This window comes from Flavobacterium sp. W22_SRS_FK3, from assembly GCF_052113665.1.
Taxonomy (GTDB): Bacteria; Bacteroidota; Bacteroidia; order Flavobacteriales; family Flavobacteriaceae; genus Flavobacterium.
The window spans coordinates 1-114,007 of record NZ_JBGQOF010000016.1 but is presented as its reverse complement, the minus strand read 5'-3'; the positions used below and the strand labels follow the sequence as shown (position 1 = coordinate 114,007).

Below are 114,007 nucleotides of genomic sequence, written 5' to 3'. Positions count from 1 at the left end.
AAAGATGCCTAAGATTGGCACTAGAAAATTATATTACCTTTTGTCAGTAGAACTTAAGGAATTAAAAATAGGCAGAGATAAATTCTTTGATATACTTAGGGCAAATCATTTATTAATTGAGTCAAAACGGCGCTATCATGTAACAACAAACTCACATCATCGTTTTAGAAAGCATAAAAATCGAATTTTAGATTTAGAGATAAATCGTCCTGAACAAGTTTGGGTCTGCGACATTACTTATATCGGAAAAAGAGACCATCCATGTTATTTAAGTTTGGTTACAGATGCTTACTCAAAGAAGATAATGGGCTATTATGTTGCAGAAAATCTTAATACACAAAGTAGTTTAAAGGCATTGAAAATGGCTCTTAAATACAGAAAATCCAAAATACTGACCTTAATCCATCATTCAGACAGAGGCTTGCAATATTGCGCCAACGAATATCAAAGGGAACTAATCAAAAACAAAGTTTTATGCAGCATGACCCAAAACTCAGACCCGTATGAAAATGCCGTAGCTGAAAGAATTAATGGGATTTTAAAACAAGAATTTATGATCGATAAATATCATCAAAAAATAAATATCACAAAACAAATTATAAAGGAATCAATCAATATTTACAATGAGAAAAGACCGCATTATTCTAATCATATGCTAACACCAAATCAAATGCATTGTCAAAATCAAATGCAGATAAGAACCTATAAAAACAAAAACAGTTGCAAGAACGTTCTTGCAACTGTTTTTGTTTTTATCTAATAATCAGTATCGTTTTTTTAGGACGAGACATACATTTAATCTAATTCTGAAGTAGATGATATACCTGATTGGCAATTTCAAATTCCTCATCTGTGGGAACTACTAAAACTTTTACTTTTGAATTTATTTTGTTGATTTCTCTGATTTCTTTAAAACGAATTTGGTTCTTTTCTTCGTCTAATTCTATTCCAAAATAATCCATATCCATACAAACTAATTTACGCATGTAAGAAGAGTTCTCACCAATTCCTGCGGTAAAAACAATGGCATCTAAACCATTTAATGTTGCAGCATACGCTCCAATAAACTTTTTAATGCGATAGGCATTCATCAACAAAGCCAGTTGACAGTCTTTATTTCCTTTTTCTGCTTCAGATTCGATATCACGTAAATCACTGTAGCCCGTCAGACCAAGCATTCCGCTTTGTTTTAGTAAAATGGAATTTACTTCGTCTGGAGAGTAATCGAGGTTTTTTATGAGATAAAAAATAACTGATTGATCAATATCCCCGGAACGAGTTCCCATTATAAGGCCATTTGAAGGTGAAAAGCCCATTGTTGTATCAATACTTTTACCATCTTTAATTGCTGCCATACTACAACCGTTTCCTAAATGGATGGTAATTATTTTCGAATTATTTTCTAAGTAGTCAATTGCTTTTTCAGAAACATATTTGTGACTTGTTCCGTGAAAACCATAAACACGAACTTTATTTTCTGTTAAAAGATAGTTAGGAATAGCATATTTATAAGCTTCAACCGGAATAGTCTGATGAAAAGCTGTATCAAAAACGGCTACTTGCTTCGCATCTGAAAAAATCTCCTCGGCAACATTTATTCCAACCAAATGAGCAGGATTATGTAATGGAGCCAACTCTGAAAGTTCTTTTATTTTTTCTTTAACCTCTTCATTTATAACTGTTGTATCAGAAAAATAACTGCCGCCATGCACCACACGATGACCAACGGCTGCAATTTCTAAAGTCGATTTAATGACTCCTTTTTCAGGATTTAAAAGCATTTCAGCTACTTTTTGCAAACCTATCTTGTGAGTTGTAATTGGTATAATTTCTTCTATCGAATCTGATGATGTTTTAAAAGCAACATTAGAAGTTTCTAATCCGATTCTGTCAATCATACCTGTACAAATTACTTCATTTGCAGGCATAATCATTAATTGATATTTAATTGAAGAACTTCCTGAGTTTATTATTAATATTTTCATTTTGTTTAGGTTCTAAGATACTAAGTCGCTAAGATTCTAAGTTTTTTACTAAAGACTCATAGCTTTTAATTTATTTTATATAGATAACGAATTTGAATGCGGGTAAAACAGATTTTCTAAGCAAAAAAAGCGGATGAAACGGATTTTTATACTCAATTACAACGTAAAATTTATAATTTATAATTCACAATTAATAATTGATTAAAGTCCCTGCGCCTGAATCGCTGTAATTACAACAGTATTGATAATATCATCAACCGTGCACCCACGGCTCAAATCGTTAACGGGTTTGTTTAAACCTTGCAACATCGGACCAATTGCCAAAGCTCCGGTTTCTCTCTGAACTGCTTTGTAGGTATTGTTTCCGGTATTTAAATCAGGGAAAATAAGTACACTCGCCTGCCCTGCTACTTCAGAATCCGGCATTTTGCTTTTTCCAACTGCTCTGTCAACCGCTGCATCGTACTGAATTGGCCCTTCTATTTTTAAATCCGGGCGTTTTATTTTTACAATTTCTGTCGCTGCTCTTACTTTCTCTACTTCGTCCCCTTTTCCGGAGGAACCTGATGAATAAGAAAGCATGGCGATTTTTGGTTCAATACCGAAAGCCGAACTGGAATCTGCTGATGAAATAGCGATTTCTGCCAATTGTTCTGCTGTAGGATTTGGATTAATGGCACAATCTCCAAAAACGGAAACCCGGTCTTCCAGACACATAAAAAATACGGATGAAACTACAGATGAATTCGGTTTGGTTTTAATGAATTGAAGTGCTGGTAAAATAGTATGCTGTGTTGTATGTGCAGCTCCTGAAACCATTCCGTCCGCATGACCCTTATACACCATCATGGTTCCAAAATACGAAACGTCTTCCATTAAATCCCTTGCCATTGTAATACTTACATTTTTCGCTTTTCGAAGCTCATAATACGTATTGGCATAGTCTTCATAATAGGGAGATTCAATTGGATTAATGATGTTTACTTTTGAAAAATCAAGGGTTATTCCTAATTCGGTCACTTTACTTTCAATTTGTTTTTTATCTCCTATAATTGAAATATCTACTACATCCATATCTAACAATCTTGATGCTGCCATGATAATTCTGTCATCATTTCCTTCCGGCAAAACAATATGTTTGCGATGCAGTTTTGCTCTTTGAACCATATTATACTGAAACATTTTGGGTGTCATTCCTTCAGGCACAAAAGTGATTAACCTTTCGGATAAATCATCCATTGCAACATATTTTTCAAAAGTACTTATTGATGTTTCAATTTTGTGTGTGTTATTGGCATAAATTTCTGATCTTATCGAACCAATTTTATTCGTAATACTATAGGTCCCCCCATCAACTGCAATTATTGGTACTACTGCCGAAAGTCCTTCAATGAGTTTCAAAATACTTTCTTCAGGAAGAATATTTCCTGTTAGAATAATTCCTGAAATCGTGGGATAATTAGCCGATTCATTAGCTTGCAAGGCACCTAATATAATGTCTGAACGATCTCCTGGCGTAATAACAAGAGCGTTATCATGCAGATGAACTAAGTAATTGTGTAATTGCATAGCGCCTACACTAAAATGACCAATTTCATTATTTAGATAATTTTCCCCAAATAACACTTTAGCATCTAATTCATTTACAATTTCCTGCATTGTGGGATTGTTCAAACTCGAGATCAACGGAATCGTATTGATCAGGACATTCTCCGGTAAACTTTTTTGAAGACTTTTGGTAACTAATTCAATATTCTCAGGCTGAACTTTATTCGCAAAAACAGAAAGAACTTCAACTTCTTTTACTTTAAAGGAATCATAAACCAAATAAAGACTGTCTACCAATTCATCTAATGTTTTACCAACTCCTGAGCCTATAATTATAGTTGGAATTCCAAGATTTTTGGCAATCAAAACATTGAGATCCAATTCAATTGATGTTCCTTCACCTGTAAAACTTGTTCCTTCGACTAAAACAAAATCAAAATTTTCTTCGAGCTTTTTATATTTTTCAATGATCAAGTCTAAAACCTCACCTATTTTACCTTTATTTTTCTTTTTGATTAATTTACTTTTGGTAATTGCATAAGCATCTTCAAACTTGATGTCAAGGTTAAAATAGGAAAGAACTGTTTCAATATGATTATCTAATTCGCCATCTATAAAATCTTCAACGATGGGTCTGAAATAACCAACTTTGGCCGTTTTACCAATCAAAATACTCATTAAACCGAGTGTAATAATCGATTTTCCACTATTCTGATCGCTTGTCGCAATATATATCGCTTTACTCATAATTATCTACATTGATTCCAAGCAAATATACTGAATCATTTTTTTTAAACTTTTATTAAAAATTAAAACCAATTGCGCTTTTTGAAATAAATAATCAACGCTATCACCAGTAAAAACATGATTCCCATTACAACAAAATAACCATTTTGTGTTTTGAGTTCGGGCATGTTTTCAAAGTTCATTCCGTAGACACCAACGATAAACGTAAGCGGAATAAATACAGCCGAAATGATTGTCAGCGTTTTCATGATTTCATTCATTTTACGGCTTTGTTCCGAAAAATAAAAATTTGAAGCACTTTCCAGAGAACTCATATCGGAATCAATTTGCTCCAAAAGTTCTAAACTTTTCTGATGTAATCTGATGAAAAAGCTAAAAGTTTCTTTCTCAATTCCATTATACGTATCATCATCTTTAATGGTTTTCAAATAATAAAGCGAATCACGTAGTGGAATAATCGCACGCTTTAAGAAATTAAAATTATCGCGGTGATTCTCAATCTTTTCCAAAATAACCGGATCAGCACCTTTTTTGGTTAAATTAATTAATTTTTCTATTTCCTCTTCTTCATTTTCGATTGTAATATAAAAATTTTCCATTACAGCATCTAACAATAAATAAAGTAAATAATCTACTTTTTTAGTTCTCACGATTCCCGTATGTATGCGAAGGCGTTCCCGAATATGGGTAAAAAAATCACTTCTTTTTTCCTGAAATGAAATCAGGATTCCATATTTTAAAATAAAACTAATTTGCTCAACTTTAAGTCCATCATTTAAGTCTGATGGTAATAGCGACTTTATATTAAAAAATAAAACATCTTGTTGCTCCTCTAGTTTTGTTCTTTTAGAAGTATTTAAAATATCAGCCAATAAAAAGTCATCCAGTTTAAAATGTGCGCCAATTGTTTTTATTAAATTGAGATCATTCAGACCGTGAATATTGAGCCAGTTATTTTTTGAATAATCAATACAGATATTCAAAGATTGAACTGCAAACTTTTCATATTCAACAACGTCGTCATTGTTATATACAAAAAGCTGCATTTCTGATTTGTGAGCTTTCTGAGATCCTGTATATTCTAATGTGACATGCTGCAGTTTAGGGCCTTTCTTGTATTTTATCTTTCTCATTCAAAAATGATTTATAAAGTAATATTACAAAAAAGAATCCAAAAAGGAAATGAGAATTGTCATTTTGATATGAAGATATTGTTAGCAATTCAAAATAATAATTACTTTTATAAGAATCTATTTGATTTAAAATTAAAATCTCCATTTCAAAGCCTTGCCATGAAAATTGGCTTCAAATGAGTCCATCCGAAAAAGGCAGATTTTGCATCAATTGCCAAAAAGAGGATATTGATTTTACAAAATCATGTGATAGAGAAATATTTTTGGCTCATGACAAAGGTGAAAAGTTATGTGGTCAGTTTAGAGTAATACAATTAGATAGAAATATAAGTATTCCAAAAGAGAAAAAAATCAATGCGGATGATTGCAGCTGCATCAATAATTGCTTTTTTAGGATAAGAAAATAAAATTCCTTTGCCAATAATGAGATTTCATCAAAATAATGCTCAACTCTCTAAAAAACAGATTTTATAAAAAATAGTTAAGGGCATTTCTGCACCCTTAACCTCACTGCATTTTTTTTAGCCCATCCAAAAAGCTGCAAGATATTGCCTGTTACTTGAATTAATATTTTATTTACTAAAAAATGCTTTTTCCAAATTCTGATGAAATTCTTCTGCGCCTAATTCCAAACGCTTTTTATAATGTGCCGGTACAAATATGATACATATATATGATTAAAAAACAGCAGAAACGAAAAAGAATAAAAAAGAAAAACCGCTGTAAACATTTCGTTTACAGCGGTTTAACACTTATTGTTAACTGATGTTAATCAGTACTTATTTGACTTCTTCAAATTCAACGTCTTCAACATTGTCACCTTGCGATTGCTCTTGTTGTGGAGCTGCTTGTTGACCTTGTTCACCTTGAGCATACATAGCTTCTGTAGCTGTTTTCCAAGCTGCATTGATGTTGTCAAGAGCAGTTTGAATAGCTGGAATGTCTTGAGATTGGTGCGCCATTCTCAATTCAGTTAAAGCGTATTCAACAGCAACTTTATGATCATCAGCTAATTTACTTCCTAACTCTTTCAATTGAGATTCAGTTTGGAAGATCATACTGTCAGCTTCGTTTAATTTCTCAGCTCTTTCTTTAGCTATTTTGTCAGCGTCAGCATTAGCTTCAGCATCTTTTTTCATTTTTTCGATTTCTTCAGCTGTTAATCCAGAAGAAGCTTCGATACGGATATCGTGAGATTTTCCTGTTCCTTTATCAGTTGCAGAAACTTTGATGATACCATTAGCATCGATATCAAAAGTAACCTCGATTTGAGGAACTCCTCTTGGTGCTGGTGGAATACCATCTAAGTGAAAACGACCGATAGTTTTGTTATCAGCAGCCATTGCTCTTTCTCCTTGTAATACGTGAATTTCAACAGATGGTTGAGAATCAGCAGCAGTAGAGAATACTTGAGATTTTTTAGTTGGAATAGTTGTGTTAGACTCGATTAATTTAGTCAATACACCACCCATAGTTTCGATACCTAAAGAAAGAGGCGTTACATCAAGTAACAATACATCTTTTACGTCTCCAGATAAAACTCCACCCTGAATAGCAGCACCAATAGCAACAACCTCATCAGGATTAACACCTTTAGATGCTTTTTTACCGAAGAATTTCTCCACTTCGTCAGCGATTCTTGGCATACGAGTAGAACCTCCTACAAGGATTACTTCGTCAATATCAGATGTAGATAAACCTGCATCTTTAAGTGCTTTAGCAACTGGCTCCATAGAACGTTTTACTAAAGTATCAGATAATTGCTCAAATTTAGAACGTGATAATTTTTTAACTAAGTGTTTTGGTCCTGAAGCAGTAGCCGTTACATAAGGTAAGTTGATTTCAGTTTCAGCAGAAGATGATAATTCAATCTTAGCTTTCTCTGCAGCTTCTTTCAAACGTTGCAATGACATTGGATCTAAACGTAAATCAATACCTTCTTCAGATTTGAATTCGTCAGCTAACCAGTCAATAATAACCTGGTCAAAATCATCACCACCTAAGTGAGTATCACCATTTGTAGATAATACTTCGAATACACCGTCTCCTAATTCAAGAACAGAAATATCAAAAGTACCTCCACCTAAATCGTAAACAGCAATTTTTTGATCAGTTCCTTTTTTATCTAATCCGTAAGCAAGTGCCGCAGCAGTTGGCTCGTTGATGATACGCATAACTTTAAGACCAGCAATTTCACCAGCTTCTTTAGTAGCCTGACGTTGTGCATCGTTAAAGTAAGCAGGAACAGTAATAACCGCTTCAGTTACAGTTTGACCTAGATAGTCTTCAGCGGTTTTTTTCATTTTTTGAAGTGTCATTGCTGACAATTCCTGAGCAGTGTATAAACGACCGTCAATATCCACACGTGGTGTATTGTTGTCACCTTTTACAACACTGTAAGGAACTCTTTTTGCCTCATCCTGAGTTTCAGCAAAAGTGTGTCCCATAAAACGTTTAATAGAAGCAATCGTTTTTGTAGGATTCGTTACTGCTTGTCTTTTTGCAGGATCACCTACTTTAATTTCTCCACCTTCAACAAAAGCGATGATAGAAGGAGTAGTTCTTTTTCCTTCTGCGTTAGGAATAACAACTGCTTCGTTACCTTCCATTACAGAAACACAAGAGTTCGTCGTACCTAAGTCAATTCCGATTATTTTACCCATTTTTTATATATTTAATTTTGATATACATTTTATAACTCAGGTGGCATAAGTCAATCTTTGTGCCAAGATAAAAAACCAAAGTAAATTGTCAGTTTTCATGTCGGCACTATAAAAATCATCTGACAACATGACATTTTTAAAACCTGACAAGCGTGGCATATCAGTGCTTTAGTGTCATTATCAGGAGCTGTTTCCTGCTATCCGCTGTATCTTTTATGGCGAACCCCGCCATAAAAGGATGCCGCTTCTATCAGGGCTAGGGCTCTAGTTTTCAGGAGAATGTTTCTTTTAACCTATTTTAAGTTTATACAAAATTGGTTAAGTTACTGATCAGAAACTTCTTTGCAATGGATTGTAAAGAAACTGAATATTAAAAATTGAGGAGTAGTCAATATTTCTTCATATATTAATAATTTAGCAATACAAATAAATCAAAAAAATTATCTTCGTGAAGAATATACTATTGAGAAAAAATTAAATTCAATACTATCAAATAAAAATGAAACTAAAAAAAGCCTTTCTTCTAATAAGTATAATTACACTTTTTAATTTTAGCTATTCACAAATCTTGAACAAAAAAATAGGTCTGATTTTTAATATTATTGGTCCATACAAAATAACTGGACAATCGATGGGGAATCCAATTGTAGATTCAAAAATTTTAAATAAATAAGGATTTGTTTTATGGTGCTTATAAGTTTTTAGAAACAGGAACAGGAAATCCAACTGAAAGAATAATTAAAGCATATTTAAAAAATTTAGACTTTCTAAATGTCGAAATTACTCAAATAAAAGAGCCAATTATAGTGAAAGTGATCGAAATTATTACACCTAAAAAACATGAATATTTAGACGAGGATTTGAAAAACATAAAAATGAAATACAATTTGGACTATTTACTTATTGTGAATGGTTATTTTGGATCACAATTTGAACAAACAGTAATTATTGCTGGAGATAAAATGACAAATATTTTTTTAAATAATGCTTTTATAAATTTAAATACCAATGAAGTAATTTCAAATTTTAATGCTGGGAATATCGCGACTATTAAGAAGAAAAATATACTTAGTCCTCCAAATTTTCCAAATATTGAAAAAAGCATGAACACACTTTTAAATGATAAACTATTACCCGAAATCGAAAGAAAAATTAAAAGAAAAATAATCATCCCATAGGAAACCTATCAAAAAGGTCTAGGGAGTAAATCTCGACAGAAGCTTATCTGCGGTTATAGATAATTCCTACGGAATGACAACCTTTGAAGACAAATCACCAAAGTTTCAACAAAACCGTTTCATTTTTAGTAATTTCGTATCCTCAAATTATTTACAAAATACAATACAAAATGGCATCATTTATAAAAGAAATATCTTTCCGCTGGTCTGATCTCGACCCCAATTTTCACGTTCGTCACAGTGCTTATTACGATTTTGGCGCCCAGCATCGTATTGAAATTCTTGAAGAACTTGGTTTAACTTTAAGAGTAATGCAAACTCAGGGATTTGGCCCTGTTTTGTTTAGGGAAGAATGTGTTTTCAAAAAAGAATTAAAACTTTCAGATAAAATATTCATCCACACCAAAACATCCAAAATGAAACCTGATGCTTCGCGCTGGTCCATCATTCACGAATTTAGAAGAGAAGATGACACGCTTTGTGCCGTTATTACAGTTGATGGTGCCTGGATGGACACCAAACTTCGCAAATTAGCTTCTCCAACTCCTGAAATTGCAATTGAGGCATTGAGTATTTTTCCTAAAAGTGATGATTTTGTCGGACTTTAAAATAAAATCTGATACTTTATAAAATATAAAACCGTTACAAATCAATGTAACGGTTTCTTTATTTTTAATTATAAAAAACTATTATTATTCTGATAAAATCTTAAAATTACTATTTAAGTTTTCACCGGAAACATTTAAGATATAAAGTCCTGATACTTTTTTATTGGCAATATTTAAAGTAAAGGTTCCATTTCCATCAGATTGGATCCTTTCCTGAAGAATAATTCTTCCTGTTGTATCGCTTAATGTTGCTGTAACGTACGATCCATTATAATCTGGAATATTAATAAAAATCTGTTCTTTGACAGGATTAGGATATACAGTAACATTATTTTTGTTTTCAATAAACTTTTCATTACTTAACAATGCTTCATTGTATACAGATAATACTTCGGGTGCTGTTAATGCATAATTAAACATTCTAAGCTCGTCAAACAATCCTTTATACGGTGCCGGAGTAGTATTGGCATATAATTCAAGTGCTCCTATATTACCAATTACTAAATCTGTTGCTTCTCCAATACCTACAGATGTCCCTGTTGCGTCTGTCTTCTCACCTGTTAAAACACCATTGGTGTATATTCTTAATTTTGATGTTGTTACATCTCTCATTATCATCACATTTACCCAACTGCCATTAAAATAATTAGTCGCCGCTAATGTTGAAACAAGTTCTGTTTTTGTTTTATCATCATCTATAGCATAACGCAATTGATTGCTTTTAATTTCTACATTAAATCTTCTGCCTGTTGCACCTGTTACCGCATTTTTTGTCATCGATCCTTTGCACAATATATAAGAACTTAATGCTGAGCCTCCTGGTATTAAGCTGGCATCTGCTTTCATCCAAAATGAAACTGTAAAAGAATTTTTATCAAATAATATTTGATCCTGATTTGGAATGCTTACCATAAGCTTGTTCGGTAATAATGTTGCAAAATCTATCGCTTTATTCGTTTTTCCGGATACTCTGACAGTAGCATTATCGAAAGCTGCATCCAGTTGTCCATTATTCGCATAACTCGAAATATCCGCAATCTGTTCGCCCTCGCCCGCAGTTTCTTTAAATGGCCAATGACCAACAAGTTCCGGAGTCAGAGCACGAAAATTCCATACATCACCTATCGTAGTTCCTTTAGCATTCACTGCATCAATTCTCCAATAATAAGTTATTGCCGGACTTAAACCTGCAAGTGGGTATGATGGTGCTGCAACATACGCTACATCAGATAACTTGGTTAAATTTGCCGGATCAGTACCAAAATAGACAGCATACGTCTGTGTATTTATACTTCCACTCCATTTTAAAGTTAAATTACCACTTGTCAACTGAATATCAGTAAGTCCGGTATCTGGAATAGGTGTTGATGCTTTTACAGGAGCTGATGGAATTGGCGGTGTGGTTAAACTTCCTGTTTCATAAACTGATGATGCGTTACTATTTGTCGCTTTAATTCTATAGTAATATTTTGTATTTGGAAGCAAACCGGTATCATTATAAGTTGTCGCATTTGCTTTCAAGGTATTAATTACTGTAAAATCAGTGCCATTATCTGAACGCTCTACTATGTAATTATCTTCATTCGCAGCACCGTCAATCCAGTTAACGGTTAAAGAACTTGAAGCCGGAATTTCAGTAGAAGCTATATTTGTGAAATTCACATTAGATGGCGGAATAAGAAAATCTGGCGGGGTTTCATTTGTTAATCCGTTAATATACAATTCAATATTGAGATATGGTGCGTTTGATGTGCTTACTAATAAAGCATCTGCAACATTCTTATTTAATCCATTAGCATCCTCCCATGTATCTGGCATACCGTCATTATCAGTATCCAAAGGAGCAGGGGCACCATACACATGTCCCGCGCCACCATTAATAAATCCAAACTTTTTTGTCAAATCACTTTGAACATACACATAAGTTGCTGTTGTCCCTTTAGAAATCAAATCTGAAATCATTAAATTCTCTACCTGATCGCGTCTTGGATAAGAAGCACCAACACTTAATACAATTTTATTGTAAGCATCCTCAGCTGACAATGCTGTGTTTTTCATTGGATAATCATACGGTACTGACAAAAGTGTTGCTAAATCTCCTGTTGGATACCCTGTTAAGTCGTAAGGAACTAAAGCACCATTTAGTACTCCATCTTTATTATTGTCAAAATAATTTCCCGAACCATATAAAGAGAAATTATCATTTCCGCGATTAAAGGGTGATGAAACTGTAGAACTTGTATTAGGACCACCTATAAAATAATTATTGATTATATTAACATCTGAACCTCCTGCAGAATCTCCCCCCATAATGTAGGCATCTCCAGATTCGGTGTGACCGTATGTATTTCCGTAATTTCCCCAATTATAAACAACATTATTTACAAATTCGTTAATTCCTTTTACTTTATTGTTACGGGTTTTATTACAGATGTACAAATTTCCAATCAAACTTATCTTACCCCCTGCAGAAGGCTGCATTAATCCTCCTGCGGAGTGATTATGTCGGTGCATTCCTTGTCCTATAATGGAATTCTGAACTGTTATATTATCCGGACTAGTACCTTTATTATCCCAATTAACAGAAAATACTTCATCTGTGCCCCATGTAAAACTCATGTGATCCAAAATTATATTTGCACCATTTGATATCCCCGAAGCATCCTGATTTTGAGTGGTCGCTCCAAAACGAATACGAAGGTAACGGGCAATAGTATTATTTGCTCCGGTAAATGACACTTTAGCGCCTAACAATACAATTCCTTCTCCAGTTGCTGTTTGTCCTGCTATAGTGGTGTTTTTTGCAATTGCAATTGAAGAGGCTACGTTAATAATACCTCCTACTTTAAAAATAACAAACCGCCCTTCCTGGCTAACAGCATCACGAAACGAACCCGGTCCGCTGTCATTTAAATTGGTTACTAAATAAATCTGAGGATTTGCAGATCCTCTTGCTCCTGTGGTAAATCTTCCAAAACCGGTAGCTTCCGGAAATGCTAATGTCTGGGCATTTAAATTACTATAAAAAGTAATCAACCCGCAAATCATAAAAACTTTAAGTATATACTTAAAGTTTAGCGTAGTTTTCTTGGTCATAATTGGTTAAAAATTGGTTAAATAGTTATAACCAATTTAGTTATAAGCATCTAAGACACCGTCCTGTTCCATCCTGCTTTAAACTATCCTGTTATAATACAGCTTTTCCAAATAGTAAATTCCTTTACACAAACAAATCTATTACTGTTTTTTAATAATAAAAATCATTAAACTCCACCTCTTATTTTCTGATAATTTTATGACTTAAATTTTTGCAGTTAAAATGGTTAGTTTTAATTTTATAAATACCCAACAAATACTATACAACAATGAAAAACATAAAGTTTATTCTGCTTCTGCTTCCTTTTTTTTGCTTCTCGCAGCAGGAAAAAATAAAAGCCCTCGACATTAATTTAACTAATTACGAATATCCATTTCCTGTAAAATTCCTGGAACTGAGCAATCAGCGTCAGCTTTTAAAAATGGCTTATATGGATATTACTCCAAAAAATTACAATAATAAAAACATTGTTTTACTTCACGGCAAAAATTTCAACGGTGCTTATTGGGAAACTACTATACATGCACTTACAAAAGAAGGATTCCGTGTTATTGTGCCGGATCAGATTGGTTTTGGAAAATCTTCAAAACCTGATAATTTTCAATACACATTTCAGCAATTTGCAGCGAATACAAAAAAATTACTAGACCATTTGGGAATCGAAAAAACGACCATATTAGGACATTCAATGGGCGGAATGTTAGCCACAAGATTCACTTTAATGTTCCCTCAAACAGCTGAAAAATTAGTGCTTGAAAATCCGATTGGCTTAGAAGACTGGAAATTAGTCGTGCCTTACAAAAACGTAGACTGGTGGTACGACGGTGAATTAAAACAAAACTATGAAGCCATCAAAAAATACCAAATGACGAATTATTATGATGGAAAATGGAATGCCGATTTTCAAAAATGGGCAGAGTTAAATGCTGGCTGGACTACAGCTCCTGATTACAGTATCGTAGCCTGGAACTCGGCATTGATGTACGAGATGATTTTTACGCAGCCGGTTTTATATGAATTTAAAAATATCAAAATCCCTACCCTTCTAATAATCGGAACAAGAGATAAAACAGCATTAGGAAAGCCTCTTGTTTCTGAAGAAGTCCGAAAAACAATGGGAAATTATGCCCAACTGGGTAAAAAAACACAAAAAGCAATTCCAAATTCAAAACTTGTAGAAATTCCCAACATAGGACATTTACCGCATATTGAATCTTTTGATCAATTTATAAAACCATTAATTGTATTTTTGAAGCAATAAAAGTGAAACCCTTAAATCAAATTTTATGTTTACAATCGAACAAATAAAAGAAGCACATGCCAAAGTTAAAAGCGGTGCAGATTTTCCCAATTATATACAGGATTTAATTATTTTAGGTGTAAAAGGCTATGACACCTTTGTAAATGATGGGCATATTGAATATTACGGGGTAAATAATTACATTGTAACTTCTGATGAAAAATACCCTGAAATAAAAATTGAAAATGTGGCTAACAAAGAACGTTTTATAGAGTTTTTGGTTGCACATCAGGATGGTCAGACAGATTATAAAACTTTTTGCAATCACGCAGGGCAATGCGGAATTGCTAAATGGCGTGTTGATATCATTGAAATGACGTGTACTTATTTTGATAAATCAGATGCTGAAATTTTGATTGAAAAAATTCCTGATTAATCATTTTACAACAAATACAGATGTCACAAAATTGGTCTCCGATAATTAATCCTGAAGCATTAGTTCAGCTAAAAAATTCTTCTGAAATTATCTTAATAGATGCGAGAGCCGGTATAAATGCCGAAGAAAATTACAAAACCGAACATTTAAAAGGCGCCCGCTATATCAATTTGAATCGGGATTTGGCTGCAGTCGATTGTAATCCTGGCAATGGAGGAAGACATCGTTTGCCTGCTTTCGATAAATTTTCAGAAGTACTTTCAAAACTTGGAATCTCTCCTAAAAGCCATGTCATTATTTATGATGATAAAAATGGTTCGAATGCTGCTTCCCGATTTTGGTGGATGCTAAAAGCTGTCGGTCATGAAAAAGTACAGGTATTAAACGGGGGATTTCAGGCGGCAATAAAAGCTGGTTTTCCTATAAGTTTAGAAATAGGTAATTTTGAGGAAGCTGAAAAATATTCGGTTTCAGAATGGCAATTGCCCTTAGCCAATATTGAAGAGGTTGATAAAGCCCGAAATAACAGCCAAAACATTGTTATTGATGTAAGGGACAAGAACCGTTTTGATGGACTGACCGAACCGCTGGATTTAATTGCAGGGCACATTCTGGGTGCAATTAATGTTCCGTTTAGCGAAAACTTAAATAAAGAGGGCTTTTATCATTCTCCCCAAACATTAAAAGAAAAATACAGCAAAATTTTAGGTAATACAAAACCTGAAAACACAATCATTCATTGTGGTTCAGGTGTTACGGCCTGTCATACTTTATTAGCAATGGACTATGCCGGAATCCCGATTCCGAAACTTTATGTAGGTTCCTGGAGCGAATGGTCACGGAATAATTTACCAGTGATAACCAAACAAAAATAACATCTTTTCAAGAAATACATAATGCATCAAAAACAACATTGGGACATCCTTTTAACCAATCAGGTAAATAAAAAAAAATTCATAGACACTTTGCTTTCCGGCGAAGCCAAAGAAGAACTGGCTGTTTTTAATAATCAAAAAGGGATTTTATTCTCTGATATTTCAATCGAAAAATTCATCGAAAGAGAATATCAATATCAAAGTGTGGAAACTTCTCCCGAATCACACAGACAACTACGGACATTTTCTTCAGGAGAACGTAAAAAAGAGTTTCTGAAATACTGTATCGCACAAAAACCAGATTTCATCATTTTTGATAATCCGTTTGACCACCTAGACCAGGCTTCTCGTGTGATTTTGTCCGAATCCTTAAAAAATTTATCCCAAATTATTGCGATTATTCAAATTGTAAATCGCGTTACCGATCTGCTTCATTTTGTTTCAAATAAAGTTCAGATTAAAGACAATACATTTGAATTGCACCCCATTTCGAAAACTGAAACTCATTTTAAAACCTTAAACACAGCTGCCATTCCAAAGGCATTAGAACTGAGTACCTTTCACGAAAGTGTCTTAATAAAAATGGATAACGTTTCGGTAAGTTATGAGGATCGAAAAATTATAGATAATATTTCCTGGACTATCAAACAAAGGGAATTTTGGCAATTAATTGGTCCAAACGGATCCGGAAAAAGCACTATTCTATCTTTAATAACTGGCGATAACCCAAAAGGATTTGGTCAGGATTTATTTTTATTTGGAAGAAAAAAAGGAAGCGGCGAGAGTGTTTGGGAAATTAAAAAGCAAATCGGAATCTACACAACATCTATGATGGATTTGTTTCAAAAAAGCCACACCCTGGAAGAAATGATTCTGTCAGGATTTTTTGATTCTATCGGATTATATATTGAACCAACAACACTGCAAAAACAAATCGTTGCACAATGGCTCGAAGTTATCGAAATGACAGCACTACGAAAAAAACGTTTTATTGATCTTTCAGTCGGACAGCAAAGAGTCGCTTTGATTGTTCGTGCCGTTTTAAAACACCCGCCATTATTAATTTTAGACGAACCTGTCGAAGGTTTGGATGATGAAAATGTCGATTTGGTTATTCAGCTTATCAATACGATCAAGCAGGAAACCAATGTAGCGATTTTGTATGTTTCCCATAGAATCGAATCCGGACTTGCTCCTACTTCGGTTTTTGAACTTTTGCCTTCCGCTACGGGATCTGTTGGGAGAATAAAATAGTATTCTGAATTACAAAATCAATAAGTCTTCACAAACTTGTCATTCCGTAGGAATCCATTTGGCGATACAAGATGTTTGCTAATTATGAAACGAGTATTTCCGGGTAAACATAAACGTAATGAAAAACGTTAATTTTACTAAATTCGTAAATATCTTGTAGCGGCAATTATGAGTAGTTGAAATTATTACGGTTCCTTATATTATTTTACGTTGAAAGTAAATTTTATTTCTGTTTTGACGTGATATCCATCCTGTTCACCAGGTAACCATTTTGGCGACTTCATTACAGTTCGAATAAGTTCTTTTCCTGTTTTATATCCAATATCTTTTCTGAGGTCAATATAAGTTATAAAACCGTTAATATCAACAATGAAATTTACAGAAACTGGACCACTTACTCCTTTTGCTTCATCTGGTTTTTTGTAATTTGTTTCTATAAATTTGTAAAACTTTTCCATACCGCCAGGAAATTCTGGTTTTACTTGAATCTCTTCGTATTTGTAAACTTTTTGTTGAATTAGTTGCTCAACACTTTGAGACTTCACATTTTGTATAAATAAAAAAGTGAGGAATAGTAAATATTTTTTCATTCTTACTTCTATTTTGATTCAATCGCTCGCAACTATTTGCTTTGTGTAGGGATTCCTAAGGAATTACAAAATTATGTTTAATCTTTAATTTTTATCTTCCAGTAAAGGAACAAATCGAAACTCTCCAAACTCATGCTTTTCGAACTGCGTTTCATTTTTTCGGATTAATAAGGTCATAATCTGAACATCTTCACCTAACGGAATAACCAGCCTTCCTCCTATTTTTAATTGCGCCATTAAAGGTTTGGGAATAATAGGTGCACCTGCCGTAACAATAATACTATCGAATGGAGCATAACTTGGTAACCCTTTGTAACCATCGCCAAAGGACAGATGTTTCGGGCGTATGTTTAATTTTGGAAATAAATTTGAAGTTTGTTTAAACAGTTCTTTTTGTCTTTCAACGCTATATACCTTAGCTCCCAACATACACAAAACGGCTGTTTGATACCCAGAACCGGTACCAATTTCCAAAATTTTATGCTCTTTATTAACTTCTAATAACTGTGACTGAAATGCAACAGTGTAAGGCTGTGAAATGGTTTGGCCTGCACCTATAGGAAATGCCTTATCCTGATAAGCGTAATCTTCAAAACTTGAATTTAAAAAAAGGTGTCTTGGGATTTTTTTTATCGCATCCAAAACTGCTCTGTCAGTAATTCCTTTTTGTTCTAAAGTGCTTACTAATTGATTGCGAAGTCCTTGATGTTTGGCAGTATCTTTCAAAATGGGTAGGTTTTGTTTTCGCAAAAATAAGAAACAAAACAGTAAATCAAATATTGATTTTTAATTATTAAATCGCTAAATCTTTATTGTATTAACTTTTACTTTCAACAAATAAATTATATTTTTGTTTAAAATACATTCACATGTTAAAAGTAGGAGTTTTAGGTGCTGGTCACTTAGGTAAAATACATTTACGCTTATTACAACAATCTGACCAATACGAATTAGTTGGATTTTACGACGAAAATCAGGAAAATGCCGAAAGAATTTCAAAAGAATTCGGTTATAAAAACTTCAACACAATTGCAAAATTAATCCACGCCGTGGATGTAATCGATATTGTAACCCCAACGCTTTCGCACTATAAATGTGCAAAAGTAGCTATCAAATCAGGAAAACACATCTTCATAGAAAAACCAATTGCCAACACTGTTGAAGAAGCCGAAGAAATTATCGCTTTAGCAAAAGAATACAACGTAAAAGGTCAGGTGGGTCATGTAGAGCGTTTTAATCCCGCTTTTATTGCCACCAAAAACATGATCGAAAATCCAATGTTCATTGAAACACATCGTTTGGCCGAGTTTAATCCTCGTGGTACTGATGTTCCGGTAGTCCTGGATTTAATGATTCATGATATCGATGCTATTTTAAGTGTGGTCAAATCAAAAGTAAAAAACATCAATGCCAGCGGTGTTTCTGTAATTAGCGATACTCCGGATATTGCCAATGCCCGAATTGAATTTGAAAATGGCTGTGTTGCTAATTTAACGGCCAGCAGAATTTCGATGAAAAACATGCGTAAAACACGTTTTTTTCAAAAAGACGCCTACATATCCGTTGACTTTCTGGAAAAAAGATGTGAAGTGGTTCGTATGAAAGATGCTCCTGAAGTTCCGGGAGATTTTGATATGATCCTGCAAAATGCTGAAGGTGTAAAAAAACAAATTTATTTTACAAATCCTGACGTCGAACAAAACAATGCCATTCTTGATGAATTAGAATCTTTTGCAAATGCCATTTTTACTGATACTACGCCTGTTGTGACTTTGGAACAAGCTACAGACGCGCTAAGAGTCGCGTATCAAATAATTGATTGTTTCGATAAATAACACAAAACACATACTCATTATTTTTAAGGTTTAAAGCTGGCAAAAAAGTCACTTTAAACCTTAACTTTTAAAATTTAAATACCAAAATAGAATGAAAACAATAGCTGTAATTGGTGCAGGAACAATGGGTAACGGAATTGCTCATACTTTTGCTCAAAGTGGTTTTACTGTAAAACTGATTGATGTTTCTGAGAAATCATTAGACAAAGGAATGGCAACTATTGCTGCAAATTTGGAACGAATGTTAACTAAAGGAACTATCACTCAGGAAGATGTTGCCAAAACTATTACCAATATAATTACGTATACTGATATAAAAGATGGTGTTGTTGGGGTTGATCTGGTTGTTGAAGCAGCTACTGAAAATGTTGATTTAAAATTAAACATCTTTAAACAATTAAACGAAGCCTGTTCGCATAATACGATTTTAGCAACGAATACATCCTCTATTTCGATAACGCAAATTGGAGCTGTAGTAGCACATCCTGAAAGAGTGATCGGAATGCATTTTATGAATCCGGTGCCTATTATGAAATTAGTCGAAATCATTCGCGGCTACAATACCAGCGATGAAGTGACTAAAATTATCATGGATTTATCTGAAAGACTAGGAAAAACTCCGGTTGAAGTAAACGATTATCCAGGTTTTACAGCCAACAGAATTTTGATGCCTATGCTAAATGAGGCAATTGAAACGTTATACAATAAAGTTGCAGGGGTTTATGAAATTGATACCGTAATGAAATTAGGGATGGGACACCCAATGGGGCCGCTTCAATTAGCTGATTTTATTGGTCTTGATGTTTGCCTTGCTATTTTAAATGTGATGTACGACGGGTTTAAAAACCCTAAATATGCTCCTTGTCCATTATTGGTAAATATGGTAAGAGCCGGAAAATTAGGCGTGAAATCAGGAGAAGGCTTTTATGATTACAGCGAAAGTAAAAAGGCAGAGAAAATTTCTAAGCAGTTTATTCTTTCATAAAAAAACAAAACACCATGTCAATAGCATCAAATTTAAATACTATCAAAGCAAGTTTGCCCGAAAACGTAACACTGGTTGCAGTTTCAAAAACCAAACCTGTTTCAGATTTAATGGAAGCGTATGAAGCCGGACAGCGTGTTTTTGGAGAAAACAAAATCCAGGAAATGACAGATAAACAGGAACAAATGCCAAAAGACATTCAATGGCACATGATTGGTCATGTGCAAACGAATAAAGTGAAATTTATGGCTCCTTTTGTCAGCTTGATCCATGGTGTCGACAGTTTAAAATTATTACAGGAAATCAACAAACAAGCTTTAAAAAACAATCGAATTATTGATTGCCTGCTTCAAATATATATTGCCGAAGAAGAAACAAAATTTGGTCTTGACGAAAAAGAGCTTTCAGAATTATTATCTTCTTCCGAACTTAAAATGATGAAAAATATTCGTATCTTAGGTTTAATGGGAATGGCAACATTTACAGAAAATCAAAACCAGGTCAAAAAAGAATTTCTGCATTTGAAATCAATTTTTGATTCGCTGCAAAATAAAGATGCACAATGCAGGGACACGCAACAATGTATTTCTACTACACCACATTTTTCAACAATTTCAATGGGAATGTCTGGAGATTATCAACTCGCAATAGAATGTGGCAGTACAATGGTTAGGATTGGAAGCAGTATTTTTGGAGGAAGATAGAATTTAAATATCAATGGCAAAAAAATAAATGGAATAAATATTCAATTTTGAAGATCGGTTGGTTCGGTTTGCCGGAGAATGTATTTTCTTTACCAGACAACTAGAAAAGATATTTGAAAATGAATATTATAAAAATCAGTTAATAAGATCATCAGGAAGCGCTTATTTAAATTTTGGAGAAGCTCAAGGAACAATATCTGATAAAGTTTTTATTTTTAAAGTTTCTTTGGCTGTCAAAGAATTAAAGGAATCGGGAAATTCGTTAAAAATATTAGATTATACAAAAGAAGGAGATGCAGAAAAACGAAAATCTCTCTTAATTGAACTTGAAGAATTAATAGCAATTTCTTCAAAAATGATAAATAATAAAAAATAATTTTCAATGACAATTACAATATCAATAACAAAATTCAATTTTAAAATATTGATTTTTGACATTGCAATTGACTTTTGTTATTGATATTGACATTGAAAATGTACGCAATACTAGACATAGAAACCACCGGAGGACAGTTTAACGAAGAAGGAATTACCGAAATTGCCATTTATAAATTTGATGGTCATGAAGTAGTCGACCAGTTCATTAGCCTCGTCAATCCCGAAATTCCGATTCAGCCTTTTGTGGCGAAACTAACCGGAATCAACAATGCTATGCTGAGTTCAGCACCTAAGTTTTTTGAAGTTGCCAAACGAATCATCGAAATCACCTCTGATTGTATTCTTGTGGCGCATAACGCTTCTTTTGACTACCGGATTCTACGCACAGAATTTAGACGTTTAGGTTATGAATTTGAAGCAAAAACACTTTGTACGGTTGAACTTGCAAAGAAATTAATTCCGGAACAGCCTTCTTACAGCTTAGGAAAATTAGTCCGTGCACTCGGAATCCCAATGGCAGACAGACATCGCGCCAGCGGAGATGCCATTGCAACGACTAAGCTTTTCAAAATGCTTCTGGAAAAAGATCAGGAAAAAACGATCGTACAAGATTTTGTAAAATTCGAAATCGAAAAAGGTATTTCTCTAAAATTATTAGACCTCGTTGGACAAATGCCATCTAAAACAGGTGTTTATTATATTCATAACGAAAGTGGAAATTTAATTTACATTGGCAAAAGCATGAATATTCGAAAAAGAGTCAATCAGCATTTTACCGGAATTACAACCAAAAGTAAAAAAATACAGGCCGAGGTTTTTACCATAACATATGAGGAAACCGGCAGTGAATTAATTGCTCTTTTGAAAGAAAGTGAAGAAGTAAAAATAAACCGCCCTATACACAATCGCTCGCAGAAAAAAACAGTCTTTCCATTTGCCATTTATGTAGAAAAAGATTCAAACGGCTATTTGAATTTAAAACTCGGAAAAGCAGACGGACGTAAAAAAGAAATTACCTCTTTTGTTTCTTTACAGGAAGGAAAAAATGCCCTTTTCAAATTCACGACAAAATATCATTTGTGTCAAAAATTAACCGGTTTATATCAAACCAAAAAGGAATGTTTTCAATACAAAATCAAGGAATGTGATGGCGCATGCATTGGTGAAATTTCCCCAGAAACCTATAATTTAAGAGTACAGCAGTTTATCTCTGAAAACAGTTTCGAAAACAAAAGCATGATTTTGCTCGACAGAGGAAGAAATATCAACGAAAGAAGCGCCATATTAATAGAAAAGGGAGTTTATAAGGGATATGCCTATTATGATCTCAATTATCAAGTTACAAATATCGAAATACTGAAAAACATCTTAATTCCGATGCAGCATAATCGTGACGTAAAAAACATAATCCAACAATACATTCGAAAAAGCAAATCTCTTAAAATTCATCATTTTTAAAATCCCGCAATTTTCATTATCTTAGTCCATATGACAAAAATGAAATCGAAATACGAAACCTTTAGAGAAAAAGTAAAAATAATCCTTTATGGCACCAATACATTTTTAGGAAGACTTTTTGATTTGGTTTTACTGGGATTAATTTTACTGAGTGTTCTTCTGGTCATGATGGAAACCGTTCAGGGAATCAATCAAAAATATCATACAGAACTCCTAATTTGTGAATGGGTTATTACTGTATTTTTTACAATTGAATATATTTTACGCATCCTATCGATTCAAAAACCCGTTAAATACATTTTCAGTTTTTATGGTATAATCGATTTACTGGCAGTCCTACCCATGTATTTGTCGATATTTTTCCCGGGCGCAAGCATCTTATCAATCATCAGGGCATTACGTTTTTTTCGGTTATTCAAAATATTACACATTCCGCAAATTTCACATCAATCCATTCAGCTCAAGGAAGCCATTGAAGCCAGCAAAGAAAAGATTCTGGTTTTTATTTATTTCGTACTCATCAGCACAGTAATTATAGGCTCAGTAATGTACATGATCGAAGGCAAAGAAAGCGGTTTTACCAGCATTCCGGCAAGTATTTACTGGACAATTGTGACCTTAACAACTGTTGGTTACGGTGACATTTCACCTATCACACCTTTAGGTCAATTCGTTGCTTCTCTGGTCATGATTTTAGGTTACGGAATCATAGCCGTACCAACCGGAATCGTAACCGCTGAATTTGCCAAAAAAAATCTTCAGAATAATACCGTCACTACAAAGAACTCCTGTCAGATATGCGGTTCACAACTTCATTTTGATAATGCAAAATACTGTCATGAATGCGGAGCAGAATTACAACATTAATTTATGAAGCTATTCCGGCTGTACATTGCAACTCCTCCTTATCTTTGTTGTTTTTTAAGGCGTAAAAAGGAGCTTCTAAAGTCGCTCTTTTATCCCACAAAAAACGAACAAACATAAGTCCGGGGTTTCTATTTCCATCCGGGCTAAAAAATATGAAACACTTAATTACAATTGTCGGACCAACAGCCATAGGCAAAACAGCCCTAAGTATTGCTTTGGCTGAACATTTTAAATGCGAAATCATTTCTTGTGACAGCCGTCAGTTTTTCAAAGAAATGACTATTGGCACCGCTGTTCCTAATCGTGAAGAATTACAATCCGCAACACATCATTTTATTCAAAATAAATCCATTTTTGAGAACTATACGGTGGGCGATTACGAAAAAGAAGCGCTTTTAAAATTAGAAGAATTATTCGAAAAGAATGATTTTGCAATTCTAATTGGCGGCTCAGGCTTATATGTTGATGCCGTTTTAAAAGGTTTCGATGCCTTTCCTGAAATTGATTCCGAAGTGCGTTCCGAAGTAAATTCCAATTATGAAAAACTCGGAATTGAATATCTTCAGCAGCAATTACGGCTTTTAGATCCTGATTACTTTCAAAAAATAACATTGGAAAATCCGCAGACACTTAAAAATCCGCAACGAATGATGCGTTTTGTAGAAGTTTGCATCGGAACTCAAAAACCGTACTCTTCTTTTCTAAATCAGAAGAAAAACAACCGAAACTTCACTTCTGTTCTCATTGGTTTAGAAGCCAACAGACAAATCATGTACGATCGTATCAACCTGCGTGTTGATAAGATGATGAGCGAAGGTTTGTTAGAAGAAGCGAAAGCATTATATCCTAACAAAGCATTAAATGCGCTCCAAACCGTGGGTTATAGAGAATTATTTAGTTATTTTGACGGAGAATTTTCATTGCCATTTGCAATCGAAGAAATCAAAAAAAACACAAGAAGATTTGCTAAACGCCAACTCACCTGGTTCAAAAGAAACGATAATACCAAATGGTTCGATTATGCCACAGATAGAAAAGAAATAATAACGTACATAGAAAATCTTTTAAAGTTAAATTAAAGTCTCTTTTTCTATACTCTATATGCTATCTCTAAATCCTAAAATTATAATAATCTAAGAAGTCTAAACAAATGCCAATATCACCAAATTTCACTTCCGTTTTAAGCAAAGACTGGGAAATCAATTTTACGCAGTGCACTCCAAACGGTTATCTAAAATATACAGATCTCTGTAATATCTTGCAATTGACTGCAGCAGCACATTCAGAAATTGGCGGCATCAGTTTTTATGATATGCAGGAGTTTCATCAAGCCTGGGTTTTAAGCCGAATGCGGGTAGAAATTAACACTTTACCAAAATCAGGAGATATGGTAACCGTAAAAACATGGATTAATAGTCTGGAAAATTCACGCTCTGTCCGTGCTTTAGAAATGTACGTCAACGGAAAAAAGATAGTAGGCTGCGAAACGTATTGGGCTGTTTTTAATACCCAATTACGCCGTCCGGAAGCTTTGGCATTGGCTTATGACCATTTCGAATTATTTCCTGAAAACAGAGCAACAGAAGAAGGTTTTTCTAAAATAAACATCAACCATGATAAAGAAGCCGTATTTGAAAAAACAGTTTATTTATCAGATCTTGATATTGTCAATCACGTAAATAACGTTAAATACCTGGAGTGGTGTCTTGATCACGTTGATTATAAACGAATTTTAAAACAGCAAGTAAAAAGCTTCGAAATGAATTTCATGAAAGAGCTTTCCTTAAAAGATACAGTCATAATTCACGAAAGTGAAAATGAGGACCACACTACCGCCACATTTAGTATTACAAAAGGCGAAAAAACATGTTTTGCATTACAGTTGAACTGGAAATAAATGAGCAGAGAATCATAAAATATATTAAAGCAAAAAGCTGGTTTCAAACTAAGAAACCAGCTTTTTTTATATGTTTAAATGCGATATTTACATCTCACATATTACAAAAATCATTTTACGATTAAATAAACACACTCAATATAAAATAAACCACTCCCGCTAAAAGAGCCGAAATAGGAATCGTTAATACCCATGCCCAGATCAAGCTTACAGTAACACCCCACCTTACAGCAGACACACGTTTTGTTAATCCAACCCCGATGATAGAACCTGTGATGGTATGTGTTGTACTTACCGGAATTTTTAAATGTTCAGTAAAATAAAGTGTTAAAGCACCTGCAGTTTCAGCAGCTACACCTTCAAAAGAAGTCACTTTTGTAATTTTAGAACCCATTGTTTTTACAATTTTCCATCCCCCGCTCAACGTTCCTGCAGCAATAGCAGAATAACAAGCTAACGGAATCCAGCCTGGCATCACACCTTTTACTCCCATATCTTCATTAGGCAAAACAACGTCCAGCCATGAATTCATATGAACACCTGGATTAGTATTGATATAAACGGCTACAGCTGCAGCAATGATACCCATAACTTTTTGTGAATCATTTCCTCCATGACCTAAACTAAAAGCTGCAGAAGATAATAATTGCATCTTTTTTAAGGCTCCATCAGCCTGATGAAGACTTAAACTGCTAAATATTAAACAAAATGCACTTACAGTCAATACTATAAAAGCTACCAAAAACCATTTAATATTATGCGGATCAAAAGCTACGCTCCAAAAATGTGAATCAAAACGAGGCTTGCCAATTTTATCATAAGGAACCATTTGACTGTAAACGAACCAAACAGTCAAAATCATTAAAGCGATTGTAAATATTTTGGGACCAATACTTTTACGTGAAGCATTTAATAACCAAATTGAAATTAAATAAGAAGCAATCATTCCCACTAAAGGCGCTAAAACAATAAAAGCAATAATGATAATTACCCCGGAAGGCATTCCTCCATCTTTGCCTGATTTATACCAGCTTACTATTTCATACCAATAATGCGTAGTTCCATCTTCACCAATATAACCTGAAAAACCATGTACGGCAATCGCATGAGCAACTGCTGCACCTGCAAAACCTCCAATTAAAGTGTGTGAAGAACTTGAAGGAATCCCTAACCACCAGGTCAATAAATTCCAACAAATAGCTGCAATAACACCGGCAAGGATTACAACGAGGTTAATCTCCATAGTGTGTGCTGTTTTTGCAACAGTATCTGCAACACCAAATCCAAAAACCCAATAAGCCAGAAAGTTAAAAAATGCTGCCCAAAGAACGGCCTGAAAAGGCGTTAGAACCTTTGTAGCAACAACGGTAGCTATAGCATTTGCCGCATCATGAAAACCATTGATGTAATCAAAAATTAAAGCTAATACTATAATAATTATAAGTAGCGTCATAAAATTATAACTTCAGAATGAAATAAATTGAATTAAGAATGTTTTACAGAAATAGATTCCAGTATGTTGGCAACACTCTTACATTTGTCTGTTGCTGATTCTAAAACAGATAACACTTCTTTATATTTAATAATATTTTTGGCGTCTGTTTCGTTTTCAAAAATTTCAAAAACTGCTTTGTTATATACGTTATCCGACTTGTTTTCCAGTTTATTGATTCTGGCACAAGCGTCTTTAATTACTTTGAAATTCTTTAAATTTCTCAACTCTTTTACCGCACTGTCAATATTTTGACAAGCTTCAAGGTTGATTTCAGTCATCTTTCTGATTGATTTTGTAATCTTATCTACCTGATACAATCGCATTCTGCTTGCTGCTCCATGAAGGTAATCAGCCACGTTATCAATAGAGGTAATTAAGGTGTGGATATCCTCTCTGTCAAACGGAGTAATAAAGTTTCTACTCAACTCAAGGTTGGTTTGACGTGTAATGTCTTCTCCTCTTTGCTCTAATTCATCAATTTTCTGAAAAAGAACTTCTCTTTCTTTCAATGGAAGGTTTACAGCTTCGTGTAAGTTAGAAGCTAATTCAATTAAATTGCTTGAAGCTTCTTCAAAAAGTGGAAAGAATTTTTTGTCTTTCGGCACTAAAAATTGGAAAATACTGTTTATAGACATTTTTATATTTTTGATAGTGCAAAATTACTTCAATATTATTTTGCAATGTTAAGCCATTGTTAACAAATCATTTTCAATTTGGAAACTACCTAAAAATGCTATAGTATTCTCAATATCATAATGCAGGATTCTGTCTTCCTTAACTAAAGGCACAAGTTCTCTGTAACTGTTCAAAAACATTTCGATGAAATCACTTGATTTTAAAGGTTCTCTGTAAGCAATGGCCTGAGATGCATTTAATAACTCAATGGCCAGAATTCGCTCTAAGTTATCCAATATTCTTAGGGCTTTTGTTGCTCCGTTTGCTCCCATACTTACGTGATCTTCCTGTCCGTTGCTCGAAACAATACTATCTACACTTGAAGGTGTTGCCAATTGTTTATTCTGACTGGCAATACTGGCAGCGGTATATTGCGGAATCATCAATCCCGAATTCAATCCTGGATTATCAACTAAAAATGCTGGTAAATTGCGTAATCCTGAAATTAACTGATACGTTCTTCTCTCTGAAATACTCCCTAATTCGGCCAAAGCAATTGCCATAAAATCCAATGCCAGGGCTAAAGGCTGCCCGTGAAAATTTCCACCTGAAATAATCTGATCGGCTTCAATAAATATATTTGGATTATCAGTAACGGAATTGATTTCGGTTTTGAATACTTTTCGAACATAATCAATTGCATCTTTTGAAGCGCCGTGAACCTGAGGCATACAACGGAAAGAATACGGATCCTGAACGTGTTTTTTCTCCTGGGCAATAATCTCGCTTCCTTCCAAAAATTCATTGATACGCTGAGCAGTTACAATTTGTCCTTTGTGAGGACGTATAAAATGAATCAATTCGTTAAAAGGTTCGATTCTTCCGTCAAAAGCTTCCAATGAAATGGTTCCGATTAAATCTGCCAGATACGAATATTTGTAGGCTTTAATCAAAATATGAGCTCCATAAGCTGCCATAAACTGGGTTCCGTTTAATAAGGCCAGTCCTTCTTTTGACTGTAAAATAATTGGTTCCCAGTTAAAGTGTTTTAAAACTTCGGATGAGGCCATTTTTCTGCCTTCAAAAAGCACTTCTCCTTTTCCTAATAAGGGCAAAGATAAATGTGCCAAAGGTGCTAAATCTCCTGAAGCACCAAGTGAGCCCTGTGTATATATAATAGGAAGGATGTCATTATTATAAAAATCAACCAGACGGTTTACTGTCTGCAGCTGAATTCCGGAATGTCCGTAGCTTAAAGACTGGATTTTAAGCAACAACATCAATTTTACAATTTCAGCAGGAACTTCTTCACCTGTTCCGCAAGCATGTGATTTTACTAAGTTTTCCTGAAGCTTTGATAAATTTTCATTTGAAATCTTTACATTACAAAGTGACCCAAATCCTGTATTGATTCCATAAATAGGTTCTGAATGTGAAGCCATTTTTTTATCAAGATAATCACGGCATTTCTGAACATTTACTTTTGCTTCATCAGATAATTCAATTTTTTTCTGATTGACAATTATCTCCTTTAGAGATTCCAATGTCAGGATTTCAGTACTTATATAATGGATATGACTCATTTTATTATAATTTAAGACCGCAAAAATCAACAAATCAACATTAAAAAACAACAATTTATAACAATATTAAAATATTTAATCTCTAACCTTGACATCTTATATATTTCACAATAACAATGATTGTTCTGTTTTTATTATATGATATGGTTTTTCTCGCAATAGTGCTGTCTAATTTTCATTTTTGAATTCTATATCCAATAAAACCGAAGAAGTAATAATTACAACCTGCCACAAAAAGGGGATTAAAGATACGAATAAGTCAGCATTACAGATTTAATTTTAACAAATACTCAATATTGAATTTTTATCATTTGAATTATTAAAATATTCGCAAAAAGAAAAATTGTCTTTTTAACTTTTATAAAAAACTGTACTTTTGGAAAATCAAAAATGAAACGTAACAGCAATAAATATCAATCTGCAATGACAGCTCAAACAAGAGTTGCAACTGCTGCTACTACCATTTCTACTACAACAACTACTACCCCTTAGGGGTATACATTTTTACATATAATCCTGGTTATCTATACTTTTTTCATGAAAGAAGAAAGGCTTTGGATACATAAAAATATTTGCTTAAAAGAAAAAAAAATCAAAAATGAAAGTATTAAAATTTGGCGGAACTTCGGTTGCCAATGCACAAAATATAAAACTTGTTCTCGAAATTATAAGCCAGAATTCTAAAGCAAACAAATTGGTTGTTGTTGTTTCCGCATTCAGCAAAGTAACAGACATGTTGCAATTGGCCGCTGCAAAAGCAGCAGAAAATGACGAAAATTTCAGAGAAATTGTTGCTGAAATTGAGAAAAACCATCTTGATACCTTAAAAGAACTTATTCCGGTTAGCGAGCAAAGCAGCTTATTGAGCCACGTAAAAAGAATTATCAACCATTTAGAAACCTTATTGGATGGCTGTTTCTTATTGGGAGAGCTATCTCCAAGAACTGCCGATACCATTATGAGTTTTGGTGAATTGCTTTCTTCTTATATTATTGAGCAGGCGTATCAGCAAATTGGTAAAAATGCGGTTTATAAAGACAGTCGCGAATTAATCAAAACCAATGCTGATTTTGGAAAAGCTGCTGTTAATTTTGATATTTCAAACCAACTGATTCAGGAATATTTTACAGATAATGAATCTCAAATTACTATTTTACCAGGCTTCATTGCTCAGACACTTGACGGAATCACATCTACTTTAGGACGTGGAGGTTCTGATTATACTGCCGCCATTATTGCCGGAGCGCTTGATGCCCAACAATTAGAAATCTGGACTGATGTAAACGGAATGTTTACAGCAAACCCGAAAATCGTAAAACAGGCACAGCCAATTGCTAATATATCCTATCAGGAAGCAATGGAATTATCGCATTTTGGTGCAAAAGTGTTATATCCGCCAACAATTCAGCCGGTTTTAAGAAAAAACATTCCAATTCTGATCAAAAATACTTTTGATACAGAAGCAGAAGGTACTTTGATTACCAATCAGGCTCCTGCAAATGGAGCAGCGGTAAGAGGAATCAGCCATATTGACAATATTTCGCTATTAACCCTTGAAGGTCCGGGAATGATCGGAGTTTCAGGTTCATCAAAACGTTTGTTTGAAGTACTGTCGCACGAAAAAATCAATGTTATTTTTATCACTCAGGCATCTTCTGAACATTCAATTTGTATCGGAATTTTAAATTCAGATGCTGATAATGCGGAAGAAGCCATTAACAAAGCTTTTGAAATTGAGATTTTACAAAACAAAATTGATCCTTGTATTGTTGAAAAAGACCTTTGCATTATTGCCTTGGTGGGTGAAAATATGAAAAGTCACCAGGGTCTGAGCGGAAGGATGTTTAGTACTTTAGGAAAAAACAACGTGAATATCCGTGCGATTGCTCAGGGTGCTTCTGAAAGAAATATCTCTGCGGTAATCAACGAAAGAGATGTTAAGAAAGCACTGAACACGTTACACGAAAATTTCTTTGAAGAAAACACCAAACAGCTGAATTTATTTGTAATGGGTGTTGGAAATGTAGGTGAAAAATTCATCGAGCAGATTCACAACCAAAAGAAATTCCTAAAAGAAAATTTAAAGATCAACGTTCGTGTAATTGCTTTGTCAAACTCCAGAAAAATGCTTTTTGACGAAGACGGAATTTCTTTAAAAGACTGGCAAGCTGATTTAAATAAAGGAGAACCTGCAAATAAGGAAGTCTTTATTGAACGTGCAAAAGAAATGAATTTACGTAACAGTATTTTTGTTGATATTACAGCAAACGCAAGTGTTTCTGAGACTTACGAGCAATTTTTAAAACAAAGTATTGCCGTTGTAACTTGTAATAAAATCGCGTGTTCCTCTGCTTACGACAATTATAAAAAACTAAAAAGCCTGTCACGCCAATATAACGCTCCATTTTTATTCGAAACGAACGTTGGTGCGGGATTACCTATTATTGATACGGTAAAAAACTTAATCGCTTCAGGTGATAAAGTGCATAAAATACAAGCGGTTTTATCAGGAAGTCTGAACTTTATTTTCAACAATTTTGACAAGAATAATTCTTTTCACGATGTGGTAAAAGAAGCCGGAGTTCAGGGTTTCACGGAACCGGATCCAAAAATCGACTTAAGCGGAATTGACGTTGCCCGTAAAATCTTAATCTTAATCCGCGAAAGCGGTTACGAAATGGATATTGATGCCATCGCCAACGAATCGTTCCTACCCGCTGAATGTTTAGCAACAATAACCAACGAAGACTTTTTTGCTTCGTTAATCAAACATGCAGGACATTTTAACGGAATTTACGAAGAAGCTTTAGCCAAAGATTCCCGTTTGAAATACGTAGCACAATTCGAAAACGGAAAAGCAAGCGTAGGTTTGCAATTCATTCCAAAAGACCATCCTTTTTACAATCTGGAAGGAAAAGACAATATCGTGTTGTTCTACACCGATCGTTACATAGACCAGCCTTTATTGATCAAAGGAGCCGGTGCCGGTGCAGCCGTTACCGCTTCAGGGATTTTTGCAGATGTAATTCGTATAGGAAATATATAATTTAGTTGATAGTTATTAGTTGATGATTGATAGTCAAGCCATCAACCGAAAACCAACGACCAACAACAAAATTTATGACTGAGATTAAACTATTTTGCCCGGCAACTATTGCGAATCTTTCGTGCGGATTTGACGTTCTTGGACTTTGCTTAGACAATGCGGGCGATGAAATGATTATTCGAAAGACAGCTGAAAAAGGCGTTCATATTACTAAAATCGTAGGTGCTAATCTGCCTTTGGAAACCGAAAAAAATGTTTCGGGTGTGGCAGCTTTGGCGATGCTGGAAACTTTGGATGAATTGGATTTTGGTTTTGAAATCGAAATTTATAAAAACATCAAAGCGGGAAGCGGAATCGGAAGCAGCGCTGCCAGTTCTGCGGGAGCGGTTTTCGGAATTAATGAATTATTAGGAAGACCATATTCAAGAAAAGACTTAGTACAGTTTGCTATGCAGGGCGAGAAATTAGCCAGCGGAAATGCCCATGCAGACAACGTTGCCCCTGCCCTTTTAGGCGGATTTACTTTGGTAAGAAGCTATGCTCCGCTTGATATTATCCGAATTGACAGTCCGGAAGAATTGTTCGCAACCGTGGTTCATCCTCAGATTGAATTAAAAACATCGGATGCCCGTTCGGTATTGAAACAAACGGTTTCCCTAAAAAGCGCGATTATGCAATGGGGAAATGTAGGCGGATTAATCGCCGGATTATACACTAAAGATTACGATTTGATTGGAAGATCACTTCATGACGAAATCGTAGAACCTTTACGAAGCGTTTTGATTCCAGGTTTTGACCTGATCAAACAAACGGCTTATGAAAACGGTGCTTTAGGCTCTGGAATTTCAGGTTCAGGTCCTTCGATATTTGCTTTAAGCAGAGGAAAAAACACCGCAGACCAAATCGCCAAAGCTATGAGTGAGGTTTATGAAAAAATGAATTTACCGTATGAAATTCATGTTTCGAAAATTAATCCGGATGGTGTACGCGTTTTGTAAAATTTGAAATGTATCAAGTAAAAAGAATTAAGTATTAAGACAAAGTTTGTCAGACTGAGCGAAGTCGAAGTCCACGCAAAGTAAAGACACAATATATAACCGTGCAGTTTGTCATTTCGACGGAGGAGAAATCTCCACGAGAAGCTCTACAAAGATTGGACTTTCGTTGCGGAGTTACTTGCGAAGATTTCTCCTCCGTCGAAATGACAAAAAATGCGCTTAAAATAGTAAACCATAATTTATTGGAATTTAGAATTTTAGTATTGGAATTTACTTTCTAAAATTCTAAAATTCTAAAGTCTAAAAATCTAAAATAAAAATGAAATACTACAGTTTAAACCATAATGCCCCGGAAGTTTCTTTTAAAGAAGCAGTGATACAAGGATTAGCGAGTGACAAAGGATTGTATTTTCCGCAAACCATCACGCCTTTAAATCCTGCCTTTTTTAATGTAATCGAAAATCTGAGCCACAATGATATCGCTTTTGATGTGATTCATCAATTTGTGGGCGATGAAATTCCAGAGGAGAATTTAAGAGAAATTATTAAAGATACTTTGTCTTTTGATTTTCCTGTTGTGGAAATAGAAAACGGCATCTATTCATTGGAATTATTTCACGGTCCTACCATGGCTTTCAAAGACGTTGGAGCACGTTTTATGTCACGCTGCCTCGGGTATTTCAATAAAGACAAAAAAGATGCTAAAAACACTGTTTTAGTAGCCACTTCCGGAGATACCGGCGGTGCTGTTGCCAGCGGATTTTTAGGCGTTGATGGTGTTGATGTCGTGATTTTATATCCGTCAGGAAAAGTGAGCGACATTCAGGAAAAACAATTGACCACTTTAGGACAAAATATTAAAGCGTTGGAAGTTGATGGCGTTTTTGATGATTGCCAGGATATGGTGAAAAAAGCGTTTTTAGATGAAACTTTATTGCATAAAAACCTGACTTCGGCGAATTCTATTAATATTGCGCGCTGGTTGCCGCAAATGTTCTATTTTTTCTTTGCTTATAAAGCGTTGAAAAGCCAAAACAAACCGTTAATTTTCTCTTGCCCAAGCGGAAACTTCGGGAATATCTGTGCCGGAATTATGGCAAAGAAATTAGGTTTGCCAATTGAACATTTTGTAGCCTCTACAAACGTAAACGATACCGTACCAAGATTCTTAACAAATGGAAAATACGACCCAAAACCTTCTAAAGCGACCATCTCAAACGCTATGGATGTTGGAAACCCAAGCAATTTTATCAGGATTCAGGAATTGTACAATAATGACCTGAAAGCTTTCGAAAAAGACTTCTCTTCTTATAGCTATACCGATGAGCAAACGCTTGAAGCTATGAAAAATATTTATAACAAAGATGGTTATATTGCAGAACCTCACGGTGCTGTAGGGTATTTAGGTTTGAAAAAAGAATTGCAGAAAAACGATAATGCCATTGGTGTTTTCTTAGAAACGGCTCACCCAATTAAATTCTTGGATGTAGTTGAACCTGCTTTGGAAATTACGCTTCCAATTCCAACTCAGATTGAGAGTGTTATTAATGAGGAAAAAGTTAGTGTGAAGATTGGGACTTATGAGGAGTTGAAGAGTTTCTTGGGGTAATAATTCTCCTTTAATAAATTATTTAAGCCACGAATTAAACAGATTAACTCATGTTTGATTGTGGCTCTTTTTATTAGTTTTTTGTAAGTAAATTTAATATGTTTGATAAAAAATAAAATCTACATTTTATTAAGCAAAATAGAACAAAAATAACATGTTATATCTCTAAAATTCTTTCTTCAAATTCAATAAGAAATTGACACAATATGCAAATAGACATAAAAGGAAAAATAAACGAAAAAAAACTTGCATTTAGCAACACATTACTTCCTCTTTATGAAGCAATTGTAAATTCAATACAAGCAATTGAAGAAGATAGCGCCACATCAACAGGTATCATAGAAGTAAATATTATTCGTTCTACCCAAAAAGAAATCGAATTTAATGAAACGGATAGCGAAAGTTTACCAGAAATTGTAAATTTTGAAATACGAGATAATGGTAATGGTTTTAATTCAGAAAATTTTGATTCTTTTAATTATGCACATTCAACATATAAATTTGCAAAAGGAGGAAAAGGAATCGGAAGATTTACTTGGTTAAGAGCATTCAAAAAAGCAGAAATTGAAAGCAGATTTAGAGAAAATGATCAATGGAATTTAAGAAAATTTAATTTCGAACCTACAAAAGGAGGAATTGAAAAACATAGTCTGGAAAAAGTTAATACAACACAAGAAAGATATACTATTGTTAAACTAAATGGCTTAAAAGAGGAATATAGAAAGTGGTGCAATAATAAAGCTGAAGATATTGCTTTAAAAATAATTGAACACGGTTTTGTTTATTTTCTAAACGAAAATTGTCCTAGAATTTTACTAAATGATCAGGGAAATCAAATAGTTATTAATGATCTTTTTAAATTATTTACAAGAGGACAAGTAAAATCTAAAAAAATTAAGATTAGAAAAAATGAATTTAATTTAAGTCTTGTAAAACTTTATAGTAAAATTCATTATTGTGCTAATACAAGAGAAGTAATTTTTGATAAAATATCAATTGATATCCCAGAAATGGATAACTTTCTTTATGATAAAGAAGGAATCCCATTTTCAATAGCTGTTTATGTAGAAGGAGATTTTTTAAATAATAATGTCAATGATGAAAGAACTACTATCGCATTTACAAAAGGAGAAATCTCATTTCCTGATGATACAACCCAAGAAGAATTAAGACAAAAAATCACTGAATTAATTTATTCTGAGTTCAAAGACCAAATTGAGAAACTTTCACAAACAAGATATATTAAAGTTCAAGAATTTGTATCGCAACATCCCAGATATAAACAACTTTTAAAATATAAGCCAAACGAATTAAAAAAGATACCTTCCACACTTTCAGAAGAAAAAATGGAAATTGAATTATTTAAAATTCAACAAAGTTTAGAACTTGATGTAAAAAAAGAAGCTAAGACCATTTTGAAATTTATTGAAAATGAAGACGACAAGGAAGCTTTTACAGAAAAACATAAAGAAATCTATGCCAAAATTATTGAAGTTGGAAATTCAAAACTATCGGAATATGTTATCCACAGAAAATTAGTTTTAGAGCTTTTTGAAAAATTTTTAAAAACAAAAGCTCCAGAAAAAGCTGTCCATAGTTTAATATTCCCTCTTCAAACTTTGTCTGATGAAATTGGTTTTGAAGATCATAATCTTTGGATGATAGATGAAAAATTATCATATCATAAGTATTTAGCTTCAGATAAAAAATTTAAAAAAATTAAACCATTAAATTCTGAATCAAACGAGAGACCTGACCTAATAGTATTTAATAAACCATTTGCTTTTTCAAATGATAATAAACCATATGAATCCATTGTTATAATTGAATTTAAAAGACCAATGCGTGATGATTATTCTGATGAAGAAAATCCAATTCAACAAGTTACACGTTATGCAAGGGAAATAATTGACGGTGATGCTAAAGATAAAAATGAAAGAGAATTTGATTTTAGACAAAATACTCCAATTTATACTTATATAATTTGCGATTTAACTAAAAAACTTAAAGCATATGCAAAAGACGGCGGATATAAACTTCTTCCTAGTGGTAATGGATATTTCTTCTTTAATGACAACTATAACATGTATGTTGAAATATTAAGTTTTGATAAAATTTTAAAAGATTCGAGTGAAAGAAATAGAGTTTTATTTGAAAAACTTAATCTAACATAGATCTTACGTTGGCATTTGAAAATATTTCCTACGCTCGCAAGAGCGTCATACACATGAATACACAGACTTTTATATTTTATAATTATTTGTTAAATAATATTGTAAAATTAGGATAAAAACATGAAAAAATCAATTCTATTATTTTCTTTAATTGCTTTATATTCTTGCGATAATAAATATAATCCCTATCAAAAAATAAATTTAGAGACTTACTCAAAGTATATTCCTTTAGACACATTATTACAAAAAGAAAATGTATTGATAACAAAAGTGCAAGATTCTAAATATCCTATAATTTCTAAAATACTTATTAAAAAGAGTAACTCATATTTTATTTTTGATACAGATTGTTATTTAGAAAATGACTCTACAATAATTGCTTATGCACCACCTTTCCAATCAGATTTAGATAATGGGAGTTTTCAAAAAAATGGTATTTGGCTGTATACAGAATTTTATACCGAAGAAAATAAGAAAGGCAATTCTATTTATGAAATAAGTGATTCTGGTGCAAAATTTAGCGTCGATTCATTACCACAAAATTTAAATCTTAGATCACTTCCAAAATCTGAAGGCATTTATTTTTTTGAAAATAACAGTCTTAAACAAGTTTCTGCGATTCAGTCTGAAGATGCATTTTATAAACTCAATAAAAACGGATTTTATTTTTTACCAAACACTGGAAGATTATTTGAACATATAAAAATAAGCTCCATAAAATAAAAAATACAATGGCAATCTGGCAATATCTTTTAATCGTTGTTCCTGAAAATTCAATTGACAAGAATTATAATATTTTTGAAGACAACGAAGCTGAATTTTTACCAGACACTAATTCATTTTGGGCAACTTTTACTGGCAGTTCTAACTCTATTATTTCAGAACTTGATCCCCTGCTAGCGCGAGCGTCTCGCTCGTGAACACAAAGAAATTCAAAACCAATTGTAACGGGCACGAGCGTGACGCTCGCGCTAGCAAAGATTTTTATGAATAAATTAGATAAAATATAAACAAAATCAAAAAGCTTTTCTAATATTATTATTTTAGAATTTGCTTATTGCTCTTTAACTTATTGTTTTTATAAAATTTTCCCTTTCAAAGGTGACATACTTTTTTGGCTCTATATTTTTATACTTATTGCAATACCTGTAACTTTCAATACTTATCTATATTAAATTATAAAGAGAAAGCTGATTTTCTACAAGCAAACCATATCCGCATAATTCAAATATTACTTTTAATTTTTATATTCAAATTCTTAATTTAAAAATTTGTGATTTCTTGCATGGTCTCAAACGTTTCTGTTTAATTTCTATTCGGCTTTAGCTAAAAAACTGTTGAAATTAGAGTAAAGCCATTCCTTAATATCCTAATTTTGTCCTTCCGGCTAAAGCTGGCGGTGAATCAATTATTTTTAGCTAAAGCTGAAAAAGATTAAATAATAGAGCATACCAAAATGATTACACAAGCAATCTTACAAGACATTCCGGCATTAACAACATTAATCAACTCAGCATACAGAGGCGAAACTTCCAAAAAAGGCTGGACTACCGAAGCTAACATTTTAGAAGGAAAAAGAACTACGGAAGAGGAATTGACCCAAACTATTCAGGAACCAAAAAATACAATCCTGAAATATACGGAGAACAATCAGATTATTGGTTCAGTTTTACTGGTCAAGAAAGAACAGCAATTGTATTTAGGAATGTTAACCGTTTCACCGGAACTTCAAAACAGCGGAATCGGTAAAAAGATGCTGGCAGAGGCTGAAAATCATGCCAAAGCTTTGGGATTATCTAGTATTATTATGACGGTAATCTCGGTTCGTGAAGAATTGATTGCATGGTACAAACGTCATGGTTATGTGGCTACAGGCGAAAGAGAAGCTTTTCCTGAAAACGAAATTCATATTGCCATTTCTGATGAACCATTGGAGTTTGTGTTTTTGGAGAAGAGACTTTAAAATTGTAACGCAGAGATTCGCTAAGGGTTTACGCAAAGTTGCACAAAGGATTTTTTTTATCGCGCAAAGACGCAAAGTCGCAAAGTTCATATTATAGAATCTGTAATTAAAAAATCACACTTTACGATTTAAAAAATTCCCATATTCTCAGGTTTTATCGTAAATCCTAAACGTAACATGCTTTTATGTTCCTGATAATCGATTAAACTTTCTGTATAGCCTACAAACCATTGAAGGGTGAGATAATAATTTTCATTTTTGTAAGGTCTCCAGTTTACTTGTGTCTGCAAAGATCCGTAATTGATAAGACCACTTCCTTTTCTAAAAAGAATGTCGGCACTCCATCGTCCAGGCTGAATCTGATAAGTTGCGCTCGCTTCGCCGTAACCCACATATTTCGTGAGTCCAGGATTATCTTCCTTATCAACGAGAGGAAACCAACCTCTCAGTCCGACTATCCAACGTGGTGAAACCTGTGTTTTTAAGGAAAAAGCAAGCATATTCCAGGTTCTGGAATAGATAGAATCCCTGCCGTTTGATTCGTGTTCTAAAGAGATTGTTCCATACGTCAGTCTTCCGCCTTTTAAATAAAACGGACGCACAATGGCTACACCCGGATTAAAGTTAATTTCTGAAAATGGTTTTGAACTGGCATAAATATCCCAAAAAGATTTTTGGGTGTACATCAAATAGGGAAAAAAGCCACCCCATAAAGGCTTTGATTTCAGTCTAAGCTTAAAGCTTACCTGATATTTAACGTCTGCATTATTACGGGTGATATCGGTATTGATTGGCACTCCTGTCAAAAAATAATTGTCTTTGTGAACAGAAAAACTAGGTTCTTTCAACAGCGAATCTGCTGCCCGAAAATCTTTTTTAGTCTCTAAAACAGTTTCTAAAATTTGGGAATTTACTTGGATTGAAAATAAAGTGATAAAAATGAATAGGTATTTTGAGTGCATTCTGTAAACTTGAATTTATTTTGACAAGGTATATTATTTTAATAACAAATATTGACTCAATAAAATAAGTATTAACCCAATAAATAAATTAATGAAAACTTTAGTTTTACTGCGAAAATTCGCAAAGGGGTGCGCATAGGTTTTCTAAGTTTTTCTTTTTTTAAATCTCGCAAAGTCGCGAAGGCGCAAAGTTTTCACTATTCAACACAAAGCAACCGCATAGTTTGTTATTTCGACGGAGGAGAAATCACACTCGTAATTCGATAAAGATTGGCGATTCTGATTGCGCAGTTTCTAGTCTGATTTGCTTTGCCTGTTCGCTATAGCTCAGGTCTCGCTCCTCGGAATGAAAAAAATGAGAAAAAAATCTCTTATGAAAACGAATGCCCTAGCCCTGATGGCAGCGGCATCCTTTTGTGGCGGGGTTCGGCACAAAAGATATAGTGTACAGCAGGAAACAGCTCCTAAATAAAACCTTTGAACCTTTGTTACTCTGTAGCTTTGAACATTTTTAAAGAACCAACTCTTCAAATAATCGCTGAATCGTTTTCTCCAAATTCTCACACATTCCGGGATGCGGTCTTGACGTTTGAATAGCAGAACTGCGAATAGCCGTTAACCATCGGAAACGTTCCGGAATATCAAACTCTGCAATTGGACCGCCGTCTTTGGCTCCGTTGGTAATTTTTACTAATGACGTTAGATTACATTCTAATTGTTCAATGTCGAAATCATTAGAAAGGGCTTGTATTTTTTCTTTATTTAAGTGAAAAAGAACCTTTATAAACTTGGCTTTTTTGCAAAACAAAATGATTCCAATATTCAGGAATTCCTCGCGCTCTACCCTTGGTACCACACGAATTACGGCATACTCATATAAGTGACTATCTTGCATTTTGAGCCTGGTTTACAAAGATTTCGGAATGATTTAATCGGGTCTGCAAAAACTGTAAATAGACATTTCGCAAGGCTTCGGGCGTTTCATCGGTATCTTCCCATTGCAGCCATTCCAGCGGAATCGTATTGACAATTTCTTCTAATATTTCAGGAGTCAAGAGTGCTCTGAATTCGGCATCAACTTCTTTTAAAAGTGAAGCCTGAGGCAGCAATACATGGTCTTTAATCAACGCAAACGGACTTTTCGCATGCTGCTCCCAATTGTTCCAGGAATGATGAAAGTATAAACATGCTCCATGATCGATCAGCCATAATTCTTTATGCCAAATCAGCATATTGGTGTTTTTAAAAGTTCGGTCGACATTGGTAATATAAGCGTCCAGCCACACAATCTGCGAAGCTAATTTAGCGTCCACTGTCGTTACCACCGGATCAAACGTAATGGCACCTGACAAAAAATGAAGTGCCAGATTCAATCCCTGACTTCCCTGCAGCAAATCCTGAATCTCTTCATCGGCTTCCGTTCTTCCAAAAGCCTCATCAAGATTCGCGAAAACCAGCTCCGGAAGCTGTAGTTTTAAGGATTTTGCAATTTGTCCACCTACCAATTCGGCTATCAAAGCTTTTACGCCATGACCGGCACCTTTAAATTTCAGGACATATTTAAAATCGTCATCGGCTTCTGCCAAAGCAGGCAAAGAACCTCCTTCGCGCAAAGGCGTGATGTAACGCGTAACATTGACAGTTCTTAGATCAAAATTGTTTTCCATGCAGATAAAATATATTTCACAAGCAGTAATTGCTTTAATACAAACTTACTAAATTTAGATGGTTAGCTTTTTGGACTTTTTAGATTTTTAGAGTTAAGTCAAATAAGTATCTTTTCTTGAATTTATATTTTTGCATTTAAAAAAATACCCCTAAAAGTCAAATAACTATTTAGGGGAACTTAATATATACTTTACTCTTTACTCTTTACTCTTTACTACTCTTCCTCCTCAACATGATGTGATTTCGAATAATTGCGCCATTTTTCGAGGCAATCCTGAAAATCCTGAGGCAATTCGGTATCAAAACGCATCATTTCTTTGGTGTTTGGATGCACGAAACCAAGAGTTTTAGCATGCAGCGCCTGACGTGGCAAAGCTTTAAAACAATTCTCGATAAACTGTTTGTATTTGGTAAACGTAGTTCCTTTCAAAATCAAATGACCACCATAACGTTCGTCATTAAACAACGGATGACCAATATGTTTCATGTGCGCACGAATCTGGTGTGTTCTTCCGGTTTCCAAACGACATGAAATCAAAGTCACATAACCAAAACGCTCCAAAACCTTATAATGTGTAATGGCAGGCTTCCCTATTTCAGGATCAGCAAAAACGGCCATTTGCATACGGTCTTTTAAATGTCTGGCAAGGTTTCCTTCGATTGTTCCTTCTTCTTCGGCAACATTTCCCCAAACCAGTGCAATATATTCACGTTCAGAAGTTTTGGCTTCAAATTGTTTCGCCAAATGCGTCATTGCCGCTTCGGTTTTCGCCACTACCAAAAGTCCAGAGGTATCTTTATCAATTCTGTGAACCAGCCCCGGACGTTCGCTGCTGTTCATGGGCAGGTTGTCAAAATGATGTGCCAATGCGTTTACCAGAGTTCCGGTGTAGTTTCCGTGACCCGGATGAACCACCATTCCCGGTTCTTTGTTGATCAACAGCAAAGCATCATCTTCATAGACAATATTAAGCGGAAGGTCTTCAGGAAGGATATGGTTTTCAAACGGGGGATGCGACAACATCACCGTAATAATATCAAGAGGTTTTACTTTATAATTTGATTTTACCGGAATCTCATTTACATAAACACTTCCTTCGCTTGCCGCATTCTGAATTTTATTCCGGGTTGCATTCGGAATCATATTCATCAAATATTTGTCAATTCGCAAAAGCGCCTGACCTTTAGGTACATCAAACCTGAAATGTTCGAATAATTCGTCTTCCAGGTCTAAATTTTCATTATTATCGTTCATCAGTTGGGTTTTCATCAGTTGGCGCAGCAGTACTGTCTATCTCACTTTCATCTACATAAGTTGCTTTTCCGTCTCCAAGAACCAAGTCAATTTTGGATGCTTTTAATACGCGGTCTCCTGCTTTTAGGTTTCTGCCTTTATAACGAAGTTCCATAACCATATCTTTTCCCAGATTCGGAATATAGGTAATCGTTCCTTCTTCAAGCCCTAAGGCTTTCAATGTTGGAACCGCTTCACGATATGTTTTATCGATTAAATCCGGAATTCGAACAGACGAAAACCCGGATGCATTAATTTTAATATATATTTTTCTACCTACTTTTACCTTTGTTCCCGGCAGCGGATCCTGCTCCACTACACTATATTTAGGAAATTCACTTTTATAATCAACACTATCCAAAAGCACATAATCCAGGTCCAGTTCGTCCAGTTTTTCCTCCACCTGCTCTTCGGTCAGTTTCGCTAAATCCGGAACTGCAATTTCATGTCCGTGATCAGTTGTAAAAGTCAACCAATGCATAAACAAATAACCTAAAACGGCAATAATAGCAGCCGCACCTAATACTTGTAAAAAAAACACCCGGCTAGTTAAATACTTACGTAAACTCATAAATTTATTTTTAGTTGACGCAAAGATAAAGCTATTTCGTTTCAAAAAAAATGATAATTTTGTTTAAAACAAGAAAGTAATATTATTGTCATCCTGAGCAAGTCGAAGGAAGATTTTTGGAATGTGGAATTTAAAAATTTGGAATTTCATTTTCAGGAGCTGTTTCCTGCTGTTCGCTATATCTTTTGCGCCGAACCCGGCACAAAAGGATGTCGCTTCCATCAGGGCTAGGGCTTTAGGTTTTTAAAGATATTTGGATTAAACGATTTAACAAATCAACTATTATAACAGATTAAACACATAAACACCAAAAAATGAAAAACATTGCCATCATCATGGGCGGATATTCAAGCGAATATAAAATCTCTCTAATCTCAGGAAACGTAGTACATCAATATCTTGATAAAACAAAATATAACGGATTCCGTATTCATATTTTTAAGGAGAAATGGGTTTATGTAGATGAAAAGGATGCTGAATTTCCAATTGATAAAAACGATTTTTCGGTAACCGTAAATGGTGAAAAAATCAAATTTGACTGTGTTTTTAATGCTATCCACGGATCACCAGGCGAAGACGGATTAATGCAGGCCTATTTTGAGTTATTGCAAATTCCACAAACATCCTGCGATTATTATCAGGCCGCTTTAACCTTCAACAAACGTGATTTATTGTCAGTTTTAAAACCATACGGAATCAAAACCGCAATTTCTTATTACCTGAATAAAGGAGATGTCATCAATACAGACGAAATTGTAAACAAAGTAGGTTTGCCTTGTTTTGTAAAACCAAACAAGGCAGGTTCAAGTTTCGGAATATCAAAAGTAAAAACTGCTGCCGAATTGCCAATTGCGATTGAAGTAGCTTATAAAGAAGACAACGAAATCATCATCGAAAGTTTCCTGGACGGTACGGAAGTTTCGGTTGGAGTGATTAATTACAAAGGAAAAATTACCGTTCTACCAATCACTGAAATTGTTTCAGACAATGATTTCTTTGATTACGAAGCCAAATACGAAGGCAAATCACAAGAAATCACACCAGCGAGAATTTCTGATGAACTAACACAAAAAATAGGCGAAACAGCCAAACGTGCTTACGAAGTTTTAAAAATGAAAGGTTTCTCACGAAGCGAATTCATCATTGTAGACAACGAACCACATATGCTCGAAATGAACACCATTCCGGGATTAACCACAGAAAGTTTGATTCCGCAGCAAGCCAAAGCAGCCGGAATATCTCTGGAAGATTTGTTTACGAATGCTATTGAGCTGGCTTTAGAATAGTCACTAAGATATCAAGGTGTTAAGTTTCTAAGATCTTAGCACCTTTTTTTAAATAATAAATGAGGTTAATTTATGATGATTATAGTTGGAACCCGTGATTCAAACATAAAAAACGGAACGATTTTAAATGAAAAATGTCCGAAATGTAATCAAGAAGACTCATTACATTTTAACATTTACAGAAGATATACCCATCTTACGTTAATTCCGTTATTTCCTGTTGGAAAACTTGTAGTTATAGCATGTGATCATTGTAAACAAACATTTGAATATGACGATTTATCGGAAAACATTCAACTAAAACTAAGAAATGAAAAATTAAATTCTACTCCATGGATGTATTTAGGTTCAATTGTAATAGCTGGATTCATTTTCTTTTCAATCAATAATTATTTTGATAAAAAGGAAGAAACCAGTATTCTAATAAAAAATCCAGTTTCAGGTGATGTTTACAATTTAAAGTTTTCAAATGGTTATTATTCAAACTTGAGAATTGACAAAGTAACTATAGATAGTATTTATACAACTCATAACGATTTTGATGCATATATGCCTTATGAAGTAGATGACTTAAATAAATCAGAAAACTATTCAAACAAAAAAGTCTATTATTCCAGAAAAGACATTTTGAAGCTTTATCAGGAAGATGAAATAATAAAAATTACAAGAAAACAACATAACTAAAAAAAACAATTAAACATAAGTAAATCAATATTTTAGCAACTTTAAAAAATGAAAGAAATCTTCGAATGGGATAGATTGTTATTTAACGAATTACCGGGAGTTTTTCTTCTCGAAGTCATATTTCGTTCAACAGTAATGTTTATTATTTTGCTGATAACATTAAAATTAGCCGGAAAACGCGGAGTAAAACAATTATCCGTCTTTGAAACTGTCATTATTATTGCATTAGGTTCAGCGGCGGGCGATCCAATGTTTTATGAAGATGTTGGTATTGTGCCAGCTATCGTAGTTTTTACAGTAATTATCATTTTATATCGATCTGTTACCTGGTTAACAGGCAAAAGCAAAAAATTTGAAGAGCTTATTGAAGGCAAAACCGAATGTCTGATCAATGACGGAAAATTTTCTGTTACAAGTTTCAAAAAAGAAACTTTGGCACAAGATGAATTTTTCTCTGAGCTTAGGGTAAATTCGATTGAACATTTAGGACAGGTAAAACACGCTTTTATAGAACCTAGCGGCGATATAAGTATTTTTTATTATGAAGATAAAGAAGTAAAATTTGGACTCCCGATTTTACCTGCTTTGTTTAATGAAAAGAGCAAAATCATTCCAGCTAACGGAATGTATGCCTGTACTTTTTGCGGACATACCGAAGAACACAAAGCAGGAACTGCAAAATGTGACATTTGTAAAAAAGAAGAATGGGTGAAGGCCATAAACCCAAAAAGAATTACCTAAAATACATTTCAAATTTTAAAATTCTAAAATAACGTTTCTATAGATTTTACCAAAAAGTAAAACTTAGAAACTCAGAACCTTACAAACTCTAAAAAATGCGAAAAGCCATATTTCCCGGATCATTTGATCCCATCACGCTTGGTCATGAAGACATTATCAAAAGAGGAATTTCTCTTTTTGATGAAATTGTAATTGCCATTGGTGTGAATGCCGAAAAAAAATACATGTTTTCACTTGAAGAAAGAATACGCTTTATTGAAGAAACTTTTAAAAATGAACCAAAAGTATCCGTAATAAGTTACGAAGGATTAACTATTGATCTGGCACACAAACAAAAAGCCCATTTTATTTTAAGAGGACTGCGTAATCCAGCCGATTTCGAATTCGAAAAAGCTATTGCCCATACCAATAGACGACTTTCTAAAATAGAAACTGTTTTTTTATTAACTGCAGCCAGAACTTCCTATATCAGTTCAAGTATCGTTCGGGATGTATTACGAAACGGCGGTGAATATGAAATGCTGGTTCCGAATGCAGTTAGAGTGAAGAAATAAAGGAAGTAAATATGATAGAAGAATTTATAACTTTTGAAAAATTCAACCACAAGAATTCAGCTAATGAACTTATAAAATTAATAGAAGAGAAAAACATTGCATATTTTTTAGAAAATAATTCTTTAAGTTTTGACCCTACTTTTGCAAACAATGGCTTTGGCACTGAATATTGTTTAAAAATTAAAAAAGAGGATTTTGATAAAGTCAACGAAATACTAATTGAAAAATCTGAAAAAGAAATAAATGAAATTGAAAAAGATTATTATTTGTTTACTTTTTCAGATGAAGAATTAATTGAAGTAATATCTAAAAGTGATGAATGGAATGCATTCGATGTTTCGCTTGCAAAAAAGGTTTTAAAACAAAAAGGAATTGATATAAGTAGTGAAAGAATTGAAAAAATAAAAGAACAAAGAATATTACAATTAGCAAAACCAGAAAAAAATCATCCTTTATTTTTAATATTTGGATACATTTCCGCACTTTTTGGTGGATTGTGGGCGTTTTTTATCGGATGGCATCTACTAACTTATAAAAAAACACTTCCTAACGGAAATCGAATTTACGCCTATTCTAAAGATGATAGAAAACATGGAAACAGAATCTTACTAATTGGAATTATATTTTTTGTTTTATGGCTGCTATATTTTTTCCTAAAATAACAACCTGTATAACATAAACTTGCAAGCGAAAGCAATTAAAACTAATTTCGCCTTTCAAATAAATACCAAAATAATGAGCATCGAAAGAGAATTAAACAAACGCAGCGGATCTAAATGTGAACTATGCGGCGCAACTGAAAACCTAAAAGTATATCAGGTCCCGCCTACCCAAAAAGGAGGAATTGACGAAGCAATAATGGCATGTACCACTTGCGTTGATCAAATTGAAAACCCGGATAACACAGATTTAAATCACTGGAGGTGTTTAAACGACAGTATGTGGAATGAAAATATTGCAGTACAAGTCGTTGCGTGGAGAATGTTGAGCCGTATGCGTTCAGCTGGCTGGCCACAGGAATTACTGGACATGATGTATTTAGACGAAGACACACTTGCGTGGGCACAAGCTACTGGCGAAGGTGAAGACGACGAAAACAAAATCATTCATCGTGACAGTAATGGTGTAATTTTAGAACATGGAGATTCTGTTGTTTTAATCAAAGATTTAAAAGTAAAAGGTTCCTCTATGGTTGCCAAACAAGGCACTGCTGTGCGTAACATCCGTTTAGACCACGAAAATGCCGAATATATTGAAGGAAAAGTAGATGGCCAGCAAATTGTAATTATTACACAATACGTAAAGAAGATATAATGTAAAAAGTCACAGTTTTATTAATCAATAAAACTGTGACTTTTTAAAATTGTAAAGAATCCAACTAACTTAATTTAATTTTACATTTTTGGAAGCAATACAGTATCCACTACATGTATTACACCATTTGACTGATTAACATCAGCGATTGTAACTTTCGATTTATTTCCGCTTTCATCAGAGATATACAAATCTTTTCCATCCATCCACGCAGTTAGAGTTCCACCGCTAACTGTTTTAAGAGTTGCTTTTCCTTTACCCATTTTTATTGCTTTTGCAATATCCGAAGCGTTCATTTTTCCTGCCACAACATGATAAGTCAAAATAGTTTGTAATGTTTTGATGTTTTCCGGTTTCAATAATGTTTCAACAGTTCCTGCGGGCAATTTGTCAAATGCAGCATTTGTAGGCGCAAATACTGTAAAAGGTCCTTTGCTTTGTAATGTTTCTACTAATCCGGCAGCTTTTACAGCAGCAACCAATGTCGTATGATCTTTTGAGTTAACGGCATTTTCGACAATATTTTTATTTGGATACATGGCAGCTCCTCCAACCATTACCGTTTTTTGTGCAAATGATGTAAATCCGAATCCCAAAGCTAAAATTGCTACAGCTAAAAATTTTCTAGTTTTCATAATGAATGTTTTAAGTTATAAATTCATTTACGCTATAATATTCATTTTGGTTTTAATACTTATAAATTTAAATAAGAATTAATATTAAATAACTAGAGTACAGTACTATTTTATTCCGGAATGCAGAAAAATAATGCCTATAAAATAATCGTCTTTAAAAATATAAAAAACTTTTTTGGACTTTATCTTTTCATTACCATTAAATTATAATATTCATGATTTATGTTTAATAAATCTTAAAACTTTGAAATCACTGAAACTTTAATAATCAGGTAACACGCCATCCTTTTTCCAACTTAATCCTTTTTTCAAAATTCAGCACCAGTTAACAAGATGAAAACTTAATAATTATTCCGAAAAATTGTATAAAATCTCTTCAGGATATAAAATGTACTTTTAAATCTGGCTAATTAATTGGGCCATAATAAACTACAAACTTTAAACTTATTTATATGAAATGCGAAAACTTCTATACGCATGAGGAATCTACAGGCGATATGACATATTATGAAGAGCAGTTACTATTAAATTACGATGATTATTTGGATAGAGCCTTTGAAGCTGAACTGACTGCCAGCAATCATTACAACTTAGAACTTGGCGATCTTGAAGAACACCTTGAGGATGATCTGATTTCGGAGTACGATGAAAATGACTGGGAAGAACTGGAATCTGTTGGCCTAGAAGGTGAATATGACAACAATGAAGAACAACCTGGAGCATTTTTAATTAGAAATTAAAACTGTGTCTGTGCTATTAGTTAGGCATACAGATAAGTCAAAAGTCCCCTTTTTAAGATGAGGGGACTTTGTGTGTTTTTTAAAGATTTAACGCCAACCGAGTTCCGGGGCAATATATTTTAGTATATCTGACAGCACATGAATATTATATTCAACGCCCAGTGTGTTGGGTATTGTCAGCAATAGCGTATCGGCTTCCTGGATGGCTTCATCCTGAACCAGCTCTGCAATGAGCTTATCGGGCTCAGCTGCATAACTCTTTCCGAAGATTGCCCGTTTATCTTTTTCTATATTACCAAAACTATCTGACCCTTTTCCCTGTTCTCCAAAGTAATACCGGTCCTGATCGTTAACCAGAGCAAAAATTGAACGGCTTACTGAAACCCGTGGTTCCCACTGATGCCCTGCTTTTTTCCAGGCTTCCTTATATAACCTGATCTGTTCCGCCTGCTGGATATGAAAAGGCTTTCCATTTTCGTCATACTTAAGGGTTGAACTTTGCAAATGCATACCGTTTTCGGCAGCCCAAACAGCAGTAGCATTCGATGCAGCTCCCCACCAGATCCGCTCTCGCAATCCTTCTGAATATGGTTCAAGACGCAATAAGCCTGGTGGATTTGGAAACATCGGATACGGATTTGGCTCTGCGAATCCTTCACCATTGAGCCTATTCAAAAATTCAAGGGCCTTTTTGCGCCCCATATCAGCATCTGTTTCCCCCTTCACAGGTTCGTAACCAAAAGCACGCCATCCGTCAACGACCTGCTCCGGCGATCCCCTGCTGATTCCTAATTGTAAACGTCCTCCTGAAATTAAATCGGCTGCGCCGGCATCTTCCACCATATACAATGGATTCTCATACCGCATATCAATCACTCCTGTTCCAATCTCTATTTTGCTTGTTTTAGCACCAATAGCCGAAAGTAAAGGAAAAGGTGATGCCAACTGGGCAGCAAAATGATGAACCCGGAAATAAGCACCATCCAAACCAATTTCTTCTGCAGCAACGGCCAAATCAATGGACTGAAGAAGTGTATCTCCTGCCGTACGAGTTTTATAGGAAGGATGATTGGACCAGTGCCCAAACGATAAAAATCCTATTTTCTTCATAGATAGCATTATTTATTAATTACTATTCCAAATATACGCATCATTATTGAGTGAGAGTTCAATCAGTGACCAGAAAGTATTATCACATTTCTTTATAACGTGGTATATCTAAAATTACGTTTTTAACTCCTGAATCAACTTAGCGCTATTGAGTAAGTTAAAAAGGTTTAAATTACAGCTTTTTCCAATCCTTCGGTTTCATACTTACCCATCTGAAAGCATACATAGAAGCAAAAGGCAACTAAAGAAGTCATAATATCAACAATCTTAAAAAACACTATGAATAAAGATTTAAAAATAAAAATTTTAACTTTTTTGAATCGGCGAACTTATGTAACATTTTTTTCGATAACTTTAAATCAAAATAGATTCATCATGGAAAATCTGCCTAAAAAAGTAAGAAGCAAAAAGTTAAATGCAAGAGTTGATTTAACGGCTATTGTCAGTGTTTCTTTTTTATTGATTATATTCTTTATGGTTGCAACTGAATTGGCAAAGCCTAAAATAATGGCTTTAAGTTTACCTGAAAAAGATCCAGTTTGGGATGGAGTTATTCGTTGTGGGGCTGGCATAGATTATCGTGTTATAACAGTTTTACTTGATGACAAAGATAAAATTATTACCTATTCAGGATTACTTGGATATTCAGATAAATTACCTAAAGAATTTAAATATGGAGCCGATGGTATTCGTAAAGAACTCATAAATAAGAAAAATAAAATTCAGAAATACTCTGGAGATTCGAATAGAGGTCCAATTGTAATCATAAAACCAAGCAAAAAATGCAATTTTAAAAATTTGGTAGACATTCTGGATGAAATGGCGATTTCAAAAATTGAAACTTACGCCATTGTAAACGAATTCACTCCCGAAGAAACAAAATTATTAGCAGCCAACTAAATCACAAAACTATGGAAATTAATAGAAAGGTCAGAAGCAGAAAGCTAAATAACAAAGTCGATTTAACTGCAATGGTTAGTATTTCTTTTTTACTGATTATATTTTTTATGGTTGCTACTGAATTAGCCAAACCAAAAATAATGAACTTTGGAGATGGTGATAGAGGCTGCGGTCCGGAACCTGTATGTAACCGACCAGATGAAAATCGTATTCTAACCGTATTACTTGATGACAACGATAAAATGATTACATATATGGGATTGTTGTTCGCTCCTGTCCAAAACCCAAAAGAAGTATATTATGGAAAAGACGGAATACGTAAAGAATTATTAGTTATTGATAAGAAAGTTCATGAATACTCCGCTGGAATGGGTAGACCTGAAATTGGCGTTACCGTAATTATTAAGCCGAGTAAAAAATCTAATTATGGTAATTTAGTAGATATTCTGGATGAAATGAAGATAACAGGAATCAATTCTTATGCTATTGAAGATTACTATACTCCCGAAGAAGCAAAATTATTAGCTTCAAATTAATTTTATTCTGAAAACCAGTGCCCTAGCCCAGATAGAAGGGAAAATCCTTTTGTGGCGGGGTTCGCCATAAAAGATTGGAATGATAGCTGGAAATAGCTTCTTGAAATTCTAAAAGTAAATTCTTTAAATTCCAAATTCCAATTATCACGAGGTTATCGAGTCCGCTCGAACTGACAAACATAAAACCCAATATCTGAAACAAAAAGCACAAAAAAAGCCCCACATCACTGTGGGACTTTCTATTTATAAAAAGCTAAGAATTATTTTTTCTCAGTTTTTTCCATTTTAGCTTTTAATGCAGCTAATACATCATTGTTATCTCCTAAAGTTGCAGCTGGTGCATTTGTAGAAGAGTTAGATGAAGTATTTTCAGTTGCAGCTTTCACATTTTTCTCTTCTTCTTCACGGAAGATAGCAGTGTGAGAAGCAACTACTCTTTTGAATTCTTTGTTGAATTCGATTACTTTGAAATCAGCAGTATCACCTTTTTTCAATTTCTTTCCGTCTTCTTTTTCAAGGTGACGAGTAGGAATGAAAGCAACGATATCATCTCCGAATTCTACAGTAGCTCCTTTGTCAACGATTTCAGAAATTTCACCATTGTGGATAGTTCCTACAGCGAAAGAATCTTCGTATTGATCCCAAGGATTAGCAGTAGTTTGTTTGTGACCTAAAGATAATTTACGTCCTTCAACATCTAATTCTAATACTACTACATCAAGTTTTTCACCAACATTTACAAATTCAGACGGGTGTTTGATTTTCTTAGTCCAGGATAAGTCAGAGATGTAAATTAATCCATCAATTCCTTCTTCTAATTCTACGAAAATACCAAAGTTTGTAAAGTTTCTAACGATACCTGTATGTTTAGAACCTACTGGGTATTTAGAAGTAATGTCAGTCCATGGATCTTGAGTCAATTGTTTGATACCTAATGACATTTTACGGTCATCTCTATCTAAAGTTAAGATAACAGCTTCAACAACATCTCCAACTTTTACGAAATCCTGAGCAGAACGTAAATGAGTTGACCATGACATTTCTGAAACGTGGATTAAACCTTCAACACCTTCAGCAACTTCGATAAATGCACCGTAATCAGCGATTACAACTACTTTACCTTTTACTTTGTCACCAATAGTTAAATTAGCATCTAAAGCATCCCATGGGTGAGCGTTTAATTGTTTCAATCCTAATTGAATTCTTGTTTTCTCATCATCGAAATCAAGGATTACAACGTTTAATTTTTGGTCTAATTCAAGAACTTCACTTGGGTGGTTGATTCTGCTCCAAGAAAGGTCAGTAATGTGAATTAATCCGTCAACACCACCTAAGTCAATGAACACACCATAAGAAGTAATGTTTTTAACAACACCTTCTAATACTTGTCCTTTTTGTAATTGACCGATGATTTCTTTTTTCTGTACTTCAATATCAGCCTCGATAAGAGCTTTATGAGATACAACAACGTTTTTGAATTCGTGGTTAATTTTTACCACTTTGAATTCCATCATTTTGTTTACATATACATCGTAGTCTCTAATTGGCTTAACGTCAATTTGAGATCCTGGTAAGAACGCTTCAATACCAAAAACGTCAACGATCATACCACCTTTAGTTCTACATTTAACAAAACCGTTAACGATTTCTCCAGTTTCATTAGCTGCAATAACTCTATCCCAAGATTTAATAGTACGTGCTTTTCTGTGAGATAATACTAACTGACCTGTTTTGTCCTCACGGATGTCAATTAATACTTCTACTTTGTCACCAACTTTTAAATTTGGGTTGTAACGGAATTCATTTAAAGAAATAACACCTTCAGATTTAGCATTGATATCAACGATAACGTCTCTATCTGTAATTCTAACAACAACACCTTCCACTACTTCTTCCTGATCTGTAGCGATGAAAGTCTTAGATACTAGTTCTTCAAACTCTTGTAAGTTTTTCTCATCTACTGCATCGATTCCTTCTTGGAAGTTATGCCAGTTAAAATTTGCTAAAAACTCTTCTTGTGATTTAATTTGTTCAGACATGCTGATAAAAAATTTGTATTCTGTTTTCCTCGAGTTTCATAAAGCAGTAGAAAAAACAGAAGTTGTTTTACATAAATAGTTGATACCTAATGGAAACTCTTCTTTGCCAAAAGGTCTGCAAAATTAATACATTTATTTGTAATAGCAAACTAAAACCAGCATGATTATCAGTTAATTGCTTAGAAGCACAACTTTTAAAGTTTTTCAAGACCAAAAGTCCCGCTTTCACTCCTATCTTTTATGGCGAACCCCGCCATAAAAGGATAACCGCTCTATCGGGGCTACGTTAGAGGTTTTGTGGTTTTTAAGATTTCTAAACTCTTCAAAAAAACAAATTCGACAGGTTTCAAAGAAACTGTCGGGTCTAGATAATCTATTATTTTCTAATTAAGAAGCAAACCATCCAGAAACCAACTCGTCTTCAAACGAATTCGCATTTTTATGAATAAACTCATTGGTGTTTTTATCATACGTATAATCCAGTTTCCAGTTTTCATGGTTTTTAGCCAAATTCTTAATACTTTCACAAACAAAAGCAATTTCTTCATTGGTTGTCGTTGGATGAATCGACATTCTGATCCATCCCGGTTTTTTGATCAAATCCCCAATCGTAATTTCATCTACCAGTTTATTGGAAGCTTCCTGATCGACATGCAATAAGAAATGCCCGTAAGTTCCGGCACAGCTGCAGCCGCCTCTGGTTTGAATACCGAATTTGTCGTTCAGTAATTTCACTCCCAGATTAAAATGTAAATCTTCAATAAAAAACGAAACCACGCCCAAACGCTCCTGATGATGTCCCGCCAAAATTTTAATATTGTCAACTGTATTCAGTTCATTAAAAATAAAATCTACAATTTCATGCTCACGCTGCAGGATATTTTCAATACCCATTTCTTCTTTCAGCTCAATAGCTAAAGCTGTTTTAATAACCTGTAGAAAACCCGGAGTTCCACCATCTTCACGATCTTCAATATTATCGATGTATTTATGCTCACCCCACGGATTGGTCCAGCTTACCGTTCCTCCACCAGGACAATCCGGAATCATATTGTTGTACAACTTTTTATTAAAAATCAATACTCCGGAAGTTCCAGGACCGCCCAAAAACTTATGTGGCGAAAAGAAAATTGCGTCAAGATACGCTTCCGGATCTTCAGGATGCATATCAATTTCAACATACGGTCCTGAACAGGCAAAATCCACAAAACACACTCCATGATATTCGTGCATTAATTTTGCAGCTTCATGAAAAGGTGTTTTTAAACCCGTCACATTTGAACAAGACGTTATTGAAGCTATTTTTATCGTTCTGTCTTTATGCTTTTCTAATAATAGACCCAAATTCTCTAAAGAAAAAAGTCCTTTTTCGCATGACGGAATAATTTCAACATCCGCAATAGTTTCCAGCCACGAAGTCTGATTCGAATGATGTTCCATATGCGAAATAAAAACAATCGGTCTTTTCTCGGCTGGTACATTAGTAAAAGCTTTCAGGTTTTCAGGAACTTTCAAACCCAAAATACGCTGAAACTTATTGACAACACCTGTCATCCCAGTTCCATCTGTAATTAGAACATCATCGGAACTTGCATTAGTATGCCGTTTTATAATCCGACGTGCATGATGGTACGCTTTTGTCATCGCAGTTCCTGAAACAGTGGTTTCGGTATGGGTGTTGGCTACAAAAGGCCCAAATTCGTTTAAAAGCTTTTCTTCAATAGGACAATATAATCTTCCGCTTGCCGTCCAATCAGTGTAAACAATCTGTTTTTTCCCGTAAGGCGATATAAACTCCTGATTGATTCCAATTATATTTTCACGAAAACGTTGAAAATAAGTTTCTAATGAAGTGTTGTTAATTTTGGTATCCATTCTGTATTTCTATTTGCATACAAATATATTCCTTTTTTACAGAATTGAGAATTTATCAATTATAAACTTAAAATTTTAATTCAAACAACATTATAATCATTAAAAATACAATTATAAAGATAATTCAACAACATTACCTATAGAACTACTGGAGTAATTAAAATCGTAAAGAAGATATTTAATTTTAGAAAGTTTCTCCTGCGTTAAGATAAAATCCTTTTGAGTTTCGTCCCCATGCATAATCAACAATAAGATTCGTTTTTGTTGCCTTATCAATTAATAACCGCAAACCAATTCCTGCAGCAGGCTGGATATGATTAAAAAGACGAACACTGTTGTTATCATTACTTGCTGTTGTAAAATTGGTAAACGCAACACCGCTTAAAACCTGATTACAAGTTATTGGAAACCTAAATTCTGATGAAAAATAAATCAGCCCGGGACCACGAAATAATCCTTGTGTGTACCCCTCTCCGCTCCTGCTCCGCTGATCCCAGCCTATTGCGGGCAAATTCAAATATGGCACTTTTCCGTTTACAACAAATTGTCCATAAGCCCACAGTGCAAGAATATATCGTTTATTAGGATTAAAAAGAGGTATAAAATGACGGTATTCTCCATACAAAACACCGCTATATTCCTGATTTTTAAAAAATACAGGATTTAATCGATAATTTAAATTTGCATACCATCCTCTGCCTGCATTTACCTGATTGTCTCTGGAATCGTAAACTGCATTAAAATTAAATCCGTTTAGAAAATATTCAGTATTATCAAAATTGTATTTTTTACTATAATTATAATGATTTGTAAATTGTCCCTTTTCTACGTCAAGATTAAAATCGTTTATTGAAGAATACCAGTCAAAATTTAAACCTCCTCCCAAATAAAAGTCCTTGCTTACTTTCCAGGAAGCCGTTTGATGGAATTTGAAATAATTATAATCCATTGGCTCGGCAATAGGGCTAATTTCAAAATCGCTATCTACAGTATGCCTCGGAATTATTCCAGTACCTAAACCATAGTTGGGCTGAGAAAAAATATAAAACCTGTAGTCTCCGCTAAGGAATATCTTATTATTATTGAGTAAAATATTATTTTTAACGTTAATCATCCATTGCTTTTTAGTAGTATATATAATTCCAAAATTTGCTATGGAGTATTTATCTTCTGTCTGTTTTCCTTTAAAAGTATATTGAGCAACTGCCCCAAACATAAATCCGGTGGCAGGTTGAGAACCGATGACCGGAATTACCAGAAAAAAATTATTCCTGACTGGTTTGATCACTAAAACTGAATCTTTCTTTTTAAAAATTTCAAATATGGTTTTTAGAGGACATGAAGTATCGATATTTTCAGTTTGTGCCATCAAATTAGCGGAAACAAAAAGTAAACACCAAAAAGCGTTAAAAACTATTCTGTGATATTTATTTTTAAAATAAGACAAATGGTTTGAATTTAATGGTTTTCAACAAATGGTTAGTACAGTAAATATAATCATATATCACTCATTAACAACAAACTAAGACAATAAAAAGTTCATTAAATTTATTTAAAAATTTGTAAATTATGTGTTATTCGGCTTTTTTATTTATAATTCAATTAACTTTTCAGGTAGCCGAAAAACGTATAAATAGTTTTAAATTTGATAAAACTATAATTTTAATCAAATTCTAGAAGTCAAAAACCATAAAACATGAAAAATCAAGCAATTGCAACTTTTGGAGGTGGCTGTTTCTGGTGTATAGAAGCTATTATTCAACGTTTAAAAGGTGTTGAAACCATAAAATCCGGTTATTCTGACGGACAAATTAAAAATCCTGCTTACAGAGAAGTATGCACAGGACGAACCGGTCATGCCGAAGTGATACAAGTTGTTTTTAATCCAGATATTATATCGTATCATGACCTGATTACTATCTTCATTACGAGCCATGATCCTACAACCCTAAACCGACAAGGTGCAGACAGCGGTACACAATATCGTTCTATTATTTTATATCATGATGAAACTCAAAAAGAGATAGCCGAAAAGGTTCTTGAAGAATTAAAACCGGTTTATGCCAATCCAATTGTAACCCAGCTAAAACCGTTTCAGGTGTTTTATGAAGCAGAAGAAGATCATCAAAATTATTACAATGACAATCCGGAAGCAGGTTATTGCCGAATGGTAATTGACCCGAAAGTGCACAAATTAAAAAAGATGTACGCCGATAAATTAATCGATTAGTCCGCATGAAAAATTTAACAATACGTAATCGTTTTACAAATGAATTACCTGCTGATCCTGATGAAACCAATGAAATTCGTCAGGTTTCGAAAGCAGTATTTTCCTATGTAAATCCAACAAAACCATCCAATCCTAAACTAATTCATGCTTCTGAAGAAGTGGCAGAAATGATTGGAATCTCAGCTGATGAAATTCAATCTGAAGAATTCCTGAATGTCTTTTCCGGAGAAGAAATTCTTCCTCATACACGTCCGTATGCAATGTGTTATGCGGGACATCAGTTTGGAAACTGGGCGGGACAATTAGGTGACGGACGAGCCATTAACTTGACTGAAGTCGAACATGATAATCAGTTTTTTACTTTACAATTAAAAGGAGCCGGAAAAACACCATACTCCAGAACTGCTGATGGTCTGGCCGTTTTGCGATCTTCTATTCGGGAGTATTTATGTGCCGAGGCCATGTATTATTTGGGCATTCCTACTACCAGATCGCTTTCACTGATGTTATCTGGGGATGAAGTGCTTCGTGATATTTTATACAACGGAAATCCTGCATACGAAAAAGGTGCTGTTGTATGTCGTGTCGCTCCATCGTTTATTCGTTTTGGAAGTTTTGAAATGCTTACCGCCAGAAACGAATTAAAGAATTTGAAAGAGTTCGTCGAATACAACATCAAATATTATTTTCCTGAGATAAAGGGAGAACCAAAAGAACAATATTTACAGTTTTTTAAAACCGTTGCCAATACAACCCGCGAAATGATTTTGCACTGGCAGCGAGTTGGCTTCGTTCACGGTGTCATGAATACGGATAATATGTCGATTCACGGCATAACAATAGATTATGGTCCTTACGGATGGCTGGAAAATTACGATCCAAACTGGACACCAAATACGACCGACAGTCAGAACAGAAGATATCGTTTCGGTAATCAGCCTCAGATTGCACAATGGAATTTGTATCAATTGGCAAATGCTCTTTATCCTTTAATTAACGAAGCCGAGCCTTTAGAAAAAATATTAGAATCCTTTATCACTGAATTTGATTCCGATTACAAAAAAATGATTTTAAGTAAATTGGGATTGGTTACTCCAATTGAAAATGACGATGAATTTATAGCTTATTTAGAATCGAATCTGCAATTATCAGAAACGGATATGACTATTTTTTATCGCAATCTGAATAAATTTAAAAAGACAGATTCTCCGGAAAATGCTTTGAAATCTATAGAAGATGCTTTTTATAATCCCGAAGAAATTAAGGATACCATTCTGGACAATTGGCTATTATGGTTTACCGATTATCTGGAACATCTCAATAATGAAACCACTTCAGATGAAGAACGAAATAAACTTCAAAACGCTGTAAACCCTAAATATGTGTTAAGAAATTATATGGCGCAATTAGCAATTGATGCAGCTGATAAAGGAGATTATTCGTTAATTGCCGAATTATATGAATTATTAAAAAAACCTTATGAAGAGCAGCCTGAAAAAGAAAGATGGTTTGCAAAACGACCGGATTGGGCGCGTTCAAAAGTAGGTTGTTCCATGCTTTCCTGTAGTTCTTAATTAATTTTACAACAGACTATAGGGTTAAAAATCCTGTAGTCTGTTGTATTTTTATTTTGAAGTTATATAATCAACAATCATATTAGCATGAATGCGTGAATTTTCAATAAACCATTTGTGAGTCTGCAGGCCACCGCAAACTACTCCTGCCAAAAACAATCCTTCTACATTTGTTTCCATCGTTTCAGTATTGTACGCTGGTGTTTTTAATTCATCATCAGATAACTGAATGCCTATTTTTTCAAGAAAAGATAAGTCAGGTTTGTAGCCTGTTAATGCTAAAACAAAATCATTTTTAACAACCACTTTTCCGTTAGGCGTTTCAATTTCTACCTCATTCCCTCTAATTTCAGTAATATTCGATTCAAAATAGGCTTTTATACTCCCTTCGGCAATTCTGTTTTCAATATCCGGTTTTACCCAATATTTTACACGACTATTGATTTCGTTTTTACGAATAACCATAGTTACATTCGCTCCTTTTCTCCAGCATTCCAAAGTTGCATCAACAGACGAATTATTTGCTCCGACAACCAAAACATCTCTAAAGGCATATTCATGTGCTTCTTTGTAATAATGACGAACTTTTGAAAGCTCCTCACCTCTTACACTCATTTCTATCGGAATATCATAAAAACCTGTTGCGATAACTACATTTTTGGATTCGTAAATACCTTTATCGGTTGTAATTCTAAAAAGCTGACTTTCCTGTTTATGAACTTCAGATACTTTTTCGAATAAATTAATATTGAAATCAAAATAACGGTGAATATTTCGGTAATATTCCAATGCTTCCTGCCGACCCGGCTTTGGCGCCAGGCAATTAAAGGGAATATTACCTATTTCAAGTCTTTCTGCTGTAGAAAAAAACGTCATATACAAAGGATAATTGAAAATACTATTGACAATTGCCCCTTTTTCTATAATCAGATAATTTAGGTTTTTCTTTTGAGCTTCGATTGCACAGGCAAGACCGATTGGACCTCCACCCACAATAATCAAATCGTATAATTGTGTCATAAATTATTATTTTTCCCAGTCTTTAAAAGGATTTTTACTTAGATAAGCATTGTAGTATCGGCTATCATTTGTTACTTCTTCACCCAGCCAATCCGGTTTTTCAAAAGGTTCTGTTTCTGATTCCAGTTCTATTTCCGCCATTACCAAACCTTCATTTTCTCCATAAAATTCATCGACTTCAAAAATATGATTTCCTGATTTTATTTCGAAGCGTGTCTTTTCAATTTTACCTTTTTCGCATAATTTAAGTAATTCCTGTGCTTCATCCAGCGGAATTTCATTCTCCCATTCAAAACGCGTCATTCCACCATGATGACCGATTCCTTTTATCGTAATAAACCCCCTATTACCCTTAATTCTGATTCGTACCGTTCTTTCCGGTAAAGAACTTAAATAGCCTTGGGCAATTTTATTTTGAGTAAAAGCCTGTTCTTTAAAGTCAGTTGACTTAACCAGAAACTTTCTTTCTATTTCGACCATTGTCTTTAAATTAATTTCTATGCAAGGTACTTAATTTAATTTATGCGAAGATTTCAAAAAATGAAGATTTGTCTTTGACATTCAAACTTGCAACTAATTAAAAACACAAAAACAACTCATTACCAGTGTGTTATGTGTTTTTTTTTATTAAATTTGATAGAATCTTAATATTTTCACTATGTCTAAAAAAGCACTTTATCTATTAGGCATTGCTATAACAATAATTTTAGGTACTTTTTTATATCTTAAATTTTGCTGCAATTGCTGTGAGGAAACACCAAAAACGAATAAAGAAGTTCCTGTTGTCATTTCCGAGACCAACTTTGTTCCGTTCATTCTTAATGGCTCCGGAATTGAGTATCGTACTAACGACAACCTCAAGTTCATAAAAAACAGTTACGCAATTATACTGCCAGTTAGTGATTCTGTATCACTTGGAATTGAAAATCTTAAAACATTTTTGATTTCTAATCCAAAGCAAAAAGTAACGATAACCGGATACGCAACTTCTGACGAAACAAACACAACTACATTTGAAAATCTTGGCTTAGCAAGGGCAAATGATGTGAAAAATTATTTTGTATTAAAAGGTTTAGCGGCATCACAATTTGATACCAAAGGAGAAATTACAGATAAATGGAAAATGGATTCAGACACACTTTTAGGTCCCGCTGAATATAAATTTGAAGCATTGGATACAAATTCAGCAACTGACGAATGGAGTATTTTGAAGGCTAAAATTAACGGTGATCCTCTTATCCTTTATTTCAATACTAATAAATCATCTGAAAGTCTGAATGCCGAAGAAAAACAAAAAGTGGCTGATCTTGTCAAATATACTAAAAACATTAAAGATGCTGCTGTTTTAGTTGTTGGACATACCGATAATGTTGGAAATAGTGATGCTAATATAGTTTTAGGACAAAAACGTGCTGAATTCTCTAAAAATTATTTGTCAAAGAATGGTATTGATTCAGCACGAATCGAAACCCAATCTAAAGGTCAGGATGAACCGATAGCAGATAACACCACAAGTGAAGGAAAAGCCAGTAACAGAAGAACTGTAATTACAATAAAATAATTAATCTCAAAAAAAATAACATTATGAATATACCTTGTATCTTAATACCTGCTTTAGTGGGATTAATCTCCGGAATTTTAGGTTACCTGATTGGAAAAATGGGAACAAAAGCTGATGATTCATTAATCGCATCATTACAGTCAGAATTAGATGCCTGCAGATCCAATACAAATAATCTGAATGTAAAAATCGCCTCATTAGAGACCGATTTAGCAGAAAAAGCCAATATATCACACACAACCCAATCATTCGTTGCCAGCACACCGGCATTCCTGTTTGATTCAGGATTGGCTCTAACTGGTTTTGGTAAAAAAGTAAAAGAAAACGATTTAAAAATAGTAGAAGGAATCGGACCAAAAATTGAAGCTCTACTTAATGCTTCGGGAATTTATACATGGAAAGATTTATCCGAAACTTCAACAGAAAAAGTACAATCCATTTTAAATACCGCCGGTGAAAGCTACGCAATTCACAATCCAAGTACATGGCCGAAACAAGCATTACTGGCCCATGAGGGTAAATGGCAGGAACTTAAAGAATGGCAATCAGGATTACGCGGAGGAAAAGAATAAAATCATTAACTATTTAACCATAAAAACTGGCTTTTACGCCAGTTTTTTTATTTTATTAACTCGAAATCAAAATTCCAGTTTCTTTTTTTATTATACCACAATTGCCCTTGGGAAACTTCAAGCGGGCAATCAAAGTTATTTGTATAAAGCGCTCCAGTTCCTAAACCCTGAGGCATATTATTATTTTGTAAAAATGTCCATTGCGCAATGGCATTCAAACCAATATTACTTTCTAATGCAGAAGTAATCCACCAGCCAATATTATATTTTTCTGCCAACTTAATCCATTCTTGTGTTCCTCTAAAACCACCAACAAAACTTGGCTTCAAAATGATGTATTGCGGTTTGATTTTTTGCAGAAGACCCTCTTTTTCTTCCAAAGTAAAGACTCCTATTAGTTCTTCATCCAAAGCAATCGGGAAAGGTGTTGTTTTACACAGCTCTGCCATCCTGTCAGCATTATTTTTTCGAATAGGCTGCTCAATACTATGTAATTCAAAACCAGACAATTGTTTTAATTTATATAAAGCTTCATTTGAAGAAAAAGCACCATTAGCATCCACGCGAATTTCTATTTGTTCAGCAGTAAAATGAGCCCGAATAAAACCTAATAATTCAAGTTCTTTTTGAAAATCAATAGCACCAATCTTGAGTTTTATACAGGTAAATCCCTGTTCCAGTTTTTCTTCTATTTGCTCTTTCATAAAAGCTTCTTCTCCCATCCAGACCAAACCATTTATGACAATTGATTTGGAATTATTGGTAAAATCTGAAGGAAATAACAGATATGGATTTTCGCTTTTCAGCGATAAAAAAGCCATCTCGATTCCGAATTGAATAGAAGGGAATTCTAGCAATTTTTCCCAAAGAGCGTCTTTACCCAAATGAACATTTTCGCAAGCCCAATTTAATTTTTCTTCATAATCATCTCTGTCGTCAGCACTCAATCCTCTTAAAATACCACACTCTCCTATTCCTTTTTTGCCGTCTTTTTCAAGAACTATAAACCAGGTTTCTTTCTCGGTCATAATACCGCGAGACGTTCCGGAAGGACGTTTAAATTCGAGCATGTATTTTTGGTAAGTTGCTTTCATGCGTGTGTGTGTGTGTGTGTGTGTTAACTGTATAATAATTTTTAAACCATATAAGTGATATAAGAAAATTCAAGTTTGCTGTGGGTTATAATATAAACAGGTTCCGACTAAGTTTATCCTGAGTGAAGCCGAATGGACTCAGCCTGACAACTGATTAATGACAGCTATAGATTCAACTTACGATTAAATGAACTTATAATAATTATATGGTGAAAACATCTTTAATTATACAATTTCAAAACCCTCTCAAAGTCTGATGAAGGTAGTCATGCTTTTTGGAAAAGAGCAAAATCCTGTTTGGTTTTGTCTATCCAGCTCAAGCTATCGGTTACATTTTGGGATTGGTATTTTTTATAAATTGGTTTTGCCTGACTGTAATCATCACTAACCAGATAGGCATGTGCTAAATTTAGTTTTATTAACAATTCGGTATCGTCTAATTTTTCCCCGTCTTTTAAAAACTTAATTGCTTTTCCGTATTGCCTGGTTAGAATGTAACTGTAACCAATTGTACTATAATCAAGTGCCGTAGCTTTTCCTGCCGTAATAATTGTATTCAATTTAGGAATCGCTTCGTTATACTTTTGCAGTTTTATTAAGGTATTTGCCTGAGTTCGTAAATCATTATAAACGTTTTTTGAAATAGAAGCATCGTTGTAACAGGTATTTCCAAAATCCTTATATACCTTCGTTTTTTCTATTGCAAGTAATTTTTGATATTCACCATAGCGATATTCCTTCATGATTTTATCCAGAATGCAAACGCAAAAATCATCAGAATTAGCCATTTTTTGAGCCATTGTCGAGGTTTTACACAAACTGACAATTTCATTCTTATTATCCTGATTCCAGCCACGATTAAGTTTTATATCTACCCATGGCACGACTTCTAATACAATTTTTTGTTTTAAAAGCCAATTTTTGCTTTCGAAACCAAACCAAATCGTGCTGGTATTTACTTGCAGACAAGAAGATTTATCGAGGGATAAACGTTTGGCGTCTTTGCTTATCGGTTCGGTCTGAAAATGACAGGCATCATTGATTTTTCCGTTATCAATGTATTTTATTGCATTCGAATCTGAAGTAAAAATTGCATAGGTACATTTATCATCTCCGGATATTTTGGACATCAGAAACACAGCTCCAGCAGATCCCTGACCTATTCCATATGGGTCGGGAATAGCTTTTAGTAATGAAACCAAACTATTAGTCATCTGCTGATTTTCGTCCAAAAGTGTGATTCGATAAACAATTTCAGTTGTGCCAACAGGCAAATCTTCAGTTTTAATTGTTATTCTGTCACCAGCAGAAACGATTATTTCTTTGGTAGTAGCACGCTCTTTGTCCCAATATCCGTCTTTTTGTGCAAAAACATTGTAAGAATAGCTAACTAAAAGAAATAAAAATACTTTTTTGAAATTCATTTATGAGTCTATTTTAATAATACAGCTACTATACACAAAATTCAGTCCTAATTTTCTTTTGCCAAAGATCAAAATAATTTTGTTAAAAACAATTAATCTTATTAAAAGAAGTGGCATTTTGAAATCGATTTTTAGCCCTGATGGGAACGGCATCCTTTTGTGGCGGGGTTCGCCACAAAAGATACAGTGGACAGCAGGAAATAGCTTCTTGAAATTCAAATATCAATGTCAATATCAAATTTAAATTCAATGTTAATTACAATACCAAAATTATAAATTGGTTTCGCTGCGCTCGACTTGAAGCATAGCTATTTATCAATCTGGCTCGTTCATGATTTTTTCACGGTATTTTTTACCGATTAATAAAGTCATTTTCAGCTTATAATCGTCAACGAGCCATTCGCGGTAGTTTTTACTGCATTGACTTAAACATTTTGCATAGCGCTTAATTCTGCATTCAATATCATCATCCAGTTCTTTTGACAATGATTTTGCTTCCTGCAGCGTTTCGGTATTATCGACACACATTGCGGCATGTTGTTCTAATGATTTGTCTAAAACTACTTTTGAACGTAGATTTTGTTTGATAATTAATTTGTGTTCTTCATCAACATCAAACGTCACATCTTCTGTTTTACTAAATTTTGCACGCAATTCAGGCGGCATGCTGTATTTAAAATACAATTCGATTTCGGTATCATCACGCAGGTTTTCTAAGTAAAACTCCGGTGATTTAAAAATATGCTGCCAGTTAACCGGCTCGCTCCATAAACCAAAACGGGCTGCATTATTACCCAAATCGATAACAGTAAACTCGTCTTTGCCTGGCAATTTACGAGATCCACGACCAATCATCTGATAATATAAAGTCAGTGATTTTGTTGCTCGGTTTAAGATAATAGTCTCTACCGTTGGCTCATCAAAACCTGTAGTTAAGATTCCAACAGAAGTTAAAATAGCATCCGGCGTTTTTTTGAACCATGCCAAAATATCTTTACGCTCTTCGGCACTACTGGTATTATCAAGGTGTCTGATATCGTAACCTGCTTCTCTAAACGTTTCATAAACATATAGTGAAGTATGAATACCGTTATTGAAAATCAAGGTTTTTTTACCCAATGAACGCTCTGTATATGCATGCAAAAGTTTTTCCTGCATGATGGTATTAGTATATAAGTCATCAGATGATTTTACGGTATAGTCTCCGTTGATACCTACTTTTAAAGAGGTTAATCCAACATCATAACTGTAGGTCGTAGCACGTGCAAGAAATCCTTTGTCAATCAATGAACTAATTGTGTCGCCCACAATAAGTTCATCATAACTCTGGTGCATTGGTAATTTTATATTCGAACTCAAAGGTGTTGCCGTTACTCCAAGAATAAAAGCATTTTTAAATGAGTTTAATAATTTTCTGAATGAATTGTAATGCGCCTCATCAATAATTACCAAACCAATATTATCGAGATGCAATTTCTCGTCGTTAATACGGTTTTTTAAAGTTTCGACCATTGCTACAAAGCATGAATAATCGTTTTGATCGGGCAATTCTTTTACTTTACTGTTGATGATTTTATTAGAAACACCAAAACCTTTCAGCATTTTTGAAGTCTGCTTACAAAGTTCGATACGGTGTGTCAGGACCACAACTTTTTTATCATTATTTGCTAAATAACGACGTACAATTTCGGAAAATATCACAGTTTTTCCGCCACCTGTCGGTAATTGATACAATAAATGATGTTGAGCCGGAGCATTATCTAACCGTTCAAAAATGGCATCGATATCGCCTTTTTGGTATGCATAAAGTTCTTTTTTCTCTTCTCTTTCTATTTCTAAAGTGTTTTGAGACATTATTTTTTGGGTTTTTGCAAAAATACACCTAAAAAACAGTTTTTCACAGTATTTTAACCTAAAATAAATGATTTTTTTAAATAAGATTTTTTATGAAGAACCTGTTTAAGCAATAATTTTGTCCAAAATTGCTTCGAATTCATACTTATTTTTCCATTTTTGTTGAAGAGTTTCATGTTGAATTGCAATAATCCTTGATTTAAATTCATTTAAAATTCCGTTAGAAATCACAAAATTTACGGACTGTTCGAAAGAATTAAGCATGCTTTTGTAAAATAATTCCTGTTTTATAAGATTTCCCGATGAATATGTTTGCGCTATTTCAATATTATACAGCATAATATCTGCAATTACAAAAGGATCAACTCCCAATGAAATAAAATGCTTGATAATTTTTTGAGCTACAGAACGACGCATTTTTGCTTTAGGACGCCATTTTGCACCAGCCTTTTTTATAGGAAAGTATTCATGTGAGATTTTTGTCTTACTTTCCTGTAAAAGTTTATCTTCTTTCGGATTAAAAACAAAATCATAAAAGACTTTTACGGGACTAAATTTTTCATACAGCTCGATAATTTGTTCTTCTAGCTGTTCTTTATTTAGTTCTGCTAAATATTTTTTTAAATCACGTTTACTCATACTCAAAGTTTAAGAATACAAAAGTAAATTACTTTCGTGAGACATAACTCAAAAATCAACCATATTACTTAATTTTGCTGCTATAATTTAAAAGATATGTACATGCTTAAGATTTTTAAAGTTACCGCTATTTTAGAAGGGATCTCCTATTTAGTTTTATTCGCCAATATGCTTATTATCAAAAACAATAATCCAGAACTTTATCACACACTATTACGCCCATTAGGAATGAGTCATGGAGTATTATTTATAGGATATATTATTTTGGCTTTTTTACTAAAAAAACCTCAAAACTGGGATCTAAAGACTTTCGGAATCATCCTGATTGCTTCTCTTATTCCGTTCGGAACTTTCTATATTGAAAAAAAGTATTTAGAAAATAATGCATAAGCTTGTGGATAAAATATTTAACTTTTTATACCCGCTTTTTAGAGATTGGGGAATGAGCCGCAGCTTTGCTTCATACACCAGCCTTGTTTTAAATATTGCCCTGATGGTGGCTTTAGCCTATGCAATTTATTATGTAGCCAAATTTGTTCTGGTAACGTTGACAGCCATTTTTGCCCAGCGTACCAAAACCAAATTTGACGATTATTTAATTCATAATAAAACCACAAAATACACGGCCTATTTAATACCGTTTTTCTTTATTTACAAAGCTGTCCCGGTCATCCTGGACAAATACGAATATTGGGAAGCTGTTTTTGGAAAAATTGTAGGTGTTTATATTGTTTTGATTACTCTATGGATTATCAGGACTATTTTTAATTCCTTACGCGATTATTTAAAGCAAAAGCCCGAATACAGTGATAAGCCAATTGATAGTTTTGTTCAGGTTATTATGATTGTGCTTTGGATTTTTGGGGTTTCTATAATTATTTCCACATTATTTGGAATAAAACAAACCGACTTACTAACTATTTTAGGAACACTTTCGGCTATTATTATTCTGATTTTCAGAGATACTATTTTAGGATTTGTATCCAGCGTTCAGGTAGCTATCAATGATATGGTTCGTATTGGAGACTGGATTACGATGGATAAATTTGGCGCCGATGGAGATGTTATCGAAATTAATCTGACCACTGTAAAAGTTCGAAATTTCGACAATACCATTACTACAATTCCAACATATGCTCTAAGTTCAGACTCTTTTCAAAACTGGCGAGGCATGCAAAAATCTGAAGGACGACGTATCAAAAGACACGTTTTGATTAAAAGCAGCAGTATTCGTTTTTTGAATGATGCTGATCTGACTCAGATGAAAAAAGTGCAGTTGATTAGTTCTTATATTGAAACAAGGAAAGATGAAATTGAAAAATACAATGACTTGCGTGGTATAGACAAAACGTTGGCAATTAACGGCAGAAACATGACTAATTTAGGTTTGTTCAGAAAATATATAATGCAATATCTGATAAACTATCCAGGACTGAATAAAGATTTACATATAATGTGCCGTCAGCTCCAGTCTACAGAACATGGAGTTCCGTTAGAAATTTATGCTTTTTCAAGTGATAAACGCTGGGCTAATTACGAATATATTATGGCCGATATTTTTGACCACGTAATGGCTTCCGTAATATATTTTGATCTGGAAATATTTGAATTACCTTCTAAAATTGGGCGTTTAGAATAAGCTTCATTCTTTAAAAAGTTTCAGGTTTCAGCTTTTTTTTGTCATGACGTATATCATCTTTAAAACTTGAAACCTGAAACAATGAAAACCTGAAAGCTGAAACTATTCTTTCGCCTCTTCAAAAATAAATTTAGAATTATTGTACTCTATAGGTATACCGGGCATAAAACACGGAAGGTTCATGTAGGTACTAACGACACCGCTTCCTAAAAATAGTTTGTTTTCCTTTTTTAGTAAGGCAATCGGTATTCTTTTCCAGCTTCCTCCGTTAGAGATATAATGAAAATCTCCTCTTAAAGTATCCCCTTTTATATCTCCCCTTACATCTCCTGAGTCTTTACCTATCCCATAATACGATATTTCGTAACGGCCGTAAAACCGTTTATCGTTCTTATTAATTGCTAAAATTGCTGTGTCTTTATTATTCACAGCCCGATAGACAACATGCTTGTATTTGTCTTTTTCTTCCTTAGAGTTGCAGGACATCAGAAAAGCAAATAATACGGAAACTTTTATACAGTTTTTAAGCATTTTCTAAGAGTTTTTTGCTATATAAAAAAATATAAGCTTGGTGCAAAGTTATCTGAATCTATTTCACTTATAGTTGAAAATTTATTTTATAAGCGGTCTTTTACAAATTCAATTTTGGTTTTTCCATGTGGTTTTGGCTTTCCATCTTCGTCCAGATTTACCATAGTCGTATGATCAATGGTGATGATAATTTCGCGTGTCATCATATTTCTTACGGCACATTTAAGAACTAAAGATGTTGTACCAAATTTCACTACGTCAATTCCAATTTCTACTATATCACCTTGTCTGGCAGAGCTCTTAAAATTGATCTCCGACATATGTTTGGTAACCACTCTCGAATTTTCTAATTGCACAATCGAATATAATGCAAGCTCTTCGTCAATCCAAGCTAACAGCTGTCCACCGAATAAAGTCCCGTTCGGATTTAAATCTTCGGGTTTAACCCATTTTCTGGTATGAAATCGCATAAATTTTATTTTATACGGGTAAAAATAGTTTATTACTCCCATACTAGAATGATCTTTTTTTATTAATTCTTAAGATTTCAATAATTCGAAAATTTGCTGCTGAATTATTGAAAAAATCACTTTTAAAAATCCTTATTATTAAAATTACAGTTAACGAAATATTTAATTTATAAACTTATTATTTGTAGAATTTGTCAGTAACTAAATCCGGAGAAGTTACTTTTATAAGAGATATTTTTATAACTTTAAAGAAAAACAATGGCAGACAGAGACACTTTTTTAAAAGAATTCAGAGGCGAAACTTTAGGAACGATCAGCGCTCAGTCATCAGCTGATGAGTTATTTCAAAATCAAACCATTAGGCCGATTTTAAAACTTCAGAACGATTTGTTCATTGCGGTTTTCATTAATTATGTAAATAAAAACAAAGCTGATTTTTATTCTTACACTGTCGAAAAAAAATTGCAGGTTATCGAAAACTCCATTCAAAAAGATATTAAATTCAGAAATTCTCTAAAAGGAATTGTAATAGCTCTTTTTACTATCGAAGAATACAATACCTATATTCAAAATTCTTCAAGCTTAAACAAAAGAATGATGAATTTGCTGATTGAGCGATTAAAAAGCCATGTGCAAATGTTTGAGTTAGAATCTAATTCGCAATAGATTGTATTCATATAAACTCAAAAAAGCACTTTAGATCGTAGGATTTAATGCGCTTTTTTGAGTTTTAAATAATAATCTATTTCTTTGGCAACATTAATTCCTTAATATATTTTACAGGAGCGCTTCCAAAGCTTAAGAATTTCTCATGAAAATTTTTCAGGTTAAAATTCTCTCCTTCTTCTTTTTTAAGTTGTTCTCTTAGGTTATAAATTTCAGTGTATCCTGTAAAATATGAACATAATTGTACTTGTGATAAAGTTACGCGTTTCCATTTTCCTTCCGCTTCCGCTTGTTGCTGGAAAGCTTCGTTGACAAGCAAATTCAGGGCTTTTTCTTTAGACATATTTTTAGTATGAACACTAATATCCAAAATTGTATTACAGGTTGTTCTTAAATTCCATTTATAGTACATCAACCACATTTCATCAGAATTTTTATAGCCGCTTTCCAACATCATTTTTTCAGCATAGACTGCCCATCCTTCAACCATTGCGCCATTTCCTAAAATAGATTTGATAATACTTGGCGACTGATTACTATAAACCAATTGCGTATAATGTCCCGGAATTGCTTCATGTATATTTAAAATCTGCAAAATATAATCATTGTATTCACGCAAATAGCTTTCAGCATTCTCTGCACTCCAGCCAGACATACTTCCTACATTGTAATAGGTATTTGCATTTTTATCATAAGGTCCGGGAGCAGATATAGATGCCCCTGCAACTCCTGCCATGTATGCAGGTTCTTTGCGAACTACTAATGGTTTTGACGGATCAATATACAATAGATCTTTAGCCTTAACATATGCAGTTAATTCCGGAATTTGCTTTTCTATTTCAGATTGAAACTTCTCCGGAGTTGTATGTTTTAATGAAATCTGATCAATTATCTGCTTGATTAAAACTAACTTATCAGTTGGTTTAGATGCATTTCCTTTGTATTTTGTCCAAAGTTTGTCGGCAAGAACAAACATTTTGTCATGCAGGTCTTTTTTATGATCAACTGCAATTTTGTAAATTTCTTCAGCTGAATAACCTGATTGAATATCAAAATTGAATTTTTTAGCATACAAAGTTTCTCCCAATCGAAAAGATCGAGGCGTTTTATTTGGGAATGCTTTCAGCCAATCTGCATAGTCTTTAATTGCTTTTACAGCAACTTTTGCCTTGTCAAGCATTTCTTTTTTTTCTGCAGCACTTAATTTACTTTTTTCTAAAGCAATATTTAAATCGGCATCAAAAACAGACAAACCTCCTAAATTTTGATCGATAGCAAGTTGCGTGTGTTCAACGGTTGGATTTTTGATATTCAGTTTCGCTGCTTCATAATAAGCAGGAATTCCATTCATCTTTGCATTAAAAGCACGAAGACGAACTTCTGCAGTATCGTAATTTCCATTTAAAATTTCTGCAAAAGAACCGCAGACATTATATTCTGAGGGATTCCATTCTGATGACTTTAATTCTTTAATACTAAACAAAGTGCTTTCCAATTGATTTTTTATCATATGATAATCAGTCTTATTCTTATCAGATAAGGATTCAACATCATATTGTTTTAAAGAATCTAATTGTTTATTTACAAAATCAAGCTGTTTTTTATCTGCCTCAGCATTTGGAGTTACCAAAACACTATCTAATTTATGGTATCCAACAGCAGAAGCCCATCCCGGATAAAGCTGCCATAAGTCAGTAACAAAGCCATCTTTATAGCTGTCAAATTTTTTATCTAAAATTTCATTAAATTTTGTGCTTTTGTTACAGGAAAAAAGCAGCGTAATTGTAATAATTGAAACAAATAGTTTTTTCATATTAGTTTATTAAGTTATAAATTGTGAAATGATCATACCGTTAATAAGCCAATAGATCAATGAGCTCTTTTTCGAATTTATTTTTTGGCAAAAACTGGTCTTCCAATGCTTTTGTAAACGGAATTGGAGAATCTAAACTGGCTACTCTTTTTACCGGTCCATCAAGGTATTCAAAACATTGTTCCATAATTAAAGCCGAAATATCACTGGCAATGCCCCCAAAAAGAGTATCCTCCTGATAAATAATTACTTTTCCCGTCTTTTTTACCGATGCGAAAATAGTTTCTGTATCCAAAGGCTGTAAAGTTCTTAAATCGATTAAATCAGCCTCGATATCCGGATTTTTTTCTAAAGTTTCCAATGCCCAATGCACAGTTGCTCCAAAAGCAATAATAGTTATCCTATTTCCTGCTTTTATTAAGGCTGCTTTTCCTAACGGAATCGTATAATAATCATTTGGAACATCCTGATAAACGCTTCTGTATAGCAGTTTATGCTCAAAAAACAAAACAGGATTTGGGTCGTTTATTGAAGTATTTAATAATCCTTTGGCATCATACGGAAAAGCCGGATAAATGACTTTTAATCCGGGAGTTTTGGTAAACCAGGCTTCATTTGTCTGAGAGTGAAAAGGTCCTGCCTGAGTTCCGCCTCCACAAGGCATACGTACCACAACATCGGCTTTTTCTCCCCAGCGATAATGTGATTTAGCCAATAAATTCACAATGGGATTAAAACCGGTTGAAACAAAATCGGCAAATTGCATTTCAACAATCGCTTTATAGCCGTTAATTGATAATCCCATTCCGGCTGAAACTACTGCACTTTCACAAATTGGTGTATTCCGAACCCGGCCTTTTCCAAAAAATTCAACAAAACCATCTGTTATTTTAAAGGCTCCTCCATATTCTGCAATATCCTGCCCCATAATAACCAGGTTATCATATCGCTGCATTGATTGTTCTAAGCTTTTCCTGATGGCATCTATAAAACGAATATTTTTAGATTCTGATGAATGACTAACTTCCTCATATTCATACGGCTTATAAACATCACCTAATTCTCCTTCATGAGTAGGTATAATTTCAGGTTCAGCATTAGCTATGGCTAAATTTTCGTCTATCTCCTGTTTGATTTTGTTATGAAGTTCTTCATCAAATTCGGCTGTCAAAACACCTGTTTCTATTAAAAATCTTCGATAGTTTGTAACAGGATCTTTTGTACTCCATTCATCCGTTAATTCCTGTGGAACATATTTAGTACCGCTTGCTTCTTCATGTCCACGCATTCTAAAGGTTTTAAATTCCAATAAAACAGGATGTGGATCTTTCTGCATTTCTTCTTTTAATTGAGAAAGTTTATTATATACCTCCAAAATATTATTTCCGTCAATAATATGGCTTTCTATTCCATAACCAATGCCTTTATCAGCCAGATTTTCACACAAATACTGTTCATTTGTGGGAGTCGAGAGTCCGTAACCGTTATTTTCAATGATAAACATCACAGGTAGTTTCCAAACTGCTGCAATATTTAAGGCCTCATGAAAGTCTCCTTCACTGGTTGCTCCTTCTCCCGTAAAAACAGCTGTAATTTTATTATTTTTTTGGAGTTTATCGGCTAAAGCGATTCCGTCAGCAATTCCCAATTGCGGACCCAGATGTGAAATCATTCCTATAATTTTATATTCCTGAGTTCCAAAATGGAAACTACGATCCCTGCCTTTTGTAAAACCATTTGCTTTTCCCTGCCATTGTGAAAACAAGCGATGTAACGGAATATTTCTTGAAGTAAAAACCCCAAGGTTTCTGTGCATGGGCAATATGTATTCAGACTCATCCAAAACAGCTGTAACACCAACTGCAATTGCTTCCTGTCCTATTCCGGAAAACCATTTGGATACTTTTCCCTGCCGAATCAGAATGAGCATTTTTTCTTCGATTAAACGAGGTTTCAGTAATTTTTTATATAAATCTAATAATTGGGTATCACTAAGATTTTGTCTGTAAAAGATCATTTGGTTATGTTTTATTGTTCCAAATATATTAAAATATAACAATCCAAATACCAAGAGTTAGATAAATACATTGCAGACAAATTGTTTAACTGTGTAAAATAGAAAAATGTAAAGTTTGAAAAGTAATTTTTAGCATGAAAAATTTATTTAATAACAAAATGAGGAGACAATATATCTTCAAAGTTATATAATCCTTTTTCCTTATCTTTTAAATTTTCGGCTACAAATACAACTCCACTTCCAAAAGCTTCTCGAGAAATGCTTTCATGAATTAATCTGACGGTTTGATAAGGAAACCCAAAAACAACTTCGTGTTTACCTACAATTCCACCGGCTCTTACAGAATTTATATCGTTTTCTTCTACATCCAGCGTTTCTGCAATTTTAAGAGCTGTTCCTGAAACGCCATTTTTTCCCTTAAAATGTTCTTCAATAATTTCGATATCAACCCACGGAGCAATTCTCTTTAAGAATTTAGAAGCAAATAGTAAATAATTTACACCTAGAGTGATATTTGGACTCCAAAATACGGTTGTAAGTTTTGAAAGTGATTTTAAAAATTCTTTCTCTTTTTTAGAATAATGGGAAATGGCAGAGATTATTTTTACCTTTCGAATACTGGCCTCTTCTCCATAAGTATAAATTCCTAAGGAGGAAGAAAAATCAATTATAAAATCAACAGGTTCAGCATCGAGAAGTTCAGATATAGAAATTGACGAACTGGAATAAATTTTCCCAGTCTCATCTGAATCAATTCCCAGATATTCAGAAATTATACGATTTTCCAAAGTGGTGTTTTTTTTTAAAACCCATTTCAGAGAAAATTTTTTGTTTTGTAAAATTACTGAAGCTACTGCTTTTCCGGTTTTCCCAAACCCTATCAACCCTATATTCATAAATTATTGTTTTTTTATAAAAATAGATATTTTTACTTGCAAACCTGATCATTTATAAGATTGTTAACATTTTTTAACCCTTAAAAGCTATCTAAATTGAATTATAATCAAAAATAAAATCATTACTAATCCGTTAAATTGCTTAATTTTAAATTCAATTTTAATAAAATTTTTAAAATTGAAATCTAAAATATTCTCTACATTTGTAAGGCAAAAGGTTTTAAAAGCTTTTTGACAATTAAATAAAAATGTAAAGTATGCAAAACATTCCTAGTGTAGACTTACGTGATTTCCTTTCGGACAACCCGGAACGTAAACAAAAATTTGTAAATGAAATCGGCAGTGCATTTGAAAACATTGGCTTCGTAGCCCTAAAGGGTCATTTTTTAGATGATCAGCTGGTAAACGAACTTTATGGCGAAATTAGAAAATTTTTCGCCTTGCCAATTGATACTAAACACAAATATGAAATTCCCGGAATAGGCGGACAAAGAGGATATGTTTCTTTTGGAAAAGAACATGCCAAAGGTCGCAAAGAGGGAGATTTAAAAGAATTCTGGCATTTTGGACAATATGTGGACGCAGCTTCAAAATATGCTTCAGAATACCCGAACAATGTAGAAGTAAAAGAATTACCCCGTTTTAATATTGTAGGCAAAGAAGCCTATCAGATGTTAGAAAAAACAGGTGTTTACGTACTAAGAGCACTTGCTTTGCATTTAGGTCTGGATGAATTTTATTTTGATCAGTATGCCAAAGAAGGAAACTCAATTTTAAGACCAATACATTATCCGCCTATTACTTCTGAACCAGAGAATGCCATTCGTGCAGCTGCTCACGGTGACATTAACCTGATTACGCTTTTAATGGGAGCGCAGGGTAAAGGATTACAGGTTCAAAATCATGATGGCCAATGGATTGATGCCATTGCACAGGATGATGAATTGGTAATTAATGTGGGTGATATGCTGTCAAGACATACAAATAATAAACTGAAATCAACTATACATCAGGTAGTTAATCCACCGAGAGAATTATGGGGAACTTCACGTTATTCGATTCCGTTTTTCATGCATCCTGTAAGCGATATGCGTCTGGATTGTTTAGAAAACTGTATCGATGCCGAAAATCCTAAGAAATTCGAAGATATTACAGCCGGAGATTACTTATACGAACGTTTGGTAGATTTAGGTTTAATTAAAAAATAAACTTATTAAATTCTAAATATTAAATTCCAAATCCCAATACAGCTTGGGGTTTGGAATTTAATATTTATAAACTATATTTATTGGAATTTATTTTTCAGAATAAAAAACATTATGGATTTACAAGATCAATTAAAAAATTTATTTCCGGATCATATCGAATCAAACGAACCTGAAGAAGTTCAGGAACAGGAACACGTACTTTATGTGCAAAAAGAACCTATGATTTGTAAATTCGAAAAACGAAAAGGAAAAGCAACGACCATAATCGAAGGCTACGAAGGATCTGATGAAGATTTTAAAATTCTGGCTAAAGAGATTAAAACAAAACTAAGCGTTGGCGGAACTTTTAAAGATGATTCCATTATTATTCAGGGAGATTATCGTGATAAAATAATGGCTATTTTAAAAGAAAAAGGCTTTAAAACAAAACGTGTTGGAGGGTAATAAAGAAAATCCACATTTTTAAATTCCAAATTCCAATTGATTGATTTCAAAGATGAATCCTTGCGATCTTTGCAGTTAAATTTTTATGATTTCAGGAGAAGAAACTTAGAACCTTAGCAACTTAAAAAAAAATGATACAAGCATCAGAATTAATACTAAATCCTGACGGAAGCGTTTATCACCTGAACCTTCGTCCTGAACATATCGCTCACGATATAATTTTTGTTGGAGATCAGAACAGGGTTGAAAAAATCACCCAGTTTTTTGATTCAATTGAATATTCTACACAAAAAAGAGAATTTAAAACCCAAACCGGAATCTACAAAGGAAAACGAATTTCGGTAATGTCAACCGGAATTGGCCCTGACAACATTGATATTGTGCTGAACGAGTTGGATGCTTTAGTCAATATTGATTTAGAAACAAGACTACCTAAAGAAGAACTGACTTCTTTAAATATTATTCGAATTGGAACATCAGGATCTTTGCATGCCGATATTCCTTGTGATAGTTTTGTAATGTCTAAATTTGGATTAGGATTAGATAACATGCTTCGCTCTTATTTGATCGATGAAGTATCCAATGTCGCTATTGAAGATGCTTTTGTTGCCCACACCAATTGGGATATCCGAAAAGGAAAACCGTATGCTATTGCCTGTTCGGAAAAACTCGAAAAAATAATAGAATCTGATAAAATTTTTAAAGGAATTACCGCTACAGCCGGAGGGTTCTATGGACCTCAAGGGCGTGTTTTACGTTTAAATATTCAGGATTCAGCGCTAAATTCAAAAATGGATAATTTTGATTTTAACGATAACCGAATCACTAATTTAGAAATGGAAACCGCAGCAATTTATGGACTTTCAGCATTATTAGGTCATAATGCCTTATCATTGAATGCTATTATTGCCAATCGTGCATCGGGTACTTTCAGTGAAGACTCATATAAAGCAGTTGATGAGTTGATTTCGTATACTTTAAATAAACTAGCTGGAAAATAATGTTTAGCTTTTTAATTGATCATATAATTTTTCAGCCAATAAGAAAGTTTACTTTAGGTATGGGAGGTTTATTTAGATGGAGTTTTTTTCAACTTTTAAATGTTTCTATTGAAGAAAAATATCCTAAAAGTTTAGAATATTATTGGGATAATAACAGTGAAATCATTGATAAAAATGGATTTACAACAGCTCAGAAAAATTTATTTGCCGGCTTTATGCTTTTCATTTGTTTTATAATTTTAATTGAAAAAATAGAAGGATGACATTAAGAGTCGCACGACACACGAATAATTTAGAAACAATTGAAAATTTTTACGTCAATATTTTAGGTTTTGAAAGACTAGGCGGTTTTCAAAACCACAATAATTATGATGGTGTTTTTATTGGAAAACCTAATTCAGAATGGCATTTTGAATTCACACAATCTGAAACAGAAGCTGACCATAAATTTGACGAAGATGATATCGTTGTGTTTTATCCCGATACCATTAGAAAATATAATGCATTACTTGAAAGTCTTTTGGAAAATGATATTCTGAAGATAACTGCAGTAAATCCGTATTGGAATGAAAATGGACAAATGTTTCTGGATCCGGATGGTTATCGAATTGTGATATCACCTTTAAAAGCTAAAAATTAAATTACAGAATGGCAGAAACACACAAAAAAATCCTATTTAGATATTATAGCGATTTATTAGAAGAAACAGTTGTAGAAACGATGTGGGCAGAAATTATTGATTTGGAAAAAGGATATTTCAAACTGGATAATATTCCATTTTTTGGTCCTTTAATTGCAACAGATGATATTTTCTTTGCAGAATATGATGAAGATGAACAGCGCCTGACTTATAGAAAAACGATAGAAACTTCTGGAAACTCTATTATTCAGGTTGTAATTTTAGAAAAAAATTTTGACAAGCAAATAATTAGAGAAAAACTAAAAGATGTTAATTGTGAATCTGAAGGTCTGAACGAAACTCTTTTTGCTGTAGAAATAACCCCAAAAGTCGATTATTCTGTTGTAAAAAGTATTCTAAATGAATACGCAGAACTTTCGGTCATAGATTTTGCAGAACCTTGCCTTTCAGAAAAACACAGAACAGATTTATTAAAAAATTAGAAAATGTGTCGATTTGATAATTAGATAATTCTTAAAATTTAACAATAAATAATCGAAGAAATCTGATAAATTTAAAAACATACTAAACAACTTAAACTTAAACTATAATGAAAACTGTAAAAATTGTAGGTGTTCCGGAACACTTCAATTTACCATGGCAACTATGCATTGAAAATGGCGAATTTGAAGCTGAAAATATAGATTTACAATGGAAAAACATACCTGAAGGTACCGGAAAAATGTGTCAGATGCTTCGTGATGGTGAAGCAGATATTGCAGTTATTTTGACTGAAGGAATTATAAAAGATATCGTTAACGGAAATCCAAGTAAAATTGTTCAGATTTATGTTCAGTCTCCTTTAATTTGGGGTATTCACGTTGCAGCAAAATCTGATTTTCATACTATACGAGACCTTAAAAATAAAAAAGTTGCTATTTCAAGATTAGGTTCAGGGTCACAATTAATGGCATATGTAAATGCCCATGAACAGGGTTGGGAAACAGCTGATTTGGAATTTGAAATTATCAATACAATCGACGGTGCGGTAGAAGCCCTCACAAACGGAACTGCAGATTACTTTATGTGGGAACGCTTCATGACCAAACCACTTGTTGATCAGGGTATTTTCAGACGTGTTGATGATTGTCCTACTCCATGGCCTTCATTTGTAATTACCGTTAGGGATGAATTTTTAAAAAAAAATCCTAAAATAGTTGAGAAGATCCTTCAAATCATTAATAATGCAACACACGATTTTACTCAAATCCCTGATATTGACAAAACATTGGCAGGTATTTTTAATCAAAAACCAGAAGATATTCAGGAATGGTTAAAGCTTACACAATGGTCACAAAAAAATTTAACCGAAAAAGCGTTTATTAAGATTCAAAATCAGTTATTTGATCTGGGAATTATTGATAAAAAAAGTACTTTTGTTGAAACCGTAAAAGCGATGTAAAAACACTGCTTTTTATTACTATGATAAAAATTCCAAAAATTGACTTTCCACAATTAAAATCCAAATTACAGGTAAAATCTCCCTGGGATAGGATTATTATTATGGCATTAAGTCTTTTGATAACCATTCCGGTTTTTATCATATTACATCAAAATCTAATCGATTTAAAATGGTCCTTTAACTTAGACCGTATATTTATTTTTTTGGTTGTTTTTGCTGCTATTTTCTTCATATTAATGCTTTTACGAACTATTATTTTAATTTGTATTGCGATATATTTATTGGTTTTATTCTACGGAACTGTTATTGGAAATTATGGTTTCAACGAAATTGCTGAAGATTATAATTCTATGATATATACCATGTCTGATAATCCATTTCCACAAGATATTATTGTAGCAAAATTGCTGCCATTCCCAAATAAATCAAAAATTATCAATGCTATAGAATATCAGAATCCGAAAGTTCGGAATTTTGCCATTATGGCTACTTCTAAACATTTCAAAGGGATAAGAGGCTATTCAGATTACAGAACAACCATTCAGTGTTTCGCTGTTTTTAAGGAAATCAACAATCGATGGAATTACGTTAATGACCCGAAAGAAGGCGATTATATTGCCACTGCGAGCGAGTCTTTAGAATATTTTTCGGGTGATTGTGATGATCACTCGATTTTAATGGCAGCCGCGATACGCTCTATTGGTGGAACACCTAGATTAATTCATACTAAAGGACATATTTATCCTGAAATATTGATTGGCTCCTTAATTGATCTGGAAAAAGTCAATTATTTAATTAAAAATGTACTTTTTGTAAAAGAAAGTAAAGGAAAAATAATTCATTATCATATTGATGAACGTGGTCAGGTCTGGATGAATCTTGATTATACTGCCAAATATCCCGGGGGGCCATTTATGTTCGAAGAGATTTTAGGAGCTTTGACTCTTAATTAAAAAATATGGATTCATTGAAAATATAAAATCCTGCTGAATTTAGAAAATTCAACAGGATTTTATATTTTATTCAAAAAAAAACTACTTCTGGCGTTTCTTTAAAACATCAATTACATCATTCAGCTGAAAGCCTTTTGCCTGCAAAAGAATTAGATAATGAAAAAGTAAATCGGCACTTTCGCTTAGAAACAAATCATCATTATCATCTTTTGCTTCAATAACCACTTCTACAGCTTCTTCACCTACTTTCTGGGCAATTTTATTAATTCCTTTAGCGAATAAAGAAGCTACATAACTTTGTTCAGAATCGGCATTTTCTCTTCGGATTTTGATTGTATTTTCTAAATTTGACAGAAATCCGTAGCTTTCTTTATTTTCTTCCTGCCAGCAGGTATCGGCTCCTGTATGACAAGTAGGGCCAACAGGTCTTGCCTGAATCAACAACGTATCTCCGTCACAATCATTTTTAATATCAACCAAATTCAAAAAGTGCCCGCTCTCTTCCCCTTTTGTCCAAAGCCTTTGTTTGGAACGGCTGAAAAAAGTTACTTTTTGGGTTTCGATTGTTTTTTGAAGCGATTCTTCATTCATATAACCCAGCATCAGAACATTTTTAGTTTCCGAATCCTGAATAATGGCCGGAATCAATCCGTGTGCGCTTTTTATATCTATGTTCATTTGTAATTTTAGATTTTAGATTTTAGACTTCAGATTTTTAAATCCCGAATTCCAAATTCTATATTATTTCTTGTCTCTTTATTCTATTTTGTCTCAACTCTATTCTCTAAATTCGAACTTCAATATCATTATTTCTCAGTTCTTCTTTCAAAGCCTTAATCTCGATTTCCTTAAAGTGAAAAACACTCGCAGCCAAAGCAGCATCAGCTTTTCCTTCCTTAAATGAATCTACAAAATGCTGTATATTTCCCGCTCCGCCAGAAGCAATAATAGGAATATTGATTAACTCCGATAATTTTGCCAAAGCTTCATTTGCAAAGCCATTTTTGGTTCCGTCATTATCCATTGATGTGAATAATATTTCGCCAGCGCCACGTTCTGCAACTTCAACAGCCCAATCAAATAGGTTTAATTCTGTTGGTACTTTCCCTCCAACCAAATGTACAATCCATTGTCCGTCAATTTGTTTGGCATCAATAGCTACAACAACACATTGGCTTCCAAATTTCTGTGCCAGATCATTAATTAACTGTGGATTTTTTACTGCCGATGAATTGATCGAAACTTTATCAGCGCCGTTATTCAGCAGAATTTCAACATCTTCAACAGATGAAATTCCGCCGCCAACCGTAAACGGAATATTAATTTTCTCAGCGACGCTTCGTACCATGTTTACCAGGGTCTTTCTACGTTCTTCTGTAGCCGAAATATCCAGAAATACCAATTCATCAGCACCTTCCGCAGAATAAATTTCGGCCAGTTCCACCGGATCACCTGCATCGCGTAAATCAACAAAGTTAACACCTTTTACAGTTCTTCCATTTTTTATATCCAAACAAGGAATGATTCTTTTTGCTAACATTCTTTTTAGTTGTTTGTTATTGGTTGTTAGTTGCTGGTCAATATAAAAATATCAACCGACAACCAACAACTATAAACCTATTATATAGTTTTCAAGTTGTTTCAAAGTGATTCTGCCTTCGTAAATCGCTTTTCCAATTATGGTTCCCTCGCAACCTAATTCGGCTAGTTTTGGCAATTCATCAAAAGTTGAAATTCCACCCGAAGCGATCAGTTTTACATTTTTAGCTTCTGCCAAAATTTTAGCATATAAGTCAAAACTTGGACCTTCGAGCATTCCGTCTTTCGCAATATCGGTACAAATAACGTATTGAATTCCTTTAGTTTGATAATCCTGAATAAAAGGAATCAATTCTTCATCTGAATCTTCAAGCCAGCCTGAAACAGCGATTTTTTCGTCTTTTGCATCAGCACCTAAAATGATTTTATCCGAACCATATATAGAAATCCATTTTTCGAAAATCGCCCTGTTTTTTACCGCAATACTTCCACCAGTAATTTGGTTCGCACCGCTTTCAAAAGCTATTTTTAAATCGGCATCCGATTTTAAACCTCCGCCAAAATCAACTTTTAATTTGGTTTGTGAAGCAATTTGCTCTAAAATTTTATAATTGACAATTTTGCTCGATTTTGCTCCGTCTAAATCCACTAAATGCAGATATTCAATTCCGTGTGCTTCAAAGGATTTCGCTACTTCAAGCGGATTTTCGTTGTAAATTATTTTGGTATCATAATCCCCTTTTGACAAGCGGACACATTTTCCGTCAATGATATCTATGGCTGGTATTATTCTCATTTTTATTAGTCTTAAAGTTTGAAAGTCTAAAGTCATAAAGTCCTGATTTTTGATTGTCAATTAAAGATTTTTGATTTCAGATTTTCAAAATTGATATTGTAATTGATTTTTGATATTGCTATTGAACTTTTACATTTTCAAGAAATTCTCTAATATTTTCTCTCCAACAGCACCGCTTTTCTCCGGGTGAAACTGGGTCCCGTAAAAATTATCTTTTTGTAAAGCCGATGCATATTCCAATTCGTAATTCGTTGTGGCAATGGTTTCAGCGCAATTTGGAGCGTAAAAACTATGTACCAGATACATAAATTCGTTCTCCGAAATTCCTTTAAACAGATCTGATTTCAGATTGTAAATCTGATTCCAGCCCATTTGCGGTACTTTTACTTTTGGAGTGAATTTAATCACATCCACATCAAAAATCCCCATACCTTTGGTATCTCCCTCTTCAGACGAATTACACATCAATTGCATACCCAGACAGATTCCTAAAACCGGCTGTTTTAGATTCGGAATCAAACCATCCAAACCGCTTTCCTTCAGTTTTCGCATCGCATAACTCGCTTCTCCCACACCCGGAAAAATGACTTTATCAGCTTGCTGAATTTCTTCCGGATTATTACTCAAAACAGCTTTAAAACCAAGCCTTTCGATAGCAAACATCATGCTTTGAATATTTCCTGCGCCGTAATTTATAATTACTATTTTCATTTATATTAGTCTTAAAGTTGTAAAGTCAAATGTCTTAAAGTCAATTTTGATTGTCCATAATTTACAGAACCTTTCGACTTTACGACTTTCAACTTTTGACTTATTATAGCATTCCTTTCGTTGAAGGCAAAATCATTTTCTCAGTATCTCTTTTTACCGCTACTTTTATGGCTTTTGCGAAAGCTTTAAAAATCGCTTCAATTTTATGATGTTCATTATCGCCTTCTGCTTTGATGTTAATGTTTGCTTTTGCACCATCTGAGAACGATTTAAAGAAATGGAAAAACATCTCTGTTGGCATTTTACCAACCATTTCGCGTTTAAATTCTGTCTCCCAAATCAGCCAGTTTCTACCACCAAAATCAATCGCAACCTGAGCTAAACAATCGTCCATTGGCAAACAAAAACCATAACGCTCGATACCTAACTTATTTCCAAGTGCTTTTGCAAAAACCTCTCCCAGGGCAATAGCAGTATCTTCAATCGTGTGATGTTCATCAACTTGTAAGTCACCTTTTACAAGTATTTCTAAGTCCATTTGACCATGACGCGAAATCTGATCCAACATATGGTCGAAAAAAGCGATTCCGGTATCGATTTTGCTTTTCCCTGTTCCATCCAGATTAAGATTGATAAAAATATCCGTTTCATGCGTTTTACGAATAATGGAAGCTGAACGCGCCTCTAATTTTAAAAACTCGTAAATCGTTTTCCAATCTGTAGACTGTAAAACAATTGTCGCATCCAATTCTTCTCTTTTGGCGCTAATTTCATTACTTCCAGCTCCATCAGACATATTCATAAAAATGGCTTTTGCACCTAAGTTTTTAGCCAGTTCAACATCTGTTAAGCGATCTCCCAGTACAAACGAATTTGCCAAATCATAATTTGGATTATCAATGTATTTTGTCAACATTCCTGTACGGGGCTTGCGTGTAGGCGCATTGTCTTCAGGAAAAGAACGATCAACAAAAATATCATCAAACAAAACGCCTTCGTTTTCAAAGGCTCTTAAAATAAAGTTTTGTGTTGGCCAAAACGTATCTTCAGGAAAACTATCTGTTCCCAAACCATCCTGATTGGTCACCATTGCCAATTCGTAATCTAATTCAGTGGCAATTTTAGCCAGATATCGAAACGCTTTCGGATAAAATTCTAATTTTTCAAGGCTATCCAATTGATATCCTTCTGGTTCTAAAACAATCGTTCCGTCACGATCTATAAAAAGTACTTTTTTCATATTTATATTTTTGAGAATAAAGAAAAAAGAGTAAAGAAAATGGACTTTCCATTCTATCCAAAAAACTCTTTAATTTTTTCTTTCTTTTTTGCTCTATATTATTTCTTCTAATTCAACAACTTCAATTCCTTAATCAAAACAGCATTTTCTTCCGGAATTCCAATCGTAAAACGCAGGCAATTTTCACATAAGGGCTGCGTTGTTCTGTTTCTTATTACAATTCCTTTCGCTATTAATTCATCATATCTTTTATTAGCATTATCAACTTTCACCAGCACAAAATTAGCTTCCGTTGGATATACTTTTTCAACAAAATCAATTTTTGCCAAAACTTTCAATAATTCCTCTCTTTGTTCGATTATAGATGTTATTTCCTGTTTTATTTTTTCTGAATCCTTCAAACGTTCAATGGCTCTTTTTTGGGTCAGTTCGTTAACATTATAAGGAGGTTTGATTTTATTCAAAACCGAGATTACCGATTCAGACGCATAACAGATTCCTAAACGGATTCCGGCAAGACCATACGCTTTTGAAAGTGTTTGGGTAATAACCAAATTTGGATATTCATCGATTTCGATCAGCCAGCTTTCCTTCTCAGAAAAGTCGATGTATGCTTCATCAATCACCACCAAACCTTTAAAGTTTTGTAATAATGTCACCACACTTTCGTCCGAAAAAGAATTTCCCGTTGGGTTGTTTGGTGAGCATAAAAAAATAATTTTTGTATTGTCATCGACAGCGTCTAAAATCTTTTCTACCTGTGGCTGAAAATCTGTTGAAAGTAAAACTTCTCTGTTTTGTACCGCATTTATGTTTGCTAAAACACTATACATTCCATAAGTTGGCGGCAATGAAATAATATTGTCGGTTTTTGGTTCACAAAAAGCCCTGAAAAGTAAATCCAAAACCTCATCACTTCCATTTCCTAATAAAATCTGGCTTTGTTTTATGGTATTATTTTTAGCTAAGATCGTTTTAACCGAATTCTGCTGTGGATCCGGATAACGATTTACCCCATTTTGAAACGGATTTTCATTAGCATCCAAAAAAATCATTTCGGCAGTATCAAAATCTTCAAATTCATCGCGGGCAGAAGAATACGGTTTTAATATTTTTACGTTTTCACGTGTTATTTTGTTTATATCGAATTTCATTTTTTCTTTATTTTAAGAATCAAGAACCAAGATAAAAGACTATACAAAAATCTTGATTCTTTGCTCTTTCTTCTATTTTTATTCTAAACTTTTCAATCTAAGTGTTACAGCATTTTTGTGCGCCTGCAATCCTTCGGCTTCTGCCATAACTTCAATTGCTTTACCAATATTCTGAATTCCGGCTTCTGAAATTTTCTGAAAGGTCATTGATTTCATAAAACTATCCAGGTTTACTCCACTGTAATTCTTAGCATATCCATTTGTCGGCAAAGTATGGTTGGTTCCTGAAGCATAATCTCCTGCACTTTCAGGAGTATAATTCCCAATAAAAACTGAACCGGCATTTACTATTCCGTTACAATAAAAATCATCATATTCTGAACAGATAATAAAGTGCTCCGGTCCGTATTCATTGATTAATTCCAAAGCCACTTTATCATTTTCAACAAAAATTAATTTAGAATTCGCAATTGCTTTTTTGGCAATTTCTTTTCGTGGAAGTTCTTCAATCTGAATTTGAATTTCCTTTTCGACTGCCTCAATTAGTTTTTTCGAAGTCGAAACTAAAATTACCTGACTGTCTGTTCCGTGTTCTGCCTGTGACAATAAATCGGAAGCTACAAATGCAGGAACAGCGGTGTCATCAGCCACAATCAATAATTCTGATGGTCCTGCAGGCATATCAATAGCAACTCCAAATTGTGTTGCCAATTGTTTTGCAACGGTTACAAATTGGTTTCCAGGTCCAAAAATCTTATATACTTTCGGAATTGATTTTGTTCCAAATGTCATTCCGGCAATTGCCTGAATTCCACCTACCTTTAATATTTTAGTTACACCGCATAAATTCGCAGCATACAAGATTGCGGGATTGATTTTTCCGGTTTTATCTGGAGGCGAGCATAAAACAATTTCTTTACTTCCTGCAATTTCAGCCGGAACTGCCAACATCAAGACTGTAGAGAATAAAGGAGCCGTACCACCCGGAATGTACAAACCAATTTTTTGAATTGGTCTTTTTTCCTGCCAGCAATTTACACCTTCGGCCGTTTCAACTGAAATTTTTTCTGTTTTTTGTGCAGAATGGAATTTATAAATATTGTTTTTAGCCAGCTGAATCGCTTCTTTTAATTCAGTTGAAATTGAATTTATTGCTTCTTCAATTTCTGCTGTTGAAACCTCGTAATTATCTAAAGCAATTCCGTCAAAAATTGAAGTGTATTTTGCAACTGCTTCATCTCCTTTTTTCTGTACTTCCTTAAAAATTTCTTTCACCGTAACTTCGATATCATCGATAGTCTGGGTTGGTCTTTTTAATATTTCTGACCAGGTATTGGGTTTTGGATTATGTATTTTATTCATTTTTTTTGCTTTTAGCTTTAAGCTGTGGGCTGTAAGCTTTATTAACTTTATGTTTTTTTGGCTTAAAGCTTACTGCCTAAAGCCTTGATCGGGCAAAGCCTAGAGAACCATTTTCTCAATCGGACAAACTAAAATCCCTTCAGCTCCGGCTTCTTTTAATTGATCAATAACATCCCAAAAAGTATCTTTGTCTATTACAGAATGTACACTGCTCCAGCCTTTCTGAGCCAATGGTAAAACGGTAAGACTTCGTAAAACCGGCAATATTTTACCAATTTCATCAATTTTATCATTTGGCACGTTCATTAAAATATATTTTGAATTTCGGGCTCTTAATACCGATTGGATTCTGAATTTTAAGGTGTCAATATGTTTTTGAATTTCAGGTGAAACCTTTGGCGAAACTGCTAAAACAGCTTCACTTTTCAGGATCACTTCTACTTCTTTCAAATTGTTTTTGAATAAAGTACTGCCGCTTGAAACAATATCAACTATAGCATCAGCAAGGCCAATATTGGGTGCGATTTCTACGGATCCTGAAATTTGGTGAATATCAACTGTTAAACCGAATGAACCAAAATATTCGGTTACTGTATTTGGATAAGAAGTAGCAACCCGTAAACCTGCTAAATCCTGAATCGAATTGTACTCAAAAGTTTTAGGAACAGCAACAGAAACTTTACATTTTGAAAAGCCAAGCTTTTGAATCACTTCAATATGTTTTCCTTTTTCTACTAATAAATTATCTCCAACAATAGCAAGATCTACAACACCATCAATTAAATATTGTGGAATATCTGAATTTCTCAGATACAAAACTTCTAACGGAAAATTAGAAGCCTCTGCTTTTAACTGATCGTTTCCGTTGTTAATTGAAATACCGCAGTCTTTTAGAATCTGAATGCTGTCTTCGTTTAAACGACCTGATTTTTGAATTGCAATTTTTAAAGTACTCATTTTTTTTTGTTTAATTAATAGTTTGAGTACAAAGAATAGGTAATAAAAAACCCGTTTGATGTACTCAAACGGGTTTTTAAATATGATGATTTACATCCATACCATTAACACATCGCTTGAGAGCAATTATGTAAATGATGATGATGCAATTGATTTATAAACATTGTTGGTTGTTATTCTTTGATTCGGTTGCAAATATACAGGTTAATTTCATAAAAAAGCAATTTTTATTTTAACTTAATTATAGTTTATTGTTAAAAAAATATCTGCCTATTATTTTAAAAGTTTTTCTTCATTAAATTCTAAAACCACCACAGTTCCTTGATTCATTTTACTTTCGATTTGAAAAGTTATATGAAGGAGTTCTGTAAAACGTTTTACAATTGACAGACCTAATCCTGTTCCTTTAATTTCAGGATGAACAGATGAATTTGATCTGAAAAAAGGATTAAAAACGGCTTCTATATCCTCTTTTGCAATTCCGATTCCGTTATCTGAAATTTTACAAACTGTTTTGCCAGGCTGTTTAGAAAGAGAAACAGAAACCTCACCACCTGAATTTGTATATTTAAGGGCATTGGAAATAATATTCCTCATAATTGTTACTACCAAATAATTATCACAATTGATGTAGCAATCTTCTTCGGCATCAAATTTCATGTTGATTTTCTTGCTGTTTATTTTTTCTGAATTTAAAGTGATAACATCCAGGATTAAAGCGTTCAAATAAACAGATTCAGGTAAAATATTTTGTTTTTGATTTTCAAAACGAGCCAGTAAAAGAAGCTGATCAACCAGCATATTTAAATGATCTACCTCATTGATACAATACGTGATTTTTTCCTCATATTCCTTATTATCCCGTGGTTTTCTAATTAATACTTCAAGAGTTCCCTTAATAACAGTTAAAGGAGTTCTTAGTTCGTGAGACGCATCTGAAGTAAATTGTTTTTCCCGTTCTATCGCATCCTCAATACGATTCAATAAGCTATTTATGGTTTCAGAAAGTTTATGAAGTTCGTCTCGTTTTTTAGGCAGGGGAATCCTTACCTTTAAATTATCTTTCGTAATCATCCCAGATATATTCGTAATTTCATTTATAGGCTTTATGCTTCTTCCAGCAAAAAAACGAGCTATAAAAAACAATAAAATTAAAATAAAAAGAAAGGAAAAAATTAAGGTTTCTAATAAATTACGAAGAACTAAAATTGAATCAGAGAGTGACATCGCAACCATAACATACCCTATTTTTTTTGCTTGTACATTAATTGGAACCTGAATCTGTCTAATGGAATGATTGCCAATTTTAGTATCGAAAAGCTCAAAATCTTCTACTGAATTATTAAAAATCAATACTTTAGTTTTTAAATTTGGGGACTTTTCGGTAATTTTTTTGTTATAATCTAAAAATTGTACAAAAACCGGATTTACATCTACTGTATTGTGTTCTCTTTCATTCCATTCCTCTTTATCAATAAGAGTTATCTTTTCATTTTCTATTTTAATCTCTTTTAAATGATTCTGAATTTCAATCTTGATACTTTGATCAGTATGGCTGTAAACTGAATATTTTACAATAAAATAAATGAACGAAAAAACTACTAAAATCAACAAAGCTGTTGTAATAATATAATTTAAAGCAATTCTATTTTTAAAAGACAACTGGCTCATGTTATAAGTCGTTTGCGATATAACCTATACCACGAATTGTTTTTATATAATCCTCTTCAATTTTCAAATTTAGTTTTTTTCTGATGGCATTCATGAAAACATCAATAACACCAGTATCATACTCAAAATTAATTTCCCAGACATCTTTTAAAATCTGATTTCGGGTACAAACTTTACCTTTATTTTTTATAAGATAAGTCAGCAACTCAAATTCTCTCTGAGTTAGGGGAATTTCAACATCTTCTTTAAATACAATATGTTTAAGCAAATCAATTTTAATTGTTCCTAATATGAGTAATTCCGTTTCATTACTACTTCTAAAATGAATTTTGATCCTCTCAACCAATTCTTCAAAACTAAAGGGCTTTTTGATATAATCATTTGCGCCTGCCTTAAGACCTTCAATAGTTTCGTGAACTGTATCCTTGGCTGTCAAAAAAATAACAGGTGTCTTTTTATCCTTTATCCTAATGGCCTTACATAAGTCAATTCCTGTAATTTTTGGTAACATCCAGTCTAAAAGAATTAAATCGAATTGTTTTTTCTGAGTTAATTCAAAACCTTTCAAGCCATCTTCAGCAGTTGTAATCAAATAACCTTCTTCTTCAAGACCCTGTTTCAGAAACTGAACAATGCCGAGTTCATCTTCAACTATTAAAATATGCATTTAGTTATATATTTTAGAATTTTGTAAATGATTTTTGTGATCAGTCAAAGATAAATATTTTGTCTTATCGAAATGGTTTTAAAAGATATAGAATCATATAAACAACCGTAAGTTAAGCAAATATTAAGTTTGTACTAAGTAAGGTAAAAGCATAAACCTAATCCTGAATGGTCAATTGAAATTAATTTTGTAAAAAAATAGTTCATGACTTTCTACAAGAAATTTTCTCCTTTTTACTGCCTTGCCATATTTTATTTTATCATCAGTTTTATATTGCGAATTACTTTGTTTTTTCATCCCATTACTCAAAGTTCTTTTACTTTTGGTGAAAGCCTGAAAATCTTTAGTTTCGGATTATTGTCTGATGTTTTTGTGTTTATAATCACCAGTGTGTTTTTATGGCTTTATTTAATTTTTATTTCAAATTCTAAATATAATAAACCTTCAGGCTATATTATTCTGGCTTTTTTTATCATTTTATTTTTATATGTTGCATCCGGAAAAAGTATTTTAGATGAATATGGTGGCGCTTTACCCAGGATTGTCCTAATTTTTATTGGAATTAAAACTATTTTATTTGCTGTTTTTCTGTTTATACCAAAACTCAAAGAAAAAATCAGGTTTTGGCTGTTTGCTTTTGTTATCTTTCTGTATGTTTTATTGATTCTTCAAAATGGAATAAGCGAGTATTTCTTCTGGAATGAGTTTGGTGTAAAATACAATTTCATCGCTGTAAATTATCTGATTTATACCAATGAGGTAATTGGGAACATTATGCAGTCATATCCTGTCATTCCGATATTCACGGCTTTATTTTTAATAACAGGAATTATTACTTATCTTATTCTTAAAAAAACAAGAATTTATATTGATGAAATTCCGAATTTTAAAACCAAAATGAAAATTTCAGGAATTTACATGGTTCTTTTTTTAGTTTCCCTGATTGTGATTCCAACTATAGCCAAAACAGAAAATTCAAAAAACGTATTTGTTAATGAACTACAATCCAATGGTATCTATAAATTTTATTTAGCCTTTCAAAACAATAAATTAGATTATTTTAAATTTTACAAAACATTGCCAAGCGAAAAAGCTTTTGCAATTTTAAAATATCAATTTCCAACAATTTCAGGCAAAAGCACTACCCGAATTATAAAAAATGATTCTCTGGAAGAACATAAAAATGTAGTTCTTATTACTATTGAAAGTTATAGTGCCGAATTCCTGAAATCATATGGAAACGATGAAAATATCACCCCCTTTTTAGATAGTCTGGCTCAAAAAAGTGTACAGTTTACTAATTTGTATGCTGCGGGAAACAGAACCGTTAGAGGTCTTGAAGCGGTAACCCTGTGTTTACCACCAACGGCGGGAGAAAGTGTGCTAAAACGTGAAGACAACAAAAATAAATTTTCAACCGGAAATATTTTTAAACAAAAAGGCTATAACGTTAAATATATGTATGGAGGGGATGCTTTTTTCGATAATATGAGAGATTTTTATTCAGGAAATAATTATGAAATTGTAGATAAATCAAGTTTTGCGCCAGAAGAAATTTCGTTTTCAAATGTTTGGGGTGTTTGTGATGAGGATATGTATAATAAGGCCATAAAAGTTATGAATATCGAGGCTAAGCAAAACAAACCTTTCTTCAATCACATTATGACAGTGAGTAATCACAGGCCTTTTACGTACCCGAATAACAAAATTGATATTGCAGGAGATATTAAATCACGTAATGGCGGCGTAAAATATACAGATTATGCTTTGCGAAGATTTTTTACAATGGCTCGTAAACAACCTTGGTTCAAAAATACAATTTTCGTAATTGTTGCAGACCATTGTGCTTCGAGTGCTGGAAAAACACAGCTTCCCTTAGACAAATACCGAATTCCGGCTTTTATATACAATCCCGATATTAAAGGTGTAAAATGTGGTAAGTTAATGTCTCAAATAGACTTAATGCCTACGCTTTTTGGCTTGCTGCATTTTAATTATGAAAGTAAGTTTTACGGTCAGGATGTATTAAAATCAGATTACAAACCAAGAGCTTTTATTGCTACGTATCAGGATTTAGGAATGATAAGAGATAATGTTCTCACGATTTTGTCTCCAAAACAACAAGTGAAACAATTTCAACTAAATTTGATTCCTAAAAAAGGAGTTGCTCCTGAATATCAAATTTACTATAACGAAAAACCATTAAAAACGAGAAGAACAGATTTGGTTAATGAAACGATTTCGTTCTATCAAACTGCTTCTGATATTTTGAAACGAAAAGCATATCAGAAATTGTAAAAAATTCTTCTTTCTTTATAAAACATAAATCACTGAGCCCTGATAGAAGCGGCATTCTTTTTTACCTGTGTTCGCTACAAAAGATATAGCGGACAGCAAGAATTAGCTCCTTGGGAAATTTATACTAAACATTCTACACTACAACAATTTAAACCCTTAGATTTATGTATCTTTAAGAAGCTTTTAATTCATGGACAATGAAGAAATTTTTAAGAAAATACAGCAACAAAACAAAAGCAGCATTTATTTTACTGATTGTGATGCTTATAATTGTGCTGAGCAATTTTAATACGCTTCGAAATTCTAAAAATGTTAATGACAACATCAACACCATTTATAATGATAGATTGGTGGTGGCTTATTACATTTTTCAATATGCGAATGAACTTCATTTTATAAAAGCTGAAGTTCAGAAAACAGATTTAAATGATATCGAAAAAAACAGTAAAATTAAAAAAGCGCTGAAAATAATACATACTATTGATGAATTGTATGTTAAAACAGTTTTGACTCCAAAAGAAAAAACACATTTTAATATATTTTTGGCTACCTGTTCAAAAATCAATCAGGAAGCACAAAATAAAAACTGGAGTTCTATTATATCCTTAAGCAATAAGGCTTTAAAAACGCTAAACCAGCTTTCTGAAATTCAGGTAAAAGAAGGTAGAGCAAAACTGGCTAATGCCAATGCGATGTATAGTGGCAATAATTCTCTTGGACAGCTGGAAATTGCTCTTTTAATTGTTTTGGGCGGTATTACTTTTTATTTACTGATTATAAAAAAACCTAAAAGAAACATTAATATTCCGGAATCACCAAGTCTGAATTAAAAACAAAAGCCTTTGAGATTAACAGGCTTTTGTTTTATTTTATGTATAACTTAATCATTTTGATTTTGCATTCCGAAAAGATTTCCTTTCTGAAATAACTTCAAATCTTCCTTTAAGGCTTTACTATTACGTTTTGTAAGTTCTTTAGCATCTAAATCGCTTAAATCTGGTTTTCCTGCATTTACCCAGGCTGTATACCAAAAACTAGATGTTGCAGTAATAGCTTTCTTCATTTGGTTTTCGACCATTCCGTTTAATTCGGCATGCAATTTGGCAGCATATTCGTCAGAGAATTTAGACGAATTGTATTTGCTCTTTACAATTTTACCTTCAGCATCAACCAAGAAAACCTGATTTTCAGGAGTTGTCGTTCTTAGTTTTTTATCAACTGCCAATAATGGCTCAACAAGGCTGTGAGTATCCTTAATCATATCCCAGACTGCTTTATGAACATCTTCATAATAACGCGCTTCCGGTACGTTTAGTTTGTAATTTTTAGCGAATAACTCCGGTAATCTGCTTTCCCAAAGTGAATGAATTCCTTTTTGATCACTTAATTGCCCATCATGGTTTGCAGAAGTATGCAACGGCATGTGTGCATCCCCTATATAATGACCTAAGTCTGCTGCAAGGAATAAAATTTCGGCTCTGTTTTTTTCTTTGAAAGCTTTGGTTAATTTAACCATCATATCTTCAATATACCAAGGCAAAACACCATTATCGTTTAAGAATTTAGCATCATATTTTTTAATAGTTTCTTCTAATGATTTAGGTAAACTATCCATTGAACCAAAATTTTCCAAATCGACATAATGTCTTGGATTCTCATCTTTGTATTTTAAAGCATATTTGCGTATATCCGGAACAGAAGCTTCCTGAGTAATAAAATCAATATGATTGTAAAAAAAGACCTGTAAAGGTTTAGGCAAAGCCATTACAGCTGCTTTATTGATTCTTTCGTGTCCTACGATTCCCCATGATAAGGTTAAAAATCCAATTCCAATTGCAAAAAGAGCAATTAGTTTTGATTTCATTATATTTTTTTTCATTTGAAGTTTATTTGAGATGCAAATTTATCTCATTTAAAGATAATTCAAAGAAATACTAATTAATATTCTGTTAATTAATTTTGTCAGATTTCAAACTATAGATGATAAGGACATTTAAAAGTTATTTGTAAATTCGTACCGGTTCTTACTTTAAATTTACTCTATGCGCCTCTATTCTTCTATTCTTTTTTTCCTGACATTTACAATCTGCTCTGCACAGGACGACATAATACAATTAAAAAATGTTAGTGATACGATTTTGAATGCCAAACGAATATTAAAAATAGCCGGGCTTCTGGATGGAGTAAAAACAATGCAAAAATTATTTCCCGGTAAATTATACAAGCTCTCTGATGATAATACATTTGTAAGCTGGAAATGTAAAAGTTGTAAACCTGCTCCATACATGGATGTAAATGGTGTTGAAGGAGATCAAATGTTTCCTTATACAGAAGGCATTGCTACACGACTTGATACTACAATTAATTATTCGGATTCTAAGGGTAATCAATTCAAAATGTTAGTTTTCAATCATTCTGTTTATGATATGGATGGTTTACAAACAGGTCGTTTTAGTGGAGGACTTCTAGGACTAGCCAAATTTTCAAAAACCGGCAATGTATGGGAAATGAAGTCTTTTCAGCCTGCAATTGCTGCTTTTGGTGCTTTTGCCAGAATTCCTCCTTTAAAACTTGTAGAAATTGGAGATGATCAATATGCCTTTACCTTATTACATGCTAATGGAGGTGCGGGTGCTCCTTATAATTGCTATCTCTACCTTATTGTAGGGTTTAATGGAAAATACCAGACTTTTATGGAAATCGGAGATTACAGACTTTCAAATAATACCGAAGGAAGTACACAATGGTCAAGTACATACAAAGTGGTGAATGATGGTACGAAAAAGTTTTTTAGGGATTTTATAATTACAACTACCGGATTCTATAAAAAGGCAAAAGATACCGAAGATGATTATGAAGTTGATATGCCAAAAGAAGTGGGCGAAATGGGAAAAACCAAAAAACAGTTTAATTTTGTAATTGAAAAGCGTGTTTCATTTAAAGGTAAATGGTATACTATTACAGGTAAACCTGTTGTTAAATATTCTAATATCAAATGATTTTTTATTCAATATTTACTTACAACAAAAATTAAAAATTAGTTAAGATATAGAATGGACACCAGACCTAAACCTGCAATAAACACCCAAAGAAAAACTCCCTGTAATAAAGGCTTCACCCCTACTGATTTTAAAGTACAGCTATTTAATGTTGCCCCAATTAAGAACAAAGTAATCGTTAAGCCAATTTTGGCAATACCTACAATTTTCGGCGCAATAATGGCTATTGCAGGTAGGTAAGTATTAAATAGCATTGCCAAAACAAACAATCCGATAAAGTAAGGAATCTTGATTTTAGAGTTTTTATTTTTGAAAATTACTGCTGTTAAAATTGAAATTGGAATAATCCATAATGCTCTGGCCAGTTTTACAGTTGTGGCAATTTGCAAAGCTTCGGCTCCGTATTTATTGGCTGCTCCCACAACAGAACTTGTATCATGAATGGCAACAGCACACCATAAACCAAAATCTTTTTGCGATAAATCCAGCAAATGTCCAATATAAGGAAAAGCAAATAAGGCAATTGAATTTAGAATAAAAACCACACCCAAAGCAATTGAAGTCTGATTTTCGTTTGATTTGATTACGGGAGAAATGGCAGCAATGGCACTTCCGCCACAAATTGCAGTTCCACACGAAATTAAATGCGAAGTTTTCTTCTCAGTGTTAAGCCATTTTCCTAAAAGTGTTCCAAAAACAAGTGTACTAAAAATTGAAAAAATGGTCAGCAAAAAACCTTCTTTTCCTGCTGAAATTGCCGATGAAGCATTCATTCCAAAACCTAAACCCACCACAGAAAATTGTAATAAAAAGGTAACTGCTTTGTGATTGAATGCTACAAATGGGTTTCCAAAAACATTTACTATCAAAACGCCCAATAATAAAGCAATGGGAGGAGAAATAATTGAAAACAGACATAACAGGATTACTGCAACAAAAATAATTTGCTGGAGAAAAATATTCTCTTCAAATAAATGGGACGCTTTATGGTGCTTTGTTTTCAAAATAGGGTATTTTATATTTACCCTACAAAGGTCTGCCCTTTATATGGAACTCGCCAATCGCAAAATACAATAGGCTATAACTTCAGGTTATAATGGCTGGCAATATTTTGAATAAACAATTCTGATAAGGAATCTGATTTCCCTAATAATGTAGTAATATAAAAGTGTCTTTCGATCGATAAGTTTTCTACATCCAGCACAATTAATTCTTTATTTGCAAGTTCTTTGCTTACTGCGTGAATTGACATGAAAGCAAAACAATCCGAATTTAGCAAATACGATTTTATGCTTTCAGTACTTCCTAACTCCATTTCGATTTGCAGCTCTTTTAATTTCACACCGATTTGTTTTAAAGCATATTCTATAACTTCAAGTGTTCCGGATCCGCGTTCACGGGTTATGAATTTCATTAATTTTAAATCTTCCAATAAAATTTCGCTTTGTTTTACCAATGGATTTTTAGTATTGCAAACCAAAACCAGTTCGTCTTTTAGAAACGGAATGTATTTTATAGATTGATTTTTAGATTGTCCTTCTACAATGCCGATTTCGATTTCTTTATTGATTAAGGCATTTTCAATTTGCTCGGTATTTCCGTTCAGTAAATTGACTTTAATATCTTGTTGTTTTTGATGGAATCTTGCCAAAACAGGCGAAATAATATATTGCGAAATAGTGGTACTTGCTCCCAACCTTAACAAACCCTGGCGATCCTTACTAAAAGAACTCATATCAAAGTCGATTTCGCGGTAAATTTCGAAGATGTTTTTAGCATGTTTCAGCAGAATTTTTCCGGCTGGCGTTAAGGCAATTTTAGAACCGTTTCGCTCAAAAAGCTTAGTTTTATAGTTTTCTTCGAGTTCCTGAATGTGTTTGGAAACGGCTGGCTGCGTAATATACAATTCTGTTGCCGCTTTAGTAAAGTTAAGACGGAGTGCAACGGTGTAGAAAACTTTTAGTCGGAAATCCATTGTGTTATTATTAAAAGTGAAACACAAATTTCACAAATTATCACAAATCGTAATTTTTAAAACCGTGACAATTCGTCACGATTTAAGCTATTAATTGATCCAATCTAAATAGCTTAACATTGTCATTGTTATTTGAAAAAAATTATATGAAGTAGCATACTCGTCTTGATTAGTCAAAGCTTTTATTTGATGTTCATACTCCTCTTTAGGACATTGTAACGATTTTAAATAAATTTCATAACTCCATTTAGTTTGAAAATCTTTCTCTTCAAGACTCCTAAAACGGTTTGTCAAGTTAATATACGATTCTCTAACTTTTATATTATCAGAAGATTTTAAGTTTTTTATTACATCAATAGATGCAATTATATCGCTTTTTAATTTTTCATTTTTAGTCATTTGCTTAAATATTTATTAAAACAAATATATAAATATTATTTATTAAAAACTAAAAAACAATAATTATTTTCTATAACATCCCGTTATACTTCCTAACAAACCATTCCGTAGTCAATAAAGCAGTAATTAAAATCAACAACCAAACCCAATCAATTAAAGGTGTTTTGGTTGAGATATTCTTCTCTATCGATTTGTATTCTTTGTTTTCTAAAAGTGCGTGAATCAAATCATCGGCCTGATCTTCAAAAAAGGCTTTTCCGTTGGTTTGCAGGGCCAATTGTTTCAATTTTTGAACATCAGGATTTACAAATTGCTTTTCAATATCAAAATCTAAAATTTCAAAATGACTCGAATAGATGGTATTTGTATTTAATTCCTTTACCGTAAAATTGTATTTTCCGGCAATTAAACCATCCAGATTTGCGGAGAAAGAATTATTTCCTTTTAATAAATCGTAGTTTTTGGTTTGTTTGGTTTCTCCCTTTGTAACCGTAATGGTTAATCTTGCTTTTTCGTCAAACTCGTAATTCTTATTGAAATATTGGGCATTGATTACAATGGCTTCCCCCGAATTATAAAAACTCTCGTGTTCTACAACCAAAGATTTTTTTGAAGCTGATGTTGCCAGATACTGAATGATCTTATCCACAAAAACATCATATTTTTCAAATGACTGATTGTCAATATGACTTTGCAAACGCCATTTCCAGCTGTTTTCTCCTAAAAGAAAAGCCGTTCTTTTGCCCTGATTTTCGGCGAATGCCAATAAGGGAGTATTGGTAGAAACATTTCTGATTTTTGATGAAAGTAAAACGGATACGTTTCCGTTTGTCGTAATGGTTCCGAATAGATTTTGCAATGGCGGAAAGTTTTCAAAACCAATATTTTCAATGGCAAACAAATTAAATTGTGATTGAAACTCGTTTAAATAGTCTTCTCTCTGACCGCTCATTTTAAAAACCAGATTATTCTGTTTTTGGTTCAGATAATTAAAATCGGTGTTATTTCCGGTAATAATAAAACTGTTTGTTCCAGCTAATCTCTTATTATCAAAAATAGGTTTAAAAGCACTATTAGGCTGATACAAAACTAAAACCGAAACATCATTTAATTTATCCAGTTCATTTGGTTTTGTCAATATCACTTTACGCTGTGCATTGGTTTCAATAGAACGTTTCAAAGCTCCAATATCAGGATGATTTATCGATGAAACTATCGCAATAGTTGATTTTTGGTCAATCACTTCAACAGCAAAATTCTTGACATTATTATAACTGTTTTTCTCTTTTGCGCTAGAAGAAATAGTTGCTCTGAAAATTTGCAATCCTACTTTATCGGCAGGCAAAAGTAAATTTAGTGCAGCCGTTTTTTTAGACGGAGAAAAAGAAACTTTCTCTCTGGCCACAACCGAATTTCCTTGCGAAATAGTAAAATCTGCATTTACGGATTTATCACCAGCGTATTGCAGAAAAGCCTCAACCGGAAATTTATTTTTATGAAAAGCGTATTTGTTTACGTTTAACTGATTTATTTTTAAATCAAAAAACGTGGTTGTATCTCCTACAACCAAAGGATAAACTTTATTCTCAGGATCAAAACGATATACATAATTGTTTCCTGTAGTCTGATTTCCGTCTGTAATAATAACCGTTGGAAAAATCAGGTTTTTATTGATGCTTTTTAAATTCTTCGCAACCTCATCAAGATTGGTTTGCTTTCCTTTAAAATCAAATTTCTCCCAAGGTTTAAAATCTGCATCAAACTGATAGGACTGAATTTCAAACTTATCCTGAAGAGCCGGATTCGAAACCAAAGCCTTATATAATTCAGCTACTTTTTTATCCGATTTTAATGCCGCAATAGAACTTGAATTATCTACCGCAATTGCCAAAGGGGTTTTGGTAACTTCAAGCGAATTTTTAGTAATCACCGGATTAATCAGTAAAACCAACAATCCAAAAATGGCTAAAAAACGCAAAAAAGCCAAAAAAAGATTCATTTTCGAATCGCTTTTGGCTTTATAAAAATATTGAAAATACGACAATCCACCCGCTATTACTACAGAAAGTAATAATAATAGAATTGTGTTTGTAGTCATATTTGTAATTCGTATTGGAAAATTTATAATTCAAACATCTTAGGAAAACCTAAGAATCTTAGCAACTTAGAACCTTAGCATCTTAGGTCAGCATTCCTCCGCAAACATTTAAAACCTGTCCGGTAACATAAGCACTCATATCTGAAGCTAAGAAAAGACAAGCGTTTGCAACATCTTCAGTTGTTCCGCCACGTTTTAACGGAATCCCATCTCTCCAGCCTTTTACTACATCTTCCGGTAATTTTGCCGTCATCTCAGTTTCAATAAATCCAGGAGCGATCGCATTACAACGAATATTACGAGATCCTAACTCTAGTGCTACCGATTTTGTAAAACCAATTGCTCCCGCTTTTGAAGCTGCATAGTTGGTTTGTCCTGCATTTCCAGAAACTCCAACTACCGAACTTATATTAACAATAGAACCGGAACGCTGCTTTAAAAAAGTCTTCTGAATAGCCTTAGTCATATTAAAAACCGATTTCAAATTCACATCAATAACCTGATCAAAATCAGCTTCAGACATACGCATCAATAGGTTATCTTTTGTAATTCCAGCGTTATTAATCAAGATGTCAACCGTCCCAAAATCAGCCAAAACTGCATCCACAAAAGTCTGCGCTTCATTAAAATCTGCTGCGTTCGACTGGTATCCTTTTGCTTTCACTCCCAAACCGTTCAATTCTGCTTCTAAAGCTTGGGCTGATGATACAGATGAGCTGTATGTAAAAGCAACATTTGCACCATGTTTAGCAAAAACTTCAGCAATTCCTTTTCCAATTCCACGACTGGCCCCCGTAATAATGGCAACTTTTCCTTCTAGTAATTTCATATTCAAAATTAATTTTAATAATTATTTGTAGCTATTCCTGCTATCCGTTGCAATCTTTTATGTTTTTAAAGAAAAAACACAAAAGGATTTCCACTTCTATCAGGGCTAAAAACGACTTGTCAAATATAGAACAATTCCTTTTTAAAAAAAACCACAGTTCAATATTATAGATTGGGATTTCTAAACTTCAAAACTTTATTCACCCATTTGTCCCATACAGAACTATAGATAGCAATACTTGTAAAAGTCAATAAAAACAAATGATACCAGGCATTTCCAATCAAATCAAAAAAATCTAATTTTCCTTTAGCAAAGCTTAGAATTAATAAAACCTGGGCACCATAGGGCAAAATACCTTGGATAATACAAGAAAATATATCCAGAATAGTAGCCGTTTTTCTGGCATCTAAATCATACTCATCATTAATTTCTTTCGCAATTCCACCCGTAATTACAATCGAAACCGTATTATTTGCAATCGCTAAATTGGCAAAACCTACTAAAGTTCCAATACCTAATTGAGCTGATTTTTTGCTTTTTATTCCTTTTTTAATATGATATAAAACGTAATCAATTCCGCCTGCTTTATCCACCATCGCCGCCAATCCGCCCGAAAGCATCGAAAGCAGAAAAATATCTGTCATGCTTGTAAAACCTTCATATATTTTTTGGGTAAATTGTAGAAGTGTAAAACTATGCCCAAAAAAACCAATAATTCCTGCCAGCAAAGTCCCTATTATTAAAGTTGTAAACACATCTACACCTATTAAAGCTAGAATAATTACCAATAAATACGGAATGATGGTAATCCAATCAAAACTTGCTTTCGGAATTTCAACAGCAATAATTTCCGAATTTAATCCTAAATAAAACAGAACAATTATGGTTACAACAGCAGCAGGAAAAGCAATAAAAAGATTGATTTTAAACTTGTCTTTCAATTCACAACCCAAAGATTGTGTAGCTGCAATCGTCGTATCAGAAATCATAGAAAGGTTATCACCCAACATTGATCCGCCAAGCAAAGCTCCGGAAATTAAAGGCAGCGAAGCTCCACTGGATTCGGCCAGTCGAACTGCAATTGGGCCTATTGCAACAATTGCTCCAACAGATGTTCCTGTTGCAGTCGATAAAAAAGCCGCAATCAGGAAAATTCCTAATGGAAAATAAGCCGCATCAATCGTATTGATACCCATATTTACCACAGCATCCACTCCACCAGTAGCTTTACTCACTACCGCAAAAGCACCTGCAAGCAAATAGATGATACACATGGTCATTATTTTGCTTTCTCCACAACCTGAAATAAACGTTTTTGTTTTTTCTTCAGCTGATTCTTTAAATAACAAAAAAGCAGCAATAATGCCTACCAAAACAGCAACTGGAGATGGTAATGCATAGAAATCTTTTAAAAAGATCCCTGATCCTAAAAAAATAAAGATGAAAATTAATAGTGGTAGTAATGCAAAGGCATTTCCTTTTGCTCTTAAATTTTTTGTCATAAAATAGTTTATAAATGAAACGTTTACGACGATAAGAAAAATTTGGATAATAAAATGATAGACAACATTTTTTCCAAAGGATTTGGCTTATCGTTTTAGCACCTTGCTTGTTTTGCAGGTTGCTATCTCTTTGCGAGATTCGTGATAACGGCTGCAAAAATAGTAATTATTTTATTGAATTGATTATATTAACATCTTTTTAATTCAAAATAAATGTTTTAGATACAAAAAAGCAGCCCAAATTGAGCTGCTTTTCAACTAAAACTAAAACCAAACTAAAACTAAAACTAAAGTTGATACGTAGTTATTCTAAAGTTACTTGCTGCACTTGTAAATGTGTAAACAGTATTAGTATAGGTTATTCTGAATGCCTCCTTTTTAACATACAACCCCTGAGGATTTGTTAATTCAGCATCTAACTCATTTAAAAATGCTCTTGAGGCAGCAGCTACCGTCCATCCGTCATTCGACAGAATTAAAGTTTTCTTAGTAGCATCTTCACTAGTAATTATAAAATGATATATAGAAGCTTTACCTCCATTAAATCTATACTCAATATAACTTCCATTTAAAGCAGTATTAAAGTAAAACTGAATTCTGGCAAGTTTTTGAGTAGCTGGTAAAGTAGCATTTACTTTATCTATTAATGATTTAGCATAACTTGATGTTGAAGGTGCTGTGTATAAATTTGCATCTATATAACCAAACACCATTTGAGGATTTCCTTCTAAAAGAAGTTTATAATCGTCAGTTAAAACAAGAGGTTCATTCGAATATTTTATAGTTGCTGTTACTCCGCCTGTTCCAGTTGCTGTAAAACTTCCATCAGCATCATTATATATAAAATTAGTTAGTTTTTGACCTTTAACTTCTACAGCCGGACTAACAACAATTCCGGTTGGTGTATATCCAACTCCCATACTGATAACCTCGCCAGAATCATCTATAGCACTTGAATTTGAAAATCTGGTAGCTGATGAAAAAGAAAAATCATATTTTTTAACTGTAGTACCATCGTTCGTTTCTAAAAATCTAAAAAGAGGACGAGATGATGAACCAATTACATTTTTTTCTGTTTCTAAATTCTCTGCTAAATCTACCCAATCCTGAGCTGTCGCTTTCACAAAACGAACTTCTCTAACCAATCTGTTACTTTTAAAAAGGATATCTCCATTTTCCTGACCATAATACAGAAACTGAAAATCCCCTAAATAACCTTTCCCTCTTAGAGCCGTTGTTGGATAACTGTTCGAATCTGATAAAAGGTGAATTCTGTTATAAGTATCAAACAATAAACTTACAGTACTACCTAAAACTACATTATAGTCACTGGTATACTTTTCTGTATCATCATCAAAATCTGATGCCATTTCAACTTTATTACCAGGCAAAAATTTAAACAAATGGGTATATCCTCCTAATTGAGTATCATCTGTAAAATAGACCGCTTTCCACCCATTCTCTGATGCAAGCAAAGCATCATTAAGCTCACTTTTTTGAGCATTTAATCGCTCAGTAGGAGTTTGATCGAACAATTGATCTGCATCGGTATTATTACTGCAAGAACCTAAATACAGTGTCAAAAATGCCAGCATGAGGTACTTAAATATGTTTTTTAGTTTCATAATATTATCTATTAAATTATATAGTGACGAAAATTAATTATTTACAACCTCATTTGTATTTTTCTCAGCTTCATCTCTTAAAGCATAGAAATCCATATTAAATGCATCTTTATAATATTGCACTACAATAGCTTCTTTTTGCTTTAATTTTGCTCTTCCGTCTGCAGGCATACTGGCTAAAATAGCCGCATACTCTGCTTTTGTACTTGATAAAATAGTAGAGGCTGTTTCTGCAAAATCTTCAATAACATTATTTCTGGCGTAATTGGTTATAAAACCCAAACTTCTTGAAGTTGCAAGCACCTCCAGATGCCACGTTCCTGTATAACCTCCTGGCGTAATTTTTTGCCAGGCCTCTTCGTCAAAAGGTTTGTTCTGATTTAGTATATGTACGTACTCATGTTGTATGGTATGAATAAACTCAGTAACATTTGCCCGATTTTTTTTGTTTAAATAATCTACTTCAAATAATGTAATTCTTTGTCCGGAATCTGCAATCCCTAAAGTTCTGGTTCCGTTTGTATTAGAATTTACGCCCCCAACCAATACAATTTCTCTTGGAGCAACTTTCTTTACAAAATCATAACCTCCAACTGTTGTATAACTGTCTATCCAAATTTTCTTTACCACATCTAAAGCGGGTTGCACTTTATCAACCATTGGAGGAAATAAAAAACGGTTATTATCTACCGTATTCTGATTCCACTTGTATTGTGCATTAATATTGTAAGGATTCAAATAATTAGCATCAATCCAATTGTCTAACTCGCTTTTTTCGGCTTGGGTATAATCTAACTGACTCTCTCCAAGGGTATCTTCATGAGCACAAGATGCAAAAGATAAAACCCCTGCAACCAAAGCTAATACTTTATATTGTTTTAATATTTTCATCATAATTAAAATTAAAAATTAAAATTTACCTAGGGTTTTTTTCTACACCGTAATTGGATGCAGAAAGAGGGATTTGTAATGCTCTACGCTTATCGTCTTTTACCAAAGTATTTACCGGTAAACCAAAAGTTGTGTGATTTACAACAATATTAAAACGTTTTACATCTAGCCATCTTAATCCTTCATGAACAAAATCTCTTCTTCTTGCCTGAGCAACTGCCTTTACATAAGAAGTTTGCAAAGCTGTCATAGTGTAAAAAGGTGTTAATTCATCAGCAATTACAGGGTACATACTTACAATTTTTGCCTCTGTAAGCTTATCGGTTGTTGCATTATAAGAGGTTGTTCTTGTACCAATAAAATACTCTAGCTCCGTATTTGCTTCTGCAATCCTATCTTTCATTATAAGAGCTTCAATTCTGTTTAAATAAAACTCATCATTTGACAAAAGAACAATTCCACAGTAGGCTTCACCTATTCCTGCACTAATATTTGTATATTTAAAATACTCCTCAAACTTAGGCGTAAACAATGTTCTGCTACTGTTGTAAGAATAAAATTTAAACAAATAAGTTTTATTAAATGGATTAGTTGCAGAACTAAAAAGTTCTGCTTGCTTATCCGATGTTAAGTAAAAATTACTAGAACTGGCAGATCTGCCAATTAGCGAGTTTGGAGAAGCTATTAGTAAATTTGTACTATACGACGATTTACCATATTCAATAAACTGAATATCCGGAGCTAAACCAGATAAAGTTACGTAATCTTTTAATTTTCCTACAGGTTTAGAACCCAATCCTTCAGAAACTTCAAGTACTTTATCCCAATCTCCTTTTATCAAATAAAAACGACTTGCAAATGCTTTAGAAGCTTCTTTATTAAAGTGAAATTTAGGTTCGCTGTAGTCATTAGTTACTAGTCCTAAGCCTTCTTCTAAATCATTTTCAATAAAATCAAAAACTTCTTTAACAGTATTTCTTTTGTAATTTTTAAGCAATTCTGTTTCAGGAACTTTTACATAAGGTATTCCTAAATCTGTATCTGCTGTGGCTGGGTTGTAGCGATTAGACCAAAATGTTACCAGCATAAAATGTGCGTAGGCTCTGGCCATCAGTGCTTCTCCTTTTTGAGAATTTAAACTTGCTGGATTTCCTAATTGCTCAATAGATTGTAGTGCCTGGTTAGCATGGGCGATTGCTCTGTAGCAGGCATTCCAATAGTTAGCTTCAGTATCAATATCTATTTCAGTTTGCATTTCCCAGTTGTAACTCTGCTGGTTTTTACGAGATACCGAACTTAATTCTGCATCTCCAACATTGTCAGACATTGTTTCTGCCAAATCCATGTAAGAAGCTAAGGGATATGCATTAACTAATAACTCCTTAATTTTATCAGGAGTATCAATTTGGGTTCTATTATCAGGTACTTCAGAAAGAAAATCATCGCAACTACTAATACCTAAAAGTACCAACAGAGATAAGGCTATTTTTATATTTTTCATAATCAGTATATTAAAATGAAAGGTTTATTGCAAAAGTGTATTGTGTTGTTACAGGAAGAGCAACACCACCAGTATTACGGAATTCAGGATCTTGTCCGTTCAACTTTTTGTCAGAATAAATCAACCATGGATTTACCGTTGATGCTTTAAGAGAAAAAGTGCTTACACCTAATTTTCTTTTGAACTCTTTAGGAAACTCCCAACTTAAGGATACATTTTTTAGTCTTACAAAATCACCATCTGCAATTCTTACGTCAGAATAATTATAGGTGTTATAAGCAATTTGCAATTGATCCTGTGTTCCGTAATTTTGAACTAATCTTTTATCTGCAATAACCGGAACATTCGTAAATGCTTCATCACCAGGGTTGATCCAACGGTTTGTAAAATCTTTTGTAAATACAGTTAAATCATCATATTGGCTATCATAGGCCTGATTCAAACGTACTTTATTCCCTCCAGAACCAACAACAAATACATATAAAGACCAATTTTTGTAACTAAATGTATTTGCAAAACCAATCGATTTATTAGGCTCGATAGAACCTTCATATTTCAAATAATCAGTAACATTTTCTGTATCCTGAAAATTAGCTCCGGTAACGTTATCTGTTTCATCTTCTTTTTGAATAAAAGTTGGTAAACCCTGATTATTTAAACCTGTAAACTGATATGAATACAATGAATTTCTAGGATGTCCAACTGTATTTCCACCATTAGCATCAATTAAATCAAATGCTGATGGCTGATTTTCTAACTTAGTAATCTTTTGATCATATACAGAGAAATTCAGTGTTGAAGACCATTTAAAATTATTTGTCACAATGTTTTGAGTAGTAAATCCAATTTCAAGACCTTTTGTTTCCATGTTAGCATTGTTCCCTTGTTTGATGCTTTGCCCACCAATACCTGAAGTCACAACATAATCAACCAAATCAAATGCTTTACGACTGTAGATATCTGATACAAATTGAATTCTATTATTAAACATTCCTAAATCAACACCAAAGTTTGTTTCAAATTGCTTTTCCCAAGTCAAATCAGAGTTTTGTAGCTCATCAATATCGATCCCTGTTTCTCTGTCAGAAATAGCTAAACGGTCTGTGATATAACTTTTGTAAATTGCCAAAGAGTTTGTTGCAGGACCTGCAGTTGCTGTAAGACCGTAAGAACCTCTAAATGCCAAATTATTTATGACTTTTAAATTTTGCATGAATTTCTCCTCAGTAACATTCCATTTACCACTAAAAGTATAAGTTGGTAACCATCTTCCAGAACCACTATTTCCTTGTCTGTTTGATCCGTCATAACGCCCCGTAATTGATCCTGTGTAACGACGATCATAGGTATAGCCTACTTTTCCAAAGAAGCCTACAGTTCGTTCTCTCTCTTCGTTAAAGCCATAATATGAGCTTCCTTCGTTGATAATTTTTTCTATGATTCTTGGGTCAGTAAAAGCGGTAAGTCCTCTGTCATACTGTATTCCCGCAGCAGTAAAATTATCGCTGCTTCTGTCTAATGAACGTAACTCAGTACCGAAGAAACCTTCAACTTCATGTTTCTCATTGAAAGTATTTCTATAATTCACACTATTTCTAATATTATAAGAAGTCAATTCATTTGTAAACTTTCTTAAAAACCCACCATTTGGTAGTACAGAAATGGGTTGAGCCGTTAAATCATCCGGATCAGTATATAAAAATACGTTAGCATTTCTAACTGTAGCATTTACACCTTCTACTCCGTATTCAGTCCCTGCTTTGTAAGCCTCAACAACATTTGAATTTTCATAAATTTTGTGTTGTCTTGAAGTATTTGCATAACGAGCAGAACCGGTTAAGTTATATGTTAAATGTTTATTTATTTTATAATCTACATCCAATTGGAAACGCATGTCTTTTACATCAATTTCTAAAACATTATTTTGCAATTCATTTACAATGTTAAAAGGAGCCCAGTTATTTCTACTATATTCCAAATTTCTATTTTCATCATAAGGTCTGAGTGTTCTACTTGTATTTAAAACATAGTTGAAAGGATTAATATCAAAATCTCTTGTAACATTACCAAACACAACATCTTTTTTACTTTCGTAACTTCCCGGAGCAGTTTGATCACGCACAGAAGCCATTGTAGATAAGGTAACAGATAATTTATCATTTATAAAAAACGTTCCTTTTATATTTGATGATAATTGTTTTACGTCGTCAGCGATAGTCCATCCCGGATCTGTATAATAACCCAACGAAGCATAAAATGTATTATTTTTTCCACCCCCGGAAAAACTTAAAGAGTGAGTTTGAGTAATTGAAGGTCTAAACAAAACTTTGAACCAATCTGTATTTGCTAATTCGTATTTTCTTAAAAAATTGTTTCGGCTTAAAGGATCATTATTTACCAAATAACTATCTGTTTCTGGCACATAAGTATTAATCGCTTTACTTAAAATATTATAAACTCCTCCAGTTCTGCCTTGTAATGTTGATGGTACATCAAGAAACCCTTTTTGTTCCATTTCTTTCAAAATACTCATGGATTCCTGAGAATTTAGAATATCATATTGAGTATAACTTGGTACAGTTCTCATTGAATTTTCTACAGAATAAGTTACTTTTAAAGGTGCATCTCTACGCCCTTGTTTTGTGGTAACTACTACAACTCCATTTAAAGATCTTGATCCGTAAATTGAAGTAGCCGATGCATCTTTCAGAATTTCGATACTCTGAACATCGTTAGCATTTAAACCCGCAATCGAAGAACTTAAAAGCGTTTCTGAATTTCCGGAAGCTAAATCTGCAAACGAAATATTAATGATATCTTCCTGAACTACACCATCAATTACCCATAATGGCTTAGTGTCTCCAAAGATAGAAGAAGAGCCACGTACTGTAATTTTAGGAGCAGTACCAAAAGTTCCTGTAATATTTTGTACAGTAACCCCAGCCGCTTTTCCTTCAATCATTCTGCTTACATCCACAACACCATCAACTTTTAGTTCTGCTGCTGATATTTTACTTACTGCTCCGGTAAAAGTTCTTTTTGACGTTTTTTCATATCCAGTAGTAATCACTACTTCTTTTAGATTCTGTCCTACTTCATTTAAAACAACAACTGGTGTAGTATTTTCTATTCCAATTTCTTTAGTTTCCATTCCAATATAAGAAATTACTAACTGATTACTAGTAGCTGGCATTTCAATAGAAAAATTTCCGTCAAAATCAGTTAAAACAGCTATTTTAGTTCCTTTAACCAATACTGTAGCTCCAGGAAGCGGGACTCCAGACGGATCTGTAACTTTTCCTTTAATGATAGGTCCTGCAGATAAAATTTCGAATAATGAATTATGAGATTCATCACTACTAAAACCATCTAATTTGCTTTTCTGCAAAACAATCTGATTACTTATTTCTGAATAAGTAATATTAAATGGTTTCAAAATACGGTTAAGTATACTTTCTAAAGTTTCCTGATTAGCCTCAATACTAACTTTTTGGTTTAGCTGTGGTAATCTTGAATTGTATGAAAATTTCACATGCGCAGATTTTTCAAGTTTAGACAACGTATTATCTAAACTTAAATTCTCTACTGCTATGGTAACTTTTGTATCTAATTTTCTTTGTCCATTCACGCTGCTTGCCATGGTAACGCTAGAAAACACAAATGCTAAGGCGAACTGAAATAGCGTTATTTTCATGATTCGATGGAGTAATCGTTGTTTAACAACTGGTTTTTTCATAATTTTGGTTTGTTTTGATTAATACTGTTCAAGGGTATTTGAGAAACGCAATAAATAAATCTTTACAGAGAGTTATTTAATTTTATGAGTGTCGAATATGTTACAGCATTTCGGCACTTTTTTTTATTTTTTTTCACATAGGCAACAAATTGTATTTTATTTATATTATTTGAATTTGGTTATCAGTACCTTAATTGCAACCTTGTGATGTTATAACAATTTGATTTCCATTCATTTCAAAACTTGTTTCATTACCAATGCTTTTGCAAATAATTTTAAGTTTCTCTGATAATGGCTGATCACTTAATGAAGTAGTTAAATGACAATCTTTTAATTTATCTTTAGGGAAATCAATATCAACGAGATATGCTTGTTCTATTGTTTTAAAAATCTGAGCTACAGGAATATCGGTAAATTCAAAACTTAGTTGTTCAATATTACCAACGCTGCTCACCAATATTTTATCTTCCGTAATATTAGTTATTTTATTAAAGTGTAAATTACTTCTTAAAAAACGTAAAGCTTGGTTAGGTAATAGGACAATTTCTTCTTTTGAATTTCCAACCAATTCGTTCGAAATCACCTTTACTTTACCCGTACGGACAAGGACTTCTACATTTGGTTGATCAGAATAAGCTCTAACTCTAAAACTTGTACCAACAACTTTTGTAATAATTTCGTTAGCATAAACCAGAAAAGGCCTTTTAGGATTCTTACTAATTTCAAAAAAACCTTCACCTGATAAATAAACCTTTCTTTCGTTTCCGATAAAAATTTTCGGATAACTTAATTTACTATTGGGCTGTAATAAAACAGAACTACCATCAGATAAAGTAATTATTTGTGGTTTGTTTGAATTATTTGTCTGTTCAACAAGTCCTTCACTATTATCTTCAATAAGTTCGTTATAAGTAACAACTGTATGATTTATATTATATTGATAATGGTAAACCCAAACCGATAAAAAAGCAAAAAATAAAGTAGCGGCAATTCCAATCCAGTATTGTCTTAAGTATTTAATAGGATAAATTTGATTCCCTTTTTTGGTACTTTCCTTTTCTTCAATCTTAATCCATGTAGATTGTAATGCGGTATTTAATTCAGAGGAAGAAATATTATTTACAGGCACTTTCATTGCCAGTAATAAAAGTCGGGCATCCTGAACCAGTTTTGCACGTTGGCGATTTTCTAAAGTCCATTCTTCCCAGCCTTGTTCGTCAATTTTGGATAGAATCCATAACTGAAAAGATTTATCATCTAAAAAATCTTCAATTTCGGTATAATTATTACGTTTTTGCATCTAATAATGAGGTTACAAAAACATAGAGGACAGCTTTCTTATTATATACTCATCAATTTATGATTTTTTTTATTTTTTTTTAACGTAAATTAAAGAACTGTTGAAGAAACCAAATAAATTATAGAGAAACCAACCTTCCATTCTTTACGAAGGGTAAGTAATCCTCGATGAATTAAATTACTGGCAGACTGATAATTAACCTCTAACATTTCTGCAATCTGATCTACTGATAAACCTTGATTGTATCTGAGAAACAGCGCTTCTTTTTGACGTGCAGGCAAATTATTAATTAAATTATTTAAATGTAAAACACGTTCAGCGGTAGCTTCATCATCTATAAGTTCATGCTCTACTGAAAAATCAAATAGAAATTCTATACAGTCTGTAGTCGAAATTTTTCTAAAAATATGATCACGTTCATATAAACGGGCAATTCTTTTTCTTACACTAGATAACAGATACGCTTTGACAACATCGGGAGTTTTCAAAGTCTCTCGGTATAACCAAATATCAGCAAAAACATCCTGAACACAATCCTGAACTTTTTCGGCAAATGGTGAAAAAGAGTTTCCGTAACTTATTAAATCTCCATAATACTTTTCGAAAAGCAATGAAAACGACTTTTCATCTCCTGCCCTAAGTTTATTCCAAAGTTTATGATCATCGTAGGTTTTTAAGGTTTTGATTTGGCTTTTCATTGTGGTTAGTTTTTTTGGTGTAAATAATTTCAGAGATGAACTCCCTATACAAAAAGTGAGGGATTTTATTCAAATAAAGTCTAATTGCAAGGAGGTTTTAAAAACTCCTGTTTTTTAAAATTTAATATTTATGATGTTATTAAATTATTAGAAATTGATTTAAAACATTGAAAATATTAAAATACTTATATAAAGAAGTATAAACCTACAATTAAAATTTACTAATTTAACATTATCATTTACTTTTGTGAGTTAAATATATAAAATGAAAGAGTTAAAACCAATTTATTTACAAAAAAGAGACGATTATTTAAATTTAAATTGTTCCTTTTTCAATAATTATGAAATAATAAAATAATTAAACAGTTTTAATATTGAAACAAAAAAAGCCTCACTAAAATAGTAAGGCTTCTAATTTAATTTTTATGTCTAGTCCTGAAATAGCGATACACAAAAAGCATCGTTATGGAAGATCAAATAAAATATGTAAAGCGTAGTCAAC

General features: G+C 33.4%; 104 protein-coding genes and 1 riboswitch. Of the genes, 50 read left to right on the top strand and 54 right to left on the bottom strand.

What is annotated here, in order from left to right:
• A partial coding sequence (locus tag ACEN2I_RS15770; protein WP_441767062.1) for an IS3 family transposase occupies positions 1 to 760 on the top strand: 760 nt, incomplete at its 5' end.
• A 40-nt stretch (positions 761 to 800) separates the two neighbouring features.
• On the opposite strand, the gene ACEN2I_RS15765 is transcribed toward ACEN2I_RS15770, so the two are convergent.
• The 3 genes from ACEN2I_RS15765 to corA all read right to left on the bottom strand — a co-directional run bounded on the left by ACEN2I_RS15765 (position 801) and on the right by corA (position 5,413).
• On the bottom strand, positions 801 to 1,985 hold the full coding sequence (locus tag ACEN2I_RS15765; RefSeq protein ID WP_441767061.1) for an acetate/propionate family kinase: 1,185 nt from the start codon (positions 1,983 to 1,985) through the stop codon (positions 801 to 803).
• Positions 1,986 to 2,186: 201 nt separating this feature from the next.
• On the bottom strand, positions 2,187 to 4,280 hold the full coding sequence (pta, locus tag ACEN2I_RS15760) for a phosphate acetyltransferase (protein ID WP_441767060.1): 2,094 nt from the start codon (positions 4,278 to 4,280) through the stop codon (positions 2,187 to 2,189).
• A gap of 62 nt (positions 4,281 to 4,342) precedes the next feature.
• A complete protein-coding gene (gene corA / locus ACEN2I_RS15755) occupies positions 4,343 to 5,413 on the bottom strand; it encodes a magnesium/cobalt transporter CorA (protein WP_441767059.1) in 1,071 nt (356 codons plus the stop codon).
• Between the two features lie 176 nt (positions 5,414 to 5,589).
• Between corA and ACEN2I_RS15750 the strand changes: the two genes are divergently transcribed.
• Positions 5,590 to 5,820 carry a hypothetical protein gene (locus ACEN2I_RS15750; RefSeq protein WP_441767058.1) on the top strand — a complete coding sequence of 77 codons (231 nt, stop codon included), beginning with the start codon at positions 5,590 to 5,592 and terminating at the stop codon, positions 5,818 to 5,820.
• A 372-nt stretch (positions 5,821 to 6,192) separates the two neighbouring features.
• Here the strand turns inward: ACEN2I_RS15750 and dnaK are convergent, their stop codons facing one another.
• A complete protein-coding gene (dnaK, locus tag ACEN2I_RS15745; RefSeq protein WP_441767057.1) occupies positions 6,193 to 8,076 on the bottom strand; it encodes a molecular chaperone DnaK in 1,884 nt (627 codons plus the stop codon).
• A gap of 677 nt (positions 8,077 to 8,753) precedes the next feature.
• Between dnaK and ACEN2I_RS15740 the strand changes: the two genes are divergently transcribed.
• Positions 8,754 to 9,254, top strand: coding sequence for a hypothetical protein (locus ACEN2I_RS15740; protein WP_441767056.1), 501 nt, complete (start codon positions 8,754 to 8,756; stop codon positions 9,252 to 9,254).
• Between the two features lie 170 nt (positions 9,255 to 9,424).
• Entirely contained in the window at positions 9,425 to 9,862 is a 438-nt protein-coding gene (locus ACEN2I_RS15735; protein ID WP_441767055.1) for an acyl-CoA thioesterase, read from the top strand.
• Positions 9,863 to 9,946: 84 nt separating this feature from the next.
• On the opposite strand, the gene ACEN2I_RS15730 is transcribed toward ACEN2I_RS15735, so the two are convergent.
• Positions 9,947 to 12,958, bottom strand: coding sequence for a LamG-like jellyroll fold domain-containing protein (locus ACEN2I_RS15730; protein WP_441767054.1), 3,012 nt, complete (start codon positions 12,956 to 12,958; stop codon positions 9,947 to 9,949).
• Between the two features lie 269 nt (positions 12,959 to 13,227).
• Between ACEN2I_RS15730 and ACEN2I_RS15725 the strand changes: the two genes are divergently transcribed.
• The 4 genes from ACEN2I_RS15725 to ACEN2I_RS15710 are packed head-to-tail and all read left to right on the top strand — an operon-like array spanning position 13,228 to position 16,764.
• Complete coding sequence (locus tag ACEN2I_RS15725; RefSeq protein WP_441767053.1) at positions 13,228 to 14,220, top strand: alpha/beta fold hydrolase; 993 nt, start codon at positions 13,228 to 13,230, stop codon at positions 14,218 to 14,220.
• Positions 14,221 to 14,245: 25 nt separating this feature from the next.
• A complete protein-coding gene (locus tag ACEN2I_RS15720) occupies positions 14,246 to 14,635 on the top strand; it encodes a DUF1398 domain-containing protein (protein WP_441767052.1) in 390 nt (129 codons plus the stop codon).
• 20 nt (positions 14,636 to 14,655) lie between these two features.
• The gene (locus tag ACEN2I_RS15715) at positions 14,656 to 15,510 is read left to right on the top strand and encodes a sulfurtransferase (RefSeq protein WP_441767051.1); all 855 of its coding nucleotides are present in this window, start codon (positions 14,656 to 14,658) and stop codon (positions 15,508 to 15,510) included.
• A 21-nt stretch (positions 15,511 to 15,531) separates the two neighbouring features.
• Positions 15,532 to 16,764, top strand: coding sequence for an ATP-binding cassette domain-containing protein (locus ACEN2I_RS15710; RefSeq protein ID WP_441767050.1), 1,233 nt, complete (start codon positions 15,532 to 15,534; stop codon positions 16,762 to 16,764).
• A gap of 200 nt (positions 16,765 to 16,964) precedes the next feature.
• Here ACEN2I_RS15710 and ACEN2I_RS15705 read toward each other — a convergent pair whose 3' ends face one another.
• Entirely contained in the window at positions 16,965 to 17,354 is a 390-nt protein-coding gene (locus tag ACEN2I_RS15705) for an energy transducer TonB (RefSeq protein ID WP_441767049.1), read from the bottom strand.
• An 84-nt stretch (positions 17,355 to 17,438) separates the two neighbouring features.
• Entirely contained in the window at positions 17,439 to 18,080 is a 642-nt protein-coding gene (locus tag ACEN2I_RS15700; RefSeq protein ID WP_441767048.1) for a protein-L-isoaspartate(D-aspartate) O-methyltransferase, read from the bottom strand.
• Between the two features lie 143 nt (positions 18,081 to 18,223).
• Between ACEN2I_RS15700 and ACEN2I_RS15695 the strand changes: the two genes are divergently transcribed.
• The 8 genes from ACEN2I_RS15695 to ACEN2I_RS15660 all read left to right on the top strand — a co-directional run bounded on the left by ACEN2I_RS15695 (position 18,224) and on the right by ACEN2I_RS15660 (position 25,478).
• Positions 18,224 to 19,189 carry a Gfo/Idh/MocA family protein gene (locus ACEN2I_RS15695; protein WP_441767047.1) on the top strand — a complete coding sequence of 322 codons (966 nt, stop codon included), beginning with the start codon at positions 18,224 to 18,226 and terminating at the stop codon, positions 19,187 to 19,189.
• Between the two features lie 91 nt (positions 19,190 to 19,280).
• Positions 19,281 to 20,174: a 3-hydroxyacyl-CoA dehydrogenase family protein gene (locus ACEN2I_RS15690; protein WP_441767046.1), complete on the top strand. Its 894-nt coding sequence runs from the start codon at positions 19,281 to 19,283 to the stop codon at positions 20,172 to 20,174.
• A 14-nt stretch (positions 20,175 to 20,188) separates the two neighbouring features.
• Entirely contained in the window at positions 20,189 to 20,878 is a 690-nt protein-coding gene (locus ACEN2I_RS15685; RefSeq protein ID WP_441767045.1) for a YggS family pyridoxal phosphate-dependent enzyme, read from the top strand.
• A gap of 58 nt (positions 20,879 to 20,936) precedes the next feature.
• The gene (locus ACEN2I_RS15680) at positions 20,937 to 21,254 is read left to right on the top strand and encodes a four helix bundle protein (protein ID WP_441767044.1); all 318 of its coding nucleotides are present in this window, start codon (positions 20,937 to 20,939) and stop codon (positions 21,252 to 21,254) included.
• Positions 21,255 to 21,352: 98 nt separating this feature from the next.
• Positions 21,353 to 22,714, top strand: coding sequence for an exonuclease domain-containing protein (locus tag ACEN2I_RS15675; protein WP_441767043.1), 1,362 nt, complete (start codon positions 21,353 to 21,355; stop codon positions 22,712 to 22,714).
• Positions 22,715 to 22,744: 30 nt separating this feature from the next.
• Positions 22,745 to 23,581: an ion transporter gene (locus tag ACEN2I_RS15670; protein ID WP_441767042.1), complete on the top strand. Its 837-nt coding sequence runs from the start codon at positions 22,745 to 22,747 to the stop codon at positions 23,579 to 23,581.
• Between the two features lie 152 nt (positions 23,582 to 23,733).
• Positions 23,734 to 24,660, top strand: a complete 927-nt coding sequence (gene miaA / locus ACEN2I_RS15665) for a tRNA (adenosine(37)-N6)-dimethylallyltransferase MiaA (protein ID WP_441767041.1) — start codon at positions 23,734 to 23,736, stop codon at positions 24,658 to 24,660.
• Between the two features lie 71 nt (positions 24,661 to 24,731).
• A complete protein-coding gene (locus ACEN2I_RS15660) occupies positions 24,732 to 25,478 on the top strand; it encodes an acyl-[acyl-carrier-protein] thioesterase (protein WP_441767040.1) in 747 nt (248 codons plus the stop codon).
• Positions 25,479 to 25,599: 121 nt separating this feature from the next.
• Here ACEN2I_RS15660 and ACEN2I_RS15655 read toward each other — a convergent pair whose 3' ends face one another.
• The 3 genes from ACEN2I_RS15655 to hutH are packed head-to-tail and all read right to left on the bottom strand — an operon-like array spanning position 25,600 to position 29,171.
• Positions 25,600 to 26,931 carry an anion permease gene (locus tag ACEN2I_RS15655; protein ID WP_441767039.1) on the bottom strand — a complete coding sequence of 444 codons (1,332 nt, stop codon included), beginning with the start codon at positions 26,929 to 26,931 and terminating at the stop codon, positions 25,600 to 25,602.
• Between the two features lie 32 nt (positions 26,932 to 26,963).
• Complete coding sequence (locus ACEN2I_RS15650) at positions 26,964 to 27,608, bottom strand: DUF47 domain-containing protein (protein WP_056250900.1); 645 nt, start codon at positions 27,606 to 27,608, stop codon at positions 26,964 to 26,966.
• 48 nt (positions 27,609 to 27,656) lie between these two features.
• Positions 27,657 to 29,171, bottom strand: coding sequence for a histidine ammonia-lyase (hutH, locus tag ACEN2I_RS15645; protein WP_441767038.1), 1,515 nt, complete (start codon positions 29,169 to 29,171; stop codon positions 27,657 to 27,659).
• A gap of 598 nt (positions 29,172 to 29,769) precedes the next feature.
• On the opposite strand from hutH, the gene thrA reads away from it, so the two are divergent.
• The 7 genes from thrA (at position 29,770) to ACEN2I_RS15610 (ending at position 38,961) form a co-directional block, all read left to right on the top strand.
• Positions 29,770 to 32,217 (top strand): bifunctional aspartate kinase/homoserine dehydrogenase I, encoded by a 2,448-nt coding sequence (gene thrA / locus ACEN2I_RS15640; protein WP_441767037.1) that lies wholly within the window; start codon positions 29,770 to 29,772, stop codon positions 32,215 to 32,217.
• Between the two features lie 74 nt (positions 32,218 to 32,291).
• The gene (locus tag ACEN2I_RS15635; RefSeq protein ID WP_441767036.1) at positions 32,292 to 33,215 is read left to right on the top strand and encodes a homoserine kinase; all 924 of its coding nucleotides are present in this window, start codon (positions 32,292 to 32,294) and stop codon (positions 33,213 to 33,215) included.
• 319 nt (positions 33,216 to 33,534) lie between these two features.
• Positions 33,535 to 34,824, top strand: a complete 1,290-nt coding sequence (gene thrC, locus ACEN2I_RS15630; protein WP_441767035.1) for a threonine synthase — start codon at positions 33,535 to 33,537, stop codon at positions 34,822 to 34,824.
• A 206-nt stretch (positions 34,825 to 35,030) separates the two neighbouring features.
• Positions 35,031 to 36,998: a hypothetical protein gene (locus ACEN2I_RS15625; protein ID WP_441767034.1), complete on the top strand. Its 1,968-nt coding sequence runs from the start codon at positions 35,031 to 35,033 to the stop codon at positions 36,996 to 36,998.
• A 120-nt stretch (positions 36,999 to 37,118) separates the two neighbouring features.
• Positions 37,119 to 37,721, top strand: coding sequence for a hypothetical protein (locus tag ACEN2I_RS15620; protein WP_441767033.1), 603 nt, complete (start codon positions 37,119 to 37,121; stop codon positions 37,719 to 37,721).
• Between the two features lie 8 nt (positions 37,722 to 37,729).
• Positions 37,730 to 37,918 carry a hypothetical protein gene (locus ACEN2I_RS15615; RefSeq protein WP_441767032.1) on the top strand — a complete coding sequence of 63 codons (189 nt, stop codon included), beginning with the start codon at positions 37,730 to 37,732 and terminating at the stop codon, positions 37,916 to 37,918.
• Positions 37,919 to 38,454: 536 nt separating this feature from the next.
• Positions 38,455 to 38,961, top strand: a complete 507-nt coding sequence (locus ACEN2I_RS15610) for a GNAT family N-acetyltransferase (protein WP_441767031.1) — start codon at positions 38,455 to 38,457, stop codon at positions 38,959 to 38,961.
• Positions 38,962 to 39,089: 128 nt separating this feature from the next.
• Here the strand turns inward: ACEN2I_RS15610 and ACEN2I_RS15605 are convergent, their stop codons facing one another.
• The 5 genes from ACEN2I_RS15605 to ACEN2I_RS15585 form a co-directional block, all read right to left on the bottom strand.
• The gene (locus ACEN2I_RS15605; protein WP_441767030.1) at positions 39,090 to 39,923 is read right to left on the bottom strand and encodes a phospholipase A; all 834 of its coding nucleotides are present in this window, start codon (positions 39,921 to 39,923) and stop codon (positions 39,090 to 39,092) included.
• Positions 39,924 to 40,434: 511 nt separating this feature from the next.
• The gene (locus ACEN2I_RS15600; protein ID WP_441767029.1) at positions 40,435 to 40,818 is read right to left on the bottom strand and encodes a DUF3037 domain-containing protein; all 384 of its coding nucleotides are present in this window, start codon (positions 40,816 to 40,818) and stop codon (positions 40,435 to 40,437) included.
• Entirely contained in the window at positions 40,808 to 41,590 is a 783-nt protein-coding gene (locus ACEN2I_RS15595; RefSeq protein WP_441767028.1) for a HipA family kinase, read from the bottom strand. Before ACEN2I_RS15595 ends, ACEN2I_RS15600 begins: the two co-directional genes overlap by 11 nt.
• 215 nt (positions 41,591 to 41,805) lie before the next feature.
• Positions 41,806 to 42,846, bottom strand: a complete 1,041-nt coding sequence (locus ACEN2I_RS15590; RefSeq protein ID WP_441767027.1) for an RluA family pseudouridine synthase — start codon at positions 42,844 to 42,846, stop codon at positions 41,806 to 41,808.
• Complete coding sequence (locus ACEN2I_RS15585) at positions 42,836 to 43,456, bottom strand: PASTA domain-containing protein (protein ID WP_441767026.1); 621 nt, start codon at positions 43,454 to 43,456, stop codon at positions 42,836 to 42,838. The genes ACEN2I_RS15590 and ACEN2I_RS15585 overlap by 11 nt, the downstream gene beginning before the upstream one ends.
• A gap of 314 nt (positions 43,457 to 43,770) precedes the next feature.
• On the opposite strand from ACEN2I_RS15585, the gene ACEN2I_RS15580 reads away from it, so the two are divergent.
• The 6 genes from ACEN2I_RS15580 to ACEN2I_RS15555 all read left to right on the top strand — a co-directional run bounded on the left by ACEN2I_RS15580 (position 43,771) and on the right by ACEN2I_RS15555 (position 48,035).
• Complete coding sequence (locus ACEN2I_RS15580) at positions 43,771 to 44,742, top strand: D-alanine--D-alanine ligase (protein WP_441767025.1); 972 nt, start codon at positions 43,771 to 43,773, stop codon at positions 44,740 to 44,742.
• 72 nt (positions 44,743 to 44,814) lie between these two features.
• Positions 44,815 to 45,426, top strand: coding sequence for a hypothetical protein (locus tag ACEN2I_RS15575; protein ID WP_441767024.1), 612 nt, complete (start codon positions 44,815 to 44,817; stop codon positions 45,424 to 45,426).
• Between the two features lie 48 nt (positions 45,427 to 45,474).
• Positions 45,475 to 46,167, top strand: a complete 693-nt coding sequence (locus ACEN2I_RS15570; RefSeq protein WP_441767023.1) for a DUF421 domain-containing protein — start codon at positions 45,475 to 45,477, stop codon at positions 46,165 to 46,167.
• 95 nt (positions 46,168 to 46,262) lie between these two features.
• Entirely contained in the window at positions 46,263 to 46,721 is a 459-nt protein-coding gene (coaD, locus tag ACEN2I_RS15565; RefSeq protein WP_441767022.1) for a pantetheine-phosphate adenylyltransferase, read from the top strand.
• Positions 46,722 to 46,732: 11 nt separating this feature from the next.
• Positions 46,733 to 47,383: a hypothetical protein gene (locus ACEN2I_RS15560; RefSeq protein ID WP_441767021.1), complete on the top strand. Its 651-nt coding sequence runs from the start codon at positions 46,733 to 46,735 to the stop codon at positions 47,381 to 47,383.
• Positions 47,384 to 47,456: 73 nt separating this feature from the next.
• A complete protein-coding gene (locus tag ACEN2I_RS15555) occupies positions 47,457 to 48,035 on the top strand; it encodes a PhnA domain-containing protein (RefSeq protein ID WP_441767020.1) in 579 nt (192 codons plus the stop codon).
• 80 nt (positions 48,036 to 48,115) lie between these two features.
• Here ACEN2I_RS15555 and ACEN2I_RS15550 read toward each other — a convergent pair whose 3' ends face one another.
• Entirely contained in the window at positions 48,116 to 48,670 is a 555-nt protein-coding gene (locus ACEN2I_RS15550) for a fasciclin domain-containing protein (RefSeq protein ID WP_441767019.1), read from the bottom strand.
• 452 nt (positions 48,671 to 49,122) lie between these two features.
• On the opposite strand from ACEN2I_RS15550, the gene ACEN2I_RS15545 reads away from it, so the two are divergent.
• On the top strand, positions 49,123 to 49,410 hold the full coding sequence (locus tag ACEN2I_RS15545) for a hypothetical protein (protein ID WP_441767018.1): 288 nt from the start codon (positions 49,123 to 49,125) through the stop codon (positions 49,408 to 49,410).
• An 87-nt stretch (positions 49,411 to 49,497) separates the two neighbouring features.
• Here the strand turns inward: ACEN2I_RS15545 and ACEN2I_RS15540 are convergent, their stop codons facing one another.
• Complete coding sequence (locus ACEN2I_RS15540) at positions 49,498 to 50,520, bottom strand: LLM class flavin-dependent oxidoreductase (protein WP_441767017.1); 1,023 nt, start codon at positions 50,518 to 50,520, stop codon at positions 49,498 to 49,500.
• 375 nt (positions 50,521 to 50,895) lie between these two features.
• On the opposite strand from ACEN2I_RS15540, the gene ACEN2I_RS15535 reads away from it, so the two are divergent.
• Both ACEN2I_RS15535 and ACEN2I_RS15530 read left to right on the top strand, forming a co-directional pair.
• Positions 50,896 to 51,420 (top strand): ExbD/TolR family protein, encoded by a 525-nt coding sequence (locus tag ACEN2I_RS15535; RefSeq protein WP_441767016.1) that lies wholly within the window; start codon positions 50,896 to 50,898, stop codon positions 51,418 to 51,420.
• An 11-nt stretch (positions 51,421 to 51,431) separates the two neighbouring features.
• On the top strand, positions 51,432 to 51,956 hold the full coding sequence (locus ACEN2I_RS15530; protein WP_441767015.1) for an ExbD/TolR family protein: 525 nt from the start codon (positions 51,432 to 51,434) through the stop codon (positions 51,954 to 51,956).
• 260 nt (positions 51,957 to 52,216) lie between these two features.
• On the opposite strand, the gene rpsA is transcribed toward ACEN2I_RS15530, so the two are convergent.
• The 3 genes from rpsA to ACEN2I_RS15515 form a co-directional block, all read right to left on the bottom strand.
• On the bottom strand, positions 52,217 to 53,995 hold the full coding sequence (gene rpsA / locus ACEN2I_RS15525) for a 30S ribosomal protein S1 (RefSeq protein WP_441767014.1): 1,779 nt from the start codon (positions 53,993 to 53,995) through the stop codon (positions 52,217 to 52,219).
• Between the two features lie 387 nt (positions 53,996 to 54,382).
• Positions 54,383 to 55,870, bottom strand: a complete 1,488-nt coding sequence (locus ACEN2I_RS15520) for an aminotransferase class V-fold PLP-dependent enzyme (protein WP_441767013.1) — start codon at positions 55,868 to 55,870, stop codon at positions 54,383 to 54,385.
• Positions 55,871 to 56,054: 184 nt separating this feature from the next.
• Complete coding sequence (locus ACEN2I_RS15515) at positions 56,055 to 57,239, bottom strand: BamA/TamA family outer membrane protein (protein ID WP_441767012.1); 1,185 nt, start codon at positions 57,237 to 57,239, stop codon at positions 56,055 to 56,057.
• A 327-nt stretch (positions 57,240 to 57,566) separates the two neighbouring features.
• On the opposite strand from ACEN2I_RS15515, the gene msrA reads away from it, so the two are divergent.
• A complete protein-coding gene (gene msrA, locus ACEN2I_RS15510) occupies positions 57,567 to 58,100 on the top strand; it encodes a peptide-methionine (S)-S-oxide reductase MsrA (RefSeq protein WP_441767011.1) in 534 nt (177 codons plus the stop codon).
• Positions 58,101 to 58,105: 5 nt separating this feature from the next.
• A complete protein-coding gene (locus tag ACEN2I_RS15505; RefSeq protein WP_441767010.1) occupies positions 58,106 to 59,674 on the top strand; it encodes a protein adenylyltransferase SelO in 1,569 nt (522 codons plus the stop codon).
• Between the two features lie 51 nt (positions 59,675 to 59,725).
• On the opposite strand, the gene ACEN2I_RS15500 is transcribed toward ACEN2I_RS15505, so the two are convergent.
• Positions 59,726 to 60,694 (bottom strand): YpdA family putative bacillithiol disulfide reductase, encoded by a 969-nt coding sequence (locus ACEN2I_RS15500; RefSeq protein ID WP_441767009.1) that lies wholly within the window; start codon positions 60,692 to 60,694, stop codon positions 59,726 to 59,728.
• A gap of 6 nt (positions 60,695 to 60,700) precedes the next feature.
• A complete protein-coding gene (locus ACEN2I_RS15495) occupies positions 60,701 to 61,174 on the bottom strand; it encodes a CYTH domain-containing protein (protein ID WP_441767008.1) in 474 nt (157 codons plus the stop codon).
• A gap of 178 nt (positions 61,175 to 61,352) precedes the next feature.
• Between ACEN2I_RS15495 and ACEN2I_RS15490 the strand changes: the two genes are divergently transcribed.
• The gene (locus ACEN2I_RS15490) at positions 61,353 to 62,255 is read left to right on the top strand and encodes an OmpA family protein (protein WP_441767007.1); all 903 of its coding nucleotides are present in this window, start codon (positions 61,353 to 61,355) and stop codon (positions 62,253 to 62,255) included.
• A 23-nt stretch (positions 62,256 to 62,278) separates the two neighbouring features.
• On the top strand, positions 62,279 to 62,827 hold the full coding sequence (locus ACEN2I_RS15485) for a hypothetical protein (RefSeq protein WP_441767006.1): 549 nt from the start codon (positions 62,279 to 62,281) through the stop codon (positions 62,825 to 62,827).
• A gap of 47 nt (positions 62,828 to 62,874) precedes the next feature.
• Here ACEN2I_RS15485 and ACEN2I_RS15480 read toward each other — a convergent pair whose 3' ends face one another.
• From ACEN2I_RS15480 to ACEN2I_RS15465, 4 genes are all read right to left on the bottom strand, one after another.
• Positions 62,875 to 63,921, bottom strand: a complete 1,047-nt coding sequence (locus tag ACEN2I_RS15480; protein WP_441767005.1) for an o-succinylbenzoate synthase — start codon at positions 63,919 to 63,921, stop codon at positions 62,875 to 62,877.
• 266 nt (positions 63,922 to 64,187) lie between these two features.
• On the bottom strand, positions 64,188 to 65,345 hold the full coding sequence (locus ACEN2I_RS15475; RefSeq protein ID WP_441767004.1) for a tetratricopeptide repeat protein: 1,158 nt from the start codon (positions 65,343 to 65,345) through the stop codon (positions 64,188 to 64,190).
• A gap of 315 nt (positions 65,346 to 65,660) precedes the next feature.
• Positions 65,661 to 67,199, bottom strand: a complete 1,539-nt coding sequence (locus tag ACEN2I_RS15470) for a DEAD/DEAH box helicase (protein ID WP_441767003.1) — start codon at positions 67,197 to 67,199, stop codon at positions 65,661 to 65,663.
• 105 nt (positions 67,200 to 67,304) lie between these two features.
• Positions 67,305 to 67,838, bottom strand: a complete 534-nt coding sequence (locus tag ACEN2I_RS15465) for a DUF6155 family protein (RefSeq protein WP_441767002.1) — start codon at positions 67,836 to 67,838, stop codon at positions 67,305 to 67,307.
• A gap of 102 nt (positions 67,839 to 67,940) precedes the next feature.
• Here ACEN2I_RS15465 and ACEN2I_RS15460 point away from each other — a divergent pair, with 102 nt between their 5' ends.
• On the top strand, positions 67,941 to 68,228 hold the full coding sequence (locus ACEN2I_RS15460; protein ID WP_441767001.1) for a DUF3817 domain-containing protein: 288 nt from the start codon (positions 67,941 to 67,943) through the stop codon (positions 68,226 to 68,228).
• On the top strand, positions 68,221 to 69,477 hold the full coding sequence (locus tag ACEN2I_RS15455) for a mechanosensitive ion channel family protein (RefSeq protein ID WP_441767000.1): 1,257 nt from the start codon (positions 68,221 to 68,223) through the stop codon (positions 69,475 to 69,477). The genes ACEN2I_RS15460 and ACEN2I_RS15455 overlap by 8 nt, the downstream gene beginning before the upstream one ends.
• Before the next feature lie 102 nt (positions 69,478 to 69,579).
• Here the strand turns inward: ACEN2I_RS15455 and ACEN2I_RS15450 are convergent, their stop codons facing one another.
• Entirely contained in the window at positions 69,580 to 70,008 is a 429-nt protein-coding gene (locus ACEN2I_RS15450; protein WP_441766999.1) for a hypothetical protein, read from the bottom strand.
• Positions 70,009 to 70,094: 86 nt separating this feature from the next.
• On the bottom strand, positions 70,095 to 70,478 hold the full coding sequence (locus ACEN2I_RS15445) for an acyl-CoA thioesterase (protein WP_441766998.1): 384 nt from the start codon (positions 70,476 to 70,478) through the stop codon (positions 70,095 to 70,097).
• Positions 70,479 to 70,736: 258 nt separating this feature from the next.
• On the opposite strand from ACEN2I_RS15445, the gene ACEN2I_RS15440 reads away from it, so the two are divergent.
• Positions 70,737 to 71,144 carry a glyoxalase gene (locus tag ACEN2I_RS15440; RefSeq protein ID WP_441766997.1) on the top strand — a complete coding sequence of 136 codons (408 nt, stop codon included), beginning with the start codon at positions 70,737 to 70,739 and terminating at the stop codon, positions 71,142 to 71,144.
• 76 nt (positions 71,145 to 71,220) lie between these two features.
• On the opposite strand, the gene ACEN2I_RS15435 is transcribed toward ACEN2I_RS15440, so the two are convergent.
• The 3 genes from ACEN2I_RS15435 to ACEN2I_RS15425 all read right to left on the bottom strand — a co-directional run bounded on the left by ACEN2I_RS15435 (position 71,221) and on the right by ACEN2I_RS15425 (position 75,870).
• Positions 71,221 to 72,957 (bottom strand): DUF885 domain-containing protein, encoded by a 1,737-nt coding sequence (locus ACEN2I_RS15435; RefSeq protein WP_441766996.1) that lies wholly within the window; start codon positions 72,955 to 72,957, stop codon positions 71,221 to 71,223.
• A 40-nt stretch (positions 72,958 to 72,997) separates the two neighbouring features.
• A complete protein-coding gene (locus ACEN2I_RS15430; protein WP_441766995.1) occupies positions 72,998 to 74,974 on the bottom strand; it encodes an alpha-ketoacid dehydrogenase subunit alpha/beta in 1,977 nt (658 codons plus the stop codon).
• A gap of 143 nt (positions 74,975 to 75,117) precedes the next feature.
• A complete protein-coding gene (locus tag ACEN2I_RS15425) occupies positions 75,118 to 75,870 on the bottom strand; it encodes a 4-hydroxy-tetrahydrodipicolinate reductase (RefSeq protein ID WP_441766994.1) in 753 nt (250 codons plus the stop codon).
• A 257-nt stretch (positions 75,871 to 76,127) separates the two neighbouring features.
• Between ACEN2I_RS15425 and ACEN2I_RS15420 the strand changes: the two genes are divergently transcribed.
• The 8 genes from ACEN2I_RS15420 (at position 76,128) to ACEN2I_RS15385 (ending at position 81,557) form a co-directional block, all read left to right on the top strand.
• A complete protein-coding gene (locus tag ACEN2I_RS15420; protein ID WP_441766993.1) occupies positions 76,128 to 77,078 on the top strand; it encodes an isopenicillin N synthase family dioxygenase in 951 nt (316 codons plus the stop codon).
• A 111-nt stretch (positions 77,079 to 77,189) separates the two neighbouring features.
• A complete protein-coding gene (locus ACEN2I_RS15415; RefSeq protein ID WP_059115351.1) occupies positions 77,190 to 77,522 on the top strand; it encodes a translation initiation factor in 333 nt (110 codons plus the stop codon).
• 131 nt (positions 77,523 to 77,653) lie between these two features.
• On the top strand, positions 77,654 to 78,523 hold the full coding sequence (locus ACEN2I_RS15410; protein WP_441766992.1) for a nucleoside phosphorylase: 870 nt from the start codon (positions 77,654 to 77,656) through the stop codon (positions 78,521 to 78,523).
• Positions 78,523 to 78,786, top strand: coding sequence for a hypothetical protein (locus ACEN2I_RS15405; RefSeq protein WP_441766991.1), 264 nt, complete (start codon positions 78,523 to 78,525; stop codon positions 78,784 to 78,786). The genes ACEN2I_RS15410 and ACEN2I_RS15405 overlap by 1 nt, the downstream gene beginning before the upstream one ends.
• Complete coding sequence (locus ACEN2I_RS15400) at positions 78,783 to 79,163, top strand: VOC family protein (RefSeq protein WP_441766990.1); 381 nt, start codon at positions 78,783 to 78,785, stop codon at positions 79,161 to 79,163. Before ACEN2I_RS15405 ends, ACEN2I_RS15400 begins: the two co-directional genes overlap by 4 nt.
• Before the next feature lie 8 nt (positions 79,164 to 79,171).
• The gene (locus tag ACEN2I_RS15395; RefSeq protein ID WP_441766989.1) at positions 79,172 to 79,645 is read left to right on the top strand and encodes a DUF4265 domain-containing protein; all 474 of its coding nucleotides are present in this window, start codon (positions 79,172 to 79,174) and stop codon (positions 79,643 to 79,645) included.
• A 107-nt stretch (positions 79,646 to 79,752) separates the two neighbouring features.
• Positions 79,753 to 80,604: a substrate-binding domain-containing protein gene (locus ACEN2I_RS15390; RefSeq protein WP_441766988.1), complete on the top strand. Its 852-nt coding sequence runs from the start codon at positions 79,753 to 79,755 to the stop codon at positions 80,602 to 80,604.
• A gap of 20 nt (positions 80,605 to 80,624) precedes the next feature.
• Entirely contained in the window at positions 80,625 to 81,557 is a 933-nt protein-coding gene (locus ACEN2I_RS15385; RefSeq protein ID WP_441766987.1) for a transglutaminase, read from the top strand.
• Between the two features lie 81 nt (positions 81,558 to 81,638).
• Here ACEN2I_RS15385 and hisIE read toward each other — a convergent pair whose 3' ends face one another.
• From hisIE to ACEN2I_RS15335, 10 genes are all read right to left on the bottom strand, one after another.
• Positions 81,639 to 82,235, bottom strand: a complete 597-nt coding sequence (gene hisIE / locus ACEN2I_RS15380; RefSeq protein WP_441766986.1) for a bifunctional phosphoribosyl-AMP cyclohydrolase/phosphoribosyl-ATP diphosphatase HisIE — start codon at positions 82,233 to 82,235, stop codon at positions 81,639 to 81,641.
• A gap of 106 nt (positions 82,236 to 82,341) precedes the next feature.
• Positions 82,342 to 83,097: an imidazole glycerol phosphate synthase subunit HisF gene (gene hisF, locus ACEN2I_RS15375; RefSeq protein WP_441766985.1), complete on the bottom strand. Its 756-nt coding sequence runs from the start codon at positions 83,095 to 83,097 to the stop codon at positions 82,342 to 82,344.
• A gap of 69 nt (positions 83,098 to 83,166) precedes the next feature.
• A complete protein-coding gene (gene hisA / locus ACEN2I_RS15370; RefSeq protein ID WP_441766984.1) occupies positions 83,167 to 83,892 on the bottom strand; it encodes a 1-(5-phosphoribosyl)-5-[(5-phosphoribosylamino)methylideneamino]imidazole-4-carboxamide isomerase in 726 nt (241 codons plus the stop codon).
• 129 nt (positions 83,893 to 84,021) lie between these two features.
• Positions 84,022 to 84,603: an imidazole glycerol phosphate synthase subunit HisH gene (gene hisH / locus ACEN2I_RS15365; RefSeq protein WP_441766983.1), complete on the bottom strand. Its 582-nt coding sequence runs from the start codon at positions 84,601 to 84,603 to the stop codon at positions 84,022 to 84,024.
• Between the two features lie 103 nt (positions 84,604 to 84,706).
• Entirely contained in the window at positions 84,707 to 85,843 is a 1,137-nt protein-coding gene (gene hisB, locus ACEN2I_RS15360) for a bifunctional histidinol-phosphatase/imidazoleglycerol-phosphate dehydratase HisB (protein WP_441766982.1), read from the bottom strand.
• A 107-nt stretch (positions 85,844 to 85,950) separates the two neighbouring features.
• Entirely contained in the window at positions 85,951 to 86,997 is a 1,047-nt protein-coding gene (hisC, locus tag ACEN2I_RS15355; RefSeq protein WP_441766981.1) for a histidinol-phosphate transaminase, read from the bottom strand.
• A gap of 78 nt (positions 86,998 to 87,075) precedes the next feature.
• Positions 87,076 to 88,359: a histidinol dehydrogenase gene (hisD, locus tag ACEN2I_RS15350; protein WP_441766980.1), complete on the bottom strand. Its 1,284-nt coding sequence runs from the start codon at positions 88,357 to 88,359 to the stop codon at positions 87,076 to 87,078.
• A gap of 99 nt (positions 88,360 to 88,458) precedes the next feature.
• The gene (hisG, locus tag ACEN2I_RS15345; protein ID WP_441766979.1) at positions 88,459 to 89,316 is read right to left on the bottom strand and encodes an ATP phosphoribosyltransferase; all 858 of its coding nucleotides are present in this window, start codon (positions 89,314 to 89,316) and stop codon (positions 88,459 to 88,461) included.
• A 273-nt stretch (positions 89,317 to 89,589) separates the two neighbouring features.
• Complete coding sequence (locus ACEN2I_RS15340) at positions 89,590 to 90,987, bottom strand: HAMP domain-containing sensor histidine kinase (protein ID WP_441766978.1); 1,398 nt, start codon at positions 90,985 to 90,987, stop codon at positions 89,590 to 89,592.
• Position 90,988: 1 nt separating this feature from the next.
• On the bottom strand, positions 90,989 to 91,654 hold the full coding sequence (locus tag ACEN2I_RS15335) for a response regulator transcription factor (protein WP_441766977.1): 666 nt from the start codon (positions 91,652 to 91,654) through the stop codon (positions 90,989 to 90,991).
• Between the two features lie 204 nt (positions 91,655 to 91,858).
• On the opposite strand from ACEN2I_RS15335, the gene ACEN2I_RS15330 reads away from it, so the two are divergent.
• Together ACEN2I_RS15330 and ACEN2I_RS15325 are read left to right on the top strand one after the other, a co-directional pair.
• The gene (locus tag ACEN2I_RS15330; protein WP_441766976.1) at positions 91,859 to 93,952 is read left to right on the top strand and encodes an LTA synthase family protein; all 2,094 of its coding nucleotides are present in this window, start codon (positions 91,859 to 91,861) and stop codon (positions 93,950 to 93,952) included.
• Between the two features lie 197 nt (positions 93,953 to 94,149).
• Entirely contained in the window at positions 94,150 to 94,782 is a 633-nt protein-coding gene (locus ACEN2I_RS15325) for an MCP four helix bundle domain-containing protein (RefSeq protein ID WP_441766975.1), read from the top strand.
• Between the two features lie 50 nt (positions 94,783 to 94,832).
• Here ACEN2I_RS15325 and ACEN2I_RS15320 read toward each other — a convergent pair whose 3' ends face one another.
• Positions 94,833 to 95,831, bottom strand: coding sequence for a zinc dependent phospholipase C family protein (locus ACEN2I_RS15320; protein ID WP_441766974.1), 999 nt, complete (start codon positions 95,829 to 95,831; stop codon positions 94,833 to 94,835).
• Positions 95,832 to 95,994: 163 nt separating this feature from the next.
• Here ACEN2I_RS15320 and ACEN2I_RS15315 point away from each other — a divergent pair, with 163 nt between their 5' ends.
• On the top strand, positions 95,995 to 96,951 hold the full coding sequence (locus tag ACEN2I_RS15315) for a hypothetical protein (protein WP_441766973.1): 957 nt from the start codon (positions 95,995 to 95,997) through the stop codon (positions 96,949 to 96,951).
• Positions 96,952 to 96,989: 38 nt separating this feature from the next.
• On the opposite strand, the gene ACEN2I_RS15310 is transcribed toward ACEN2I_RS15315, so the two are convergent.
• The 12 genes from ACEN2I_RS15310 to ACEN2I_RS15255 all read right to left on the bottom strand — a co-directional run bounded on the left by ACEN2I_RS15310 (position 96,990) and on the right by ACEN2I_RS15255 (position 113,505).
• Entirely contained in the window at positions 96,990 to 97,955 is a 966-nt protein-coding gene (locus tag ACEN2I_RS15310) for a YeiH family protein (protein WP_441766972.1), read from the bottom strand.
• 74 nt (positions 97,956 to 98,029) lie between these two features.
• Complete coding sequence (locus ACEN2I_RS15305; RefSeq protein ID WP_441766971.1) at positions 98,030 to 98,926, bottom strand: LysR family transcriptional regulator; 897 nt, start codon at positions 98,924 to 98,926, stop codon at positions 98,030 to 98,032.
• A gap of 90 nt (positions 98,927 to 99,016) precedes the next feature.
• Entirely contained in the window at positions 99,017 to 99,325 is a 309-nt protein-coding gene (locus ACEN2I_RS15300) for a hypothetical protein (protein WP_441766970.1), read from the bottom strand.
• Positions 99,326 to 99,395: 70 nt separating this feature from the next.
• Complete coding sequence (locus ACEN2I_RS15295; protein ID WP_441766969.1) at positions 99,396 to 101,423, bottom strand: hypothetical protein; 2,028 nt, start codon at positions 101,421 to 101,423, stop codon at positions 99,396 to 99,398.
• Between the two features lie 82 nt (positions 101,424 to 101,505).
• The gene (fabG, locus tag ACEN2I_RS15290; RefSeq protein WP_441766968.1) at positions 101,506 to 102,252 is read right to left on the bottom strand and encodes a 3-oxoacyl-[acyl-carrier-protein] reductase; all 747 of its coding nucleotides are present in this window, start codon (positions 102,250 to 102,252) and stop codon (positions 101,506 to 101,508) included.
• Positions 102,253 to 102,416: 164 nt separating this feature from the next.
• Entirely contained in the window at positions 102,417 to 103,754 is a 1,338-nt protein-coding gene (locus tag ACEN2I_RS15285) for a Na+/H+ antiporter NhaC family protein (protein WP_441766967.1), read from the bottom strand.
• 57 nt (positions 103,755 to 103,811) lie between these two features.
• Positions 103,812 to 103,907: riboswitch (SAM-I-IV-variant riboswitch) on the bottom strand.
• A gap of 134 nt (positions 103,908 to 104,041) precedes the next feature.
• Positions 104,042 to 105,379 carry a DUF4302 domain-containing protein gene (locus tag ACEN2I_RS15280; protein ID WP_441766966.1) on the bottom strand — a complete coding sequence of 446 codons (1,338 nt, stop codon included), beginning with the start codon at positions 105,377 to 105,379 and terminating at the stop codon, positions 104,042 to 104,044.
• 33 nt (positions 105,380 to 105,412) lie between these two features.
• The gene (locus ACEN2I_RS15275) at positions 105,413 to 106,270 is read right to left on the bottom strand and encodes a zinc-binding metallopeptidase (protein WP_441767063.1); all 858 of its coding nucleotides are present in this window, start codon (positions 106,268 to 106,270) and stop codon (positions 105,413 to 105,415) included.
• 25 nt (positions 106,271 to 106,295) lie between these two features.
• Complete coding sequence (locus ACEN2I_RS15270) at positions 106,296 to 107,771, bottom strand: RagB/SusD family nutrient uptake outer membrane protein (protein WP_441766965.1); 1,476 nt, start codon at positions 107,769 to 107,771, stop codon at positions 106,296 to 106,298.
• A gap of 10 nt (positions 107,772 to 107,781) precedes the next feature.
• On the bottom strand, positions 107,782 to 111,507 hold the full coding sequence (locus tag ACEN2I_RS15265; RefSeq protein WP_441766964.1) for a SusC/RagA family TonB-linked outer membrane protein: 3,726 nt from the start codon (positions 111,505 to 111,507) through the stop codon (positions 107,782 to 107,784).
• 190 nt (positions 111,508 to 111,697) lie between these two features.
• Positions 111,698 to 112,807, bottom strand: coding sequence for a FecR family protein (locus tag ACEN2I_RS15260; RefSeq protein ID WP_441766963.1), 1,110 nt, complete (start codon positions 112,805 to 112,807; stop codon positions 111,698 to 111,700).
• A gap of 89 nt (positions 112,808 to 112,896) precedes the next feature.
• Positions 112,897 to 113,505 (bottom strand): RNA polymerase sigma factor, encoded by a 609-nt coding sequence (locus ACEN2I_RS15255; RefSeq protein WP_441766962.1) that lies wholly within the window; start codon positions 113,503 to 113,505, stop codon positions 112,897 to 112,899.
• Positions 113,506 to 114,007 lie beyond the last annotated feature (502 nt).

What these genes read in the sequence shown, in the direction of transcription:
- msrA (WP_441767011.1), top strand. Translation starts at nt 57,567, where the DNA reads ATGAAAAATCAAGCAATTGCAACTTTTGGAGGTGGCTGTTTCTGGTGT.
- ACEN2I_RS15590 (WP_441767027.1), bottom strand. Translation starts at nt 42,846, where the DNA reads ATGAACGATAATAATGAAAATTTAGACCTGGAAGACGAATTATTCGAA.
- ACEN2I_RS15620 (WP_441767033.1), top strand. Translation starts at nt 37,119, where the DNA reads ATGAAAAAATCAATTCTATTATTTTCTTTAATTGCTTTATATTCTTGC.
- ACEN2I_RS15580 (WP_441767025.1), top strand. Translation starts at nt 43,771, where the DNA reads ATGAAAAACATTGCCATCATCATGGGCGGATATTCAAGCGAATATAAA.
- miaA (WP_441767041.1), top strand. Translation starts at nt 23,734, where the DNA reads ATGAAACACTTAATTACAATTGTCGGACCAACAGCCATAGGCAAAACA.
- ACEN2I_RS15655 (WP_441767039.1), bottom strand. Translation starts at nt 26,931, where the DNA reads ATGACGCTACTTATAATTATTATAGTATTAGCTTTAATTTTTGATTAC.
- ACEN2I_RS15605 (WP_441767030.1), bottom strand. Translation starts at nt 39,923, where the DNA reads ATGCACTCAAAATACCTATTCATTTTTATCACTTTATTTTCAATCCAA.
- thrA (WP_441767037.1), top strand. Translation starts at nt 29,770, where the DNA reads ATGAAAGTATTAAAATTTGGCGGAACTTCGGTTGCCAATGCACAAAAT.
- ACEN2I_RS15555 (WP_441767020.1), top strand. Translation starts at nt 47,457, where the DNA reads ATGAGCATCGAAAGAGAATTAAACAAACGCAGCGGATCTAAATGTGAA.
- ACEN2I_RS15585 (WP_441767026.1), bottom strand. Translation starts at nt 43,456, where the DNA reads ATGAGTTTACGTAAGTATTTAACTAGCCGGGTGTTTTTTTTACAAGTA.
- ACEN2I_RS15730 (WP_441767054.1), bottom strand. Translation starts at nt 12,958, where the DNA reads ATGACCAAGAAAACTACGCTAAACTTTAAGTATATACTTAAAGTTTTT.
- ACEN2I_RS15520 (WP_441767013.1), bottom strand. Translation starts at nt 55,870, where the DNA reads ATGGATACCAAAATTAACAACACTTCATTAGAAACTTATTTTCAACGT.
- ACEN2I_RS15530 (WP_441767015.1), top strand. Translation starts at nt 51,432, where the DNA reads ATGGAAATTAATAGAAAGGTCAGAAGCAGAAAGCTAAATAACAAAGTC.
- hisG (WP_441766979.1), bottom strand. Translation starts at nt 89,316, where the DNA reads ATGAGTACTTTAAAAATTGCAATTCAAAAATCAGGTCGTTTAAACGAA.
- ACEN2I_RS15285 (WP_441766967.1), bottom strand. Translation starts at nt 103,754, where the DNA reads ATGACAAAAAATTTAAGAGCAAAAGGAAATGCCTTTGCATTACTACCA.
- hisA (WP_441766984.1), bottom strand. Translation starts at nt 83,892, where the DNA reads ATGAGAATAATACCAGCCATAGATATCATTGACGGAAAATGTGTCCGC.
- ACEN2I_RS15430 (WP_441766995.1), bottom strand. Translation starts at nt 74,974, where the DNA reads ATGATCTTTTACAGACAAAATCTTAGTGATACCCAATTATTAGATTTA.
- ACEN2I_RS15440 (WP_441766997.1), top strand. Translation starts at nt 70,737, where the DNA reads ATGGCAGACAGAGACACTTTTTTAAAAGAATTCAGAGGCGAAACTTTA.
- ACEN2I_RS15305 (WP_441766971.1), bottom strand. Translation starts at nt 98,926, where the DNA reads ATGGATTTCCGACTAAAAGTTTTCTACACCGTTGCACTCCGTCTTAAC.
- ACEN2I_RS15735 (WP_441767055.1), top strand. Translation starts at nt 9,425, where the DNA reads ATGGCATCATTTATAAAAGAAATATCTTTCCGCTGGTCTGATCTCGAC.
- ACEN2I_RS15325 (WP_441766975.1), top strand. Translation starts at nt 94,150, where the DNA reads ATGAAGAAATTTTTAAGAAAATACAGCAACAAAACAAAAGCAGCATTT.
- ACEN2I_RS15405 (WP_441766991.1), top strand. Translation starts at nt 78,523, where the DNA reads ATGTTTAGCTTTTTAATTGATCATATAATTTTTCAGCCAATAAGAAAG.
- ACEN2I_RS15610 (WP_441767031.1), top strand. Translation starts at nt 38,455, where the DNA reads ATGATTACACAAGCAATCTTACAAGACATTCCGGCATTAACAACATTA.
- ACEN2I_RS15765 (WP_441767061.1), bottom strand. Translation starts at nt 1,985, where the DNA reads ATGAAAATATTAATAATAAACTCAGGAAGTTCTTCAATTAAATATCAA.
- ACEN2I_RS15270 (WP_441766965.1), bottom strand. Translation starts at nt 107,771, where the DNA reads ATGAAAAATATAAAAATAGCCTTATCTCTGTTGGTACTTTTAGGTATT.
- ACEN2I_RS15560 (WP_441767021.1), top strand. Translation starts at nt 46,733, where the DNA reads ATGATAGAAGAATTTATAACTTTTGAAAAATTCAACCACAAGAATTCA.
- ACEN2I_RS15710 (WP_441767050.1), top strand. Translation starts at nt 15,532, where the DNA reads ATGCATCAAAAACAACATTGGGACATCCTTTTAACCAATCAGGTAAAT.
- ACEN2I_RS15595 (WP_441767028.1), bottom strand. Translation starts at nt 41,590, where the DNA reads ATGGAAAACAATTTTGATCTAAGAACTGTCAATGTTACGCGTTACATC.
- hisF (WP_441766985.1), bottom strand. Translation starts at nt 83,097, where the DNA reads ATGTTAGCAAAAAGAATCATTCCTTGTTTGGATATAAAAAATGGAAGA.
- thrC (WP_441767035.1), top strand. Translation starts at nt 33,535, where the DNA reads ATGAAATACTACAGTTTAAACCATAATGCCCCGGAAGTTTCTTTTAAA.
- ACEN2I_RS15450 (WP_441766999.1), bottom strand. Translation starts at nt 70,008, where the DNA reads ATGCTTAAAAACTGTATAAAAGTTTCCGTATTATTTGCTTTTCTGATG.
- ACEN2I_RS15295 (WP_441766969.1), bottom strand. Translation starts at nt 101,423, where the DNA reads ATGACTACAAACACAATTCTATTATTATTACTTTCTGTAGTAATAGCG.
- ACEN2I_RS15435 (WP_441766996.1), bottom strand. Translation starts at nt 72,957, where the DNA reads ATGAAAAAACTATTTGTTTCAATTATTACAATTACGCTGCTTTTTTCC.
- ACEN2I_RS15395 (WP_441766989.1), top strand. Translation starts at nt 79,172, where the DNA reads ATGGCAGAAACACACAAAAAAATCCTATTTAGATATTATAGCGATTTA.
- ACEN2I_RS15485 (WP_441767006.1), top strand. Translation starts at nt 62,279, where the DNA reads ATGAATATACCTTGTATCTTAATACCTGCTTTAGTGGGATTAATCTCC.
- ACEN2I_RS15495 (WP_441767008.1), bottom strand. Translation starts at nt 61,174, where the DNA reads ATGGTCGAAATAGAAAGAAAGTTTCTGGTTAAGTCAACTGACTTTAAA.
- ACEN2I_RS15705 (WP_441767049.1), bottom strand. Translation starts at nt 17,354, where the DNA reads ATGAAAAAATATTTACTATTCCTCACTTTTTTATTTATACAAAATGTG.
- ACEN2I_RS15335 (WP_441766977.1), bottom strand. Translation starts at nt 91,654, where the DNA reads ATGCATATTTTAATAGTTGAAGATGAACTCGGCATTGTTCAGTTTCTG.
- ACEN2I_RS15545 (WP_441767018.1), top strand. Translation starts at nt 49,123, where the DNA reads ATGAAATGCGAAAACTTCTATACGCATGAGGAATCTACAGGCGATATG.
- ACEN2I_RS15400 (WP_441766990.1), top strand. Translation starts at nt 78,783, where the DNA reads ATGACATTAAGAGTCGCACGACACACGAATAATTTAGAAACAATTGAA.
- ACEN2I_RS15660 (WP_441767040.1), top strand. Translation starts at nt 24,732, where the DNA reads ATGCCAATATCACCAAATTTCACTTCCGTTTTAAGCAAAGACTGGGAA.
- ACEN2I_RS15540 (WP_441767017.1), bottom strand. Translation starts at nt 50,520, where the DNA reads ATGAAGAAAATAGGATTTTTATCGTTTGGGCACTGGTCCAATCATCCT.
- ACEN2I_RS15340 (WP_441766978.1), bottom strand. Translation starts at nt 90,987, where the DNA reads ATGAGCCAGTTGTCTTTTAAAAATAGAATTGCTTTAAATTATATTATT.
- ACEN2I_RS15255 (WP_441766962.1), bottom strand. Translation starts at nt 113,505, where the DNA reads ATGAAAAGCCAAATCAAAACCTTAAAAACCTACGATGATCATAAACTT.
- ACEN2I_RS15465 (WP_441767002.1), bottom strand. Translation starts at nt 67,838, where the DNA reads ATGAGTAAACGTGATTTAAAAAAATATTTAGCAGAACTAAATAAAGAA.
- ACEN2I_RS15690 (WP_441767046.1), top strand. Translation starts at nt 19,281, where the DNA reads ATGAAAACAATAGCTGTAATTGGTGCAGGAACAATGGGTAACGGAATT.
- ACEN2I_RS15715 (WP_441767051.1), top strand. Translation starts at nt 14,656, where the DNA reads ATGTCACAAAATTGGTCTCCGATAATTAATCCTGAAGCATTAGTTCAG.
- hisIE (WP_441766986.1), bottom strand. Translation starts at nt 82,235, where the DNA reads ATGAACATAGATATAAAAAGCGCACACGGATTGATTCCGGCCATTATT.
- ACEN2I_RS15265 (WP_441766964.1), bottom strand. Translation starts at nt 111,507, where the DNA reads ATGAAAAAACCAGTTGTTAAACAACGATTACTCCATCGAATCATGAAA.
- rpsA (WP_441767014.1), bottom strand. Translation starts at nt 53,995, where the DNA reads ATGTCTGAACAAATTAAATCACAAGAAGAGTTTTTAGCAAATTTTAAC.
- ACEN2I_RS15685 (WP_441767045.1), top strand. Translation starts at nt 20,189, where the DNA reads ATGTCAATAGCATCAAATTTAAATACTATCAAAGCAAGTTTGCCCGAA.
- ACEN2I_RS15725 (WP_441767053.1), top strand. Translation starts at nt 13,228, where the DNA reads ATGAAAAACATAAAGTTTATTCTGCTTCTGCTTCCTTTTTTTTGCTTC.
- hisH (WP_441766983.1), bottom strand. Translation starts at nt 84,603, where the DNA reads ATGAAAATAGTAATTATAAATTACGGCGCAGGAAATATTCAAAGCATG.
- hisD (WP_441766980.1), bottom strand. Translation starts at nt 88,359, where the DNA reads ATGAATAAAATACATAATCCAAAACCCAATACCTGGTCAGAAATATTA.
- ACEN2I_RS15750 (WP_441767058.1), top strand. Translation starts at nt 5,590, where the DNA reads ATGAGTCCATCCGAAAAAGGCAGATTTTGCATCAATTGCCAAAAAGAG.
- ACEN2I_RS15330 (WP_441766976.1), top strand. Translation starts at nt 91,859, where the DNA reads ATGACTTTCTACAAGAAATTTTCTCCTTTTTACTGCCTTGCCATATTT.
- ACEN2I_RS15570 (WP_441767023.1), top strand. Translation starts at nt 45,475, where the DNA reads ATGAAAGAAATCTTCGAATGGGATAGATTGTTATTTAACGAATTACCG.
- corA (WP_441767059.1), bottom strand. Translation starts at nt 5,413, where the DNA reads ATGAGAAAGATAAAATACAAGAAAGGCCCTAAACTGCAGCATGTCACA.
- hisC (WP_441766981.1), bottom strand. Translation starts at nt 86,997, where the DNA reads ATGAAATTCGATATAAACAAAATAACACGTGAAAACGTAAAAATATTA.
- ACEN2I_RS15490 (WP_441767007.1), top strand. Translation starts at nt 61,353, where the DNA reads ATGTCTAAAAAAGCACTTTATCTATTAGGCATTGCTATAACAATAATT.
- ACEN2I_RS15515 (WP_441767012.1), bottom strand. Translation starts at nt 57,239, where the DNA reads ATGGCACAAACTGAAAATATCGATACTTCATGTCCTCTAAAAACCATA.
- ACEN2I_RS15480 (WP_441767005.1), bottom strand. Translation starts at nt 63,921, where the DNA reads ATGAAAGCAACTTACCAAAAATACATGCTCGAATTTAAACGTCCTTCC.
- ACEN2I_RS15670 (WP_441767042.1), top strand. Translation starts at nt 22,745, where the DNA reads ATGACAAAAATGAAATCGAAATACGAAACCTTTAGAGAAAAAGTAAAA.
- ACEN2I_RS15500 (WP_441767009.1), bottom strand. Translation starts at nt 60,694, where the DNA reads ATGACACAATTATACGATTTGATTATTGTGGGTGGAGGTCCAATCGGT.
- ACEN2I_RS15275 (WP_441767063.1), bottom strand. Translation starts at nt 106,270, where the DNA reads ATGAAAATATTAAAACAATATAAAGTATTAGCTTTGGTTGCAGGGGTT.
- hisB (WP_441766982.1), bottom strand. Translation starts at nt 85,843, where the DNA reads ATGAAAAAAGTACTTTTTATAGATCGTGACGGAACGATTGTTTTAGAA.
- ACEN2I_RS15635 (WP_441767036.1), top strand. Translation starts at nt 32,292, where the DNA reads ATGACTGAGATTAAACTATTTTGCCCGGCAACTATTGCGAATCTTTCG.
- ACEN2I_RS15390 (WP_441766988.1), top strand. Translation starts at nt 79,753, where the DNA reads ATGAAAACTGTAAAAATTGTAGGTGTTCCGGAACACTTCAATTTACCA.
- ACEN2I_RS15315 (WP_441766973.1), top strand. Translation starts at nt 95,995, where the DNA reads ATGCGCCTCTATTCTTCTATTCTTTTTTTCCTGACATTTACAATCTGC.
- ACEN2I_RS15415 (WP_059115351.1), top strand. Translation starts at nt 77,190, where the DNA reads ATGGATTTACAAGATCAATTAAAAAATTTATTTCCGGATCATATCGAA.
- ACEN2I_RS15420 (WP_441766993.1), top strand. Translation starts at nt 76,128, where the DNA reads ATGCAAAACATTCCTAGTGTAGACTTACGTGATTTCCTTTCGGACAAC.
- coaD (WP_441767022.1), top strand. Translation starts at nt 46,263, where the DNA reads ATGCGAAAAGCCATATTTCCCGGATCATTTGATCCCATCACGCTTGGT.
- ACEN2I_RS15300 (WP_441766970.1), bottom strand. Translation starts at nt 99,325, where the DNA reads ATGACTAAAAATGAAAAATTAAAAAGCGATATAATTGCATCTATTGAT.
- fabG (WP_441766968.1), bottom strand. Translation starts at nt 102,252, where the DNA reads ATGAAATTACTAGAAGGAAAAGTTGCCATTATTACGGGGGCCAGTCGT.
- ACEN2I_RS15410 (WP_441766992.1), top strand. Translation starts at nt 77,654, where the DNA reads ATGATACAAGCATCAGAATTAATACTAAATCCTGACGGAAGCGTTTAT.
- ACEN2I_RS15475 (WP_441767004.1), bottom strand. Translation starts at nt 65,345, where the DNA reads ATGAATTTCAAAAAAGTATTTTTATTTCTTTTAGTTAGCTATTCTTAC.
- ACEN2I_RS15615 (WP_441767032.1), top strand. Translation starts at nt 37,730, where the DNA reads ATGGCAATCTGGCAATATCTTTTAATCGTTGTTCCTGAAAATTCAATT.
- ACEN2I_RS15320 (WP_441766974.1), bottom strand. Translation starts at nt 95,831, where the DNA reads ATGAAAAAAAATATAATGAAATCAAAACTAATTGCTCTTTTTGCAATT.
- ACEN2I_RS15535 (WP_441767016.1), top strand. Translation starts at nt 50,896, where the DNA reads ATGGAAAATCTGCCTAAAAAAGTAAGAAGCAAAAAGTTAAATGCAAGA.
- dnaK (WP_441767057.1), bottom strand. Translation starts at nt 8,076, where the DNA reads ATGGGTAAAATAATCGGAATTGACTTAGGTACGACGAACTCTTGTGTT.
- ACEN2I_RS15550 (WP_441767019.1), bottom strand. Translation starts at nt 48,670, where the DNA reads ATGAAAACTAGAAAATTTTTAGCTGTAGCAATTTTAGCTTTGGGATTC.
- ACEN2I_RS15260 (WP_441766963.1), bottom strand. Translation starts at nt 112,807, where the DNA reads ATGCAAAAACGTAATAATTATACCGAAATTGAAGATTTTTTAGATGAT.
- ACEN2I_RS15650 (WP_056250900.1), bottom strand. Translation starts at nt 27,608, where the DNA reads ATGTCTATAAACAGTATTTTCCAATTTTTAGTGCCGAAAGACAAAAAA.
- ACEN2I_RS15470 (WP_441767003.1), bottom strand. Translation starts at nt 67,199, where the DNA reads ATGTCTCAAAACACTTTAGAAATAGAAAGAGAAGAGAAAAAAGAACTT.
- ACEN2I_RS15385 (WP_441766987.1), top strand. Translation starts at nt 80,625, where the DNA reads ATGATAAAAATTCCAAAAATTGACTTTCCACAATTAAAATCCAAATTA.
- ACEN2I_RS15455 (WP_441767000.1), top strand. Translation starts at nt 68,221, where the DNA reads ATGCATAAGCTTGTGGATAAAATATTTAACTTTTTATACCCGCTTTTT.
- ACEN2I_RS15575 (WP_441767024.1), top strand. Translation starts at nt 44,815, where the DNA reads ATGATGATTATAGTTGGAACCCGTGATTCAAACATAAAAAACGGAACG.
- ACEN2I_RS15600 (WP_441767029.1), bottom strand. Translation starts at nt 40,818, where the DNA reads ATGCAAGATAGTCACTTATATGAGTATGCCGTAATTCGTGTGGTACCA.
- ACEN2I_RS15280 (WP_441766966.1), bottom strand. Translation starts at nt 105,379, where the DNA reads ATGAAACTAAAAAACATATTTAAGTACCTCATGCTGGCATTTTTGACA.
- ACEN2I_RS15505 (WP_441767010.1), top strand. Translation starts at nt 58,106, where the DNA reads ATGAAAAATTTAACAATACGTAATCGTTTTACAAATGAATTACCTGCT.
- hutH (WP_441767038.1), bottom strand. Translation starts at nt 29,171, where the DNA reads ATGAGTCATATCCATTATATAAGTACTGAAATCCTGACATTGGAATCT.
- ACEN2I_RS15720 (WP_441767052.1), top strand. Translation starts at nt 14,246, where the DNA reads ATGTTTACAATCGAACAAATAAAAGAAGCACATGCCAAAGTTAAAAGC.
- ACEN2I_RS15695 (WP_441767047.1), top strand. Translation starts at nt 18,224, where the DNA reads ATGTTAAAAGTAGGAGTTTTAGGTGCTGGTCACTTAGGTAAAATACAT.
- ACEN2I_RS15425 (WP_441766994.1), bottom strand. Translation starts at nt 75,870, where the DNA reads ATGAATATAGGGTTGATAGGGTTTGGGAAAACCGGAAAAGCAGTAGCT.
- ACEN2I_RS15445 (WP_441766998.1), bottom strand. Translation starts at nt 70,478, where the DNA reads ATGCGATTTCATACCAGAAAATGGGTTAAACCCGAAGATTTAAATCCG.
- ACEN2I_RS15460 (WP_441767001.1), top strand. Translation starts at nt 67,941, where the DNA reads ATGCTTAAGATTTTTAAAGTTACCGCTATTTTAGAAGGGATCTCCTAT.
- ACEN2I_RS15625 (WP_441767034.1), top strand. Translation starts at nt 35,031, where the DNA reads ATGCAAATAGACATAAAAGGAAAAATAAACGAAAAAAAACTTGCATTT.
- pta (WP_441767060.1), bottom strand. Translation starts at nt 4,280, where the DNA reads ATGAGTAAAGCGATATATATTGCGACAAGCGATCAGAATAGTGGAAAA.
- ACEN2I_RS15675 (WP_441767043.1), top strand. Translation starts at nt 21,353, where the DNA reads ATGTACGCAATACTAGACATAGAAACCACCGGAGGACAGTTTAACGAA.